The sequence below is a fragment of the Psychrobacillus mangrovi genome (assembly GCF_037104765.1).
GTDB classification, from domain to species: Bacteria; Bacillota; Bacilli; order Bacillales_A; family Planococcaceae; genus Psychrobacillus; species Psychrobacillus mangrovi.
The window spans coordinates 1-115,343 of the sequence record NZ_JBAWSY010000005.1 but is presented as its reverse complement, the minus strand read 5'-3'; the positions used below and the strand labels follow the sequence as shown (position 1 = coordinate 115,343).

Genomic DNA, 115,343 nt, shown 5'->3' with positions numbered 1-115,343 from the left:
ATATATGAAAAAGTATGCAAAGGATGAAATGCTTGGCGTTTATGATGTCCATCTCAATGAGGAGAAGGAAATCACATCCTATAAAAGACGGGATATCCGCTATAGAAGCTCCATCAATATGGAAGTGTAAGTCTTGGAAGTAGGAGGAAACAGAGTGACGGTCTTAAAGGATAAAATCGACAAGAATTCACGGACAATCATTCGCGACGAAAAGACGGAAGAACTGCTTTCCCGTTCGTTTCAGTATATGAAAGCCGGATATCCCATCCATTTTACAGGACCATCCGGAGCCGGAAAGACAACTCTTGCACTGGCACTTGCCAAAAGAAGAAAAAAACCTGTCATGCTCATACACGGCAACCATGAGCTGAACAACAAAGACCTGATAGGAGACTTTACAGGTTATACGAGCAAGAAGGTAGTCGACAATTATATACGGTCGGTCTATAAGCGCGATGAAAATGTGACGGAGACGTGGAGGGATGGACGATTGCTAGAGGCAGTGAAGAATGGATACACGCTGGTTTACGATGAGTTTACCCGTTCATTGCCCACTACCAATAACATCTTTCTATCCATTTTGGAAGAAGGGATCCTTCCGTTGTACGGTACCAAATTGACTGAGCCGTTTGTCCGAGTCCATCCTGACTTTGCGGTGATCTTCACTAGCAATCCGGATGAATATGCTGGGGTCTACCAAACGCAGGATGCACTTCTTGACCGGCTTATCACCATTTATATTGATTATAAAGATCATGACCGTGAGGCGGCTATCGTTGCTGATAAAGCCAAAATCAATGAAAAAGACGCTGCAGCCATTACAGAGCTGGTAGCAAAGCTGCGCAACGAATGCAAAGAAGAAACCGGTCCGAGTCTGCGGGCATCCATCATGATCGGTAGGTTGGCAGCGGAACAAAAAATCAAGATTGATGGATCTAATCCGGACTTTGTACGATTGTGCTTGGACATTCTAAGTCACCAAGTGAGCCGGTGTATCGAATCCGATGAACCGTTTAAAACAGCTGAGAAATTAATCAAAAAGGCCTGCAGTAACATGGAGGTAACTAAGGAATAAAGGAGAGAATTACAAATGAGCCAAGAAGAGCAAAATGGAATCTATATTTTTTGCGGAATCCAAACAGAAAAAGACGAACATTTTGGCACTTTTGAAATTGAAGGCGAAAACAAAGAGCTGTTTACTATCCGCTATAAGGACGCGGCCATTGTAGCAGCCGAGGTTCCGATGAAAATCTATCATCCGAACAAAGACAATTTACTAATGCATCAAAATGTCGTTTCCCAAGTGATGAAAGAGAACGACACCGTGATACCTGTCAGCTTCGGCAATGTGTTCCAGTCTAAGGAGGACGTTGGTGTGTTGCTTGAAAACCTATATCCGCAGTTTGAAAAATTGTTCCCAGCAATAAAAGGGAAGGTGGAGCTCGGTCTAAAAGTAATCGGCAAAAAAGACTGGCTGGAATCACTTGTTGGCGAGAATTCGAAAATCGATAAAATGGCAAAAGCTGTGCAAGGGAAATCAGAAGCGGCCAGCTATTACGAAAGAATTCAGATTGGCGGAGCTGCACAAAAACTGATCACTTCACTACATCAGGATGTAAAGCAGGAAGTCTTCAGCCCGTTGACGGAGCTGGCTGAAGCATCCAAGACCAACGATCCGATTGGGGAGAAAATGCTTCTTAATGCAGCCTTCTTAGTGGACCGAGGAAAAGAAGTAGATTTTGATGAAAAAATTAACGAGGTTTACGAAAAATGGAAGGACAAAGTTGAGTTCAACTACAGCGGACCCTGGCCGGCGTATAACTTTATCAATATCCGTTTAAAAGTTGAGGATGCCTGATGATTCATAAACTGGTTTCCGCTCCAATTAACCTAGTAATAAAAATCGGTGAAAAGGTGAAAGAGGAAGCAGATAAAGAGCTGTACGACCTTCCAACAATCCAGCGAAAGATGGTCCAGCTTCAAATGATGTATGAGCTTGGTGAAATACCTGAAGAGGTATATAAAGCAAAGGAAGAAGACTTGATCCTTCGATATGAAATGGCAAAACGGATGGAAATGCAGCAATGGGAAGAGATGACAAAGAAGAAATGAGGAAAGGAAAAGATGGACAGTCTAATTTACTTATATGGATTGATACCAACAGATGAAGGAGACAAACAGCAGATTCCTTCTATTAATGGCTTTGATGGCAAAAGCGGAATATACACCCTGCCTATAGGCAAGGTAACTGCCATTGTCTGTGGCCTGGATGCCGAACGGTACTCTGAGGAAAGCATTAAGGAACAGATTAATAATGACATGGAATGGCTCCAAGAAAAGGCTTTTCACCATCACGAAACCGTCATGATGCTATCAAAAATGTACACAGTCATACCACTGAAGTTTTGCACGCTGTTCAAAAACCAAGGAAGTTTAGAAAACACTGTACAAACAAATGAAGCGCACTTGGTCGATACATTTGCCTCTATTTACGGCAAAGAGGAGTGGAATTTGAAAATATACTGCGATGATCAGTTGCTAAAAGAACAGGTGAGCCAGAGTAATCCGGCAATTGAAGCAAGAAGAGAGGAAATAAGCCAGCTTTCTAAAGGCAAGCAATTTTTCGAGAAGAAAAAGCTGGACAAGCTCATTGAATCTGAGCTGGAAGAAGAAAAAAACAGAATTAGTGAGAACATACATGTGCATCTAAGCGGTATTGCGCTAAAAGGAAATGTCAAAAGAACGTGGAGCAATGACATGACGGGAAGAAAGGATGACATGACCTGGAATAGCGTCTATCTGATTCCCGCAGCAGATGTAGAAAACTTTTTAGAACAGATCCAACAATATGAGAAGGACATGAAGGGAATGGGATGGCAGTTTGAAGCCACTGGTCCATGGCCAGCCTACCACTTTTCCAACTTTTCATAAGTAAGGATGAGATGTAAATATGGCATTAAGAGAATCGATGGAAAACAAGGATATAGCGCTCATTGATATTTTGGATGTCATCCTAGATAAAGGTGTTGCGATCAAGGCGGATTTAGTAATTTCCATCGCTGGAGTAGATCTTGTGTATTTGGATTTGAGAGTATTGATTGCTTCAGTAGAATCGCTCGTACAGGATCAAGCTGGAAATTACAAAACCTTATCTTCAGAACAATTTGACAGACAGAGGGAGGCATTGACTGATGCTACCGGCCAACCAAGCAAGTGGAAAGATTAATCTTGACCCTGATAATGCGGAGCATGGATTGGCGCAATTGGTGCTGACCGTCATTGAGTTGCTGCGGCAAATCGTGGAAAGGCATGCAATTCGACGGGTCGAAGGCGGAACGCTTACGGATCAGCAAATTGAGGACTTAGGCGAAGCATTGATGAATTTGGAAGAGAAAATGGAAGAGCTGAAAGAAATATTCGGCCTAGATGCCGAAGACTTGAATATTGACCTTGGTCCTTTAGGAAGCTTGCTTTAAATACAAACACCCAGGGAGGACTTTAAATGGAACATTCCATGCAATCTAACACGATTGTAGACGTACTTGAGAAGATACTGGATAAAGGAGTGGTGATTGCAGGAGACATCACAGTCGGGATTGCGGATGTAGAACTGCTCACCATCAAAATTCGGCTGATTGTTGCTTCGGTCGACAAGGCCAAAGAGATTGGAATGGACTGGTGGGAAACCGATCCCTATCTATCTTCCAAAGCGGTAGACAGCAATACGAAAGTTCTAGAGGAAGAGAACCGGAAGCTCCACGAAAGGCTTGAAACTCTCGAAAAGAGAATTTCAGCCAACGGGCTGAAATCCAGTGAGTTCGATTACTAAACTATAACTAATCTAATAATATTTATAAAAAGCAGAAAGTGGTGACTTGCTCCTGAACGCTACTCTTGCCAAACCCTTTAAGCTTAGCAAGCCCAGGAGCGTGAAAAAGAGACAATTATGCGGTTCCGGAATGTTCGGCTAGCGCAATGAACGATAAATATAAGCAAAGATATCGAATAGGAGGAAACAACATGACTGAAACAATCTTGAAGGAAAATCAATCTGAAGGAAATAAAAAAGGCAATCTTAAACGATCACTAGCAGGAGGCCTAATCGGTGCAACCGTCGGATACCTGGCTAGTCCTGAAAATGGTAAAAAGCTAAGCAACAAGGGCGTGGACTTGGGACAAGCAGTGAAAGACAGCTCGAAGAAAGCCGTCTATTCCATTAAGGATACTGCGTCCAAGCTGTTTTCAAAAGAAGGCGAGAATACTTCCGACGATCATGAGCCGTCCAGCAATACTTCTGAATTAAACAATGTACAAGATTCCTCGCAAGAAAATGAAAATATTTCAGATCGTCTGGACCGTTTGGAAGGTATGCTTGCCAAACTAGCTGAGGGAAAGAATGGACAAAATAATGGAACTGCAAAGGCAAATAAAACTTCGAAGGAATCTGAAAGATTATCTAACCAAAGCGATTCACAAGACCTTGCGATGGATAATCAAGAGGAAGAACAAAACCAATATGAAAGTAAAGAGTCAGGATCTGTTTTACAAACTCCCTTAAAGGACGATTCAACAGATACAGAACAGCAGGAAAATGGTGAAGAGGAAGAGAATGAAGCTAAAGATAAAGAACAAGATAGTGTAGGAAAATCCAACGCAGATGATCGATCATCCAACCAGGATTATGATGCTTTAAAAGCAGAAAATGAACAACTACAGGATCGCCTAGGCAATATAGAAGAGCTTCTCGTAAAACTAGCTAAAAACAAAAATGGCCAAAGCAAGGATTCCACAGAGGAAGAAGACCAGAACGAAGAAAAGAGCTCTGATGAGGACAAGAATCTAGATAGCAGCAAAGGAAATAGTGAGAATACGGCTAGCCAAGTTGATAGTGATGAGGAGCAGGATAAGTCCGGTGAAGACTCTGCTACCTCGGATGAAGGAAAAGATAAAACGAAAGCTTCAGGAAACGCTCAGGAAGATGAAGTTGAGTCAAAGGAACTTGAAAAAAATGAAGAGAATGTAGATGACGAAAGCCAAGAGACTCCTGAAATGGAAGAACATGAAGGCACACAAAAAACTCAAGATTCTGGGCTAGAAACAGAAGATGAACAGGAAGACGATGAAGAAAACGTAGAAGACAAGCAGAAACAAGACGAGGATTCGAGCGAAGAAAATGAGGAACAGGACGAATTAGAACAAGGTACGCCGAATAAAGATCAAAAAACAAATAGCAACGCTCGTTCGGATGCCAAATCTGAAAAAGCTTCCAAGCAGAATTCAGAAAAAAAAAACGAGTCCAAGAAGACAAACAAGAAGGATAAGGGAAAAACGCACAATGTAAGCTCCGAAGATGAGGAATCCTATCTGCTTTTGGATGGATTAAGAAGGGAGTAGTAAAAATGAGCAATAGTTCCGGAACTAATAAAGATAATATACTTGAGTTTTTGGCGCAAGCAGCGAATAAACACGACTTCAACTTGGATATCACATTAAATGTTAAAGGAGCTGTCATTACAGGTACGATGGTATCAGCAAAGGAATACTTTAGCACCTTAAGTGATACTCTCAAAGATGGGAATGATATTGCCCAGATGTTGAGTGAACAACTGGATCAGGCTGGGGAGGTTGCCCAAAACAGCGATGACACTGGGGCGAATTTTCTCCATATGAAAGACACCAAGGTTTATTGTGGCGACAGCAAGCCAACTCCGTCAAAGGGACAAATTCTTTGGCGCGGAAAATTAAGCGAGATTGATGGTTTCTTCTTAGGTCGAATATTGGATGGCAGCGGGAAGGATGCGTAATAGTTATTAAATATGTCACATTGCTGCAGCGTTTGCAGGGGAAATCAATTTCGCCGAGTGTAAATGCAAGTTCCATTACAGCAAGTAGCAGATTCTGTTCACCGAATGGGACAGCAAGTTGAAGTGCACATCATTCGTTTAATCGCAAAGGACACTATAGAAAAAAACGCACTTCAACATAAAAAGAAAAGCCTTATTGAAGAAGTCATTAAATCGGGTCAATACCACGCTGTCGACTATGACAGAAGAGGATATAAGGTAGATATTGATAATTGATTGGGATGCTTTGGAACCTAGTACTAGGTTTTCTCACAAATCTAACGCTCTTGTGAAAGTTGGAGATTCATGCTTGTTTCTTACGTAGCAAACAACACTAAAAACCCCAAATAGTGTGCACTTTAAAAAGTGCTGCTACTTGGGGTTTTGTTATGAAGCATATTACTTTTTAGCATTTTTGTTAGAATCCTCAAACTTAGGAACCAAATCGAAAATTTGTTGGTCTTCAAATGCATCTATGACACGCTCAAGCCAATTGTAATAGTCTTTCATATACTTCAGCTTATCGATATCTATTTGAACTACTTCACGTAATTCCTCACTAAGGGCTGGGTCTTGGAACAGTTCCTCGAGTTCAGCAAGTGATTTTTTAATTGCTACTAAATGTAGTGTGACTGATCTCTGCCATTTAATAGAAAACAAATCAATGAAGCTTTGGTACCAATCATCCGTCACTTTATATAAATCTTTTCGTACTCCTTTTTTCCATGCACGCTCAACCAATTTTAGTTCGGACAATGCTCGGACAGAAGTGCTCATGCTTGTTTTACTCATGCCTAATTTTTCTGTCATATCGTCTAATGTTAATGGTTCATTTTGAAAAAACATTGTTCCGAATTGTCTACCTGAAGAAGGTACCAAGCCATATAAGTGTATGTTTTGGGCAATTGTTTCTATAATTCGTTCTCGTGCTTTATCTATTTTTTCATGGTCATCCATTTACGTTCCCTCCACTGAAATTAGCTTTGTTCACATAATCCAGCTAACTAAATTTAAATGTATTATATCCTTACCCAAAAAGCAATTTTTTTAAATAATTTGTGTACAGTTTTTACTGTACAAACAATTAATAAGGTTTAAACTGTTGAAATTTTATGGAGTTGCATCTATAATGAATTGGGTTCGTGTGTTTCGGACGGTAAGGAGTGAGGATATGAGTGAAGAATACATAAATAAAAAAATAGTAGTAAAAGATGCTACAAAGATTTTCGGTAAAAATAGTAATCGTGCTATACAGTTGCTGAAGGATGGTAAAACCAAAAGTGAAATTTTGAAAGCAACTGGTGCAACGGTTGGTGTGAAACAAGTATCCTTTGAAGTCAATGAAGGTGAAATTTTCGTCATAATGGGTCTATCTGGAAGTGGAAAATCTACATTAGTTAGACTGCTTAATAGATTAATAGATCCAACGATGGGACAAATATTACTGGATGGTAAGGATATTGTTCAGATGAATAAAGAACAGCTTCGTGATGTAAGACGAAAGAAAATTGGAATGGTATTTCAAAACTTTGCCCTCTTCCCACATAAAACAATCGTTGAAAATACGGAATATGGCTTAGAAATCCAAGGGGTTTCTAAAAAAGAACGAAACGAAAAAGCAATAGAATCATTAAGACTTGTTGGTCTTGCGGGATATGAGGACCAGTACCCGAAACAACTAAGTGGTGGAATGCAACAGCGTGTTGGACTTGCTAGAGCACTAGCAAATAATCCAGATATATTGCTTATGGATGAAGCGTTTAGTGCATTAGATCCTCTTATTCGAAAAGATATGCAAAATGAGTTACTTCAGCTTCATCACGATATGCAGAAAACGATTATTTTCATCACACATGATTTAGATGAGGCACTTCGTATTGGTGATCGTATAGCACTGATGAAAGATGGAGAAATTGTTCAAATTGGATCACCTGAAGAAATTCTGATGAGCCCATCCAACGATTATGTCGAACGATTCGTGGAAGACGTCGACTTATCCAAAGTACTGACTGCTGGTCATATTATGAAAAAAGCAGACACGGTAAAAGTTGATCGAGGTCCTCGTGTAGCACTTCGACTGATGAAACATTTAGGTATTTCTTCTATATATGTAGTAGATAATGCGAATCGCTTATTAGGAGCTGTAACAGCACAGGATACTGTAGAAGCAATTGAATCAGAGAAGTCACTAAATGATGTAATTATTTCTGATCTTCCGATGATCTCACCAGATACGGTTCTCACAGAGTTATTTGATGTAGTTTCAACAGCAAGCATTCCTGTTGCAGTTATTAATGAAGAACGAAAGCTGCAAGGGATTATTATTCGTGGTGCCCTTATAGGTGCATTATCTGGTGATAATGAGTTTATTAACAAAGATGGAACGATGGATTCCGCAGCGCAACCTATTACGGAGGTGATTTGAGATGGATGAACTATTACCTCGCCTACCTTTTGCCGATTGGATTGATACTGGTGTTGATTGGCTAGTAGACAAGTTTGGGACAGGCCTAGACGGATTTGCTGATGTACTAGAAGGCGCAGTAGAAGGCACAGTAGATATATTGAATTTGGTTCCTTCTATATTACTTGCTTTCATATTCGCTTTAATAGCTGGAATTATTTCTACGAGAAAGATTGCTTTCTTTTCATTGATTGGCCTATTATTCATCGATTATTTAGGGTATTGGTACCCGATGCTTCAAATGTTAACGCTAGTATTGACTTCAGTCATATTCGCGCTAGTGATTGGTATTCCTATAGGGATTCTAAGTTCACAAAAAGCGGGTGTTCGAAAGGTAGTAAATCCAATATTGGATTTAATGCAAACAATGCCTGCGTTCGTATATTTAATACCGGCGATTTTCTTTTTCAACATTGGGGTCGTACCGGGAGTTGTAGCATCAGTAATCTTCGCAATGCCTCCTACAATTCGTTTAACGATGCTAGGTATTCAGCAAGTACCAAAAGATTTAATAGAAGCTACAGAAGCGTTTGGTTCAACGACGTGGCAGCGTTTGTTTAGAATACAAATTCCACTGGCGAAACCTACTATTATGGCAGGGGTAAACCAAAGTATTATGCTATCCCTATCGATGGTAGTAATCGCTTCAATGGTAGGTGCACCAGGACTTGGGGAAGAGGTTTACCGGTCCGTTACGCAATTGAAAACAGGAGTTGGCGTAGAAACTGGACTATCTATAGTAATCGTAGCGATTATTTTGGATAGAATCACGCAATACGCTGGAAATAGAAAGAAAAAACTAGGGGGAAATACATTATGAAATTAGCAAAAAAGATAACAGGTCTAGGAGCAGTTGCATTACTTTCACTCGGGTTAGCAGCATGTGGTGATACAGAAGAGAAAAATGATTCGACATCTTCAGACTCAAATGCGAGTTCAGTAGGGGAGTCACTTAACTACAAAATCACTGGTATCGATCCTGGAGCTGGAATTATGGAAGCAACAGAACGAGCTATTACAGATTATGAATTAGATGAGTGGGACCTTGTAAGTGGTTCAAGTGCGGCAATGACAGCTTCTCTAAAGAAAGCATATGATGCGGAAGAGCCAATCGTCATAACTGGATGGACTCCTCACTGGAAATTTGCTGAATATGATTTGAAATATCTTGAAGATCCAAAAGGCTCATATGGCGGGGAAGAAGAAATTCACACAATTGGTCGTACTGGATTACAAGAAGACATGCCAGAAGCTCACCAAGTCCTTTCTAATTTCAACTGGACAGAGGACGATATGGGTGAAGTAATGATCGCTATCAAAAACGGTGAAAAACCAGAAGTAGCTGCGCAAGCTTGGGTAGATGCAAATCCAGAGAAAATTGCAACATGGACAGAGGGTATTGAAAAAGTCGACGGTGACAAAATCAAACTTGCATACGTTGCATGGGATAGTGAAATTGCCAGCACGAACGTTATGAGCATCGTATTAACAAGCCTTGGCTATGATGTAACTATGGTTCAAGTTGAAGCTGGTCCAATGTGGACAGCCATTGCCGACGGTAGTGCAGACGCATCTCTTGCTGGATGGTTACCATTAACGCATGCAACCTATGCTGAAAAATTCGATGGTAAATTTGAAGACCTTGGCACAAGTATGACAGGCGTGAAAATTGGTTTAGTTGTTCCAGCATATATGGACATCACATCTATTGAAGATTTAAAAGAATAATAAATATAAACGAAACCCCTGGAACGAGTAAAACTTGTTCCAGGGGTTTTTTCGGGTTTATAACACTAGGATTCATGGTATTTACTTCGATCCTAATGGCATAATAAAAAAGGCAAAGCAGCTCTCTTCATTAATTAATTATTTCATTGAAAATTAAACCATCATCGTCTAATTTAATGATTTTAAGTCGATTTTCATTTTTAACAAAGATGCTTTTGTATTCTTTATGACCTTCACTATTTTCAAAGAATATGACACGAGTTCCTTCGTTATCTGTTTCAACGTTAGCAATATACTTAGTCAAATCAATATTTTTAGCTAACATTATAAACTCAGGGAAACTTTTTATATCACTTTGTACTTCAGTAGAATTAGCGCCTTTCTCAGCGTTCTCTTCAATTGTTACATTTTCTTCTACGTCCACATTTTCAGTATCTACGGCATTATCTTCATTAGTATCTACCGTTTCTTCGGAACATCCCGCAAGTAGAGCTAATCCAAGAAAAGCTACTAATAATTTCTTCAAATCATAAACACTCCTTAAATAAATAAAGTCCTAAAACATTATCCTAGAAGAGAGTGTGAATGAAGTCAAATATTTTTTAACGACGGCTAGGAGCCCGCTTACTGAAAGCTTAAGAGAAATTTAAGGAAATCAATTGTTTTCTTCCATTAAAAAGGCACTTTCCAACTAAGTGCGTTTATATTCCAACTAAATCGTTCATTATTCCAACTAAGCACTCTTAATTTCCAACTAAATTAATTAAGTTTGATATTATTTAGTTATTTCGAATAGGAGGAGCAGTTTCTTCAGGGGTTAACTCTCTTACCAATACAGGGACAGGATAGTCCAATCCTTCTCTGTTTTCAAGTTTCACTGCATAAAGTGATTGGAGCGCTTGATGGTCTTCTGGACGGAAGGTCATGGTGCCTTTTGGTGATTCAAAGCTCATTCCTTCCATTGTCTCTATAAGTTTATCCGCATCGGTATTACCTTCTGTTTTCTTCACTGCTTCTACTATCGCTAATGCTGCACTCATTCCACCTGGCGTGAAAAGATCCGGAACATCCCCATTAAATTTCTTTTTATGTTCCTCTACAAGCCATGTATTTACTTTGTTGTCTGGTAACTCATGATAGTAAACTGTAAAACCTTCCATTCCTACAAGAGGTTTCATTGTAGGTAAAGTGGCTATATCTGCAACACCCGTCGAGATTTTGATTCCTTTTTCTTGTACTTTCATATCCATAATTTGATTCCAAGGTGTATTGGAGCCTGCCCAGATAACATATAAATAATCAGGTTTTTGATCGATAATCTTTTGAATATTGGAAGTGAAATCTGTAGCAGCAGGATCCACATATTCTTCATGAATAATGTCTCCACCTAGCTTGATAGCTGCTTCTTTAAATGCAGCAACACCATCTTGACCAAATGAGTAATCGGGAGCAAGTGTAGCAATTTTCACTCCTTTTTTAACGATAGCTGCTGCACCTGCGACCGCATCTTGAGATGAATTTCGTGCTGTGCGGAAAATATACTTATTGAATTCCGCGCCTGTGATACTATCAGCAGCTGCTGGCTCTACAACCATAATTTTTTCATATTCCTCTGCAAGAGGTAAAACAGCTAATGTGTCACCAGAGCTAGATGACCCTACAAGAAAATCCACCTTATCTTCTTCTAATAGTTTGGTAGCTTTTTGTACCGCTACCTCTGCTTTCGTTTCTGTATCTTCTACAATAAATTCAATTTTACGACCTTCTACTTCCAGTGTTCCATCTGTTGCATAGTCAAGACCAAGCTCAAAGCCTCGAACAGATTGTTTTCCATAGGATTCTAAACCACCAGTTAAAGATGCGAGTACACCAATTTTAATAGGTGCAGCATCATTCGCTTCAACCTTTACGGTATCGCCCTCATCAGAGCTACAACCAAATATAAACAACAGAATTGATAAAAATAGACCTAAGCAAACAGTTTTGTTTTTAAAAATTTTCATTTTCTTTCCCCCTTAGTCTCTTATTTTTATTAAAGTTGTCGCTGCCCATGTGTAACCTGTACCTGCACTAACTGCAACAACGATGTTCCCTTTTATAAGTTTTTGATCAGCTTCGGCAAAATCGAGCCCTACGAGTGGATCTAGGGCTGACATATGGCCATGATGGTCAAGATATACTGCTTTTTCTTCGGAAAGTTCTAGTCCGTCTAAGATTTGATTGAACATCGACTTTTTTGTATGCAATGGGAGGAGCATATCGATATCCTGCAACGTATATCCACTTTTTTCTACTGAATCTTTTACTACCTTTATAAAATTAGCTACAGATACTGGGTCAAGCCGTTCTTTCATATCAGCGGGATCCTTTACATCAATAAAATGTAGATTCTCTTCCACTGTTTCATGGGAAGCGGGGAGAACAGACCCTCCAGCTGGAACACGGATATCGTCATGGAAGGAACCATCTGTGTAAATGGATGACTCTAAAACTTCAAATTTACCATTATCCCTTGATAGAAGTGCTGCTGCACCCCCATCAGCAAAATTGAACATAAATCTTGATCGAGGATTTTGATAGTCAATAATTTGCGATTCTTTACACCCTCCAACAAGTAATATATTGTTTAGTGTCTTATCGGAAGTTAACATATCTTTTGCTACTTTAAGGGCGATGGGAAAACAAGAGCTGACATTCATTATTTCAAAAGCATAGGCATTTTTTATTCCGAGCTCATATTGGATTTTTGGGGCGCTTGACCAAACGCCATAATCTTTAAACGGACTTCCAAAGTAAATGACAACGTCTATATTCAGTGGGTCTACCACCTCTAGTAGTGGCAAGGCAGCATTAATGGCCATATCAGAAGCATGCATGGATGAATCAGCAACATGTTTTTCGTATAGACCGAATTTTTCTTTTATCACATTTTCTGGAATGCCTGTTTTCTCTTCTAGTAACTGGGCTGTTTCAACTCCGGGTGGAAAATAAGTGCTTGTTTTTACAATTTGTATCATATCTTTGCTCCTTCCTTTGGCATCATCATTTTGGCCTCTCCTTTTAACACAACCGTATTATCCTGTTTTCGGCAAATCGTCTCTAGCCGCAGAATTCCCCGATCCTGATCAATCTCTAATATTTCAGCACTAGCAGTGATTGTATCTCCAATGAAAACTGGCTTTAAAAATTTAAGGGACTGCTCTAAATAAACCGATCCCTTTCCAGGAAGCTCCATGCCAAGTAGCCTAGAGAGAAAGGAGGTAGTTAATAAACCATGTGCTATTCGCTTTCCAAATCTCGTGTCGTCAGCATATTCCTTATCGACATGTACAGGATTATAATCACCACTTAAACCAGCGAACATGACAATATCAGTTTCGGTAACTGTTCTACTAAAGGATGCTGTCTGTCCAACAAAATAGTTCATCATAAGCTCATCACCTCTTCTAGATAAAATTTTTTTAGAGTTGCTTTATCGATTTTACCCGTCGCATTTTTGGGTAAAGCGCTTACAATTTTAAAAATGCTTGGAACTTTATAGCGGGCTAATTTTTTAGTGCAATATTCTTTCAACTTCTCATCTGTAAAGTTTGTTTCTTTTTTTAGGACAATAAAGGCGATAGGTGTTTCACCCCATTTATCATGGGGAACTCCGATTACAGCTGCTTCATCCACATCTGGAAGCTCGTAAATGACTTTTTCAACCTCTAGAGGATATATATTTTCACCTCCTGAAATAATCATTTCTTTTTTTCTGCCAGCAATGAAAACAAAGCCTTCCTCGTCTTGTCTTACAATATCTCCAGTTGCAAACCATCCATTTTGAATTGCTTTAGCTGTTTCCTCGGGGAGGTTATAGTATTCCTTCATAACAGTCGGTCCCTTTACAAGCAATTCGCCATACTCTCCAGGTGAAACTTCTTTTGCTTCTTCATCAACAACTCGTATCTCGGTAAACATAACGGGTTTACCAATCGAGCCGACCTTACGGTGATAGTCTTCTTCCGATAGTAAAAATACAGTAGGGGAAGTCTCGGTCAATCCATAGCCTTGCCCAAAACTAATCCCTTTTTCTAAGTACCAACGTATTAATTCTTCAGGACATGGTGCGCCTCCGTTATAAAAGAATCGAACGGAGGTTAAATTAGTCGTTTCAAAGCTTGGGCTTTTCCGTAAAGAATCATGAATCGTTGGAACACCCATAACAATGGTGATTTCATGCTTCTCGATATATTCCAACGCTTGCTCAGGGTCAAATCGCTCAGGAACTACAACAGTACCGCCAGATAACAGTACAGGTAATGTGAATAAACCAATTCCTCCAATATGGAAAAGTGGTAATAACGTAATAATTTTATCTTTAGAAGTAATATCAAGTCCTACAGTATTATTAATTGCATTCCAAAACATATTTTCTTGGGTTAAGACGGCTCCTTTAGGCCTTCCCGTTGTTCCAGATGTATAACAAATAATGTAGGGGGCAGCTGAGTCAATTTCGGTAGGTGTTAGTTGTTCTGTTTTTGCAAGATTAATTGTTTCGAATGTTAATAACTGAAACAGTGTTCGATTTAATAACTCTTTACCTTTAGTATGGTTGTCGTTATCAACAATGAGTGTTTGAAGTCCGCTATCCTTTAGCTGATACTCTAACTCATCTACAGTTAAGCGAATATTAAGTGGAACTGCCACAGCATTTAGTTTTGCCATTGAGAATAGAACAATAATAAAATCAATACTATTCATAGACAGAACGCCAACTCGGTCTCCTTTTTTAATAGAATAAGTGGACTGTAATACTCCGGCAAATCGATTGATCATTTTGCTCATTTCTAAATAAGTAAGATTTCTCCGATCATCTATTAAAGCTAGCCTATTTGGTGTAATGATAGAACGCTGATCAATCCAATGTGATATACCTTTCACTCTGACATCACTCCTGCTTTTATTTTCGTAATCCTTGGAAAATAAGGGCTATTGCATCTTCTAAAAGATCCTCTGGTACATCTGTATCCTCCCAGTAAATCCATCTCATCCCTAAAAACTGACTAATTCCCATTAAACAATAAGCAATCGTTTCCGTATCGTACTTTCTTATTTCTTCTTTTCCGATAGCTTCCTCAAGACCTTTAATGTATCCAGAGGCAAGTCGCTCGTAATACCAACGATATAGTTGTTCATCCACAAGAACCGTTTGTTGTACAATGCTATACAAATTGCGATGATTTTTTACCCAAGAAAAGAAAGTTCTAAAGCCAATTCTTTGTGACTCCTCAAAATTAGTAGCTCTCTTAACAGCGTTTCGAATTTCACTTCGAAAGGTGTGGCTCATGTTTCGAACAAGTTCTTCGAAAATGGACTGCTTAGAAGGAAAGTAGTTATAAAATGTGCCCTGTGCTACTTTTGCTTTTTGTGTGATATCAACAATGGAAGCATTAAAATAACCCTTTTCACCAAAAACTACTTCTGCAATATCAAGTAAGTGCTGTCGTGTTTTTTCTCCTTTCTTTGTAAGTGGTAGGGAATGGGAAGATAAATTTATTATTTCTGACATATGAATCACCTCTCAGTTTTTATAATATGTAAAATATTCAGAAATTACAATACCCTTTTAAAAATAATTTATATAAAAATCTAGTTTGTAATTATCCAGACGAAAAATTAATAAAATTTAAATAAGGAATATTCAATAGTTTACTGGAGAACTGGTAGGTGTCTTTTATAAAGCAATTAAAAGTTTAATTTGAACAGAAGAAGGTACATTTTCGAGAAACGGATGAATATACTGTGTTGAGAGACTGGGCTCAAATCTATAAATTTTCTCCTGCTCGCTATAAAACTACTTTTTGGGCATTTTTGAAAAAATATTTTAATATTTTTGTTGTTTTATAGTATAATATTTTATAATATTGAATTATCAGAATTTTAAGGAATTTATTTGGGGGTGAAAAATGCTTCAAGAGTATATTGAGGGGTTTATTAATGATCAAAAAATTCCAGGTGTAGTAATTCATGTGCAGCGTGATTTGGATGTTCTATTGAAGCAAAATTACGGTAATTTTACAGCGAGAGACGGCAGTACTCAGTCAATTATGCAACAAACAATTTTCGATATAGCATCTTTAACGAAAGTAGTAGCGACCTTACCATCCGTATTACTGTTATTAGCAAGAGGAGAAATTGTATTAGAGGATTCAGTACAAAAATTTTTACCTAATTTTCTACATGAAACAGTTACGATTAAGAACCTACTTCAGCACAATAGCGGTCTTCAGGCAGATTTATCACCACCTGTACAAAGAGATGAAATAAGAAATATTTTGGAAGAAATATATCTTTTGAAGTTAAGCTACGCGACAGGGGAAAACATTGTTTATAGTGATTTAGGAATGATTTTACTAGGTAAAATCATTGAAGAAGTTTCAGGTAAATCCTTAAATAGTTTTGCTAATAAAGAAATTTTTAAACCTTGGAACATGCAGCACACTACGTTCAATCCCTCAAAGTACCTCCTACATAATATTGCATCTACTGAATTGGTAAATGGACAATATGTGCAGGGGGAGGTACATGATGAAAAGGCATTTTTGTTAGAAGGTGTTTCAGGGAGTGCAGGTTTATTTTCATGTGTAGAGGACTTAGTAAAGTATGCGCAATACTGGTTAGGCATATCAAAACAATCGATCATACCATCTGAATGGTTGGATTTATGTCATGCTCATTTATTTCAACATCGAGGCCTCGGTTTCGAAGTTTGGACTGGGCAGAATCCGGTACTATCCTGCGGAAGGAGGTGGACGGTCGGCTCTTTTGGTCATACAGGTTTTACAGGGACAAGTATTTGGATGGATCCAAAGAGGAAATTATTTGTAGTGCTACTAACAAATGCAGTGCATTATGGAAGACACTTTCACATGAAAGAGTTTAGACAAGGGGTTCATGATTTGGTTTATGAAATGTACATTTCAAATTAAAAGGGGCGTATCAAAAATGAAAAAATCAAATAAGTTTCTATTTCTGTTTTTGTTTGTCATGTTATTTACTTTAGTTTTAGCAGCATGTTCTGACAATAGTGATGATACTTCAACTAATAGTAATAATAGTAATAGTGAGGATAATGGTAAAAAAAGTGAAGCTACAGAAAAAGTAAAGTTAACAATTGGTAGTTGGCGCACAGAAGATGTAGCGAAATATGAAAAAGTTATCGCGTTGTTCAACGAAACAAATCCTGATATTGAAGTTGAATTTAATCCAACTAAAAATACGGAATACAATACAGTTTTAAATACAGCATTGCAAGCAGGAGAAGGTCCTGATATTTTCCATCTACGTCCGTATGCAGCAGGATTAAAGCTCGCTGGAGCTGGGTTTGTTGAGCCAATTACAGACCTAAAGGGATTAGATCAATTTTCAGATGACTATTTAGCTGCTTCTCGAGGAGAAGATGGAAAGCAGTACGGTGTACCATTAAACATTAGTTCAACACAATTTTTCTATAATAAAAAAATATTTGCAGACCAAGGACTTGAAGTGCCTACAACTTGGGATGAATTTATCGAAGTGAATGAAAAATTATTAGCAGCAGATATTACTCCGATTGCGATGGGAACTAAAGAGAGCTGGTTATTATCTTTAACACATGGCATTGTAGGACCGGGTGTAGTTGATGGAAATGCTTTCGCAGATAAACTAGTTACTGGTGAAAAAGACTTTACAGATCCAGCATTTGTTGAATCAATTGAAGTAATGAATGATTTGAAAAAATATTTCCCTGCTAACTCAGAAGGATTAGGGATGGAAGATATTCGTACATTATTTGCTATGGAGCAGGCAGCAATGTTCCCACTTGGAAGCTGGGAAATCCCAGTCGTTAGTGAACTGAATTCAGATTTAGATTTCGGCTTTTTCCCAATGCCTTCAAAAACTGGCAATCAAACAGTGACAACTTGGGTAGATGGATCATTTGCGATAAATGCAAACTCTAAAAACAAAGAAGCTGCAAAAACGTTTTTAGAATTTTTAACAACAAAAGAGTTTGGAGAATTATTTGTGGAAGAGTTCAAAATGATTAGTGCGCTTCCTGGTATAACTTCAAATGACGAGCTTCTTAGTGAATTAAGTAAAACAGTGGAAACCAATTCAACTCCATATTACTGGGTAATTAACTTTGTAAGTGGAGATCCGACAACGAAATCAGTATTAGAAACAGAATTACAAGGGATGTATTTAGGAGAAGTAACGCCAGCGGAAGTAGCTCAAAAAGTGCAGGAAAATGCAGAAATTTCATTTGAGCCTTTTAAATAACAAACAAGGAGGCTGTTAATGATGACTATGACTGTACAAACAGCTTCAACAAAGAAGGAAAGAAAAAAGGGGAAACGGTGGACTATCCACCTTTTCCCAATACCTGCACTTATTATTTATGCTTTGTTTGTGCTCTATCCTATATTAGCTGCATTATCTTATAGCTTTTATTCATTCAATGGTTTTTCACGAGAGTCATTTGTTGGCTTTAACAATTTCATTACATTGTTTACGACAGAGCCCTATGGTTCTATGTTTTTGAATGCATTTAAGAATAACGTGCTGTATTTTATCTTACAAATGATTGTTATGAATGGCTTAGCGTTTTTACTTGCATTTATTATTTATAAAAAAGTAAAAGGTGCTGAGTTTTTCAAGATTGCCTTTTTTTTACCACGTTTATTATCTGTAATTGTTGTAGGTTTTTTATGGAAGCTTATTTTAAATCCAAACTTCGGTACATTGAATATGTTGCTAGGTAAGCTAGGATTAGAGGAATTACAACGAGCATGGCTTGGAGACCCAAACACAGCACTAGTCTCTATTATTTTAGTGAATTGCTGGTTTGGATTAGGTTTTGGGGTATTAATCTTTTTAGCAGGTTTTCAAAGTATTCCTGTTGAACTAGTGGAGGCAGCTAAATTAGATGGCGCAAAAGGAATGACGATGCTTCGGAAAATTTATTTACCATTAATGGTACCTTCCATTTTAATCATGACGGTATTAACATTTATTCAATCTTTTGAGGCATTTGAGCTCGTATATGCAATGCAAGGGTCAATGGGAGAGCCGTATTTTTCTACGGACACGTTAGCTGTATTCTTTTATCGCTTAGCATTTGGTAGTTCCACATCCGGAAGCTCGGATGCTATAGGGCTAGGCTCTGCTTTAGCAACAGTGTTATTTTTCTTCATATTAGTATGTACAATGGTATTCTTGAAATTTATGAATAAAAAAGAAGTACAAATGTAAGGGTGAGTAGTATGAAGAACAGTTCGATATGGTCGAAGCCATTTTATTATGTTATTGTGTTTGCCGTCGCCACAATTAGTTTGTACCCGATTTTTTTAATGTTTTTATCTTCGTTTAAAACGAGTGCTGAAATATTCAAGAATCCATTAGGATTGCCAACGAGTTTTAGCTTAGATACATATAGAACATTATGGAGTAAAATTCCGTTTGATCAATATTTTATCAATAGTGTAATTGTTAGTGTAACCTCTGTCGTGCTCGTTGTTCTGTTTTGCTCGCTAGCAGCATTTTATATTGCACGCTTCAAGTTTAGCTGGAATAATGCTATTTTCTTTTTATTTTTATTAGGAATGATGATTCCAATAAAACTAGGCATTGTACCACTCTTCATCTTAATGCGTGATTTAGGTCTAATTAATTCGCTTTGGTCTCTTATTTTTATGAATATCGCTACAGGTACACCCCTAACAATGCTTATTCTGACTGGCTTCTTTAAAACAATGCCTATGGAGTTGGAGGAAGCAGCAAGAATGGACGGGGCAGGAAACTTACGTGTGCTTTGGAATGTGCTTCTTCCATTAATGCGTCCAGCATTGGGTACAGTGATTATTGTAAACTTTATTTCCGCATGGAATGATTTTTTCTTCCCATTAATTTTTATTACTGAAAAGGCGAAGATGACAATTCCGGTTGGAATGTTATCCTTGTTTGGTGAGCACTCGGCGGATTGGGGATCCCTATTCGCAGGCTTAACATTAGCTTCTCTACCGATGATGATTCTATTCTTAGTTGCATCGAAACAATTTATGGAAGGGCTGACAGCCGGTGCGCTTAAGTGAGGAATACTTTATCGGTGTAGATGGAGGAGGAACGAAAACAGTCTGTGTTATTGGAGATAGCTCTGGTCGAATAATTAGCAAGGTCGTAGGTAAGGGTTCTAATATTAAATCTACGAAGCCTGAAAAGGTACGTATTCAAATTTTGGAGCTTCTAGATACTTTATTAAAGCAGTCTGGTATACAAAAGGAACAGGTTTCTTCAATATATATTGGAACTGCAGGCGGAGACAGAGAAGAAGATAAACGAACATGGATTAACTGGATGAGTATATATTTTCAATCACATCCTTGTCGTATTCAAATTACGAATGATGCTGTGCCTGCCCTTGTAAGTGGCTCATTTAGTTTGAATGGGCTTGTAGTTATTGCGGGCACAGGATCGATTGCTTATTTAGTACAAGATGAAGGAGCGCGTACTACACGTTCGGGGGGCTGGGGCTATTTATTTGGTGATGAAGGAAGCGGTTATCATATTGGTAATGAAGCACTTCGCTATGTAACAAAGTATATTGATAAACATGGCAATTTTTCGCAAGATGAACCGTTAACGCAGGCTGTTTTGCGACATTTTAAGCTACAAAATTCATCTGAAATTATTACCGCCGTGTATGATCACGATAACCCACGTACAGCTATTGCATCATTAGCAAAGCCAGTAATAGAACTAGCAGAGCAAAAGTATGGACCAGCTAATGATATTGTTCAACATGCAATTATGTCGTTAGTTGAGCTTCTTTCTACCATACTAGAGCGGGAGCAGGAAGCCAAAAAAATGCCGATTGTACTAAGTGGTGGCTTATTTTTAAATGATATGTTTTGTGCTTCATTTGTAGAGGCTATGCGAAAGTTTGATAATGAATTATATGTACCTTCATTACCACCAGTGATTGGCTCGTATATAAATGCATTGTTTAGCGTAGGCATCCCGCTCACACCTAAACTGAAAAGAGAAGTTATTGAGTCATGGAAACATCTATGATGAACATAACGATGAAAGGTATGACGTAAATGAATGGATTGGAAAAACTAGCAACGGAAAGATCCAACCCGAAAACGAGTAAATTAGATAGCATGTCCGTGAAGGAAATTATTAAAACGATGAATGAAGAAGATCAGACAGTTGCAATTGCAGTAGCAAAGGTTTTGCCACAAATTGAGGATGCTATTCACATTGTGTATGATAAGCTCTCAAAAGGTGGGAGATTGTTTTATGTAGGAGCAGGAACGAGCGGTCGAATTGGTCTCTTAGATGCTGTTGAGTGCCCGCCTACATTTAGTACTTCCCCACAAATGGTACAGGCAGTATTGGCCGGTGGTTTAAGTGCTGTAATGGTTGCTGTTGAAGGTGCAGAGGACGATAAGGAGCTTGGAGAAAATGATTTAATGCAAAAAAAAATTACTTCAAGTGATGTTGTTATTGGAATTGCTGCTAGTGGGAGAACACCTTATGTAGCGGGGGCACTATCTTATGCTCAAACAATCGGGGCTAAAACAATCAGTTTAACAAGCAATATGCAGGCAGCTATCAGTCAATTTGCGAATGTAGCGATTGAGGTAGAGACTGGTCCAGAGATACTAACAGGCTCTACGCGCTTAAAAGCTGCAACAGCACATAAAATGGTTTTAAACATGATTTCTACAGCTACAATGATTCAACTGGGCAAGGTGTACCAAAATTTAATGGTCGATGTGCACGCTAGTAATTTCAAGTTGAAAGAACGTGCAAAGAGAATTGTTTGTGAAGCAACAAATGTAACGAATGAAGAGGCAGAGAAAGCGTTAACTGAAACGCAATTTAATGTAAAGCAAGCGATTGTAATGCTTTTAACTGAATTCACAGCCGATGAAGTAGCTGTATTATTGAATAAGACAGATGGAAAAGTTCGGGCTGCAATCGGAGAAATAAAGCATTAATATGGGGTGAATAGTTAATAACTATTCACCTTTTACTATAAATCTAGTAATAATTGAGGGTGTGTGAATATGCCACAAAAGGTAAATGCGGGATTAGCAATATTAGAGGAAATGAAGGATCGACTACCTCGCTCAGAGCGAAAAATTGCCGAATATATTTTAAAAAATCCGAAGGAGTCAATTAATTTTACAGCTGTAGAGTTAGGTAAAAAAAGTGGTACGAGCAGTGCGGCTGTTATACGGCTTTGCAAATCGATTCAAGTTAATAGCTTTCAGGATTTAAAGCTTAGAATTGCTGGCGATTTGCAGCATGAGCGTAAGGATGTACGTGATATTGGGCCGAATGAATCGTTTGAAACGATGGTTGAAAAAATCACACATCAAAGTATTCGTTCGTTGAGAGAAACTACAAATATGCTTGATATGGAGCAGTTATCGAACGCTGTAAAAACTATTTTACAGGCGGATCATATTTATTTTTTTGGGGTAGGAGCTTCAGGTATTGCTGCAATGGATGCACAGCAAAAATTTATGCGTATTCATAAACAATGCTCCTTTTATCCAGATGCACATTTAGCTGCAACTGCAGTGGCAAATGCATCAAAAAATGATTTAATATTTGGCATTTCATTTTCAGGTGAAACACATGAAGTATCGAAGATTTTAGAAATCGGAATGAAGGCTGGCGCTAAAACAATTAGTTTAACACGCTATGGCAATAGTCTGGTCGCGGATTTAGCTGAAATAAATTTATTTACAGCAAGCTCATTAGAACCTGCTTTTCGAAGTGGGGCAACATCTTCAAGACTTGCACAGCTACACGTAATTGATATTCTGTTTATGTGTGTTGCCACAAGTACATTTGAGCAAACGATCGGTTATTTAGATGCAACAAGAATGGCGATTGATGATTTGTATCAAAAGGTACCAAAAAGAAAAAGTGCTAACGAATAGTATAAAATATGTTAAAGCGTAGTAACAAATTCTTTTCTATTACTGGCATGATATCTTATCTTCACCAGTATTCTGTCATTCATGTACCTAAATGCCTTAGCTTTTTGCCATTACTAGGCAAGCAAAAAGTATTTAAGGCATAATTAGGAAAGAGAAAAAAAGACATTGTTTTATAAATAAAGTAACCCCAACCTCTGGTTGGGGTTACTAGCTTATATGAATCTAATAATTAAAATCTATTACGTTTATTTAAAGGATCGTTGTCTAATCGGTTTTCTTCCATTGGATCATTATCCAACGCCTTATTTTCAGTATAGCTTACTAGAGTAGGATCAGATAAATCGACATCATCATCGGTACGCTGAATATCTGCTTCTTCACGGCGAACTGTCTCGTTTACAAGTTCCGTGTCCTTCACTTTTTTCTTGCCTACGACGATTTCTTCACTTACTACTGGTCGTTTTGTTACTTCCACTCGTTCTTCCATGACCGGAATATGAATTTTTTCGCCATCATCCACTATATCTCCAGCGGCAGTCTCGTCAACCACAGCACGTCTTTCGATATACACTTCCTCACGCTCCACTGGAACTTCAACCGTCTCTTGCTCTTCCACAACATGTTTCTCGACGTTCACTTCACCAGCTCGTTGACGTTCTTTATCAATAGACAATCGTTCTTCATGAAGTCGCATACTTTCTTCGTGTGCCAGGTTATCGGTCAATTTACCCGTAGCGGCGAAATTAGTACCTGTGGTTGTTGCACCTAAGTCAATATTCTTGTCGTCATAGATAGTACCGTACTCTTTGTCGACATAGAGAAGAATGGAACCGTTTTTCACTTCATTGTAGTAGCGATCTGCCTCTTCATTTGTAAAGCCCATATTGAGAAATGCCGCTCGAACCGGCTCATCACCGCTTAGGAAAGCCATGAACTTGTCTAGCCAATTCCCATCCACTGAGGACAGGTCGACATCGGTCTGTCCGCGAACGATTGATAGAGAATCTTTATCGTTCGTCACTACATAAATATCATCTTCTACATAACCTTCTAGCTTCAACTCATTTATCTTGTCCATTACTGCCTGCTCAGTTCTAAAAGATCCAACATATTTTTTGTCTGCCATTATTAATCTCCTCCTAAGACGTTAAGTATTAATATCGTGCATGTTTAATAGATACCCATTCGTTTCTCAGATAAACAAAAGGGACTGTTTCCTTTGAAAATTTATTTATGAACAGAAATGACTTCCTTTCGATTAGAACGCGAGTTTGATACTTGTTTAACAAATTAATAAATTCCATAAATTGGTTTAAAATTAATGAGATTAATTTGCTAGAATAATACAGGTGTGCAATTAAAGTTGTGCAACATAAGGAGGGTATTTTATTGAAAAAAGCATTACTTTATATTTCTTTACTACTAGTTTTGCTACTAGTTGCGTGTGGAGAAAAGGAAGCAACAAATGAATCTTCAGCTCCTACAAATAAATCGGAAGAAGTTTCAAATGACATTGAAGTGACAGAAAAAGCTGATAAAACTGATTCTGCAGAAACTAAAGGATTCGGCAAACGTTCAAATCCAGTACCAGTTGGAACAACTCAAACCGTTGATATCGCTATCTACGATAATGAATCTAATTCATTCGCAGGAAAAGCAGATATTACAATTACTGAAGTGAAACGAGGCCAGGAAGTACTTGACCTTGTATTAGCTCAAAACGAATACAATGAAACGCCTCCTGAAGGATACGAATATATCCTACTAAATGTAAAAGCAACTTTGACTGAAGCGGAGACCGAAGATTATGCATGGTTGGCTGATGGATGGGATTTTGACTTTATCGGGGAGGATGGCTCTCCATACGAGATGACCTCCGTAGTTTATGAACCGGAGTATCACGGCGAAGTTTATGTAGGCGGTACAGTAGAAGGATTTGTTGTAAATCAAGTAAAAGTAAACGATCCTATTAAAGTAGTCTACGAGGATGGTAACTGGGATAATGTATTTTTCTCAACAAAATAATATAGGTAGGAGATTAGAGAGTTGAAAAAGCTATTATCATTTTTAATTGTACTAGTATTTATCGTATCAGCTTGTGGTACAACTGAAACAACCAATGAAAAAGAAACAACCAATGAAAAAGAAACCGAGAAAAGTAAAGTGGAGGAAACTGAAAATCAATCTGTTAATGTCGAAAAAGGATTGATCAATGTGGAAGTCACACTACCAGCTTCTTTTTTTGAAGACCAAGACATCAACGAAGTTGTAGCAAGTGCTAAAGAAGCAGGTTTTGACAAAGCTACAGCCAATGAAGATGGTTCTGTTACATATAAAATGTCTAAAGCTAAACATAAAGAAATGATGGAAGAAATCAAAACAGGTATATTGGAAACTGTAGAAGAAACAAAAAACAGTGAAGACTATACTTCTATTAACGACATTACTCACAATGACTCCTTTTCAGAATTCACATTAGTAGTGGACAAAGCTGCTTACGAAAATAGTTTTGATGGCTTTGCTGCTTTTGGTTTAGGAATGTCAGGAGCATTCTATCAACTATTCAATGGCGTGAATGCAGAAGATTACAAAGTCGAAATCTCTATTAAAGATGAAGCTTCAGGTGAAGTATTCGACACACTTGTTTATCCAGATGCGTTAGAAGAATTAGAAGCAGAATAAGAGTTAAAAAATCCCAATCATTATTTAATGAATGGGATTCTTTGTTATATTGGAGGAAGTTGAGGAGCAAAATAGTCATATTTACATTTTCTACTATTAAAATTACACCTAATTATGTAAAATAAAAGAAAAAAGAATTCGAAAATATGGAACATAGCATGTAGACTTTAATTTTTACTGAAGTTACGCATAAACAGTTTATGTGACTATGATTGGAGACTGGGTGTATGGATGGGGAAAAGACGAGATATTCTAGACTTGCGAATATAACAAAAATAATAAATACAAAGCTAGAACTGCGTGAAGTATTACAGCGTGTAACAGAGGCGATATCTGAGGAGATTGTTCAATGTAGTTCTGTTGGAGTTTTTCTACCCCGGGAAGATGGAACATTCAGAGGATACGCTGGAAAACCAGATAACATGAATGGGGAAACGCTGGATACACAAATAATTGATCCTGAAAAAGACATACTTGCAAGAGAAGTTATCGAAACTCAAAAAACTATTTACATCCCTGATACCTCTAAAGATAATAGGCCGTATCCTAGAGCAGTTGAAGTCTTTAAAATTAAATCTATATTAGCTCTTCCTATCTCATTTGAGCAGGAGTTATTTGGTCTAGTTTTTTTATTTAATAATGGGACTCCAATGCACTTAACAGAATCAGAAATTCAAAGTGTTGAAGCATATGTTAATATGGCGGCTGTTGCAATTGGAAACGCGAATAATCTAAAGCAAAAAGAAAACCTTATTAATGAAAAGCAGTTGCTATTGAATGCTACTCGTGATTTATCGATGTGTTCTTCTATACAAGAAAGTCTTGATAAATGTTTTTTTTACATAGGAAAGTTTCTACATAGCAAAAATATTGCTGCTCACCTCCTAGATCCGTTTGAAAAAACAACGATTAGATTAACAAAGTTAAGTATGAGCTGTGATTTGACAGAAGCAGGTTGGATGGAAACACTTAATAATATTAATGGGGACAAAAGCTATAGTGATGTGATCCAAGAGGTTATTGAAACCAAAAGTATTATTCACCTATCTAGTTTAAATCTAAATCTAAAGGGGCTCCTAATGATTCCATTAGTTTCAATGGGGGAGGTATTAGGTGTCATAGTGGTTGTCAATTTAGATGGGGAATCTCCCAATTACGATAATTCCGAAATTCAAATGGTGCAATCAATCGTGGATGCCACAGCCCCTACATTTTCAAACTTAATCTATATGGGTCAACTTGAAAATATGGTAGATGAGCGGACAAGAGAATTAGCCGCTGCAAATGAAAAAGTTACGAGTGTTATTGAAAGTATTACAGATGGCTTCTTTGCTTTAAATAAAGACTGGGAATTTACATACATAAATGAATATCAATATTTACCACAAGGGAAAAAACCTAATGACGTAATAGGGAAGAATATGTGGGGATTATTCCCGGAAAATATAGGGACACACATTTACCAAGAGCTCCATCGTTCGATGTCACAGCGTATTACTGTAAATTTTGAAATGATTTCCCCGTATAACAATAATTGGTATGAAGTAATGGCTTATCCATTTGATGATGGCATTTGTTGTCTATTAAAAGATATTACGGAAAAAAAGAAATATGAGAAGGAATTAAAAAGGTTATCAAACCTAGATTTAATAGGGCAAATGGCTGCAGGTATTAGCCATGAGATTAGAAACCCTATGACGACGGTAAGAGGATTCTTGCAGTTAATAAGAAAAGAAGAAGAATTTGATAATGATAATGATTACATTGATATTATGATTGAAGAATTAGATCGTGCGAATTCGATTATTACTGAATTTCTCTCCATGGGGAATACAAGAACATCCGATTTACAGATGTTAGATTTAAATGCAATCATCCATGATATTACCCCTTTAATAGAAGTTGATGCATCTAATCAAAATAAACTTATTCAATTTGATACGCAAGACATCCCAAAATTACTATTAAATCGTAACGAGATACGGCAATTATTAGTAAACTTGTACCGAAATGGTCTAGAAGCAATGTACGAAGGGAAAGTTCTCTCCATTAACACATACAAGGAAGATGAAAAATGTGTGATCCTTTCAGTTAGAGATCAAGGAGAAGGAATCAGGCCTGAAGTATTAGAGAAACTAGGCACACCCTTCTTCACGACCAAAGAGAATGGTACAGGCTTGGGACTAGGTATTTGTTATGCCATTGCTGCACGCCATAATGCGAAAATTGAGATTCAAACGGGTTCGGAAGGAACTACATTTTTGGTTAAATTTAAAATATGATATAAAAAATATTATTCATTAGAGGTAAAACTAGATAAATCAGACTGTAGACAAACGTGATTATTTTATAGGATAGGTCGGGTTTTCCGAAGCTTACCGCTCGCTTTTTGTCTGGGCCTCGTAGATTTCCGTTCCAGACGGACGCGTTCCGCCGGCATGGCTTCAGCCGCTTCCCTCGCTACGCTCAGTCCAGGGTCTTCAGCTCATGCTATTCCGGCTGGAGTCGCCGCCTTCCACTCCAATCAACTATTATTCGCTTTTCAATAAGAAAACTATTGGAAAAGGCGACACTCCTGCCGGTCAATAAAATGCTACCTTATCATTGTCTATATTGAGGTAATAGAAAATGACGACAAAAAAATCAAAATAATAAACGAGGCCAATTAGCCAACTGCTTGTTGTCTACATTTGGGTTTACATGTTTTACCTCTAAATTGAGTTAGTAGTTAAACTAGTACCCAGTTATTCTTAATTGCCAGAACTACTGCTTGGGTACGATGTTCTACTCCTAATTTTTTTAGAATATTAGATACATAGTTTTTTGTTGAATTAACAGACAAAAACATATTTTTGCTTATAGTTTCGTTATTATGGCCAAATGCTAACTGTTGAAGCATTTCCCATTCTCTGGGAGTTAATAATTCAGGTGGTTGAAAAATTGGTTTAGGTGAAGAGGCTTCCTCTAAGTCACTCAACCTTCTTACATCTAGCATGATTTCGTGTATGATTTTTCCGTCGATATAACTATGACCGTTCTTTACGTTCGCTATTGCATCTTTAATATCATTTCTTCCATTCGTCTTAAACAAGTAACCTTTCACACCTAATCTAATCATTTCTTTTGCAAATTCTTTGTCCTCATCACTTGTCAGGATAATAATAGAAGCTTGTGGTCGCTTGGTTAATAGTTTTTTTACCGAATGGATTGTATCTTTTTTATTGTTATCTACTTCAGATATGATTACATCTGTTATATGTTCCTCGTAGATATTGAGCATCTCATCAGAAGATGTACCCTCAGAGACTACTTTTATATTTTCCGACTGCAATCGTTCTTTAATTTTGGTTCGGACCATCTCTCGATTATCAATAATCGCAACATTTATCATTTGAATTTCTCCTTTCACAAGAGTTTCAAAGGTATGTATCAATTGAATACCCCCTATTTCAACTTCCTAGACATATTTTGTATATTCAAAACAAAACCAAGAGAACATACGTTATCCATTATGATAAAATTGAATGAGATAATATAATGTATACCAATATTGAGTTTTTTAACAAAAAACGTAGATGATCGAGAAAGGATTATAAAATGAATTTTTCGATGAATGAAAAGAAAATCAAAAGATTATGTGGCGAAACAGCTTTTAAAAAGGGTAAAGCTTATTTTCATGCAGGAAAAGTAAAGCTTCAACCCTTTCATTCGGATAGTTCAGAAATCAAAGCCACTGTAAAAGCGGGTGAAGATTTTAAAATCACGGTGAAAGCAGATGCAGATGGGGATATAGTAGCTAATTGTACATGCCCGCCAATAGGCTTTTTAAAAACATACTGTCAACATATCGCAGCGACATTAATAGGAATCGAAGAGAAGCAACAATCGGATGAGTATTTGGGTAAGAAGATCTTGAATTTATTTGGAAATAAATCTTTGCCCCCGACTGGCAAGCAACTTCATTTTGATAATAGAGAGACACTTCATGTTGAGTTTATATGCCAACCGGTCTTTCTGGGAGACGGGGAGTATGTGTTTGGAATAAAAATGAAAATTGGTTCAGAATCGTTATCTAATATCGCGAATATAACGAAATTTCTCGAAGAAGTGGGAAGAAGAGAACCATTTGAATACGCCTCAGGCTTGATTTATGATTACCAGTTCTTCAGTTTTCCAAAAGAAACCGATGAAGTCCTTCAATTTTTAATGAAAAGCCAGCGCTTGAATAGTAATGCTAGCTTACAAGAAGACCTATTAGTTATTTCTCCAACAGACTGGGAGCAGCTCTTACCTTTATTCATAAATGCACCTTATGTAAGGTTTTGGCAAGATGGAGTCGTTTATGACGGGGTTCAGTTTGGCCAAGAGCTACCTCTAAGTTTTAAATTTGATGAAGGAAATATGACTGACTATCAACTGAATGTGATAGGACTTGCCCCAGTAACTGTATTAAAGGCTTATGGTTATGCTTTTTCAGAGGGGATATTATACAAGCTGGCACCAGAAGAGTGTACTCGTCTTGCAGAGTTAAAAGAAATGTTGGATCAATCCGGGAGGAACCAGCTCCTTATCGCAAAGGACCAAATTGATACCTTTATGGAAACAGTCATACCAGGGTTAATGAAGCTTGGACACGTGCATATTAGTGAATCTGTTTCGAAAAGAATCGGGGAAACTCCACTTAAGGTTAAATTGTTTCTGGATCGAGTAAAGCACAGACTACTCGCTGGATTGGAATTCCATTATGGTGATTTCTTCATTAATCCATATGAAGAAACGGAAGAAACATTTACCCATTTTCCTGGAATCAGACGTCAACGTAATAAGGAGCAGCAAATTATCCAACTACTCCTAGAAAATTCATTTACACAAACGCCAGGTGGATTCTACTTGTACGATGAGGAAGCAGAGTATCACTTTTTGTATCATGTACTTGCTCGTATGGAAAAATGGGTTCAAATATATGCTTCTACAGCTGTAAAATTGCGAGTGCAAAAAGCATATACAGGTCCAAAGATAAAGGTAGAAGTGAAGGAACGAACGGATTGGTTGGAGTTCAAGTTTGACCTCAAAGAAATTTCAGAAAAAGAAATCCAGCATTTGATGGCTTCTATAGAAGAAAAAAGTAAATATTACAGAATTCCAAACGGTAACTTGGTATCGTTAGAAACACCTGAATTTCTGGCGCTATCCAGTTTCATCCATGATATGGAGATATCTGTTGATAATATTCAAGATGAAATTCGTATTCCATTAATTCAAGGGATGCAATTGGTCGATACTTTGGAGCAAGGCGATCTAGTAGATCCTGGTGAAAACTTTGTAAAGCTAATGAAAAATTTAAACAATCCCGAAGAAATGGATGCAATAATACCTATAGCATTAACTTCCATGCTTCGAGATTATCAAAAAGTAGGTTTCAAATGGTTCAAGCTGTTAGCTAAATATAAATTCGGTGGAATTTTAGCAGATGATATGGGGCTTGGAAAAACAATACAAAGTATAGCTTACATTGAATCAGTTCTTCCAGAAGTGCGCTCGCGAAAATTACCAGTATTAGTAATTTCTCCTGCTTCGCTCGTTTATAATTGGAAGAATGAATTAGAAAAATTTACACCACATATAAATGCGCAAATTATTGATGGAAACAGAGAAGAAAGATGTAAATTATGGGAAGCATCTCTAGAAGGAGATGTAATAATCACTTCTTATCCTTTATTACGAATGGATACAGAACTCTACAAAAACCGAACTTTTCATACTCTCTTTTTGGACGAAGCCCAAGCTTTTAAAAATCCGGTGACCAAGACAGCTAAATCAGTGAAAATGATTCAGGCGGATTACCGATTTGCACTGACTGGAACTCCAATAGAGAACTCAGTAGACGAGCTTTGGTCTATATTCAACGTTGTGTTTCCAGGACTGTTGCCAAACAGAAGAGCCTATAGTGAATTAAAAAGAGAAGATATAGCGAAACGGGTACGTCCATTTATTTTACGTCGAATGAAAAAGGATGTTTTGAAAGAACTACCGAAAAAAGTGGAAACGATTCTATTTTCCGAGTTACAAATGGAGCAGAAAAAGCTATATGCCACTTATTTGGCAGAACTAAAACAAGATGCTTTGAAACACTTGAAAAAAGGGACTTTCCAAAAGAACCGTGTAAAATTTTTAGCTGGATTAACGAGACTTCGACAGCTATGCTGTCATCCAGGTTTGTTTGTGGAAGGCTATAACGGAAGTTCTGCAAAGTTTGAACAACTGATGGAGATTTTAGAAGAATGCCGAATATCAGGAAGACGAGTTCTCGTCTTTTCACAGTTCACTCAAATGCTAGGCATAGTAAGAAGACAACTGATACGCCAAGGAACTCCTTACTTTTACTTAGACGGCCAAACCCCACCTGCCGATCGTGTAGAGTTAGCCAATCGATTTAATGAGGGGGAAGGCAATCTATTCCTTATTTCATTGAAAGCGGGAGGCACAGGTTTGAATTTAACCGGAGCAGACACAGTCATCCTTTACGATCTCTGGTGGAATCCAGCAGTCGAGCAACAAGCAGCAGACCGCGCCCACCGAATGGGACAGAAAAATGAAGTAAATATCATCCGCCTAGTAGCAAAAGGCACTATCGAAGAAAAAATAAATCAACTTCAACAGAAAAAGATGAGTCTTATCGATGAAGTTATAAATTCAGGGCAGGATGTACTTGGTAGTATGAGTGAAGAGGATATTCGGGAGATTTTGATGATTGAGTGAGTAGTTTTGACGGTGGAAATGTATTTAATGCAACCTACGTTAATATGATGAAAATCGGACCAATTAAAAAAAGGATTCAAAAAAGATAGAGGAAGGATTCTTGAATGAACCTACCTCTATCTTTTTAAATTTAAACCATAATCTCTTCAAACAAACTTAATTGTTGAGACGTGCTGCGTTTCTCTATAATCTTGTTCAAGTTTTTTGCGCTCCATTGAGCAATGGGATTAGCAATAGCTCTTGCAAGTTCAACGGGAACTGCATTACCAATTTGTTTGTATATTTTATCAAGTCTGCCGTTTCGATTGATGTTTGGGTTGTTGCCGTCAGAAAATAGAAACCAATCCGGAAAAGTTTGAATTCGAGCAATTTCTTTCACAGAAAGACGTCTATGCATACTCTCACCGCCAGGTAACATCCATTGATCTGGACCTATCTTTTTCATTGCTAAGCCACTAGGATGTAATGGGGCTTGTCTACCTGAAGCTTGAATGGTAAAACTTTGCTCGTCCCACGTTTTTTTACGATTTCGAGAAAGGTAAATAGGTGAAAAGCTTCCTTCATAAGATTCACCAGGATTATTTTCTAAATCACGGATAGCATCATTTAGTGTAACGAATGGTTTTTGGTTTTTTCCCTCACCATGAGTTGGAGCGGGGAATTGATAGTCAAAATCAATGTCTTCTCGTACACCTACGATGAACACGCGTTCACGTATCTGTGGTACACCGTAATCACGTGCATTGACAAGTTCAAACTTAACCTTGTAACCAGCGGATTCAAAGTCTTGAATAATTTGTTTAATGACTTCTCCCTTACCTAGAGTTAGCATACCTTTGACATTTTCTGCAATAAAGAAACTTGGCTTGGTTTTAATAAGTGAACGAATAAAATGGATATACAAGAAATTTCGTTCATCATCAATTAAGCGTGGTCCTGCTTCACTAAAGCCTGGGCATGGAAAACCACCTAACACAATGTCACAATTTGGGAAGTCCTTTACTTTTCTAATATCTTTTTCGTGTTGTACGACTGTCTTGGGGAAGTTTAATTTATATGATTGGTTCGCTTCTTTAAACATATCGATGGAATATATAGTATGAAACAAGCCCGCGTCTCGATTTTCTATGAAATTATCCCGTGATAATAATATTTCGTTAGTTTTCTCTTTTCCAAGAGTGGCATCAAGACCAGCTAATTCGAAACCTAAATCCAATCCTCCACAACCTGAAAATAAGCTTACTAAATTTAATTTATTTGTTTTGCGATCAAAAAAATCAGAAAAATCTTGATCCGATAAGGATTGGGCATTTTCTTGCTCTATCTGAATTTTGTCTATTAATAACTTCTTAATTTGCTTTTCATCATACTCTTTTAAGGGACGAAACTTCGCTCTGCCTCGTTCTGCAATTTTCATGTTACGAACCTCCGATGTTTAGTGTTTATTTTAACACTTTTATTAAGAAAAGGCCAGATAAACAAATTGTATAATATTTCTAAAAACTAATATAGAATAATAGATATTAGGAGGGAATTATGTGTGTAAACCAAATGAAATAGGCAAAAGACATGTATTAGATGTGTATAATGCATTGAAACATTACTTATATTCTAATTCGATAGTTAGCTATAGTGAACCTGTTCAAGAAACTGTGAAGTACATAGTTGGATTGTATCCGGATATACGATCTGTTAGAAATAAATTTGAAACAGACAAACCTGACTCTAATCCAGATCTCCTTCTAACTTTACATAATAACGACGAGGCAAAATTAAATTTATTTTATATAAAACGTAGAGCTGCAATACAACCTAAAAATTTAGGTGCGAAAAGTTTTCTGGAAAATTACTTTTTGTCACAAGAATTGCAAGACAAATTCAATGCGTATTTTAGCAAAGAGTATGAACTTTATTTGCAAAGTATCATGGATTTTAGAGGTTATCGAAATGTCTATGATAGAATACCAGAATTAAAGAAGAAAGTTCGAGCTTATTATCCCAAATTTGAAGCTGAGATTAATCCATTCCGTAGAAGTTTCCTTTTCATTTTAAGAGAATATTGTTTTCAATTAATGAAAGATGAATTTAATAAGGAAACTACAGGGATTGAACATGCTTTTAAAGAATTAATGATGTTCGATACTACTAATATTATAACAAGATATACTAAAGAGAACAAATGTTTCGGTGTAGAAGAATGGAAATCAATTATAAAAATAGAACAAGAAATACAAATCTATAAAAAAGGAAACGACACAATTGGTATTCGATCTGGCACCGAAGCACTTACAATTCGATTTAAATTTGAGAGCGGTCCAACATCGTCTGTAAAATTAGCAACTAGTTATGAGCATTTTCCAGAAGAAGAGGGAGTAGTGCATAAAAATTTGCGTTCAATTCAAATATTCGAGGGATTGCTTGAACAGCATAAGCAGATTAACAAAAAAGATGACAGCAATGCAGTAGGTAAATGTAATGAAGCAATGGTTTATTACAGAATTTTAGAGACAGACCCAAAGATTCATCAAGTGGATGAAGAAGATTTTCATTTGTTATTAAAGTCATATGCTCCCTATATATCGCATAAAACCTTATTAAACATTCAACAATCTTCAACAAAAGCGGTAGAGAAAATCGATGAGTATTTAAATGAAAAATACCCGGTTTACAAAATCGAATCTATTCAGTTAGTACCAGAAAACTATATAAAGGATCGTTTGGATACAAGCGATTTAAAAATAATAATTAGAGTAGAAGGAGAATATATCGAGGAAAGTCTTTCTCTAAAAGCCATTTCTAAAAGCAGCGCCAAAATTACAGTAAAAAACCCAGGAGCAGGAACAATATTAGGACCGCTTTATTTTGATATAGGATCACTTACACTTGTTACGGATGAAGTGAGAGATAGATTTAATCAAAAACTAATAACCCGATACCAGTGCTTGGAATTAATATCTGCAGCATTGGGAGAAAGTTTGCGGATGGCTGACCAAAAGAAATTACAAAAAGGCGTCGCGGCAATTCGTGGAACTGCAACAACTATTATTACTAATTATACAAAAGACAAGAGTCTTATTTTAAAACATGATGTAATAAGTGGAGAGGTAGAGGTCTTTCCAAGAATACCATCACCTATCCAAACAACCTTACGTTGGAATGACAAACAAGAAGAGCTTTCACTTCGAATAAAGTTCGGTAAAGGAAAACAACATGGTTGGTCTTCCGTGAAATTGGCCTGTGAATACAGTGTTGAAGTTTGAAAGATTACTCATTAAGAATTGATTTAACTGATAAATTACCACAAACTACCATTTAGATTGGGATTGGATGTGAATTATTTGCTAACACAAAATCTTAAATATATACATATTGATGGTAACCTAAGGGCTTTGGAAAACTGGATGAGTTTTAGTATGGAATTAGCAAGTTACGTTAAACAGCTGAATCAACCAATAAAAATCTATCTATCGGTACCTTCAAATTTACTCTTTTCTTATTTCTTTGTATTTGGTGCAGTAGACTATGATTTTAAAAATCCTTCTAAAGAATCACTATTAGATCAATATTTAAATTTGAAAAATGGGCAAAGAATTCTTTATAAGACAGGCGATGAGTGGATAGCACATTCCGTAATAGAGGTAAGTCAACTGCCTAATTCAGATACAAGAGCTATAGTGGTGAAGAATCGACTAAACTCTATTAATTACATACCAGAAACAAGATGGTTCTCTAATGTAAGAATCCATGACGATGAGATTACTACAGTGCGAAATACAAGACGAGTAAATAATGTATATAACATTATTGATAATAAAAAGTTAAAAAAATTTTATCCTGAAGAAAACCTCCATTTATTAATGATGCAGAATACACCGCAAACATATGTGTACACAAATAAAAAAGAGTGGAATAATTTTTTAGATGTTATCCAGTTGAATATTGATGGTGAATCACTTCAATTAAGTGATTTATTATTTGACGGTTCAGAAGGTACATTTAGAAATCTTTCATTTATTGAACAAAATCATTCAGCAACAATTCCAAAAGAAGCGATAGTGATATTTGTTGGAAGTAGTCGAGCACTTAGAAAGATGGACCATTTTGAAAAACAAAAATGTATGTTTATCATAGATCAACATGATTCAAATGAAAAGTTTGAAGATCTTCAATTTAAAATTGAGCAGGATTTTCTTATGAATCAAAGTAAATCGGTTAATAAGGAACTGTTAGACTATATGGATGAAAAACACGTTGAAATCCCGAAAGGAGTAGAGATCTTTGCTTGGTTATAGAAAAGTTAATTTAGGGTTAGCGAATGAATTATATTCTTCAGTGGTAAATGTAGAGTTTATAAAAGTCGAAGAGGATAGTATAGGGCAATTAATACGGGCTTTAAAAAATTTGAAAAACTACATAAAAACATATTATGAGTATGACCAAGTATTAATAGAGGAAACAGAGCTATTTATTAGGGTATGTAGAAAGATAGTCGGTTCAATTCGAAATTATAGTACCTATTTTAAAGAAAATAATGATCAGGTTGTAAAATACTTCACATTAACTAAAAAAGCTATTTATGCAGATTTATTTAAAAAGAATATTATGCCAATTATTGATTTAATAAAGGTATTAAGAAAACAAGATCATAATGCATATATAGATACTTTAAATAGAATGGAAAGTCGAAAGCAAATAACTGGCGAAAATACGTATCTTTTAACAAAGCATGAGATATTAGATAAATACATTGAAGTTAATGAATCGAGAATAAAGGTTATGAATGTTAAAAAGTTTATCGAAGAGGGAATATTTGCTGATCATGTTATTTTTGTGGGGACATCCAGCTATTTTGATAGGAAATTTTCAGAAATATTTTATGGCAAACACATAATTTTTTTAGGGTATTCGTGTTTTGAAAATCATTTAATAAAAAGAGAATCTTTTTCCAACCTAATAAGTCGTAATGATTTGATTAATACAATATATAAGGGAGTTAACATAGATAAAGGCTTTATAGGTATCGATTTTAAAGAGACCTTTTTAACAAAAGATGAGAAAAAAACAGAGGAAGCTGTAATTAATCAGTTTAAAAATGCAATAAATGTTAATCTAGAAGAAAAAGTGGAAGTAAAATTAGCGACTATTTCACATCGGAATTACATATTTTTACCAGTTGGGCAAAAGGTAAATGTAATTAATAGAGAATCTTTAAAGATAACGCAAGAAAAAGTAAGAGAATTAAATATAGGCGATCTATTAGTGTTTCGAACACAAAATGCCTCTAATTTAATTAGAGAAGTAGCAGATACAATTATGGGCATTAATTCAGAGAAATACAGATTAAGCTTAGAAAAATGGAAAAAAAGATTACGATTTAATGTGAAAAAAAAAGGTATTAAAAAAGTATCTATGATTTTAAGAGATCGGTATGAAATTGAAGTAGCTAAAGAAAATAATGTAAAAAACTGGATGAGTAGTTACTCTATTAAACCTAGTTGTTTGAGTGAATTATTAAAAGCTTTTAATTTTGATTTGCAGGATACAGAAGAAATAGTGAATGCGGCCAATAAAATTAAAAGTGCACATATTTCTGCAGGACACCAAATTTCACAAGCGTTGATGAATGAACTAGATGGAAATTTGGAGAGTTTCATAGATGAAAACGGTTTTTATACTTTTGAATCAAATGAATTTGAGGGTGCATCTTTTAACATTGAAGAAATTAAAAAGATCTCAAATGAAACATATTCTATTCCAGAGAATGAGGCATTAAAGATTATTAAGAGGTGATGTGTAGCATGGATAAAAAATTGAAACGAGCTTTAGAAAATCGTGAAATACTAATAAATACAATAGAACAAGAAATAGTAGGTCCAAGTGATATTAATAATGCTGTAAAACTATTAAATACAACGGGTAATACGAAATTTGAAAATTTTGATGATTTGAATACTAATTATTATTGTCTTTCAGCTACTTTGAAAGAAGAAGTGATTCAAAGAGATAGCCCATCTCGTAGGTATGCTGCAGGAATGCTTTATCCAGTACAACTTCAGGGAGAAGAAACAGAAGTTGAAAGTGATGATATGGTATCTGATAAGAAGGTTGATGAAAAACAATCTGGGTTTTATGATGAAATTGATAAGTTAGATAGTCAGTATGATGTATTTGAAGATACTGGGTTAGAGGATGTCGCTCCTAAAATTCAACAAAAGGATTCCTTTCCTTCTAGCATGGGAGTCACGTTTTGCTTGTCGAAAGAGGTGATAAATTTTAAGGTTAAGTTTAACGGGGGCATATATACTAAACATAGAATTTATGCGGATATTCATTCTAAAGATGAAAAGACTGGAAAACAAAAACACTATGACTTTAAGGAAGACTGGTGGCTACGTACATCTATTTTTGGTGAATTAAATATTTATATTTCAGATTTTGATCCAAATAAGAAAATCAGTTTAAAAGAATACGAGTTAGATGTTTATGATGCAGTAAAAGCTAAAATTGAAAAAATTAAGTTGAAGCTTCATGTTCAGTGTCGTATTAAAGACGAGTATATTCTTTTTACAGTAACATTATTGAATATTACAGAACCGCCACTCAGATATAATAAAGATGAATATACAGTTTTTCAATCACAGTTAAATGTATCTGCAGATTTTGGGGACTTTTTAAATTATCCTAAAATTTCAGAACGTAATTTAGGACTTACAAAAGAAGAGTGGAACAACGAACTTTTATTTAAAAATAAGTATAATTACGCATTTGGCCATGGCTGTTCGGTTAGATGGGATAAAAGTGTTGAAAAAATAAATAAGATTTATTCCACGTTTATTCCAGCCTATGAAACAGAAAGTATGACACCGGATGTTACAGTAAGAGTTGATGAAAAAGAAGTAGAATTAAAAATTGAAATGCGTAAATTAATGAACCTACAAAACTATCAAGAATTAATAGAGATTTTACAACCCTTAGTAGTAGGATATAGAGAATGGATTAAAGACCGAGAACTTGAAACAATAGAAATGAAATTGAAAAAAGAATTAAAAGAAGCTTCTGATACGAATTTATCTTTTTGTAAGGATAGTCTTCGACGAATGGAGAAAGGTTTAGATTTACTAAAGGATTCTAATGTATTTCAAGCGTTTAAATTAGCGAATAAAGCTATTTTACTTCAACAGCTTAATGGTAAAAAGCCACGTAAAGCATATTATGAAAAAAATGATACTAACAAAGCTATGGAATTGGTTATAGATCAACCTTATAGCGAAGTGATGAAAGCAATGCAAGATTTATCTGCTTGTGATAATAGTTGGCGTGCTTTTCAAATTGCCTTTTTCTTATTATCTATTCAATCATTAGTTGAAAAAGATTCAATTGATCGTGAAACAGTTGATTTGATTTGGTTTCCAACAGGTGGAGGTAAAACGGAGGCATATTTAGGCGTTGCAGCTTTTCAAATGTTTTATCGCCGTTTGCTAGATCCAAATGATGCAGGTGTAGACATCATGATGCGATATACGTTACGTTTATTAACTGCCGATCAATTTCAGCGGGCCTCAAGATTAATCTGTGCCATGGAGTATATTCGTCGAGATTATAAGGAGAATCTTGGAGAAACACCTTACTCAATTGGTATTTGGGTAGGTTCTAAAACTTCACCTAATACAAACAAGAAGGCTTTATCACAAGTTAAACAAATGAAAAAACTTCAAGGACCAGACAACTTAGTTATTACAAGATGCCCTTGGTGCGGTTGTGAAATTGGTAAAGTAGAAGTTAAAGGAAAAGGTTCAAAATATAATGAGACTGTACCCCTGGGCTTTAAACGAGTAAATGAGCAATTAAAAGTCCAGTGTCCAGATGAAAATTGTGCTTTTCATAATGAAATACCAGTATATTTTGTAGATGAAAGCATTTATGAAAAAAAACCAACTTTTTTAATAGGAACAATTGATAAATTTGTTCAGCTAACATGGAGACCAGAGGCAAGGGGGTTGTTTGGTTTAAATGATTTAGGAGAACGTTGTATTTCTCCCCCACAAATTATTATTCAAGATGAATTGCATCTAATTTCAGGACCTCTTGGAACACTTGCAGGTTTATATGAAGTATTAATAGAAGAATTATGTATCGATGATCGAAGAGAAGTCCCTATTAAACCGAAAATTATTTCAGCAACAGCTACGATTAAAGAATTTGAAGAACAAGCTAAATGCTTATTTGGACGAGAAAATGCACGTCTTTTCCCTAGCCCAGGTATTGATATTGACGACTCATTTTTCTCGAAAATAGCTGTAGATGAAAGAGGTAACCCTAAGCCGGGTAGAAAATATATAGGTGTCTTTACATCGCGCGTTCGTATTTTAATGGCGCAGGTCATGACATATTCAGCAATTTTACAAAAGGTAGAGAGCTTACCTGAAGAAGAGCGTGATCCATTTTGGACGCTGCTTTCTTTCTACAATAGCTTGAGAGATTTAGGAGCTGGTCTAAATTTATTTAATAGTGATATTCCAACTTACATTGACGCTTTAAACAAAAGAGAAGGAATAGATAAAAGAAGATTTTTAAATGCACCATTAGAATTAACTTCTCGTAAACAAAGTAACGAAATTTCTAAAACAATTGATGATTTAAATATTCCTTATTTACAAAGAGATAGCAAAGGGCGAACAAAAGCTCTTACATCATGTTTAGCTTCTAATATTATTGAAGTGGGTGTTGATATTGATCGCTTATCGCTAATGGGGATTATTGGTCAGCCTAAAATGACAGCTCAATATATTCAAGTAAGTGGTCGTGTAGGTAGACGACCTCACGAAAGACCGGGATTAATTGTTACCGTCTATTCTAATCAAAACTCGCGTGATAAATCGCATTTTGAACACTTTAATGAATATCATCAGAGACTTTATGCGCAAGTTGAAACGACAAGTTTAACGCCATTTTCAACATCCTCTTTAGAAAGAGGATTAACTAGTGTATTAATAGGTTTTTTACGCCAACGAATGGATATGCAAATGGCTCTATATCCTACAAATAAAGAATTGAGACGTGTGATGAAAGATGAACGTTTCATAGCTTTTCGTAAAAGATTTAAAAAACGTGTTGAGCTAATTGATCGGGAGCAAATTGATATTTGGAAAGAATTATTTAAGACGTTTATGGATGCCGTATTAAATGGGCGTTATGAAACTTGGAAAGTTTCTGATACTGAAAGAGGGTTAATGTACCAAGCTGGAAATTTAAATGATGGAGAAAAATATCAGGGAAGTATCCCTGTAATAAATTCATTGAGAAGTGTCGATGTCGAGAGTCGTGCATCCATCGTATCACTTGATAGAGAAGAAGATGAATTTGTTTGGGAGGATGATGACTAAATGCGATACTTACCGATGAGACGTTCAAAGTTGGTAGGAACCGAAGGTCCAGGCTCTTTAGTAATTAGCCCAGAAGGTGAAACGGCAGTTGTAGGCGCATTGGATTTATGGTTTAAAGATAGCTATGGAAATAAAGCTAAAAACATTGAAGAATTTGCGGTACATGAACCTCGTTTGAAAGCAATTTTAAAAGTAGATAAATTCTATACACCACCTGAATTTAGAAAGGGCTCGACTAATGCTATGGAGGTCGTTCCAAATAGTAACCTTGTAATCCCGTTAATGCGTTTTCCAAAATGGCACTATTGCAGTTTTTGTAAATCTTTACGTGAATTGGAGTTAGACCAAACCTCTGTATATTTAGATTGCTCAAAATGTGAACAAAAAAGGTACTACAAACAGGTACCTTTTGTAGTTATTTGTGAGCATGGTCATTTGTCAGATTTCCCTTGGCGTAAATGGGTACATAACAATGAAAATACTAAATGTGAGGGAAACTTATTTATTAAAATGAGTGGTGGGACAACGTTAGATTCTTGGAGAGTTGTTTGCGAAAAATGTAAAGATAGTCGAGACCTTCAAAGAGTAACTTCCTTTGATAAAGATAATAATACGAGTTATTTAGGAAATCAGCTTAATAAAGATAAGGCTGTAAAGTATACTTGTGAAGGCGAACGTCCATGGTGTGATGACAAGAAAGAAGAATGCTCAGCAGCACCTGTTGCAATTTTAAGAAACTCAATTAGTGTTTATATGTCTAAGAAAATCAGTGCTTTAGCAATTCCAGGGGATTATAGTGAGAATGTCGATTTGATTGTCTCTAAAATACAGTCACCAGCTAAACATTTGGTACGTACGAATCTAAGTTTATTAGATAACCTTGAAAAGAGAATCAAGTTTATTCGAGAAAATCTAAGGTTTGAACTTAAGGAAGAAGTAACTGATAAAGAAATTGAAGATGCTTTAATGTACATTGAATCGAGTGAAGAATACGAATATACAGAGGAAGAACTCGAAAAACCTGGTCTATTAATTAAAGAAAAGGAATTTGAAAAACTTACTTCTACAGTGAATTCGAGAGAATTAAAAGTTGAAACTGAATGGGAGTTTGACCTTGAAGAAGATGTTAAAGAAAATTATTACAAACCATATTTACAACGACTATCGAGAGTGTTAAAGCTGAAAGAAACAACCGCTTTGTATGGTTTCGATAGGAAAGATTTCAAGAATTCTATCGATTATAGTAGTTATTACCCTTGGTTATATAAAGATTATAGTGGTCTTCAGGAAAAATGGTTGCCAGTAAATGAAGTTTACGGAGAAGGTATTTTCCTACAATTAAACATAGAGAAAATGCAAGAATGGGAATCCTCTAAAGATGTACTTGAATATTTTGAACGATATCTTAAAAGAAATGGGCATATAGAACACCGCGATGATTCTATCTTAAAGCCACGCAATATTATGTTACATACATTATCACATTTTTTAATTGACGAATTAGCAAATGTATGTGGCTATAATCGTGCAGCAATTAGAGAACGATTATATTTAGACAAAGACCAGGTAGGCTTGTTAATTTATATTTCAGCGGGGGACTCGGAAGGAACTCTAGGAGGGCTTGTACGTTTAGGTTTACAGGAAAAATTCTTTCATATTCTAGATAGGGCAAAAAATAATGCAGAATGGTGTAGTTCTGATCCCGTATGTACAGAATTAGGTAAGACACAGGGACAAGGAGTAAATGGATTAAATGGCGCAGCGTGTTATAACTGTTCTCATATCCCTGAAACGTCATGTGAATTTTGGAATCTTTATTTGGATAGAAGTTTGTTAATTGATCCTAAATTTGGTTATTTCAAATAATAAATTGTAAAGCTTTATTTGCTTCTTAATGTAGATATGTAGAGCTTATGCAGGAGAAAAGTGTTTCAAAGTAAGTAAGAGATAAGCCCCCTTCTAAATAGCATTAAAGTAAATACGACCCTACTGAATTTTTCATTTTCTGTTGGTTTCTGACGATGTAACGATTATACAAAGTATCTTATTGTTAGATGTATATAGTAATAACACAGAATATGAGGTGTTTCATCTTGAATAGAGAAAATTTTAAAAAGTGGTTAGAGAAAAATTTAAATAGTAAAGAGATAACTAAGAAAAAATACTTTGACGCTATAAATATAATATCTAATGAGATGCCTAATTGGGGTTTCGGTAAATTAGATATCTATTCACTAAATGAAACTCAACTGATCGATAAAGTTATGTCATCCAAAGGTTTCATTGAGAAAAATAGTCAAGGAAATCAAATGTATAGTGCTGCATTAAATCACTACAAAAAATTTCTTATTTCTGAAGTGAAACAAGATGAAGATGGCGTGATTATGGCTAATGTTGACGACGTAGTCTTAATCAAAATCAATAAATCCTATAAAGAAAACATGACGGCTGACGAGCTGTATCAGGCAACAAGTATTAGCTGGGTAGCTAGCTTTGGAAAGACTGCAACAAGGGATTTAAAGTATTATTGTGCAGTTTATCAGAACAAAATCATTGAAGTGTATGATTTCTTAGGATATGAAGAAGAAATGCCTAAGAGAGAGCCGTCACGGTATATTTTAAATGGTCAGATAACGTCGGAGAGGGTAAGGAGTAAATTGGTCGGGTTAGACGTGAGCGATTTACATAAGGGAAGTGGGAATCCTATAAAATACACAACTATAGAAAGACTGCTAAATTTAGATACAGAAACTATAGAGATTTCGGAAGAAGAAGTTCCTCTACAAGTTTTTGATGATTTAACTAATATTGATCTACTATCCCACATTCACACTTACATTAAATCACGCGGCTTCTATTACTCAGTAGAAGACTTGTATAATTTCTACTTATCAATCCGAAGTAAACCATTTGTTATTATCTCTGGGATTTCAGGAACAGGTAAGACAAAGATTGTAGAATTGTTTGCGAACAGTGTTGGAGCAACGGAGGATAATGGACAATTTAAGATGATACCAGTGCGTCCTGATTGGAGCGATAGCTCGGAGTTACTTGGATATTTAACACTACAAGAGGAATACAAAAAGGGTCCTCTGGCTGATCTAGCTGAGCATGCGATGAATTATCCTGATTTACCGCATTTTGCATTACTAGATGAGATGAACTTAGCTCGAGTGGAGTATTACTTCAGTGATGTGCTGAGTGTAATGGAAAGTCGTAAAAAAGATGTTGATGGGAGAGTTGCTTCTTCTTATCTAGTTGATCCGAATCTTTATCAAAAAGAGGCATTTGGTGACTCAGTAGAGGGACCTTTACGTTTAGCGAACAATTTATATATTATTGGAACGGTAAATATGGATGAAACAACACATCCATTTAGTAAAAAAGTTTTAGACCGTGCGAATACAATTGAATTTAATCGTATAGAACTTAATCATTTTGATTTTCTAACAGGATTAACTGAAGAAGAACCTGCAAAACTAATTTCTAACGCCAATTTAGAAGCAAGGTACATTAATTTAGTTGATGTTTTTAGTAAGCATCGAAATTTAATAGAAAAAATTTCAATAGATATTGAAGAGATAAACGTATATTTATCAAAAGTAAACGCACAAGTGGGTTATCGTGTTCGTGATGAGATTTGTTTTTATATGGTTCATAACACAGAAGCAGGGTTATTGAATGATGATGAGGCGATGGACTTCTGTTATATGCAAAAAATTTTACCGCGTATTAGTGGAGGTCAAGTTGTTCGGGACGTTCTAATGGGATTGAAGGCATTATGGACCGTACAAACAGAGGTTGGTCAGGAGCATAAATATTCAAGGAGTATTGCTAAAGTAGAGGAGATGCTAGGGAGGTTAGACGCGGATGGCTTCACTTCCTTCTGGATCGCTTAAAAACATTGAGCTACTTTGCATAGAGACTGATGCTTTTACGTTAGTGGTTAAAGGGGATTTGAATTTTGACCGTTACTATAATCGCTTCGTACCGTATAGCGTACAAGATAAGATGAGGTTCCATTTTGAGTTATTAGGTACTTTACATAGTACGGAGATTGTAGATGCGCGGACGGGTGAGCTTGTACCGTATACAGGGCAAGACTTGCCGCCTATATTCTTTGAGAATGGTTATTATCAAATTATTATTGAGCCTGCAAAAGGCCATGAGGTATCTTTTTATCATGAATTTGCACCCTTCAATGAAGCGGTAAAGAAAACAAAACGAATGAACTTTTTATCTGGAATATTACATTTCCAGAATGAAGTAGGTTTATCTTCTTTTGAAATACGCGAGGGTGATAAGACGCTGCTAAATGTGTTGATTGAAGTGTTTCCGACAAAGCTCGATTACAAGACGGACTATAAAGATTTATTGTTTGGAGTGCAGGAAGAGCTTTATAATTTAGCTTATCAATTTGTGCAGCGCACTTATGTTTTAGGGGAAGCAAAGTATTATAAAGATCCAACGCTCGGTGAGTTTTTTCGCATATTATCCGCGCATATTGAAAATTATAAAAAGGCTATAGAGCAAATTGAGCGTATGCCGCATCATCAACTAACCAAAACTTATATCGAGGTACGAGGTGAGCGTCTGCGTAAGCAAGATAGTCGTAGTTACGCGTATTTGCGTAGAAATGCTCGACAGTTTGTGGAAATGCCAAGTGGTAAAGGGATTCATATTGCTGGCAAGAGCATGATGCCGACGAAAGGCTTGCTTATAAAAAAAGAGCAAACTTTCGATACATTTGAGAATCGTTATGTAAAGTGGACGATGCAACGTATAATGTCTAGGTTGCATGCCTTAATCGAAATACTTGAAAAAGCGATAAAGTCGAAGGATAAATCTAATGTGATTTCCTTAGACTTAGTGATGAGCTTAAAACAGGTTGAAAATGGAATGCGAAATCGTTTGAATTCTCCTTTTTGGCGAAGTATTGGGCAACTTGATCGATCCGCGCATAGCCTAGTTTTGCAAATGGCATCTGGTTACCGTGAAGTTCATCAAATTTACGCCGTGTTAGCTCAGAGCATTGTACTGCAAGGTGAGTTGTATAAGATGTCTTTAAAAAATATTTGGAAGCTATATGAGTATTGGACATTTTTAAAGCTTGGTCAAATATTATCTGAAACATGTCATGCACTAACACAAAATGTCATTGAATTTAATTCAAATGGATTATATGTTAATTTAACTGATGGTCAGCGTATCGAGCGTATATTTAAGCATAAAATCACTGGGGAAACAATTTCATTAGTTTATCAATATGACACTGGAAATGATATACCCACTGTTCAGCAAAAGCCAGATTCCATGTTAAGCATTAAAAAAAGGGGTAAAGAATACGAGTTCCAATATATTTTTGACGCAAAATATAAAATTGATTTTAATAATAAGAAAGGACCCTCACCGCAACAGGAAGATATTAACACTATGCATCGGTATCGAGATGCGATTGTTGTAGCCAATAAAGGGGCATATGAAAGAACGGCATTTGGAGCATATGTGTTGTTTCCATGGAAGGATATGCAAGGTTTCCAACAGCATCCTTTGTATAAAAGTATTGAAAAGGTTAATATTGGAGGACTTCCTTTTTTACCGAATGCAACAGAGCTTGTTTCTGAAGTTATTTATAATTTATTGAACAAAAACGGAGATGAGTTACTGAAAGAAGGAATTTTACCGAGAGGCATGTTAGAGCAGAAGGATATAATAGTGGAAAATAACACCTTGTTTATTAAAGTAACTTCATATGATTTTAAAGAACGAGAAGTAGAAGTGTTGAAAGTCGCTTTACCTGGTACTTATTCGCAAGCAGCTTGGCTTGTGCTGTTTATTGAAACAGAAGGTCAAATTGAACATGGAAAAATTATTACTAAGAAAGAAACGACAGATTCAATCGTATTCGAAGTAGATACATGGATTACGCATACAAATATTGCAGTAGAAGGTTTCAGTGTAGCTAGTAACTTTATGACAACAAAAGCAAGTTTATTAGCAGCGAATAGTTTACCAGATTTATTTGTTCGAAGTAAGGTAGAGTATACTGTCTTGAGAGCTTTACGTCGTGTCTCTAATGATTTGGTTGTTGAACTAAATTCACCTTTTTTAGTGGATGAATGTATGGTGACTGCATTCCGTTTTGCTGAGCACTGTTTCAAATTTCAAGAAAATACTTTGATTGTAGGGGAAGAACAAATAAGTGAAAAGGAAATACTTGGAAACCCATTCCATATTGTACGAGCAGTACATAAATTGTTGAACTAATCCTTTTGGGGTTAGTTTTTTTTGTAAGTAGTGTTGAAGGTCTTTCGAGGGATATAATTTATACTTTTTTCGACTGTATTTCGCTAATTGTGTGCAGTCCATATTGACCAAAAGGCTTTGGCACATTAATACTCTGTGTTATTCGAATGTCTCATAGAAAACAGCTCTCCAATCAAGCGTCTTTGATTGGAGAGCTACTTATTCGATTCTGATTGTTTAACGAAGGGTCATTTTGTTAATAAAATAACTTTTCCTGAAGTAAATCTATTGCTCGTTCAATTTCCTCTAAATCTTCTTTCGAAGTATCTTGTATTCGATTTTGGAATCGAGATTCTATAGAGTCGAAGGCTTCTTTCATCATTTTTTCCCCATTAAAGGAGAGACGAATATATTGTTTTCTTCGATCTTCGGTATCAATTATCTTTTCAATTAAGTTTTTTTCACTTAACTTTCTAAGTTCACGGCTTGTGTTTGGCATAGACATATACTGACAATCGCTAATCTCACTTGGAGTTACAGGCTGACTAACAGCTATATATTCAAGAATACTGTATTGCACAGGAGTAATCGAATCTGATTTGGCGTCTTTTGTTAATTCATGTGTCACACGATGCACGGAAGTGGTAAATGACACGAGTTTATAAAAAAGAGCATTTTTGTCCATAACTCTCACCTCTTACTGACAAGATATCAAAAATGTTGTCATAAAACAATTATCATTTGACAACTAAAAAGATAATGATATTATTTACTTATCAAATGATAAGTAAAAGGGGTGCGTTATGAGAACGCTAGTTGTTTACACATATCCTAATCATGAAAGTTTGAGTTATGCTTTTTTGCAAAAAGTTGTCAAAGGAATTAATGAAAATCCGCTTATACAGGAGTTGCAAATATTGGATTTATATGAAGAAGGCTTTAATCCACTCCTAGTATTTAATAAGCAAAAACGAAGACGTGATATGCATACTGATTCTCGCCTAGAAACATATAGAAATCAATTAACATGGGCTGACAAAATAGTTTTTATCTATCCAATATGGTGGGGAAGACCTCCAGCAATGCTTTTAGGATACATTGATCAATTATTTGCCTCAAATTTTGCTTATAAAGATAAGAAAGGACTTTTCCCAGATGGACTTTTAAAAGGAAAGTCTGTTGTTTGTGTTTCCACTATGAAGGGACCTACACATTATCCATTTCTCTGGCTGAATAATGCACACAAAATTTTGATGAAGAGAGCCTTATTTAATTTTGTGGGGATCAAGAAGGTGAAGTTTTTTGAGTTTGGAAATATGGAAAGTACAAAGGGAAACCAAACAAAAAAGTTAGAAAAAGTATATAACTATTTTAAAAAAATAGATCAATAACTGGGTACTAGTTTACTTTGTAGGCTCGTAATTATATGGATGAGAAGACGTAAACAGATCAAAAGAAGCTGTTTAAATAGATATAGCCCTGCAATCGAGTTATTTCGACTGTAGGGCTAATTTTTGATTTAATTTTAAGAAATCATTAAACCCCAAATCTCTGTCTATATCCACATTTCCTACACATTTCTTCCACAGCTTCTCTTCTTGTAAATCCATCATATAGAGCATTAGCTCGATCGCTTTCGATAATTTCGGAGAAAGGGGTTTTATTGATATTACCTAAGTTGATGACACCTTCTCCGTCTAGACAACAAGGGACAACAGTTCCGTCGACCAGAATTGCTGCTTGACTGCGAAGAGCATGGCAGAATCCTTTTCCTTCATCCTCTGGTGCTGATAGGCTTGGCCATTGAAATTCATGGTCTTGGTTTAGATAAACATTCTGTGCAATTTTAATGCCTTTTCCCGGCTGTACTTTTTCTTCGATTCGGTAATCCAGGTTGTATTCATTTTCTAAGATTTCTAACGTTTCTCGGTTTCTTCGTTGCGCTAAATCAGATGTTGCTTCTTTTTGTAAATTCCATAATCGATAGGAAATAATCGTATTATGCTCCTTTGCATCACGCACAAATTCAAGAATATCTCCTAAGTATTTTTCGCGATTCTCTGAATCTTCATGGCCATCAAAGCTATGCAGGGAGAAGTTTATTTGGCGTAGAGCAGGCTTGCCTAAAAGTTTTTCACGATTCTTTTTTATTAGCGTCCCGTTTGTCGTGATATTTACTTTAAATCCTTTTGCATGTGCAGCATCGAGCAATTGGTCGATTCTCGCGTGCAGAAGAGGTTCCCCTTTGACGTGGAGATAAATATATTTTGTATGATCTTTAATCTGATCAAGTATGTTATTAAATGCATCTAGTTTAATAATATTTGCTTTTCGGCTCGTTGGAGGACAGAAGCTACAAGCTAGGTTACATACGCTTGTAATTTCAATATACATTTTTTTAAATGTTTTCAATGTTTGTTCACCATTCCAGTTCTAATGTATTCATATAACTACATTCATTCTAACAGAAATTAGTAATTACTTAAGCAGTTTTTTAAGCACTTAGGGAATCTATAATTCACAACATATTAAGAATTATAAATTTAACAAAGAATGGATATTTTTATCTTTATCTAGTATAATTTATTCATTAAACATAGAGTGAATTTAGATACTTTTTAATAGGTAGAAGGATTTATATGGGGGTAAGATTTTGTATTGTTCAAAATGTGGTGTAAAAAATGAAGAGGGTGCAAAATTTTGTGCCGGTTGTGGAACTAGTCTAACTCCACAAAAGAATGGATCAAAGAGTTTTCTAATTTTAGGAATTATACTTTGTTTTATTGTATTAGGTGGGGTTGGGTATGGTTTTAAAGAGCTACTCTTTTCAAAGGATGAAGCCCAAACAGTTTTAGATGAAGTCAAATCGACAGTGGAAGAAACTCGCTCAACCCTTACAGAAAAAGCAAAAGTAGTAGTGGAAGGTAAAGTGCCTAAAGTTCAAGAAAAAGACAAGACGCAAGTCATACAAGAAACGATGCCGAAAGTATTTACAATCCTATCTCAGGAGGGCCAAGGTTCCGGATTCCTGTATGGGCAAGGTGGATACATTGTTACAAATGCACATGTGGTAGCAGGATATACAGACGTTATCGTTCGAAACTCAGTTGGGAAGGAATCTAATGCGAAAGTAATCGGCATATCAGACCGTTCAGACGTTGCTCTTCTTATTTCAGATGATTATGCACAAGTAAAGCCGCTACTTACGGAAAATGAGGATTCGATTATTGGCACGGAAGTAATTGCTCTTGGTAGCCCCCAAGGTTTTGAAAACTCTGCATCTATCGGCTACTTGACTGGCATTAATCGAGATATGGAACTAGGATTTATTTATGAACATTTATATCAGATTGATGCACAAATCGACCAAGGGAGTAGTGGTGGTCCTTTAATTGATGCGAAAACTGGAAAAGTAATCGGTATCAACTCGCTTATTTATAAGCAAAATAATTTATTTGGTTTTTCTATTCCTATGAATAGTGTAGCTGATTTAGTAGATAACTGGATAGCCAATCCTATGAGTTCCAAGCAGGTTACTTCTCTATTTGGTATTTACGAGGAATATACATATAGTGATGAAAGTGCCTCAGAAGATACTACTTATGAAGAAGATTATTCAGAAGATAACTGGAATTATTATTCTTTTGATGAAGAGTCACTATCTAATTTTATTATTACATACAGAGAGTATTATGAGATGGCACTGGATGCTGAAGATTTTTACTGGATACAAGACTTGCTCCAGCCTGGTAGCACTGCTTACATAGATCTAGAGGAATATATTAATGAAATCACTGGGCAAGGCATGACTTTTGACTTCACCTCAAATATCGTCACTGGAGTAGAAATACTCGAAGACTATGCATTAGTTTCGACAAACGAAGAATTTGATTTTATAAATGCTGCTGGCGAATACAAGTATTATAATCGCAATAAAGTATATACAGTGGTTATCGATAATGAAGGTTATTATCAGATTACGGATATTGAAATATTTGACTAAGGATGTTCGCCAATTCTATTGTTTTTACGTGTAAGTAACCTAAAAAAATAGCGAAAGAGCAGCCGAAATTGCATTTTTGGCTGCTTCTTCATTTTAAAGAAAGTATTTATTCTTTCATTCCCCCATCTAAAAGGTTGTAGGGGAGCGACGGACAAACATCAGCCACAATATTACCGAAAAGAAAAGAGCTAATGGAAGTGTCACAGTCACTTCCATCGGCTTTCGTTCATCTGGTAAAGGTGTAGTAGATGTACAGTCCTAAGTGACGGACTCAATGTCACCATCCTCCGAGGACAAACCATCTCAATTAAATCTCTTCTAAAACTCCTTTAATCAAATCAACAAATTTAACTTTTACTTTCCCAGCAACATCAATTACTTCATCATGGTTTAAAGGTTGATCCAAAATACCACTCGCCATATTGGTTAGGCAAGAAATACCGAGTACGTTCATACCTCCATGTATTGCTACAATAGCTTCTGGTACCGTTGACATACCTACAGCGTCAGCTCCTAATGTGCGACTCATACGAATCTCAGCTGGAGTTTCGTAAGTAGGACCGCTCAACCAAGCATAAACTCCTTGTTTTAAGGTTATATCAAGTTTGCTTGCTACTTTGTTTGCAAGAGTACGTAGCTCCATGTTATATACATTTGATAAATCAGGGAAACGAGTTCCCAATTCCTCATTATTTGGTCCGATTAATGGATTGGTTCCAACTAAGTTAAGGTGGTCTGTAATTAACATTAAATCTCCTGGAATAAAATTAGTATTAACGGCACCACAAGCATTTGTGATAATTACCTTCTCTATACCTAGTGCTTTCATCACACGTACTGGGAAGGTGACTTCATCCAAAGTATATCCTTCATAATAATGAAAACGACCTTTCATCGCTGCTACTACTTTTCCGTTTAATTCTCCAATAACAAATTCATTCGCATGTCCAATCGCTTCCGATTTTGCAAAGTGAGGAATTGTACTATAAGGAATTACTACAGCGTTTTTAATCTCATCCGCAAGCGTTCCTAAACCAGAACCTAGAATCAATCCGATTACAGGGCGATCGTCTGTTTTACTCATAATAAAATCTCTAGCTTCTAAAATATCTTGAATATTGTGCATTAATAATTCCTCCTTAAAACATTACATTAAGTATATGCCCACTTTAAAAAGTTAAGCATGTTATCGATAAAAGTCTAATTGAGTGATGGAGCATTGTAAAGAAAACTAAAATAATACTTCTTTTTTGAATTTTTATAATTCAAGGGTTCGTAAACGGAGTTTAGTAGAAAAAATAATCTTGGGGATGAGCGAGTGGTGTGTTGGAGTAAAATGAATAAGTAGAAATCTCTACCTGACACAAGTAGAAATCTCTACTATTCTATGTTCCAAGTTTCAAAATTAATATAAAATCTCTCCTAGGCAATAATGGTTTGTAATAATAGCGTCAATAACTCATCTAATGTTTCTGGTAATTGTTCTGGTAAACCTATTGGACTCTTCATTTCTATTCCTCCTTGAATCTTGTAATCTATTAACAATATAGTCAATCTAATTGGAATTTATACATACATTTATAAGATATTATTAAAAAAGTTTATAATCTCTTAAAAAAGAGATTATCGGCCCAAACTGCAACATTACTTCTACAGATTCTAAATTAGTAATCTATATAAATGACTATTTGACGTTCACGAAAGTATTCTATATTATAGATAAGTACCCGAACTTGATCGGGAGAGGTTCATAGCTGATACCCTCTATAAAAAACTATGGATACATGACTTTTCGCCATGTCCATATTTGGGCATGGCTTTTTTGTTTTTTTATCCTATACGTTTGCAATAGAATGTTAGAGATGCCTCTATAAAAAGTTTTATTAGGAGGTTTTTATTATGTCTGGCAGAAGCCAAGAAGAAGGTTTAAAGGATTTAACACTGTTGGGTAACCAAGGCACACAATATTCATTTGAATATGCACCAGAGGTACTAGAGTCTGTAGATAATCTACATTCAAATCGGGATTATTTTGTAAAATTTAATTGTCCAGAGTTTACTAGTTTATGTCCTATTACACAACAGCCGGATTTTGCGACAATGTATATTTCGTACGTTCCAGATAAAAAAATTGTGGAAAGTAAATCGCTAAAATTATATTTATTTAGTTTTAGAAACCATGGTGATTTCCATGAAGATTGTGTCAACATCATCATGAACGATTTAATTAAATTACTTGATCCTAGATATATTGAGGTTTGGGGGAAGTTTACACCGCGAGGTGGAATTTCGATTGATCCATGGTGCAACTATGGGAGACCAGGTACTAAATACGAAGAGATGGCAAATTATCGTTTGATGAACCATGATCTATACCCAGAAAAAATCGATAATCGATAAATAAGTAATTGAATAGTCTTTTAGAAGAAAGAGGTTATTAGCTACCCTCATTAAAAAAACTAAGAAGAAAACGGCATTCTTTTTAGGGTGCTGTTTTTTCGTTATAAGGGAGTTTTACAGATGAAGAAAGAAAAAGCAATCATTGTGTTTAGTGGAGGTCAGGACAGTACGACTTGTCTGTTCTGGGCAAAAGAACGTTTTAAAGAGATTGAGGCAGTAACTTTCGATTATGGTCAAAGGCATAGTCTTGAAATTGAATGTGCGAAAGAGATAACAGAGGAGCTTGGTATTAAGCATCATATTTTGGATATGTCTCTTCTGAATCAGCTTGCTCCGAATGCATTGACTCGAGATGACATAGCGGTAAAAGACGGAGAAGAAGGCGAACTGCCATCGACTTTTGTACCCGGGCGGAATCTGCTGTTTCTTTCATTTGCCGGAGTTTTAGCGAGCCAAGTAGGGGCCAAGCATATCGTGACTGGAGTTTGTGAAACGGATTTTAGCGGATATCCAGATTGCCGTGACATTTTTGTTAAATCTTTAAACGTAACGTTAAATTTATCAATGGACGATTCCTTTGTGATTGATACACCGCTAATGTGGTTGAACAAGGCCCAGACATGGGAGCTTGCAGATCAGCTTGGGGCACTTGAGTTTGTTCGGGAAAGAACGTTAACCTGTTATAACGGCGTGATTGCAGATGGTTGTGGTGAATGCCCGGCTTGTAAGTTAAGGAAAAAAGGGCTCGATGAGTATTTAAGCTTCCGAAAGGAGTCCTAAGGCATGTCTGATTTTAGAATTGTCGATAAGCTCCAAAAAATAGATGAAGATATTCAAAGGAGTCAATTGAGGTATCATTCAAAGCGCGTTCTTGTTAGCAAGGAATTTACCTTTGATGCTGCCCATCATTTACATAACTACGAAGGGAAATGTAAAAATCTACATGGCCATACGTACCGTGCTGTTTTAGGACTTAGTGGTTATACGGATGATCGCGGGTTGATGATTGATTTTGGCGATATAAAAGAAATATGGAAACAAAAAATAGAGATTTATTTGGATCATCGTTATCTAAATGAAACTCTTCCATCCATGAATACAACGGCAGAAAACATTGTTGTCTGGATCTACGAAAAGTTAGCTGATGCATTGCTTGATGAACAAAGATATAACGGGGCGCGTGTAGAATTTATTCGACTTTATGAAACTCCAACAAGCTATGCTGAAGCGAGACGGGAGTGGATGGAAGTTGAGTAAGGTACCTGTTATGGAGATTTTTGGACCGACGATTCAAGGTGAGGGAATGGTAGTCGGCCAGAAGACTATGTTTGTGCGGACTGCGGGCTGTGACTATTCCTGTTCCTGGTGTGATTCATCGTTTACATGGGATGGCAGCGGGAAGCATCTTATTGTCCAAATGACAGCAGAAGAAATTTGGTCTGAGTTGAAACGCCTTGGTGGCAACGGTTTTTCATTTGTCACGATTTCTGGTGGAAATCCTGTACTTCTTCGCAATCTAAATGCACTCATTGCTATTTTAAAAGAAAACGAGATAAAGATCGGAGTGGAGACGCAGGGAAGCAAGTGGCAAGAGTGGTTGTATGAGATCGATGAACTGACTATTTCTCCAAAGCCTCCTAGTTCTGGAATGATCACGGACTTTTCGGTTCTCTCGGACATAATTGGAAAGCTTAAAAATCAAAACAATGAGCAGCATTTATCTCTCAAAATAGTCGTTTTCAATCAAGAGGATTATGATTATGCCAAGAAAGTTCACCTTCGATACCCAATGATTCCTTTTTATCTCCAGGTTGGTAATGATGAAATCACGACGACTGATAATCCGCGATTGATCAGTCGCTTATTGGAAAAGTATGAGGCATTGATCGACAGGGTGATCGCAGATGAGGAATTAAGGGATGTCAAAGTACTGCCACAGCTACATGCACTTGTTTGGGGAAATAAAAGAGGTGTATAAGTAAGTGAGTGGCAAAAAAACTATATTTAAATTTACTTGAGGAGTAACATCATGAGAATATTATTCTATTTATTATCTATTATCACCGCTAACGTGGTAACGGCAGCATTTGCGCCATTACAATTTGGGATTTTTATCGTTCCCATGGGAACTCTACTAATTGGAGCTACTTTCATTTTCCGAGATCTTGTTCAAAATAAATATGGCAGAGCAAAGACGTATTTATTCATTTTTATAGCTTTAGCCTTATCCGCAATAGTTTCTTTCGTATTAGGGGATACACTATTGATTGTGGTAGCATCTGCACTTTCATTTGTTGTTTCTGAAACAGCAGATACAGAGATCTATTCCCGCTTAAAACTACCAATGGCTTGGCGTGTGTTCTACAGCGGAATTGTTGGAGGATTACTTGATTCTGTTATTTTTGTAATAATTGGATTGAGTCCACTTGGAGCTAATATACTGCCTTGGGAAGCTGTTCCAGCCGCTATTTTGGGACAAATTATCGTGAAGACTATTATTCAAATGTTAGGTGCACTGATATTGAATCAAGTTTATGTTAGTAAGGAAAAAAGTATCCTTTCAAAATGATTAATTTAAAAATAGTCCTCCGTTAGAAGGGCACTAAGGGTTAGATAGAAGAAAGGCTTAATTATAAGCATGCAATAGTTGATTTTCGTTTCAGGCGGCGACTCCAGCCGGAATAGCAAATGTTTTCTGCACCGAAAGCGAAGCGGCAGGTGCATGTGCTGAAGACCCTGGACTGAGCGTAGCGAGGGAAGCGGCTGAAGCCATGCCGGCGGAAAGCGTCCGTCTGGAACGGAAATCAACGGTGCTCAGACAAAAAGCGAGTGTGTGAACGAAATGTCGTTCGCATACTCGCTAAATAGATACCTTAAAGAGTTTTTCAGTGCCCTCCTATTAGAAGGGCTATTTTTTAACTATAAAAAATAACCCATCCTTGAATAAATTCTCGGATGGGTTATTATATGTATTTTTATTTTATTCTCTATTTTCAAAGATAATATTGGAGCGGGTGAAGAGAATCGAACTCTCATCATCAGCTTGGAAGGCTGAGGTTTTACCACTAAACTACACCCGCATTACTATGGTGGCTCAGGACGGAATCGAACCGCCGACACAAGGATTTTCAGTCCTTTGCTCTACCGACTGAGCTACTGAGCCTCTTCGATTTACGCTAAGCTACGCAACTCTTTGTCAGCTGCACTCACTCATTCAGTCACGTACTTGAGTACGCTCCTTCTTTCGTTCGATTGCTTCCTCGATTTGCTTGCTTATCCTAAATCTCAATTAAGTATGTACTATGCTGCGTATCTCTTTATCAGCTTCTATGAATCTTATGATAAATTAAATGGCGGTCCCGACCGGGATCGAACCGGCGATCTCCTGCGTGACAGGCAGGCATGTTAACCGCTACACCACGGGACCATTTGGTTGCGGGGACAGGATTTGAACCTGTGACCTTCGGGTTATGAGCCCGACGAGCTACCGAACTGCTCCACCCCGCGACAATAATATGATTGCTTGTTTTAGTATACCACAAATACTGATAAAAATGGAGGAGGAAGAGGGATTCGAACCCCCGCGCGGTATGACCCGCCTGTCGGTTTTCAAGACCGATCCCTTCAGCCAGACTTGGGTATTCCTCCGTGGTACATGTATGTTGACTAATAATTATTAGCGACATATTACATTATATATTATTTTCACTAATAGATGCAATGTTTTTTTATAATTAATCTAAAACAGCAGTTTAATTGTTTTAATTTGCCAAAATGAATTTCGTTAAAAAAACATCTCTTTCCAGAGATGCCTAGACTTTAGACAAAAGGAAGTTGTCTAATTGGTATCGTTCCTTATTTTGAATCTCAGCATCATTTTCTATTACCTCAAGATTATTTATAAAGGTATAAAGAAAATAATAAGGTAGCATTTTATTGTTTGGAGAAGCGTCCGCTCGACTCCTGCGGGAAAAGCGAGGCAGACGAGACCCTGCAGGAGCGTAGCGACGAAGCGGCTCGGCGCTCGCCCGCGGAAAGCGAGCGGTAAGCTTCGGAAAACCTGATCTATCCTATAAAAAATTTATTCGAGTTTGTCTAGAGTATGAGTACCACTACTTAGAGATGCCATCTTAATTTATTCGTTTATAATTTCTTCATAGCCAACCATTTTATCCAGATGGCTGGCAATCATAGCGATGATTGTACTTCCCTCTTCTTTTTTAAAGCTAAAGTTACTTTCGTCTTCGAAGAGCTCGGAGTCTTCCGTCCAGATACGGTTAACTCTTCGTAAAACACCATCTCCATTAGCGCTGTCAATGCCAAATTGATAGGTTACTTCAATCTTATCTTCAATATGGAAAGCAGTAACTTCTGGAGTTTCCCACTCAACGTCAATTTCTTCAAGTGTAATTTCACCATCTAGCACTTCGTATTCCTCTTCGAAATCATAATCATCGTCGTTATCATCGTCAATAAATTCATGAAAGCTTTCATGAACAGCATCAATTATATCTGTAATATCATCTAAAATAATTCTTGTTGGTTGTTGGAGTACTGTATCAAAACTTTCTTCGTAAAATTCTTCATTATGAGGGTCGAAAAGCAGAGTAAAGAAATATTCTCTTTCATCCTGATTTGTTTCGACAAAAAATTCAATTCGTGGATGTTTGGAAGCCTGATTTATACTCATATGTCCACTTTTGTCATATTGCTCACAAATGGATTCCAATTGTTCCTGAAGCTCACTAGTTACTCTGTTAAACCATTCCATCGACATATCATCTTCGCCTCTTTTTCTAGTTATTTTCCTCTTCTATCTTCTCCCAAATTGTTTATTTAATTCATTCTATTAATAACCAATTTTTTGTATTAATTATTATTCTGAATAGTTTTAGTTTGGATGGGGACGATAATTCTTGTATGACCTTATTTGAAAAGAAGGAGGAACAAGAATGAGTAAAAATACTCCAAAGCCAGATGATCGTTCAGATAATGTAGAAAAGCTTCAAGATATGGTGAAGAATACAAAGGACAATATGGAAGCAGCTGAAGAATTAATGCCTTATACCAGTGGTAGGGAACTAGAGGCAATAAAGCAGAAAAATGCACGTCGTGAAGAGAGTCTTGAAGGTTTTCGAAAAGAGATTCTCGATGAAGGGAAAGCGCGAAAAAACGGTTATTCATAATAATTAGTAAAAAGATGGGGAGAAATTCTCCATCTTTTTTTATTTGAATTTAATCTTACCACCATTGATAAAAGGAAGTTCCGATATACTTTTTGAAAAATTTCATTTTGCATATTACTCCAAAACTGTAGTTGCTCTATTTAGAATATAATAAAAATTCTGAAATACCCAATTGACATGACAGTTATATTTGTCTTACAATAATAATTAAATATTAATAGAATACTATGTATTCTAAATATTAAGTAAAGAAAGGAGTTTTCGTGTTGGTAAGTAAGTATCATGACATTTATTCAGGTTTTTTTCTATTAATTGTAAGCGCTATTATTTTTATAACAACTTTTAGTTTTAAAGCACTTACAACAAGTAAAATAGGCCCGGATTTCATGCCCAAGATTATTGCAGTCCTTATTGGTGCCTTTAGTATTATCATTATTGTAAACGGTTACAAAAGAATGAAAGCTATGAATAATGAAAAACATTCAATCGATTTACAAGAAGTGAATGTGAAGGAAATAGTGCCAGAAGACGAAAAGGAGAGTTACGCACCAGTAATAATTACATTAGGATTAATGATCGGATACATTGTCCTAATGCCGTTCATCGGTTTTTTAATTATGACATCCCTTTATCTTTTCTTTCAAATGATGGTTCTAAGCCATAAATCTAATAGAAAAAACGGGCTATTCATCCTTATCTCTGTTGTTACATCAATTGTAATCTATTATGTTTTCCGGTCTATATTTTACGTCATGCTCCCAACCGGGATTATGGGATAAGGAGGCAAAGCTGTGTTTGATTTACTATTAACGGGATTTGAGTCAGTATTGACATTCAAAATTATTTTATTTATTGCCGGAGGAGTTGCCTTAGGACTTATATTCGGGTCTATTCCAGGTCTCACTGCCACAATGGCCATAGCTATCTGTTTGCCGATTACATATGGAATGGATCCGGTAGCAGGGATGTCGTTATTAATGGGGTTATACATTGGTGGAGTCTCAGGTGGACTTATCCCTGCAATTCTACTGAAACTTCCTGGCACACCTTCATCAATTGCAACTACGTTTGATGGATTTCCAATGGCCCAAAAAGGTGAGGCGGGAAAAGCTTTTAATTTTGCTATCGTCTCATCTTTCATGGGTGGACTTGTTAGTATCATTCTTCTCATAATAATTTCACCGCCTTTAGGGAAACTCGCTTTGCAATTTGGTCCATTTGAATACTTCGCTATAGTTATTTTTTCTTTGACATTGATTGCAAGTCTTTCTGGTAATTCACTACCAAAAGGAATCATGTCAGGTTTGCTTGGGATCACTTTTGCAATGGTAGGATCTGCTCCTATAGATGCATTCCCAAGATTTACTTTTGGATTCCATTCTATGAATGCAGGCTTTAATATACTTCCAGTGCTAATCGGGTTATTCGCCTTATCAGAAATCTTTCTGTTGGCGGAAAAGAAGGTCAAAACGGGATTAAAGGCTCAACTTAAAAAGATGAGTTACAAAGTGAGTATGAAAGAATATCTAGGGCAAGGATAGAATTTCGTAAGATCAAGTTTTATTGGAATTGTAATCGGAATTCTTCCGGGAATCGGAGGAGGAACTTCCAATATCATTTCATATGTTGCAGCAAAAAACTTTTCAAAAAAACCTGAAACATTTGGTAAGGGAAATCCAGCAGGTGTAGTCGCATCGGAGACAGCTAATAACGCCTCTATTGGGGGTGCCCTAGTACCTCTAATATCATTAGGAATTCCAGGTGACACAGTAACTGCTATGCTTTTGGGTGGTCTGGTATTACATGGTCTGCAGCCAGGTCCTTTACTAATACAAAATAGTGGAGATGTAGTTTACGGAATTTTTGCAGCACTCCTGATTGCGAACATTTTCATGATAATATTCTTATTTTTAGGAATGAAAGGCTTTATTCGATTGCTGAGCATTCCACAACACATCTTAATGCCAATTATAATTGGACTTTGTGTAGTAGGAGCCTTCGGTGTTAATAATAGATTGTTTGATGTTGGTGCTTTACTATTCTTTGGTATTTTAGGCTATCTAATGGTCAAATTTGGATTTCCGCTTACACCTTTAGTTCTCGGATTCATACTTGGCCCTCTATTGGAAACTAATTTGCGAAGAGGTTTAATGCTTTCACAAGGTGACTTTATGCCATTTTTAACTTCTCCAATAGCAGCGACGTTCCTTTTAATCACTGCAGCTTCTGTTATTTTTGCGATTTATAGTAATAGAAAGAAAAAGAATGGTAACAGTATTTTGGAGAGTTAAACGAGTGTACTAGAAAATCTGCTTTTAATGGGCCAAACCCCGTTAAAATAAAAAAAACAAAGGGGAAAAGAATATGCAGAAATTGTTAAGAAAGAGTTTATTTGGTTTAGTACTTTTGGTAGCACTTGTATTTCTTGGTGCTTGTAGTGAAGAGACTGGAAAAAGTGTAGAAGCGGAAGATCCGGTTGCGGAAGATCCGGCTGCGGATTATCCTGCTGGTCCCATCACGGTTATCGTGCCTGCTGGAGCAGGTGGAGACACAGATTTAAACACACGAATTATGGCAAAGTATTTGAAAGATGAACTAAATACGAATGTAGTAGTAACCAATGTAACAGGTGCCGGTGGAGCAACAGGAACCCAAACGGTTTTAGATGCTGAAGCAAACGGACAGACTGTTCTCGCTTTTCATAATTCCATGTTATTGAACAATATTTTTGGGCTTACAGATTACACATATGACGAATTTAAAATGGCAGGCATAGGAGTATTAGATCAATCAAATACGTTCTTAACCCATAAAGATTCAAAATTTAATGATATCCCATCTTTAATTGAGTATGCAAAAGCGAATCCTGGAAAAGTAACGATGGCAACCGAAGTTGGTTCGATGACATATATTCAAACACTTCAATTCCAAAAACTTGCTGGTGTGGAATTTAATATCGTGGACGTTGGTGGAGCAGCAGATAAAATTGCGGCCCTACTTGGAGGACGTGTGGACATTGTCCCTACATCGCTAGGTCTGGTCAGCGGCTATATTGAATCAGGTGATATGGTTCCTCTTGGAATCATGGCGGAGCAACGTCTTGAAGGAGCTCCTGAAGTTCCTACGTTTAAAGAACAAGGTATCGATATTGTAATTGATAAAGTATTTTACTGGGGATTCCATAAGGATACACCCGATGAATTTGTGGGGAAATTCTCAAAAGCTATTGAAAATGTAGTTGCAAACGAAGAATATCAGAAAGAAATCAAAGCTTCTTGGCTTTCTCCTACCTACTTAGATACAGAAGAAACTAACGCTAAGCTGGAAGAAATAAATTCTAGTTACGAAGAGGCTTATAAAATTTCACAAGAAAAATAAATTGATTTTTACAAGGTTTGTTAAAACGTACTAGTTTAAATAAGTGAAATGCAATAAATTCATGGCAGCATCTATACTACTTTTATATGGAGCTGTCATGAGTTTTATGAAAAGCATAATAGATCTTTAGTTTCGAAAATAATCTCATTAAAGATAGATAAAAGAAAACTTATTTGAGGTGAATAACAGATGTTGAAAGTTTCTGTAACCGTGAATACATCAGATTTAACCGATTTGGATTTACAACAAATGTCCCAACTCGGCGTTGATTGTATAGATTTTGGGGCGGGGGGTTCTTTTGCAGGTGTGCAGGATCAAGGGTTTCCTGACTTAGATAAATTATTGAAATTGCAAAAAAGAATTCGCTCTTATGGGATGGATATCAATCGAGTAACTTTACCAAACATAACGGATGACTTTATGTTAAATCGTCCAGGGAGTGAATTACAGCTCCAAAATTCAGTTAATGCAGTAAAGGTATTCGGAGAAGCAAAAATCGACATAGTCAGACAACGTTTTGAAGGAGATGTGTTTTACGGTCTTTCGAGAAATTACAAAGCGATTCAACGTGGTGGTGCAATATCACGAGGTGAAAGTCTAGGCATGATGAAAGAAAAAAAGGAAACACCTACATTGGAAGAATTGGAAAATTGGTGGGAGGCGGTTCAACGTGCATATAAGGAATTGGTTCCAACAGCACAAGATAGTGGAGTTAGAATAGCTATGCATCCATCTGACACACCACATCCAGATTCTCCGTTCGGAGGTATTGGACTGCATCGGATTATCGACGATTTTCCAAACAAAAATGTGGGGTTAGTCTATTGTATCGGAACTCGTGCGGAAGCAGGGGGTTCATCTTTAGTTCTTGATGAGATTAATCATTTTGGACGAAAAGGAAGAATATTTTTAGTTCATTTCCGTAACGTCAGAGGAAGTTTGCCTACTGCGGGTGCTTTTGAAGAGGCACTACTGGATGATGGTGACATGAACATGTTCAAATTGCTACTAGAACTAAGAAAAGTTGGCTATGATGGCTGCATAAATCCTGACCATGTACCTACAATGGCTGGTGATAAACCAGATTTAGATACCAGATGGGAGCATTCGAATATCGGATGGAAAACATCCAGTTTGGGGTTTGCTTATTCAGTAGGGTACATAAAAGCGTTGTTTGCAGCACTGACAGAATTCGAAGGGTGAATATATTGTTTAATAACTTTTGGAAAGGAGTTTGAATGTGGTCAATAAGATGGATTCTGAAATTCCTTTATTCATAAAAATGAATGCTAATGACAACACTGCAATTATCGTTAATACAAGAGGATTAATGAAAGGTGCCAAATTTTTATGTGGCTTAACGCTCATTGAACAAATTCCACAAGGACATAAGGTCGCTTTATACGATATACATGTAGGGGAAGAAATCATTCGCTACGGAGAAGTGATTGGTTACGCTAAAGATTTAATAAAAAAGGGAAGTTGGATCAAAGAGTCTCTAATTAATATGCCAACACCTCCTAAACTGGATTCACTTCCATTTTCGACAAACTTAAAAAAGGTGGAACCTTTAGAAGAAGATTTTACGTTTCTTGGATACCGCAATTCAGATGGTAGTGTGGGAACGAAAAATTTGTTAGGAATAACGACGAGCGTTCAATGTGTAGCTGGAGTTTTGGAATATGCGACGAACAGAATCAAAGAGGATTTACTGCCAAAGTTTCCAAATGTGGATGGAGTTATCGCATTAAATCATAACTACGGGTGTGGAGTAGCTATTAATGCTCCTGATGCTGAAATACCCATACGCACGATTCGAAATTTAGCAAACCATCCGAACTTTGGAGGGGAAGTAATGATCGTCGGATTGGGCTGTGAAAAGATAGTGCCAACCCAATTAAATAATGGGAACAACAATGATAATATCCTGACGCTTCAGAATGAAAATGGATTTTCAAATATGATTGACTCAATTCTTGCAATGGCCGAACAAAGATTAAACAGACTAAATAATCGAAAAAGGGAAGTTTGCCCGATTTCCGAGCTAGTAATTGGTGTTCAATGTGGTGGGAGTGATGCTTTTTCAGGAGTGACTGCCAACCCCTCATTAGGACATACGACAGATCTTTTAATTAGAGCGGGGGCTACTGTACTCTTCTCTGAGGTTACAGAAGTTAGGGATGCAATTCACCTGTTAACTCCACGAGCAGAAAATGAAGAAGTCGGTCAAGCTTTAATCCGTGAAATGAAGTGGTATGACGAATATTTAAAGAGAGGGAAAGCAGATCGTAGTGCAAATCCATCGCCAGGTAATAAACTTGGCGGCTTGTCGAATGTAGTTGAAAAGTCATTGGGTTCCATTGTAAAGTCTGGAACTTTGCCAATCGTTGATGTGTTGGCTCCAGGTGAGAAGGTAAAAAAGAAAGGTTTAATTTTTGCTGCAACCCCTGCAAGCGATTTTGTTTGTGGAACTTTACAATTAGCTTCAGGAATTCATTTGCAAGTATTTACCACCGGACGAGGAACGCCATATAACTTAACAGTTGCCCCGGTTCTGAAGGTTTCAACGAGAAATGAGTTACAGGATCAGTGGCATGATCTCATTGATATCAATGCTGGTAAAATTGCCATTGGAGAATCTTCTATACAAGATGTTGGCTGGGAGATTTTCAAGAACATTCTAGATGTTGCGAGTGGTACGAAACAAACTTGGGCTGATAAGTGGGGAATACAAAATGATTTAGCTTTATTCAATCCCTCTCCTGTAACCTAAGCAAAAGATTAGTAATTGATAAAGAGTTTAACCGTCTTAGAATATAGATAATCAGAACATTATGAATTGAGGGTGTATTAAAGATGACGAAGAAAAATAGAAAAGTACCGACAGGAATTTTAGGTTTTCCAGTTGCTCCAATGGATAATGAAGGGAAGATAGACTTAAACGCACTTGGTGCAAATATTGATTTTTTATTGGATGAAGGTTTGACTTCCATATTCGTTGCATGTGGAGCAGGGGAATTACATGCAATATGCAACGAAGAATATCGATTGATGGTAGGTGTTGCTGTTGAAAAAACAAAAGGAAAGGTGCCACTTTACACTGGTGTGGGAGGTAATATCTCTTATGCGTTGGAACAGGCAAAAATATCAGCAGAACTTGGAGCGGAAGGCTACTTGATCCTACCCCCCTTATTTGATCGACCCATCCCAAGAGGGATTATATCATTATTTAAGTAAGATTATTGAAAGTACCGATTTGAATGCAATCGTGTACAATCGTGATAATTGTATCTTGAATGCGGATACTTTAGAGAAATTATGTGAATACCCGCAGCTCGTTGGGTTCAAGGATGGAGTAGGCAACATGGAACTTAACTCAGAACTTACTCACTTAATTGGTGAACGTCTCGAGTGGATTAACGGGATGCCATTAGCAGAAGTAACGATGGGCGCATACTTAAATCTTGGATTCAAAACTTATTCATCCGCGATATCAAACTATATTCCTCATATTTCAGCAATGTATTACGAAGCGTTACTGAAAGGGGATAAAGAAGTTGCTCATGAATTATTTGAAGATGTAATTTTGCCTATTCACAAAATTAGAAAACAGAAGAAGGGGTATGCAGTTTCTCTAATTAAAGCGGGCATGAAAATCATTGGTTTGCCCGTCACCACCAATGTTAGGGCACCGATCGCCCCGGTGGAAACCGCACACTATGAGCAACTGAAAGAGATTATTGAAAAAGCATTGGAAAAATATCCAACAAAGACAAAAACAACTATCTAGGAGGTCCTTATGACTACTCAAACGAAATCTAAAACATTTTTAAACTATATTAATGGTGAATGGATTGCTTCCGATACGGGGAAAACAGCAGACAGCTTTAATCCTTCAAATAAAGATGAAGTATTGGGTTCCTTCCAAATGTCGTCTGCCGATGATTTAGATAGAGCTGTTTCTGCTGCAAGAAAAGCTCAAAAAGGATGGAGAAAACTTTCCGGAAGCGCAAGGGGCGATTATCTGTTTAAAGTTGCGACTATCCTTGAAGAAAGTATAGAAGTCGTCGCCGAATCTATGACAAAAGAAATGGGTAAAACGTTTGCAGAGGCAAAAGGGGAAACTGCCCGTGGAGTAGCTATCCTACGTTACTATGCTGGTGAGGGTATGAGATCTGTTGGCGATGTAATTCCTTCCTCGGATAGTGCTGCTCTTATGTTCACAACGAGAGTGCCTTTAGGAGTAGTAGGTGTGGTAACCCCATGGAATTTCCCGGTTGCAATTCCTATTTGGAAAATTGCACCGGCTCTGATTTATGGAAACACGGTTGTGATCAAGCCGGCAAGTGATGCGGCTGTTACTTGTTCAAAAGTTATCGAATGCTTTCAAAAAGCAGGGTTACCTGAGGGTGTTATTAATATGGTTACCGGATCTGGCTCGATTATAGGCCAAGGATTGGCGGAACATCCAGGAGTGGATGCCATAACTTTTACTGGATCAAATACAGTAGGCAAACAACTCGGGCGAGCTGCATTGAATCGTGGTATTAAGTATCAGTTAGAAATGGGTGGAAAAAACCCTGTTATCGTGACTGATGATGCTGATTTAGACTTAGCGGTGGAAGCGACAATTAGCGGGGGACTTAAATCTACAGGTCAAAAATGTACAGCAACGAGTAGAGTAATTGTGCAAAAAGGTGTTTATGCAGAGTTCAAAGATAAGCTACTTAAAAAGGTCGCTGAAATTACCGTGGGCAACGGTATGGAGGAAAGTAACTGGATGGGTCCGGTAGCGAGTGAAAGCCAACTTAATAATGTCCTATCATTCATTGAAAAAGGTAAAGAAGAAGGGGCTAAGCTAGTTTTTGGTGGGAACATGATTCCTAAATCTAAAACGACCAATGGCTATTTTGTTGAACCGACAGTTTTTGATGAGGTTACACCGAATATGACCATCGCAAGGGAAGAAATATTTGGACCTGTCCTTGCACTTATGAAAGTAGATACAGTTGAGGAAGCACTTGAAATGGCAAACGACTCGGAGTATGGATTGAGTGCTTCGATTTTTACTACAAAGATTAGTAACATGCTGGAGTTCATTAACGAAATGGACGCTGGACTAGTTCGAATCAATGCAGAAAGTGCTGGTGTAGAATTACAGGCACCATTTGGAGGTATGAAACAGTCCAGCTCACACTCACGTGAACAAGGAAGAGCGGCTATGGAGTTTTTCACATCAATTAAAACAGTATTTATTAAATAGTAGAGACTTTGGGAGTTACGCATAAAAGGCTTAACTCCTAGTTTTTCGATAAAAAAGATAAAGAATATCTCAAAGGGGATTTAGTTGCTGTGTCCAAATAGGGAAGTGATTTAATGATTTTATTTACAAATCTAAATAAATATATAAAAAGAAATCTTCGCTATACAATTGTCTTCATGTTGTTTGTCATTACTTCATTAAGTTTTGCGGATAGGTCGGTATTGTCTATTGCTGGCAATGCAATTACCAGTGATTTGAAGATAGATTCAGTCACTATGGGATATATTTTTTCTGCATTCAGCTGGTCCTATGTAATAGGGCAAATCCCCGGAGGAATTTTAATTGACCGATATGGGACAAAACTAGTTTACGGTACGGTCATTTTTCTTTGGTCAATCTTATCCATTCTGCATGGATTTATTGGATTTTTTTATGGTAATCTGGCGGTAATACTACTGTTTACTTTACGATTGCTTATGGGTTTAATAACTGCACCAGTTTTCCCTTCTAATGCGCGAATCGTTGCTGAATGGTTTCCTTCGAAAGAAAGAGGCGTTGGAACTGCTGTATTTAGTTCAGCACAGTATTTTTCAGCGGTCATCTTCGCGCCGTTAATCGGGTGGATCACGTACATTTATGGCTGGAACTATGTTTTCATATTTCTAGGATTAATGGGTATTTGTTTTGCGTTGATTTGGGTAGGGAATTATGATATTCCTGGAAAGCATAAGCGAATTACATCAGAAGAAATGGAATATTTACAAAGAGGTGGTGCTCATACATATACAAATAAGAAAATTGACGATGAGTCATCTGCAGAATCCTTAGGCAAAAGGGTTATTTTTCGGTTATTAAAAAACCGTATGATTGTCGGAGTATATATAGCACAATATAGTGCTACGACGATTACTTACTTTTTTCTTACATGGTTTCCTGTTTATCTTATAACGGAAAAGAGTATGTCTGTTCTTGAAGTCGGGTTTGTTTCAATATTTCCTGCATTTGCCGCTTTTATTGGCGCCATCACTGGTGGAATGTTTTCAGATCGATTAATGGGAAAGGGCTTTTCACTTACTCTAGCTCGCAAAATTCCGATAATAACAGGAATGCTCATATCCATGAGCATTATCAGCGCGAATTACATGGATTCAATTGTACTCGTGATTAGCATCATGTCTCTTGCTTTTTTTGGAAAAGGATTTGGTGGTCTTGGCTGGGCAGTTATATCTGATATTTCTCCTAAAAACATGGCAGGAATTAATGGTGCGTTATTTAACACTTTTGGAAATATCGCGGGAATTACAACGCCAATTATAATCGGTTATATACTTTACTTAACGGGTTCTTTTAACCTAGCATTATTGTTTATTGGGGTTAACGCATTTGTGGCAATCGTAAGTTATGTATTTATAGTAGGAGAAATTAAAGAAGCCCATATTTAATAATTGACATAAATAGACTAAAAGACAAGGAGTGTTTTTATGCAACTAACTGCAAAAAATCAACAGAAGGTTCATTCACCAAGGATTGTTAAAATGTCGGTTATTCCGGTAGCTGGACATGATAGCATGCTATTAAACTTAAGTGGAGCACACAGTCCTTTTTTTACTCGAAATATTGTAATTTTAGAGGATGAACATGGTAACGTTGGTGCAGGAGAAGTTCCAGGAGGAGAAGCTATTCGCCAAACCTTGGAAGAGTCAAGGCAGTTTGTGCTAACAGAACCAATCGGTGCTTACAATAGAATTTTAAATAAGGTACGGACAAAATTTGCTTTTAAAGACTCAGGGGGAAGAGGGGCCCAAACATTTGATTTAAGAACGACAATACATGTAGTAACTGCCCTTGAAGCAGCATTACTTGACCTATTGGGTAAATATCTTGGAGTTCCGGTAGCTGAGCTGTTGGGTGAAGGACAGCAAAGAACACACGTCCAAATGCTTGGTTATTTGTTTTATATTGGTGATCGAAAGAAAACTGACCTTCCCTACTTGAACGAACAAAATTCTCCTGATGATTGGATGCGATTGAGACATGAAGAGGCACTAACGCCTGAAGCAATAGTTTCATTAGCAGAAGCTGCACAAAAACGGTATGGGTTTCATGATTTCAAGCTAAAGGGAGGAGTCTTAAAGGGTAAAGAGGAGATGTTGGCAGTGACGGCGTTAGCTGAACGTTTTCCTGAAGCTAGGATTACTCTGGATCCTAACGGTGCATGGTCATTAAATGAAGCAATCCAACTGTGTAAAGGGCAAAGTCACGTTCTTGCTTATGCTGAGGATCCTTGTGGAGCAGAGAACGGCTATTCCTCACGGGAAGTAATGGCTGAATTTCGACGTGCGACTGGAATTCCTACTGCAACAAATATGATTGCCACAGATTGGAGAGAAATGGGTCATGCCATTCAATTAAATTCCGTAGATATCCCACTTGCGGATCCCCATTTTTGGACAATGCAAGGCTCGGTGAGAATTGCTCAAATGTGCAACGAATGGGGCTTAACATGGGGTTCCCATTCCAACAATCATTTCGATATTTCACTAGCAATGTTTACACATGTTGCAGCAGCTGCCCCAGGGAAAATCACGGCAATAGACACTCATTGGATTTGGCAAGATGGACAACGATTAACTAAAAACCCTTTACAGATTATCGACGGTAAAGTGGAAGTGCCACAAGTACCGGGTCTTGGAATAGAATTAGATATGGAAAAAATCGATCAAGCACACCGATTGTATAATGAACAAATGCTTGGGGTACGTGATGATTCTGTTGGTATGCAATACTTGATTAAGGATTGGAAATTCGACAACAAAAAGCCGTGCCTTGTCAGAGATTGAAGAAAGAGAATGTCTTATGGAATCCAAAATACTAGAAATGCCAATAGAAACTATTAGTTGTATTTGCAAGTAATTATAGGCTTTTTAATTGGAGGTATTTCTCTGAATTTATTGTAGAATAAAAGTATAGAAAAAGAGATTATTTTTGTCTCATTGTAAATAGAAAGTGGTGTTTAAAGTATGGAAGAGTATTTTGTTGATACAGTTAAAAGGAGCACTCTGTCGCAACAAGTTTTAGAAAAAATTGTATATCTATTATTAAGCGGTCAACTAAAGCAAGGGGATAAGTTGCCTCCAGAAATGAAATTGATGGAGCAATTGGATGTAAGCAGACCTGTTCTACGTGAGGCTTTAAGCTCACTTGAAACCTTGGAAATCATTACACGTAAACCTAGAGGAGGAACATATGTTAATGACAAAATAGGCAGTTCTCCTTTTACAGCAATGCTTTCTCTTTCTATAAATAATCTTCCCGCTCTAATCGAGGCGAGAATGGCATTAGAATTAGGGTTGGTTACTATAGCAGCTGAAAAGATTTCAGATGAGCAGTTGGAACAGCTTGAAAATACAATTAACAAAACACGTGAGAATGCACATACTAATTATGGGGTTTTGGATAAGGAATTCCATAAAATCATAGCGCTTAGCGCAAATAATCCGGTTGTAGAGGGTATGATTACATCGCTCCTTATCGCACATGAAAAAACAGATAGTCTAATTAAGAATAGAGACCCAGAAATTACAATTGAGCATCATGTTGCAATTTATGAAGCTTTAAAAAGAAGAGATCCGCATGAAGCGTTTAAACAAATGTATAGACATTTAAACTTTGTTCGGAAGAAAATATTGGATAGCATAGTTGAGTGACAGCTAAAAAAATAGGAAAAAGGCTATAAACGATTATGTTGTTTATAGCCTTTTTTTAATAATGATCTTAAAAATAGAAAATAATCTTTTTAAGGAGGAAACAAAGGGTGGAATTTAAAGTATTAATACCAAGGGAAATTGCAACTGAAGGTATAGCATATTTAGAAGAACACGGATGCGAAGTTTTTGCACCAACAGAAATGAGTGCCAGTGAACTGAAAGAAGCTATTCCACATTACGATGCGGTACTACTTAGAACGGATGTTATGAATAAAGAAGTTATTAATATTGCCGATCGATTAAAAATTATTGCGCGTTATGGGGTAGGATTAGATAATGTGGATATTGAAGCTGCCACAAATCGAGGCATCTATGTAACTTATACCCCAACTGCTAATATAAATTCTGTCTCAGAACATGTAATTGGTCTAATCCTTTCAATATCAAGGCAAATTGTAAAAGTTGATCATGCTTTACGAAATGGAGATTTTAACATACGGAACAATTCTAATGGAACAGAACTGAAAGGTAAAGTCCTTGGGATCGTGGGAATGGGGAATATAGGTAAATTAGTTGCTCACAAATGTTATCATGGTTTCGAGATGAAAGTTATCGCATACGATCCATATGCACAGTCACCTATCGAGGAATACATTACAATGGAAGACAGTCTTGAAGAATTGATTAAGAAAGCGGATTATATCTCTTTGCACTTACCATATAACGAGTATTTACATCATATTATAGATAAAGAAAAAATTGGATTAATGAAGCCGACTGCATTCTTGATTAACGCTGCCAGAGGAGGGTTAATTGATGAGGAAGCACTAGCAGTTGCATTAAGAAAGAAAATTATTTCAGGTGCAGCAATAGATGTCTTTGAACATGAACCAGCTCCCTCCAATCATCCTTTGTGGGAGTTTGATAATGTGATCGTCACACCTCACATTGCAGCCCTTACGAACGAGGCGATGAGCGCTATGTCCTTAGAATGTGCGAAGGAAATCGTACGAATCAAAAATAATAAAGAACCTCTCACTTGGGTCAATAAAAAACAAATGACCAGAGTAGATGATTAATAATGGAACAGCTACCTCTGATTGATGTATCAACATCAATCTTTTTTTATTTTACACAAATTTAAGTCTAAAATACGTTTCAAGGTTTTTTTAATAATTTTATTTCAATTAAAAAAACATAGGTGCTTCTTTTTGGGACAATCTAAGAGAAAGAAGAAAGTTACATGAGGTGATATTCATGATAATAGAAAGGTCATCTGAGTGGAAAGAAGCATTTATAGATAGATTGGAAAATCGTGAACCATGGGATAGTTGGACATTATACAATATGAGCTACGATGTGGTGAAGGCTAATCTGATTACAGATTTTACAGGTCTCCAGTCTCCCAAGTACTTACCAAATTTAACTCCACTTAATCATCAATTGGATGTGGCCGAAACAGTTATCGAAAGGATGAATGGTAAGGCAATTCTTGCGGATGAGGTTGGACTTGGTAAAACGATTGAGGCGGGGTTGATATTAAAAGAATACCTTATTCGAGGGCTTGTAAAAAAAGCGTTGATTTTAGCACCTGCATCATTGATCAATCAATGGATTGAAGAATTGAATTACAAATTTTATATCCCCGCTATCGCTTACAAAAAAAATTACTCATTAGATCACTATGATGTAGTAGTCATGAGTATGGATACCGCAAAGAAAAGCCCACACAAAGAACTCATCTATGCACAAGATTATGACATGATCATCATCGACGAGGCACACAAGCTTAAAAACCATAAAACGAAAATTTATGAATTTGTTCAAGGATTAAAGAAAAAGTTTTGTTTGTTGTTGACTGCCACTCCAATTCAGAACAATGTGTTTGAATTATTTTATCTAATTTCTCTATTAAAACCAGGACACCTAGGGAATTATGAGACGTTTCAATCGGAGTTCTCCGCAAGTAAACACAACTTAGAGCACGATGAGTATTTAAGAGAATTGGTAAATCAAGTCATGGTGCGAAATAGAAGACATGATACAGGAATTGAATGGACAAATCGAAAAGTCGAAATTATACCTATTCAGTTTTCCAAAGAGGAAAAAGAAGTATACGACATGATATTAGAGCTTAAAAATATTTCCCCGGTTTTTTCGGGTGCTTTTTCAATGATTACGCTGCAAAAGGAAATGTGTAGTAGTAAGGAAGCAACCTATCTTACGTTAAATAAAATGCTTCAAAAATGTACAGAACGAGAAGAAATTAGTTATATCGAAGAAATCATTCAGAAACTAAGCTCGTTGGAAATAAACTCAAAAGCTGAAAAGGTATATGAAATCATTTCGAAAGCCGATGATAAGGTCATTATCTTTACAGAATATCGAGCGAGTCAAGTCTATCTCCAGTGGTATTTGCAAACAAAAGGTATCACAAGTGTACCCTTTAACGGAAAATTCAACAAATCCAAGCGAGATTGGATGAAACATTTATTTAAAGAACAGGCACAAGTATTGATTGCAACAGAATCTGGGGGAGAAGGTATTAACCTACAGTTCTGTCACCATGTTATCAACTATGATCTGCCTTGGAATCCGATGAAATTAGAGCAGCGAATTGGGCGTGTCCATCGTTTAGGGCAGGAACATGACGTTCATATTTACAATTTAGCCATCGATAACACTATTGAGAAGAACATATTAGATTTGCTGTATGTGAAAATTGATGTCTTTGAAAAAGCGGTGGGTGAGTTAGATGACATCTTATCAACTTTTAAAAAATCCATATAAGATGATTCTGGTTAAGGAAGGGGAGGAGGACGTGCATGTATCCGCAAGAAGTTCATCGGTATTTACAGAAATTTTTTACGGAAAATAACTGTCAAATCGTACAAAATAATGACTATTACATGACTGTACAATTAACGATTGATATGGACAAAAAAATTATGAATCGCCCTTATTATTGGCAATATCTAGAAAGTACTAATGGGGTGCCGTGTCCTGCACAACTAACCTTAATCACTGATCAAAATAATCTTCTCGAAAAGGTTAAAGGGGAGATTGTCCACTTCGGTTCTCCAAAATTAAATCAGATCTTTCAAACAACCAGACGGATGGGCTCATTTGTGCATATGTATGAGAAAATAGAAGTTGCAAATGAAAGAAAGATTATAACTCCGTGGTTAGGAGTGAATTATAAAATATCGTATTACTGTGATCAAACAAAAGAAATGCTTCATTCTTTAGGCATTAATTTAATGACAGGTAGTATTATCAATCGTTTTCAAGAATCGCTCAGAGGACTGGAATTGGATACAACTATTTCTGAAAAGACATTTAAACTTCCCTATATTATAAAGCCAATCCGTGCCCTTGAACGATTAGATGAGCTTATCGACCGCATTATACAACAGGATGATCATACTTGGGCTGAAGAGGCAAAGCAAAGATGGCTAAAGGATTTGGAAGTACTTGAATACTTCTATGAAGGGGTAAGTATGAAGCCTGAATGCTATGAGATGGAGAAACAGGCATTGCAAGAACAATACGAGCCTAGGATAAAAATCGAAATTATTAATGGTGGTTTATTTTATTTAAAGTGAATATAGCAGAGAAACTTAGCTAAAAAGCCAATGCTTTTTAGCTTTTTTGATTATTCAAAAATAGTTTTTAAAAAACTGAAGACAACATGCTTATCTGTCAATTCATGTGGTAAAATGTAACTACAAATAATGGTATATTATGGTTTATTTTTAAGTTTTCTTCCACCTTAAGGAGTGAAAAATTTATATGGAATTGCTCATTGTTAGACACGGACAATCAGAAGCGGATTTACTAGGAGTACATGAGGGAAGAGCAGATTTTCCTTTAACAGATCTTGGAGAGAAACAAGCGAAGTTGATGTCGGTATATGTAGCCTCACATTTTCCACCAGATATCATCATATCAAGTCCACTAAAAAGAGCGAGAAGCACAGCATTAATTCTTCAAGAAGAAACAGGATGTCAATTAGAAGAAGAGACTGACTTAATGGAATTTAATAATGGAATTCTTGCAGGAATTTCAAAAGTAGAGGCGTCCATAAATTATCCATTACCACCCGGTGGAAGACCTGTTCATATTCCCATTGAGAAGGGTGAATCAGAATTGGAGTTTCGTTTTCGAGCGGAAAGGATTTTCCATCAAATTATTTTAGATTATCAAGAGTACGAGAGAGTAGCAATTGTCTCTCATGGTGGGTTTATTTCGCAATTTTTAAAAGCATTTTTAAACCAGCCGAATACTAGTAATCATGTATTTTCAACAGGTGATACAGGTATTCATTTATTGGAGATAAAAGAGAATGTTAGAATAATAAAATTTATGAATAAGCAAGAGCACTTAAATTAATATAAAGGGGGAAATTTGAAACTACACACGAATCATACAAAACCATGATTATTACATGAACGTGAATCATCCTTACCTTTGGCAATACCTAGAAAGTACAATTAACCTTAATTACTGATCAAAAAGGGGTCAGTATGAAGCCTGAATGCTATGAAATGGAGAAACAAGCTTTGCAAGAACAATACGAGCCTAGGATAAAAATCGAATTATCAATGGTGGATTAATTTACGTTAAAAAAATTTCATATAACATATTAAGGCCGTTAAATAATTTAGATTAAACGGCCTTTTTTTAGTGTGGAACTTATAAAAATTATCAACAAATTTTATAAAAGTTGCTAGTTTATACTCCCTTATATCGGTGCTTTGGTCTAATTAAGGAGTAAAACAATGGAAATTACTAATTGTAATACACATCTATACTTTTCGTTACTTTCGCTATGCAATTATAAGGTTTTACAGGAGTTTTCTACTAAGGTGATTTTTTTAACTATAATGGTTACTATGTTTACATTTAGTACGTGGATTTACTATATTAATATATATATTTTTAATCTTAAAAACATTTTGACAATTTAGTATAAATGTATACAATTATACAAAAGGGGCTAAATGTTTCTTTTAAAAATTTTTAGGGGGAATATGGATGAAAAGTAAATGGTTGTTGTTTTTGGTGTTGTCAGTACTTTCGGTTTTATTAATTGCATGTAGTGATTCGAATGATGGTGCGACAACGACAACTAATGAGTCAGAAGCGGCTGAAGCTTCAGACAAGAATGATGACGTTGGGTATGAACCTGAAAAACCGATTGTTATTTATGCACCAGGTGGTGCAGGTGGAGGTTTAGATACTACAGCTCGTGCAGTAGTAAAAGTAATTGAACAAACAAAAGTAGTGGCTCAACCATTTTCAGTAGAAAATGTACCTGGAGGTGGACAAACTACAGGATTGTCACAATTTATTACAAATGATCCAACTAATGAGGAGAAGCTATTATTACCTTCTGCACCAATTGTAATCAATTATCTTAGAAATGAAGCTGCAAGTCCTTATTCATACGCAGACATGAAACCAATTGCACAATTAACGACAGATTATGGTGCAATTGTTGTAAAAGCAGATTCTCCTTACCAAACACTAGAAGAATTATATACAGCGATTGATAAAGATACATCATCGATTACATTTGCAGGTGGTTCGGGTGCAGGATCGATGGATCACATTATTGCCATGATGCCAGCAATTGCACTCGGTACAGATCCAAAAGAAATTAAGTATATTTCATATGATGCTGGTGGCGATGCAATGGTTGCTCTACTAGGTGGTCACTCAGATGCATTAACTACAGGAATTTCAGAAGTTGGTCAATATTTAGAAGCGGGTGAGATACGGGTATTAGGGGTTTCTTCTTCAAAACGTTTAGATGGTATTTTTAGCGAAGTTCCAACTTTTAAAGAATCAGGTTATGATGCAGAATTTACAAATTGGCGTGGATTATTTGCAGTAAAAGATATTTCTGATGAAGCGGTAAAATATTGGGAAGATCATATAGAGCAAATGGTTGAAACACCTGAATGGCAATCTGAACTCGAGAAAAATAGTTGGGGAAATGGCTTTAAAAAGAGCGATGATTTTATGACTTATTTACAGGAACAAGATAAAGTAGTACTTAAAATTTTAAAAGAGATGGGTATGGCGAAATAATTTACAGAAAAATGAGGGAGGATTAAACCTATCCTCCCTTAATATTCTAACTGTAATGTAAAGGAGGCTACTTATGAAAGCTACAATTGATCGGGGGTTCGCATGCGTATTTTTGGTGATAGGCTTAGCATTTATAGTAGGTAGTAGGAGTTATGTTAGTACATCATATGGTAGTCAAGTAGGCTCTAATGTATTTCCGACAATGTTAGGAGTTTTAACTATTATTTTGAGTATTAAACTATTTATAGAGACATTTAGGTATGAAAAAGAAGATGTGGTAGAAAAAGTTGATTTCGACTATAAAAAGTTTTTTATTATTTTAGCTGCAACATTTGCATATTGCTTACTCTTACGTCCCTTAGGTTATGTTATTACTACTTTCTTATTTCTATTAATTGGCTTTCAAACAATTGAGCGTGGCAAAACTTGGATATCCGTTTTGATAGCGTTAATTGTTTCTATTTCCGTATATTACATTTATGTGGAATTACTTAATGGAACTCTGCCTAAGTTCCCGGTATGGTTAGACTTCCTAAACTAGAGAGGTGATTTAAATGGACGTTTTAGAATGGTTAAAGCTTGGATTCGAAACAGCCTTCCAATGGCATAATCTAGCTTTTGCATTTTTTGGTGTATTAATAGGGACAGCGGTAGGCGTATTACCAGGTATTGGTCCCGTAAGTGGTGTTGCATTATTAATACCTATTACATCTTCGATTACATCTTCCTTAAGTCCAACAGAAGCAGCAACTAGTGCAATTATTATGCTTGCTGGGGTTTATTATGGGGCTATGTATGGTGGTTCAACTACCTCGATCTTGTTAAATACACCGGGCGAAGCCGCTTCAGTTGTAACAACATTAGATGGGTATCAAATGGCTAAAAAGGGTCGTGCAGGTGCTGCTTTATCCATTGCTGCAATTGGTTCCTTTGTGGCAGGAATTGTCTCACTTCTTGGATTAATATTTTTAGCACAGCCTCTATCGAAATTAGCAATCAATTTTGGACCAGCAGATTATACATCACTTATGATTCTAGGATTATGTGCAGTAAGTGGATTAGCGGGTAAATCGATGACAAAAGCCTTGTTAATGACGGCTTTAGGTTTACTAGTTGGTACAATTGGAATTGATTCTGTATCAGGTATTGCACGTTTTACATTTAATCAACCAAGTCTTTATGAAGGTATAGAATTTTTAACTGTTGCTGTTGGTTTATTTGCATTAGGAGAAGTATTTAAGTCTATTATTGAACGTGATTATATTCATGGGAAAGCTGTGAAAGTTAACTCAATACTACCAAATAGGAAAGAACTTAAAGATAGTATCCCAGCAATTTTTCGAGGTTCCTTTCTAGGCTTTTTGATAGGTGTTTTACCAGGTGCAGGTGCATCTATTGCAGCTTTCTTTTCCTATAGTGTAGAGAAAAAAGTAAGTAAAACACCTGAAAAATTTGGAACTGGGATGATCCAAGGTGTTGCTGGACCAGAATCAGCAAATAATGCAGCTTCTGGTGGTGCCATGATTCCGTTACTAACATTGGGGATTCCAGGATCAGGAACAACAGCGATATTAATGGGTGCTCTAATTATGTATAACGTTCAACCTGGTCCATTACTATTTGAAAAAAATCCAGAAGTAGCTTGGGGACTAATTGCTAGTATGTTTGTTGGGAATATTATGTTATTAATCTTAAATATGCCGATGGTTAAAGTGTTTGCAAAAGTTGTAGAAACGCCTCCAAAATATTTATTACCCTTAATTGTGGCGATTTCTGTATTTGGAGTTTATGCTGTGCGCCTAACATTATTTGATCTAATTTTGTTAGTAACATTCGGGATTTTAGGTTATATTTTCACGAGGTTTGATTTTCCAGTGGCACCATTTGTATTGGCTTTAGTACTCGGCACTATGCTGGAGTACAATATGCGCAGAGCACTAACTATTTCTAATGGTGATTACTTTTATTTTTTTAAAGAGCCGATGTCTGCAGTATTCTTAATTATTGCAGCTTTATGGATCATTGTACCATTTGTGTTAAAAATGAAAGGTAAAAAATTAATAATTAACGAAGAGGGATAATATTAAAGAGGTGGAATGTATGAGTCAGTTTTCAGTACCAGCAGTTGTATATAGAGGCGGTACAAGTAGAGGGGTTTTTTTTCATCAACATGATCTGCCAAAAGAACAAAGTGAAATGAAGCATATCTTTTATCATGCAATTGATTCTTACAATAGTTCACAGGTAAATGGTCTAGGAAGTGGAACTTCTCACACAAGTAAAATTGTTGTAATAGGTCCACCTACTCATTCGGATGCCAATGTGGATTATTCTTTTTATCAAATGGGCATTAGTCAGCGCATTGCAGATATAAAGGGGACATGTGGAAATTTAATGGCAGCAGTAGGCGCTTTTGCAGTAGATGAAGGGTTAGTAGACGTACCATCAGGAGCGAGTAGTGTTACAGTTTATGCATTTAATACTAATATCTCTAAGATTATTGAAATCACCGTACCTGTAATTGAAGGAAAGGCAAAAGTAGTTGGTGATTTTCATATGCCTGGAATTGTAACAAAAGGAGCAAAATTTATTGTCGATATTTTGCAACCAGGTGGAGGAAAAACAGGTAAAACTTTACCATTAGGTCCAACTCATATGATGGATATTCCAGTTTCACTAGTCGATATTGTTAATCCTTTTCTCTACTTAGGATTTGAAGGGTTCGGATTTGAAGGGAAGCAATTAAAACAACAGTTGGAGAACCGGGCCGATGTGTTGGCAGAATTAAATGAACGAAGATGCGAAGCGGCTGTAATTGCCGGAATGGAAGATTCAATTAATGAAGCAAAAAAACATCCAGCGGTTCCTAAAGTTGCTTTAGTAGCATCGCCACATGATTATGTTACAACATCTGGCATAGAAATAAAAAAGGAACAGTATGACATTTTTGCAACAATGTTATCTATGGGTAATGTACACAAAACATTTGCAGGTTCAGGTCTATATAACATAGCGGCTTCTGCATTATTAAGTGGTACTATTCCAAATAAATTTTGTAGTTTACCATCGTCTTCAGAAAAAGTACGAGTTGCCCATGCAGACGGTATCGTAGAAGTTAGAGTTAAATTAAATGAGACTTATACAGATGTAACAGCAGTTGGATTAGAACGTACAGCAAGACGCATTATGAAAGGGGATATTTTTATCCCAAAATCTACTTATTTGGAGGTATTTTAATAATGGATTTAATTTCTCAAAGCTTAGCTAATTTTTCTCGAAGAATAAGTTATTCTTCTTTACATCCGAACGTTATTTTAGAAGTAAATCGTCGCATACTAGATACACTTGGTTGTTTAGTTGCTGGTTACGATAGCCATGCATCGAGTGTAGCTCGTAAATTTTCTCTCCAATACCTAGATTCAAATGGCGCAACTGTAATTGGTACAAATCATAAAGTAATTTCGGAATATGCAACATTAGCAAATGGTGGCGCAATTCGTTACTTAGATTTTAATGATACATATTTATCGCTCGAACCATTACATCCATCCGATGTTATTGCTCCATTACTGGCATTGAGTGAACAATATGACATATCTATTGAAAAGCTTACAACATCGATTGCAATTAGTTATGAAATAGGAGTGCTATTTTGTGATGCGGCTAGCTTAAAGAAAAACGGGTGGGACCATGTCAATTATATTACACTTGCAACAGTTGTTGGTGCGAGTCACTTATTAGACTTAACAGAGCAAGAAACGGTTAATGCAATTGCACTAGCGATTGTTCCACATGCAGCAATGCGCCAAACTCGTAACGGAGAAATTAGTGAATGGAAAGGGATAGCGGCAGCTAATGCAGCTAAAAATGCAGTTTTCGCAGTTAAACTTGCTAAATCAGGAATGTCAGGTCCTTTTGAGGCATTACAAGGTTCAATGGGGATGAATGCTTTATTGTTAAATAGTAAACTATCAATTGAAGAAGTAGCTGATATGATTAATCGCACTGATTCACCCAATGCTATTACACGAACATATATTAAAAATTGGGCTGTAGAATATATGACACAAAGTGCTATTGAAGCCACATTAAAAATTCGAGAGCATGTATCTTCCTTAAACGATATTGAAAAAATAGAAATAGAAACATTTCAATTGGCTTACGATGTATTAGCAAAAGATACCCAAAAGTGGAATCCTAAAACCCGTGAAACTGCGGATCATTCATTACCTTATATTGTTGTTGTGGCATTAGAGGATGGAAAAATTGATTTAAATACATTTAGTGATGAGCGCTTAAAAAATGAACAAACTTTAGAACGTATCAAAAACATTGTAACCGTTCGTGTGACAGAAGAAATGGAAAGTGGGTATCCAGCCGGTAATCCTAACAAAATTACGATTCAATTTAAAAATGGTTCAGTTGTGAGTGAAATGGTATCTAAACCTTTAGGCCATTCTAGTAACCCGATGAAAAATGAACAAATCATTGAAAAATTTAACCGTATTACACAAGAAAAATTAACAGAAACTCAGCAAAAACGAGTGGTTGATTTAGTCTTTAATTTACAGGGCCAATCTTCATTACAAGAGGTTTTTAATGCATTATTACTTGAACAGGAGGTAACTCTATGAGTTGGTTAATACAGAATAGAGATCAAAGTCCAAGCAGTCGATTTAGAGAAATTTTAAATAAACCAGGAATTATAAAAGTTCCTGGTGCCCATGATGGTCTAAGTGCTATTTTAGCTAAAAAAACAGGATTTGAAATTTTATACTTATCAGGAGGAGCTGTTTCGGCAAGTAAAGGAATTCCAGACGTAGGCTTATTGACATTAAGTGAATTGGCAGAAAAAACAAAAGAACTATATCGAGCGACGAATATTCCAATTCTAGTTGATATTGATACAGGTTTTGGTAGCACGCTTAATGTCATACGAACAGTTCGAGAGCTAGAAGAGTCTGGTGCAGCAGCCGTTCAAATTGAAGATCAAGATTTACCTAAAAAATGTGGCCATTTGAATGGTAAAAAACTCATAAGTGAAGAAGAAATGATCCAAAAAATTCAAGCTTGTCGACAAGCTAGTAAGGACATGGTAATTGTTGCTCGAACTGACGCCCTATCAGTGGAGGGGATGGAACAAGCAATCAAACGAGCTAAAGCATATGAAAAAGCCGGGGCAGATGTTATTTTTCCAGAAGCTCTAAAGTCGGAAGAAGATTTTATCCAATTTTCAAATGAGATTAATGTACACTTATTAGCAAATATGACTGAATTCGGAAAGACACCCTATTATTCAGACAAACAATTTGAAGAATGGGGATATAAATTAGTCATATATCCTGTATCTTCTTTACGTGTCACAGCTTATGCGGTGGAACAATTATTTAAAGATATCTATAACAAAGGTACACAAGTAGACCAACTTCAAAACATGCAAACGCGTGAGGATTTATATCAAACAATCGAATATTACGCTTATGAAGATTTAGATAATACAATTGCAAAAACGGTATTAGAATCTCAAAAAGGATAAGTAGGTGACTAATTGCTACAGAATCAGAAGTATAAAGAGCTTTCTTCATTAAATGTTAATAACCAACTTTATAGCTATTATGATATTAAAAGATTCAATGATAGTGTGAAGTTGCCATATTCGATTCGCTTATTATTAGAAGGTGCCTTACGTAATTATGACGAAGTTAACGTGACAACAGAGCATATAGAGCAACTTATCAACTGGGTGACTAATAGTGGAGGAGATGTTGAAATTCCATTTGTTCCAGGGCGTGTTATTTTTCAAGATTATACTGGCATCCCGGCAATTGTAGATTTAGCGGCGCTTCGTTCTAAAATGAAAGAATTGGGAGACGATCCCAAAAAGATAAATCCAAAAGTACGTGTGGATTTAGTAATTGATCATTCATTAATTGTGGAGAGTTCAAGTAATTCAGATGCACTCCAAAAAAATCTAGACATTGAATACAAACGAAATCAAGAACGTTACAGCTTTGTTAGATGGGCACAACAAGCATTTGAAAATTTTTATGTTGTGCCACCTGGTTCTGGAATTGTTCATCAAGTCAATTTAGAATACTTAGCATCGAGTGTTCTACAAAAAGAGAATCTTTTATATCCAGATACATTAGTTGGTACGGACTCACATACAACAATGATTAATGGTTTAGGTGTTGTTGGATGGGGAGTTGGAGGTATTGAAGCAGAAGCTGCTATGTTAGGCTCACCTTTATATTTGCTAAATCCTGAAGTAATTGGTATTAAAATTACTGGTGCTTTGGCAGAAGGAGTAACTGCAACAGATTTAGCACTAACTATTACAGAAATGCTCAGGAAAACAGGGGTAGTAGGAAAATTTGTAGAGTTTTTCGGCGATGGGCTATCCCATCTTTCATTAGCAGACCGTGCTACGATTGCAAATATGGCACCAGAGTATGGTGCTACACTATCATTTTTCCCGTTTGACTATATTACTGAACAATATCTATTGCAAACTGGTAGGTCAGAGGCAGCTGTTTTAGCGAGCCATTATCATAAGGTACAGGGGTTGTACAGAGAAGATGGTGAAGATGATCCGATATATACAAGAAAAATAGTTCTTGATTTAACTACAATTGAGCCAAGTTTAGCGGGGCCAAAGCGTCCGCAAGATCGAGTGCCATTGACAGAAATGAAACATTCTTTCCAAAGAAGTTTAACAGCATCTATTGAAGATAGAGGTTACTCATTAACGGAAATAGAAGTAAAAAAACAAGGTGAATATTTAAAACATGGGGATGTTGTACTTGCGGCTATTACAAGTTGTACGAATACATCTAACCCTTCTGTTATGATTGCCGCAGGGCTTGTCGCTAAGAGAGCTAGTAATTTAGGATTAAAGGTTCCTTCTTATGTAAAAACTTCTTTGACACCAGGTTCGAAGATGGTTGAACATTACTTGAAAAAACTAGGTCTTTTAACTTGTTTAGAGAAACTCGGATTTTACATTGATGGTTTTGGTTGTGCCGCTTGTTGTGGAAATAGTGGTGCACTCCATGAAAAATATGAGAAAGACATTCATATGAATAATTTAGTTGTAAGTTCAGTTCTAAGTGGAAATCGAAATTTTGAAGGTCGTATTCATCCATCGATTAAAGCAAATTATTTAGCTTCACCCCCACTAGTTGTTCTTTATGCCCTTGCTGGGACTACAAATATTGATATTTATAAAGAAGCGATTGGAACAGACAGTAAGGGGAATAAGGTGTATTTTAAAGACCTTTGGCCATCGAATGAAGAAATAGAAAAATGCCAAACAGAAGTTGTAAATTTAAGTTATAAAGAACAATATAGTACAGTACACTCACATGAAAAATGGGAAGAGATTGAGTATCCAGAAGGAGATACTTTCACTTGGGATTTACAATCAACATATATACAAAAATCACCATTTCTAGATTTACAAAATCGCAGTCATGAAGAAGGATATTTAAATAATTTATACCCTTTATTAGTTTTAGGCGATTCAATTACAACAGATCATATTTCTCCGGCTGGAAACATTCAACAAAAAAGCCCCGCAGGACATTATCTATTGGAACGCGAAATTCCATCTAATGAATTCAATTCGTATGGTGCTCGTAGAGGTAATCACGAATTAATGGTAAGAGGGACATTTGCCAATATTAGAATTCGTAATAAACTATTGGATAATGTAGAAGGTGGCTATACTAAATATTTCCCCACGCAAGAAGTAATGACAATATATGAAGCAACGGAAAAATACAAGCAGCTTCAAATTGGTCTTTTTATTGTTGCTGGAAAGGAATATGGCACTGGAAGTTCTCGAGATTGGGCAGCAAAGGGTACTAAGTTATTAGGAGTTCGATTAGTTCTGGCAGAAAGTTTTGAACGAATTCATAGAAGTAACTTAGTAGGAATGGGGATTTTACCAATTACTTATGCTGAGAATGAAATTCCTTATGTATTTACGGGTGAGGAAACTGTACAATTGAAATTAAGCCAAGCAACATTACACGCTAAACAACGAACTTTATTAAATATTATAAAAACTGATGGAACAAAAAGTGAAAAACAGGTTATTATTAGATTAGATAATACTGTGGAAGTAGAAACATATTTAAAAGGTGGACTTCTTCCTTCTATTATTAGTGAAATAAAAACAACGGTTTAAGGAATGATTAAATGTTCGAAAAAGCGAAAAGAAAATCTACTAGTGATATTGTTTATCATGAAATTCGTAGAAAAATTGTAGAATGGTACTTTGAGCCATTAGAACATTTATCAGAAGAACAGTTAGTTGAACAATTCGCTGTTAGTCGAACCCCACTTCGTCAGGCTTTGTATCGCTTAGAACTTGAAGGATTGGTGATTAAAGCGTCTAATGGGAGAATACATGTAACGGATATTACACTTAAGCATGCAAAAGAGATTTATTGTGCACGTGAGATATTAGAAGGTACATTAGCTCGTGAAGCGAGTATACGCATTACACAACTGGAGCTACAGCAGTTAAATGATAAAATCCATTTGATGAAACTGGCCGCTTCTGAACAGAGAATAATGGATGTTGTTAAATATGGGACCGAATTTCATGACTTGATTCATCATTTAAGTGAAAATGAAACAATGATGCGCTTCCTTGAACAAATTTATCATCATATTAATAGATATAGAAGAATCGGTGGTAAATTTAATCGTTATTACGATCCAAATAGACCTATTCGTGAACATGAGGAAATATATAAAGCATTTCTTACTGGGAATGATGATTTAGTAGAATCTGTTATGCGAGAACATATTCGAAACAGCTATACTACAGCACTGTTAGCAATAGAGAGTTATGTACCAGAATAAGTACTTTAGATAATAACTAAGCTCTTTTTATTTTCATAATTTCAACACAAAAAAACCACCTGGTGGATACAGACTGTAGACAAACTCTAAGAATTTGGAGTTAATCTATAGTCTTTTTTCTTTTAAAAAATAGGATAAATAGAATTGGTATTATTGCGGTCGGGGTCGAGATGCTTCCTTCGCTACAATCAATATATTAGATAACACATAATAGTATAAGTTAAGAATTTAGTTGGAATCCTATAACATTTAGTTGGAAAATGGACCGTTTTAGTTGGAATATCCTATAAATGTAAAAAAACAAAGGATACTTTTTATATCAGCGTCTTCATGAATAACCCTCCGATTTGAAATAAAAGTTAGACTGTGGACAAAGCGTAAAATAACGTGAATTCTACAGTTTTTTTGTTAAATTTTTTTATCAATAGGGCAAGTTATGATAGAAAACTTCTATTAGATATTGTATTGTCTTTCTCAGGTTTTAATGTTAACCTAAATTTACACTATTCAGACCTGTTAACTAGGTTAATGAAGAGGAGGGGTTAAATGATTACAGAGATTGTTGTGGAAATATTAAATGAAGCTGATAAAGAAAGAGTTCAGAAATTATTAGTAGATAGTTATTTACAATATGAAAATGGCTTTGATGATCCGAAATTTTGGGAGGGCTACTTAGAAGATATAATTACATCTGTTGATAGTCCTGATGTAGACAAAATATTGGTCGCAAGAGATGAGCAAGAAATTTTAGGAACAGTGCAGCTATTCGAAACTGCTGAAAAGGCATATGCAGGACATCCACTAGATATTCATGCCCCTTTCATCCGTTTATTGGGAGTTCATCCGAATGCGAGAGGACGTGGAGTTGCAAGAAAACTATTAGATGCATGTTTAGATTACGCAAGAGAAAAAGAAGCGAAGAGTATCTATTTGTTTACAGGGGATTCAATGGTGAAAGCCATTCGATTATATGAATATTATGGCTTTGTAAGAGACTTTGAAGAAGAAAGTAAACTTGGTGATATGGCAGGAGCCCGTTGTTATCGCTTTGACCTCTAGTTAACAAATCTAAAAACACCAATCCTTGAGTTTCCCCCTCTAAGGATTGGTGTTTTTAGTTTTTTAGATTATCAACTTTTATTACGGATGGATCTTTTAAAGAAAGTCTATAATCTAGATTTTGCTTTGCAAGTTGTTCTTCTAATTACTTTTCTGCAATAATTCCATTGTATGCTGCTTTATAAATAGCATAAATATCTTCTTTTAATAATGGCATTGGGCTACGAGCAAGGATGCGTTTTTGCTCGATGGCATCGCTAGTTAAGCTATCCAGTGCATCCTCAGTAATGTTAAAGCCTTTTAAAGTAGATGGAATGTTTACATCTTCTACAAGACGTTTCAACTCTGCAACACATTTATAGGAGGCTTCTTCCTGAGAAAGATTTGTAGAGCTAAAGCCCATTGCTTCGTATATGTCCTTCATTCGTTTTTCACAGCTTTGGCGAATATAGCCCATTACATAAGGAAGTAAAACGGCATTTGAATCCCCATGTGCAATATGGAATTGACCTCCGATCGGGTAAGCTAATGCATGAACACCAGCTACACCTGCATTAAAGAATGCAAGACCTGCTAAGTAACTTCCATAGCTCATATCTGTACGTCCTTGCTTGTCTTCACCGTTTGAAACAGCTGTACGGATGGAGTTGCTAATTAAACGGATAGCCTGTAATGCCAATGCATCGGAAACTGGGCTCGCATTTTTAGAAATATACGCTTCTACTGCATGTGTTAATGCGTCTACACCTGTTGCAGCAGTTACTTTAGGTGGTAAAGAAATAGTTAAAGCAGGATCGACGATAGCCACATCTGCTAATAAGTAGTCGTGTGTTACGACGTCTTTTGTTGTTTCTAAGGATAGTACAGAAATGTTTGTCACTTCTGAACCAGTTCCCGACGTAGTAGGAATTAATATAGTGGGAAGTCCTTTTTTTGTTACTTGTTTTGTACCTGTCAGATTTAAATAATCTGCTACATTACCTTCATGTGATGCTAATACACCTGCAAGTTTTGCTAAGTCTAGCGCACTACCGCCGCCGACTCCAATAACCATATCAAATCCATTAACACGAGTGTATGTGACTAATTTTTCACCAATTGCTAAAGGTGGCTCGGGTACAACTTCTGTATAAATCTCCGTCAGGTAACCAGCCTCTTCAAGTGGAGCCACTACTTTATTTGTTAACCCTAAATCTAATAAAAACGGGTCAGTAACTACTAGGATTTTTTGTGCGTTAAAGCGTTTTATTTCCTCTAATAAATGTGAAAGAGAACCCCATCCAGTATAACTAACTGGTGGTAATGTAATTTTTTCAGACATATTTGCCACTCCTTATTGTTGATTCCATACAACTAGTTTGGTTTCAGTCATTTCATGAATCGCATATTTTAAGCCTTCTTTACCTGTACCGCTTTCTTTCACACCGCCATACGGCATTTGGTCGATACGATATGTTGGGATATCGTTAATCATGACACCCCCAACTTCTAATTCTTTAGAGACTTTAAAAGCTGTTTGAATATCGTTCGTAAAAACACCAGCTTGTAGGCCATAGTTTGAATCGTTGATAGCGTTAATACCTTCTTCAATAGAAGAGATACGGTTCACAACAACGATTGGTGCAAAGACTTCCTGACAAGAAACTTTGGAAGTAGGGGATACATTTGTTAAAATGGTTGGCATGAAAACACCATTTTCAGTCGTGCCTCCCGCAACGATTTCTGCGCCATGCTCGACTGCTTCTTGTACCCAGCTTAGTGCTCTTTCCTGTTCACCTGGATTGATCATAGCCGCGATGTCTGTTGTTTCTTCTAATGGATTTCCAATCACAAGTTCTTTTGTTAATGCTGAAAATTGATGGATAAATTCTTCAAATAATTCATCCATTACATACGTGCGTTGCAATGAAATACATACTTGCCCTTGATTTGAAAATGCGCCCATTACACATTTTGGTACGATTTGGGACAAATCCACGTTCTTGTCGATAATCAACCCAGCGTTTGAGCCGAGTTCAAGTGCTACTTTCTTCAATCCAGCTTTATCGCGGATGCCTTTTCCGACTGCAGGACTACCTGTAAATGTAATCATTTTAACTTTGTCGCTTTCCACAAGCGCATCTCCAACTGTTTTACCGCTGCCTGTAACGACATTGAAGGCACCTTTAGGTAAAGCGGTTTGATCAATCAATTCAGCTAAAAACAGGGCAGAAAGCGGAGTTTGTGATGCTGGTTTCAAAACAATTGTATTACCAGCGGCAATTGCAGGTCCTACTTTATGTGCTACTAAGTTTTGTGGGAAATTGAAAGGTGTTATGGCACCGATCACTCCAATTGGTTGTTCAATCGTGTATCCAAAACGGTTGGCGCCATTTTTTGCGGCGTCCATCGGAATTAATTCACCTGTTAATCGTTTTGCTTCTTCAGCAGCAAATTTATATGTTTCGATTGTGCGGTCAATTTCCCCTAACGCATATTTCATAGGCTTCGCTGCTTCAGAAGAAATAATCTTAGCAGCTCTGTTGCGGTTTTCAATGAATAATTGTGTAATGTGCTCTAAAATTGCAGCACGTTCATAGGCAGTCAGTTCAGCCATTTGTTTTCTAGCATCGTATGCAACGTCGATTGCTTGATCTACTTCTTCACGAGTTGCTTGTGGAATTTGTGCAATCACTTCTTTTGTATGCGGGGAGTGGAGGTCAACCATTTTTTCTGAAGACTTCCATTCACCATTTACGTAAAATTGCTTTTCCATTGAATAATCATCCTCTCGTTTTTAATCTATGTTTGTGTCAGTTTTACTATCTTTAATAAATGTATCGTCCACTTCACCCTTGAAGAAGTCTTTACCATAAATTAAAAAGCAAAGTAACAAGCCTACTGCGAATCCCCATGCAGCTCCCTTAATACAAAGGACAGCTCCGATAATACCTGCGATCCCTAAGTCACGTTGGCTCCGTGATTCAAGAATTCCAACTTTTACACTTACATAACCCTGTATTAACATCGTTAAAGCTAAAGCAACGCCTAAGATAGGTTCTACTAAACTAACAATTGGTAATAAGAATAAACCTGTATTTGTACCCCAACGGAAGGAACCTACACCACCGAAAATGGAATCCATTGCTTTACGCCCTTTTTTAAAGCGTTCAATCATAACTACTTGCATTGCTGACCATAATGGACCGCTCATTGTAATGTCCGGACCTAAAATACTCATTACACTGTTACGCATACCGAAGATTAAATGTGCACGACTTGGGCTATATTCAATTTTTTCATCTGGACGTGCTGCTGCACCATCTTCCACTAAAGCTTTCGTTTGTAATACATCACCGAATAATACGATGTAAGCTGCAAGTACAGTAGGTAACCCAGTGATAAACATCATAAGTGGTGGGAAGCCTAACCCGAAAACAGTATATTCATTCCATAATGTGATGAAGTCTGGGGATGAAAAGCCCCATTCAATTGTTGGCCAAGCTGCTTCCCCAAATAATGGAGCAATAACAACAGCTATAATAATTACTGGGAAAATACCTAGTTTAGCAATTGTCCCCCAAAATGGATTGCGATTTTGGAACGTTGCAAAGTGCTTTGAAAATAAAAGATAGAATCCGATACCTATTGCAATTGTAATTGTCCAAGGAAAAGCATCGAATTTCCCACCTATTTGGAATACAGAGATGATAGCTGCAAATCCTGCACCTAGAATAACGCCTGATTTCATAGCGGCAGGGATCAATTGTACGACTCTTGAAGCCAAACCTGTTGCACCTAAGAAAAGAGAAAGAATTCCGAGCGTCATCTGAAATGCTATCAGCGAGTGTACTCGTTCAGGTCCTTCAGGGAACTGTTGGCAGTACAACATGATTAATGGAATTGCCGGTGTGATCCACCCCGGTACAGCTGGATCTCCAAGTAAATGATGCAGTAAATAGAAAAGACCATTTAGTACTATAATTGCTAAAGCAACTTCAAATGGCATTCCTAATAATTCAATTAATAGTGGAATGGCAGATAAATCAACTGCACACATAAGTAACCCTTGAACATAGTCAGGCCACTCAAAACGATAATGAATAAAAGGTAAACGAATTTTAAAAGGTCCTGCAGGTATGTATGGAGATTCTTCCCCAAATTTTCTGTCTTTCCATTTCATAAACAAATTCCTCCCCCTAACATAATGAAACCCCTTTCATAACGGTATAAATAAAAATTAATCTTCCGTGAATACGTAACCATTTTCAGGGAAAATAAAACACTTAAAAATGGTTACGTATTCATTTTGTGTGAAAAAATAAAACAAACCATCTAAGGTTGTTTTATTTTTTTCGTGTAGTGTTTCTACCAAACACTTTAACAGATTCGGTAATTTGTATGCAACTATTTTTTTTATTTTCAATCATTTCTATTAATTGTTGAATAGCCATAAACCCTAAATTTTGCTCTGAAATACTACCAACAGTAGTTAGTTGAATCAACCCGTGGTGGCTTAAATCTACATTGTCAATTCCAATAATACTTAGATCATCTGGTACTTTTAAGTTTTCTTTTATTGCGTCGTCTATTAAGTTGAGTGCAATCGAATCCGCTCCAGTACATATAGCGGTAGGACGTTTTTTAAGTTGGATTAATTCATGGAAAGCGCGTGTAATATCTTGTTTAGACGTATCCGTGTTAAAAATATACTTTTCTTTAAGTGGTATTTTATAATCTTCCATCGCTTGAAGAAATCCGAGATAACGGTTGTTGAATGTACTGACGGATAAAGTTCCACCTACCCAAGCAATTACTTCATGGCCTAATTCAATCATATGTTTTGCGGATAAATAACCAGCTTGAAAATTATCAATTTCAACAAAGTATTCATTATTTTTATGTTTTCGATTATAGGTGATAAATGGAATATCCATCTTTTTCAGCTTTTCAAATATTGGATCGTCAATTAATATACAGGATAAAATAACACCGTCTACTTTATGCGCAATAGCAGTTGCATATGCTTCGGGTAGGTTTTTATCATTCACGAATTGAACATTCACCCGATAACCTTTTTCAGTGGCATAATTTACGATTGCTGTAGTAGTATCTACAAAAAATGGATTATGGAGGGGACCAGATAAAAGCGCAATCGTATTGGTTTTGTTTTGAACTAGGGAACGTGCATGTCCATTAGGTATGTAGTTTAACTCGTCAATTGATTTCATTACTTTATCGAGAGTGGGCTTTTTAACAGTTTCAGGCATATTTAATACACGCGAAACAGTAGTTTGTGATACACCTGCGTGCTTTGCAACGTCTTTAGATGAGACCAAAACGATACCTCCTTTTTACGTTGATGATACATCATATTATCCAAAGTTTCTATATGTAAAATAGATAGGTAGAAGTGAAGAAGGAAGTATCTTTTCAACATGTCATACATTGGCTATCATTAGAGTAATAGTAAAAGTTTACACGAAGGAATGGGAGAGTGATAGTTTTGCCTTTAGAAATTGTACGAAACGATATTACCAAAATGCAGGTAGATATTATAGTAAATGCGGCGAATACTGCACTTCAGATGGGCGGAGGGGTATGTGGAGCTATTTTCAATGCAGCAGGTGCAGAGCCGTTGCAAAAAGTATGTAATGAAATTGGTGAGTGTCCTGTAGGAGAGGCAGTCATAACAGATGGCTTTCAGTTACAAGCGAAGCACATTATTCATTCAGTCGGACCAATTTGGACAGGTGGTTTAAATAACGAAAGAGCGCTCCTTACAGCATCCTATGAAAATGCATTATCTTTGGCTAAAGAGTACAATTGTAAATCCATCGCCTTTCCACTCATTTCTTCTGGCGTATATGGCTATCCGAAGGAGCAAGCTTTACAGATTGCAATTTCAACCATCAGTGCCTATTTGATGGAACATGAAATGCATGTGTATATTGTTGTTTTTGATAAGAAAGCATTTAGATTAAGTGAAAAACTATTTACATCTATTCATGAATATATCGATGAATACTATGTAGAGGAGCTAGATATACAATTTTCCCGTAATCGACAAGAAGAGATATTTAAACTGGAATCCCAAGCTATATTTGAGGAAGCTCCAACCAAAAAGAGAAGCTTAGAAGATGTGTTTAAACATATAGAAGAAACATTCTCTGAAAGACTTTTGCGTTTAATCGATGAAAAAAAGATGACAGATGTACAGACATATAAGAAAGCAAATATTGACCGTCGTCTGTTTTCTAAAATCCGCAATTCTGTAGATTATACACCGCTTAAGAAAACAGTGATTGCCTTCGCCATTGCATTGGAATTGGATATAGACGAAACAAAGGATTTGTTATCTAAAGCTGGCTATACATTGTCACATAGTAGTAAGTTTGATCTAATAATCGAATACTTTATAGAAGAAGAGAATTATAACATTCACGAAATTAATGAGGCATTGTTTACATTTGATCAAGTGCTGTTAGGGGCTTAAATGTCGCTTTAAAAGCGACCTTTTTGTATGTCAGAATTGTTACTCTTAGTTTGTAGATACAAATTTAGGAGGATGACGAAGATGAAAAGAAATTTAACAGAGTTGGTTTTTATTTTAGATAAAAGTGGATCAATGGCTGGACTAGAGGCAGATACAATTGGTGGTTATAATGCGATGCTTGCCAAGCAAAAAAAAGAAGAAGGCATAGCAACTGTAACAACTGTAACAACTGTATTGTTTAATCACGAATATGAATTACTCCATGACCGAATTAATGTAAGAGGAATTTCCTCTATTACGGAAAAGGAATATGAGGTTGGTGGAACGACAGCTTTACTTGATGCTATTGGTTCTACCATTCAAAAAATAGGGAATGCACAAAAAAGAACAATGGAAGATGAACGCGCAAGTAAAGTGTTGTTTGTCATCACGACTGATGGGATGGAAAATGCTAGCTGCGAATATACTTATGACAAAATCAAATCCATGATCGCACAACAAAAAGAAAAATGTGGATGGGAATTTATATTTCTTGGTGCAAATATTGATGCCATTTCCACAGCTGCAAAGTTCGGAATCAATGAGGAGTTCGCTGTAGAATATCATGCGGATAATGAGGGAACTCAGTTAAATTACCAGGCACTTAATGAAGCAGTGACCTCATTTCGTAAAGGTAAAAAAATTGATCGAACGTGGAAAAAAGATATTGAAGAAGATTTTCAACGACGTTCATTTAGAAAATAGCGTTTTTTAAAAATATAACTCTCGAGTATATTAGCATGGTCTTTCATTTTTGAGGGAGTATTTATATGGTCCCGACATTTGATTAAGTTTTATTAGTTGTTTTAGGTGAACCTAATATGTTTAATGGTTTCAGTTCTCATATTCTTTGTTTTTATGTATACCAAAGAATAGAAAGCAACTAGCATAAGAGGAATATATAGTAAGTACACAGAAATCAACCAATTAAGTATAGGTTGATTTTTTAAAATTCAAGTGAATCGTTTAAGAATTAAAGAATATAATCTTGAACTTCTACCAATCCAAATTGTTAATGAAATAGTAACAAGTCTGTCCAAAGCTCACTGAAAACGATACATAGGATAATGAACTTAGAGGTTTTTTTCTTTAGACATTTCAAGTATGATAATTTTATATTAGAATATTTCGAAAGTAGGGGAGGAAAACAATGATCTTAGTTTTGGCTGCGTTAATGATAGAAAAAGTAGGGATCATTGTTATTGTTGCATTCCTACTTTCTCAAATAAAATCATTTCGACAGGTTATTCACAATGAAAATAATTGGGGCGAAAAAGTAATTCTTATTTTAATTTTTGGTGCTTTCGGAATGATAAGTAATTATACAGGTATTGAAATTGAGCGGGGAACTATTGTAAATAGTGGATGGCTAGTAGGGATTGACCCGGATAATGCAATAGCAAATACAAGAGTAATGGGAGTTGTAATTGGGGGAATATTAGGGGGGCCAGTTGTTGGGATAGGTGCTGGTCTAATTGCTGGTATCCACAGGTATTCTCTTGGAGGATTTACCGCAATAGCTTGTTCATTGGCTGTTGTGGTAGCTGGAGTATGCTCGGGGTATTTTTCTAGAAAACAATTAAAGCGTGACAAGAAAATTACCCCAATCTATGCTGCCAAGTTAGGTATGACATTAGAAGCTGTTCAAATGATTATTATTTTGGCTTTCGCAAAACCATTTGATGAGGCTTGGGCACTTGTTCAAGTCATTGGGATTCCGATGATTGTAGTTAACGGATTAGGAATGTTCCTATTCATGTATATAATCCAGTCCATCGTGAGAGACGAAGAGCGTGCACGAGCAAACCAAACGAGCCAAGCTTTTTATATTGCGGATCAAACCTTACCCTTCTTTCGACAAGGTTTAAATACACATTCCTGTAAAGAGATTGCAGAAATTATGTTGAAATTGACAGATGCCGATGCGGTTGCGATGACAGATGAACATTGCGTATTAGCGCATGTTGGTGCTGAATCAGATCACCATATTCCACAGGGAGAGCTAACGACAGGACTAACAAAAAAAGTGTTAGAAACTGGTAGAATAGCAGTTGCCAAATCGAAGGAAGAGATTTTTTGTTCACATAGTGATTGCTCGTTAGAAGCAGCCATCGTTTTACCTTTAAAGATACAAAACAAAACTGCGGGAACATTAAAAATGTATTTTATCAAGCCGAGCAAGTTGGATGATGTGCAGCAACAGCTAGCTGAAGGACTTGCAAATCTATTTTCTACTCAATTTGAGTTAGCAGAAGCTGAAAGACAAACTAAATTATTAAAAGATGCAGAAATAAAAGCGTTACAAGCTCAAATTCATCCGCATTTTCTATTCAATAGTCTCAACTCAATCTCTATCTTATGCCGCACTGATGCACAAAAAGCAAGGAAGCTCTTGCTCGAGCTAAGCGCCTATTTAAGAGGAAATATCCAGGGAGCCAAGCAAATGCTAATCCCACTGGATAAGGAAATAGAGAATGTAAAATCATACTTATCTTTAGAACAAACTCGATTCCCAGACAAATACGAGATAGAGTTTGAAATAGAAAATGATTTAGAAAAGATATTAATACCCCCATTTACACTACAACCGCTAGTAGAGAACGCCATCAATTACGCATTTACAAGCATAGTAGGTATAGGGAAAATTAAAATTCAAATTTACTCTTTAAATAACAACCTGCGAATTGTTGTATCAGATAATGGAAAAGGCATACCAATTAACAAAATTGAGTTATTAGGTAAACAAACGATGATTTCTAAAAAAGGGACGGGTACTGCAATTTTTAATATAAGTAAGCGACTATCTGGAATTTATAATGGCAAAGCAAAATTAGAAATAACGAGTGAATTGAATAGAGGCACATCTATATTGATTTCCATTCCACTCGATAGTAAAGGAGTTTTACATCAAAATGTTGAAGGCATATATAGTTGAAGATGAACCATTGGCAAGGGAAGAATTAAAATATCTTCTCACAGAAAGTAACCAAGTGGAAGTTATTGGTGAAGCGGATTGTCTTAGAAATGCTGTGAAGGATATTTCCAAACAACACCCAGATCTTGTTTTCTTAGATATAGATTTAAATGAAGATAACGGGTTAGACGTAGCTAAACAATTGCTTCAACTTAAACCGATTCCTGCCATTGTTTTTGCGACTGCATACGATGAGTATGCCTTACAAGCATTTGAATTAAATGCACTCGACTATATTTTAAAACCATTTGATGAGGAACGTATCCGAAAAACACTGGAAAAGATTATTCACGTAGGTAAAATCGGAAGTGAAGAAGGTCGCTTCAATTCTTCTGTAAAGAAGGTTACTTCCGGAAAAATTGCTGTCTTAGTGGAGGATAGAATTGTTTTACTAGAAAATGATTCTATCATTTACTTGGAATCTTTTGAAGGCAAATGTAAGGTCAAAACGATGTATGATGAATATATAGTAAGTGATTCACTCATTGTTTTAGAGAAAAAATTAACCAATACTCATTTTATGCGTGTCCATCGAAGCTTTATAGTGAACACGGATCATATTATAGAAATTCATCCATGGTTTAACTCTACATATAATGTCATATTAAAAGATCAATCAAAAGTTCCCGTTAGTCGAACATATGTAAAGGATTTTAAAACGTACGTTGGTTTTTAAATAGGTTAGATTGTATTTCATTTCCCCATTTTTGCAGTTCATCCTTGAAATTTTGTAACTCAACTAGAATATGAATTTATTAATCTCAATTTTAGTATGATTACTATACACAACAGGGATGGGGGTAAAATAAAAATGAATGCGGTTACAATTGTAATTGGCTCTATTTGTATACTATTAATTGCTTATCGTTTATATGGTACGTTTATGGCTGCAAAGGTTTTGAAACTTGATGACTCAAAACCCACTCCAGCACATGAACTGGAGGATGGTAAAGATTATGTACCCACGAATAAATGGGTTACGTTTGGTCACCATTTTGCGGCGATTGCTGCGGCGGGGCCGTTAGTTGGACCAATATTAGCAGCACAGTTTGGTTATTTACCCGGCTTACTTTGGCTTCTAATAGGGGCCGTAATCGGGGGAGCGGTACACGACATGGTTGTACTTTTCGCATCCATGCGGCAGGATGGAAAATCTCTATCTGAAATAGCTAAAAAAGAACTCGGTCCTGTAGCAGGCTTCTGTGCAGGATTGGCAATGCTATTCATTATTACTATTACGATGGCAGGTCTTTCTTTAGTAGTATTGAGCGCATTAGAGAGAAACCCATGGGGAACGTTTGCTGTAGGAATTACAATTCCGATTGCAATGGGAGTTGGGTTGTACCATAAGAAAACAGGAAACTTGAAAGCTGCTACAATCGTAGGTTTTGGACTTATAATGGCTGCTATTCTTTGGGGACCTAATATTCAAGGGACAGCATTAGGTGATTTCTTAACATTAGAAAAGAGTACAATCGCTATAGCATTACCTATCTATGCATTTTTTGCTGCGGCGTTACCAGTTTGGTTATTGCTAGCACCTCGTGATTATTTAAGTACTTTTATGAAAATCGGTGTATTCGTAGCTTTAATTATTGGGGTATTCTATGTGAATCCTGCAGTTCAATTCCCTGCTTTAACAGAATTTATTAATGGTGGAGGTCCGATTATCGCAGGACCAGTTTGGCCATTTGTTTCCATCACCATTGCTTGTGGAGCCATATCAGGATTCCACGCATTCGTTGGTTCAGGGACAACTCCAAAGATGATCAATCGTTGGAGCGATATTAAAGGGGTAGCTTTTGGTGCAATGCTTGTAGAGTGTTTAGTTGCAATTATGGCTTTAATTGCTGCTGTATCATTAATGCCTGGAGATTATTTTGCAATAAACTCCACACCAGAGAAATTTGCGACATTAGGGATGGAAACAGTTCATCTAGATAAGCTTAGTGATGAAATTGGAATGGACTTGGAAGGAAGAACGGGCGGTGCTGTTACTCTTGCAGTTGGAATGACGTATATCTTTACGGAGATTCCAATCTTCGAAAAAATGGCATCCTATTTCTATCAGTTTGTCATTCTCTTTGAAGCAGTCTTTATCCTAACAGCAATTGACTCGGGGACACGAGTTGCTCGTTATCTCATTCAAGACTTCGGTGGAACGTTCTTTAAACCACTAAAGCGTACAAATTCAATAGGTGCAACTATTTTCGCAAGTGCGTTAGCCTGCTTTATGTGGGGATATTTACTGTATTCTGGAGATATAAGCTCTGTTTGGGCATTGTTCGGGGTATCGAATCAGCTAATGGCTTCGATAGGATTGATCATTGGTGCAACGATAGTATTGAAGATTGCTGAAAAACGAAGTTATATGCTTACTTGTCTGATTCCTCTTGCTTATCTGTATGTAACAGTTAATGTAGCTGGCTACTGGATGGTGAAAAATGTTTATTGGAATGCAGAAAGTCCAGGCTACAACTTCTTAAACGGGACTCTTTCTGTAATCATGCTAACTCTTGGTGCGATTATTCTTATAACTTCCATACGTAAATGGATAGAACTTTGGAAACTTCCACAAGATGTCCTCGTGGAAAGAGCAGCAAAAGGAACCATTTAAAATAACATTCGAAAGCTTCCAACACACCCCGTGTTGGAAGGTTTTTTTATTTTTAAAAATAATATATTATATTTGAATATTTTAATGATTATTTCTATTTATGTTAAAACATAGGTATATAAAGGGTTTATATTGTATTTCCTAAAAATACATCTGTATTTTTAGCGAATACTTATTATTCTATGATAAGAAAGATTACCTAGCGTTTAAAAACTTTAAGATTTATAGAATCTACTATCTTTTCTTTTAATTGGATATAGCAACCTCTTTAGGAAGATTTATTATTATTTATAACCGTTATAAAAATACTTTTGCCGTTAAGCTGGCCGTTTGATGCTTTAGCATCGAACGGTTTTTTTATATTGTATATTAATTACTTTTAGCGTACAATATATCGAATTGATAGAATTTTTTAATATATTTGGCTAATCTTTTTAGAATGTTGGTGAGAATTTGAAACGTATACACTATAGCTGGTTTGTGCTGACTATCGCTTTTTTCTCGATAATTGTTGCGGGAATTGTTCGATCTTCTTCAGGTGTATTTATTGTACCTTTTGAAAATGAGTTTGGATGGGATAGATCTATTATTTCTTTAGCTTTTGCAGTTGGCCTTTTTCTTTACGGGCTTTCCGGACCTTTTATGGCGGCATTAATAGAAGTGCTCGGATTAAAAAAGATGATGGTTTATGCAATGTCTACTTTACTTGTAGGTCTTATGCTCACCTATTTTATGAACAAACCTTGGCAGCTCATTCTCATTTGGGGAATCATTATTGGGTTAGGGTCAAGTGTGTTTTTAACTGTATTGAGTACATACGTAGCGAATCGTTGGTTTGAGAAGAGACGAGGTCTTGCAGTAGGGATTTTAACAGCGAGTACGGCAACTGGGCAGTTGGTATTACTTCCTGTGCTGGCCATTCTTGTAGAGAAATATTCCTGGCGTTCTGCCATTAGTTTAATACTAGTCCTTAGTTTCATAATGCTCATAATTATTCTTATATTTATGAGAAACTCCCCGAAGGAAATTGGCATTCTGCCATATGGAATGGAAAAGGAACTTCCCAAGTCTAGTGCTTTTCAAAAGAAAAATCCAATCGTCATGGCTTTCGAATTATTACGAGAAGCTATAAGAGTAAAAGAATTCTGGTTGTTAGCAGGCAGCTTTTTTATATGTGGACTTTCTACAAGTGGACTAATTGGAACTCATTTTATTTCATATTGTATTAGTTATGGAATTCCGGTTGTAGCAGCCGCTTCGATGCTTTCTTTTATGGGTGTGTTCGATCTAATTGGTACTACAATATCCGGTTGGTTATCGGATCGTTTTGATAATCGATGGCTGTTGTTTTGGTATTATATTTTACGAGGAGCTTCACTCGTACTGCTTCCATTTGCATTACAAGAAGGCTCACTTGCGCTATTAATCATTTTCTCTGTATTTTATGGATTAGATTGGATAGCGACTGTACCACCAACGATAAGCATTTCAAGACAAATCTTTGGAATAGAGAAAAGTGGTATTATCTATGGTTGGATATTTGCCTCTCATCAAGCGGGAGCGGCTGTAGCTGCATATGGTGGGGGCTTTATGTATAACATATTTGACTCATACACATGGGCATTCATTTCTGCAGGAATCTTTTGTGTAATGGCTAGTTTATTTGTCATTCTAATTAAAAAACAAAAATCAAGCTTAGCAGTTTAATAGGAAAGTAAAATTGTTACCATTAAAAATATGGACCCTTCCTTGAGATTCTTTCAGGAAGGGTCCTCTATTTTCTAATCATATAAAGTATCATCAAGTGAACCGTCTTCCTGGTAAATTTCAAGTATACCGTTGTGATCATTGACGTATGGTTTCGCTTTATCAAGGAGTTTTTCTTTTGTTTCTTCTACAAAAATAGCCCGTTCCCCTCCTGATTTCCTAAGCGTCCACTCCTCTTCTCTTGCTTTTACTTCAAAGGTTGGACGATCGGAATCATCTCCATTTATCGCTTTCCTTGCTTGTGCGGTTGCTATGGCAATTGCCCGACCTTCATCTTTATCGTCCCGTAACAAGGCATTGGCAATTTCAATCGCTTTTTCTCTTACTTCAGGATCTAAATTTTTCATTGAATCCGGATAATCCTTTTTGTTCCATGGCATTGATATCTCCTCCTTAATTTCAATTTTCCCGTTTCCAAACAAATCAAACGCTCTGATTCGAATCAAATTTTTTGGATAAACTAATCTATAATAATATTTGCTCTCGAATAAGGAGTGTATACGGTGGATTTAGGTAAAAGTTCAAAAATACATTTTGCTTTACTATTGGTTGTTATCGCAGTTATCGTTTGGTCAGTTATTAAACCAGCAACATATTTAGATTGGCTAGCAGAGGTTAGTCCATCCGTTATTGTATTAATCATTCTCATAGTCACTTATAAAAAGTTTCAATTTACAACTCTTTCTTACTTTATCATTGCATTGCTATCTATTCTGACATTTATAGGAGGTCACTACACATACTCGGAGGTGCCTATCTTTAATTGGATTAAGGATGAATTTGATTTAAAGCGGAATAATTATGATCGATTTGGGCATTTGCTCAAGGGAATGTTAGTAATTGTCATTAGGGAATTGCTACTACGTAAAACGCAGTTAACTAAAGGGGCTTGGTTGTTCGGAATTTCTATGAGTATAGTACTTGCAATCGCAGCTTTATACGAAATCATTGAATGGTTGAGCACCAAAGTTTCCAAAGGTGGAAAGGTTTCTAAAGACTTTTTAGGAATGCAAGGAGATAAGTGGGACGCCCAATGGGATATGTTTTTTGCATTCGTTGGTTCCATCCTTGCATATATTATTTTCACAAAGTTGCATGATAAGTTACTAAGAAGAAAATAAAATTTCAAAAAAATTAGATGTTGAAAAAAGATTGAACCTAGATAAATCTGTCGAAAACAGAATAAATTGAGTAACTCCTTCTAATGCTATTCGTCAGGAAAGGAGTTTTTTTACGTTGGATAATTTGGAAAATAAGTAAAGGTAAGATAATAAATACATTAAACACAAATGTACATGAAAAAATATACTAATTTTTATGACTTTTTTCACATAAAAATACAAAACAGAATATTACATTAAACGACAAAAAAATAGTTCATATGTATCATTAAATACATTGACAAGATTACAATCTGTAAAGTAATATTCAGAAAAAGCTAACAGGTTAAGCGCTTACAAACAAAAGGGGTGGTTCGAGTGCAGCCTATATTAGAAATAGAGGGTGTGTCATTACAATTTGGTGGGGTTAAAGCATTAGATGATGTCAGCTATCATATAAAAAAGGGAGAGATATTCTCTCTTATTGGTCCAAATGGAGCTGGGAAAACTAGTATGCTAAATTGCATTAGTGGTTTATATCAACCTACCAGTGGCTCCATTCGTTTTAAAGGACAGGAAATTATAAATATGAAGCCTTATAATCGAACGACTCTTGGTATTGCCCGTGCTTTTCAAAATATAGCGTTGTTTGCCCATATGTCTGTACTAGATAATCTGAAGCTAGGCAGGCATACGTTGATGAATTCTAGTGCGATTAGCGGTGGGCTGTATGTAGGGAAGGCTGCCAATGAAGAAAAAGAGCATCGAAAAAAAGTAGAAGAGGTTATTGAGTTTCTAGAGTTACAAGACATACGACATACGCCGGTAGGCACACTACCATATGGACTGCAAAAACGTGTGGAGGTAGGAAGGGCGTTAGCACTGGGACCCGAGTTAATCTTATTGGATGAGCCAATGGCTGGTATGAACAATTCAGAAAAAGATTTGATGGCCCGTTTTATATTGGATATGCATGAAGTAATGGAAATAACTGTCGTATTAATCGAGCATGATTTAGGAATCGTCATGAATTTGTCTGATCATATTGCGGTTTTGGACTTTGGTAGACGCATCGGGTTTGGTACACCAGAAGAAATACAAAAAAATCCCGATGTTATAAAGGCTTATATCGGAGAAGAATCCGTTATTTAGAAAGGGGAGAAACAATGAGTGCAGTGAAAACATTACCTTATCTTTTAATGGAACGAGCAAGCAACCATAGAGACGAGGTTGCACTTAGACATAAACACCTTGGTATTTGGAATGAAATAACTTGGGGTGACTATTTAAAAAATGTGGAGCTGTTGACAATCTCCCTTTCTGAAAAATATGGTTTCAAGCACGATGAAAAACTGGCTATTATTGGAGAAAATAGACCGCAGTGGCTTTACTCATATATGGCTACCCAAAGTTTAGGTGGTATCCCAGTTGGGATTTATCAAGAGTCACTGTCAGAACAAATTGTCTTTTATTTGAACGATTGTCAAGCGCGCATTGTGGTAGTGGAAGATCAAGAGCAAGTAGAAAAATTGCTTGAAATAGAAGATCAGATTCCATTGGTTGAATATATTATTTTCTACAATAAACAAGGAATGCGACATTATAAACATCCTAAGTTAGTGGATTTTGATGATGTATTAATTGAAGGGATATCCTTAATAGATAAAGATCCGAAGTTTTTTCGAGAACGAACTGAGCGATTGCTCGGAGACGACTATGCTGTTATTGCATATAGTGCAGCAGCTTCAGGCGACCCAAAAGGTGTAATTCTTACACACGAAAATTTAATGGAAGCTTCTAAAAGCCTATTATTGGTAGACAACATGGAGCCTAAAGATGATTACTTTTCATTCTTGCCATTATCTTGGATTCATGAGCAAGTAGTGAGTATTGTCATACCGTTAACTGCTGGAATCGTTATTAATTATCCTGAAAAGCCACATACAGTCATAGGTGACATGCGCGAGATAGGTCCACACACATTATTGGCACCGCCAAGAGTCTATCAAACTATTATGTCCAATTTCACTATACGTATGGAAGGAGCTAGTTGGTTTAAGAGAAAAGTCTATCAAACTTTTAAGAAATACGGAGATATAATGGCGCATGCCAAGCTCAATAAACAAGAGGTTTCTTTTAAAGAAAAGGTAATGTATAAACTTGGTGATTTGTTAATTTTCAGTGCTATTCGTGATCATTTTGGGTTCGCAAGAATAAAACGAGCGTACATTGCTGGAGCCACACTACAATCTGAGGCATTCAATTTCTTTCATGGTATCGGAGTAAATTTAAAACAAACTTATGGCGGAACAGAGCTGGCAGGAATCGCATTTGTTCAAAAAGATGACGACATCAATGTTGAGAGTACGGGTGTCCCTCTTCCTGGTACCGAGGTAAGAGTAGGAGATGATGGTTCTATTTTTGTGAAAAATTCAGCCATTTTTGCAAAGTATCTACATGAAGAAGACAACAAATCAATGATTGATGGTTGGATTACGCTAGGTGATTGTGGACGTTTGGGCATAGATGGACATCTCTATATTCTAGATCGACAAGAAGACATTATAACCGAGCAAAATGGAAAACACATTTACCCGAGAATAATCGAAAACAAATTGAAAACCAGTCCTTATATACAGGAGGCTGTATGCTTTGGTAAGGAAAAGCCCTATATGACAGCAATTGTTAATATCGATTTGAGCAGTGTTGGACGTTGGGCAGATAAGCAAAGGATTGTCTATACAGAATACTCAGATCTAGCGAGGAATCCTCAAGTTGTTGAGTTTATAGAACAACAAGTTACAGAGATAATGGGCCAAATACCAGCATACGCACGGGTTAAGAAGTTTTCCATATTACACAAACAATTTACAGCAGATGACGGTGAACTCACTCGAACATTAAAGGTAAGAAGAAAATTTATTGAAGAAAAATATCAAATGCTAATCGCTGGTATGTATTCTGATTCTTCAAAAGTGACAATGGCTGGTTCGGAAATAGAATCTATTGAGGAGATCAGTTTACAGGTTATTCAATTGAACATTAAACAGGAGGTGGCATAATCATGACGTTTTTTCTTCAAATGCTTGTAACAGGAATAGTGGTAGGAAGTATATATGGTCTTGTTGCATTAGGATTTGTCTTAATTTATAGAGCTAGTGGCGCGTTGAATTTAGCGAATGGAGAATTCGTCATTATTGGTCCCTATATCTGTTTAATCTTAATGACAGCATATAAAATACCATTCATTCTTGCATTAATCATAACACTAGTATTTAGCGCGATTCTTGGGCTAATCGTTGAGAGGCTAGTTATTAGACCAATACAGAATGCTCCTGTTGTATCCGTCATAATGGCAACTATTGGACTATCGAGCCTATTAGGCGGTGCAGTGCATATGATTTGGGGTCACCAGACAAGAACATTTCCACCTGTTTTTCCTTCAACCCCTATAAATATTGCAGGAGTAATCGTAACGCCTGTATATCTTTGGTCATTTATCGTAGTAATCGTCCTACTCGTTCTATTTTCACTTTTCTTCAAATTCTCTAAAATGGGGATCGCTATGCGTGCAGTAGCCGACGATCGACAGGCAGCACTATCAATGGGAATGAGTGTGAAATATGTTTATGCCGCAACATGGACAATAGCAGCGGTTGTGGCAGCAGTTGGTGGGGTACTCCTGGGTAATATAAATGGTTTAAGTCCAACAATGTCAGCGATAGGTTTAACCGTCTTACCGGTTGTTATTTTAGGCGGTCTTGATAGTGTATTAGGTGCAATTGTCGGTGGCTTTGTAATTGGTATTGTTCAAAACATGGCTGGAGGTTATTTGGATCCCCTTGTAGGAGGGGGCTTAAAAGATGTAGTTCCATTTATTATTGTTTTGCTCATATTAATGTTAAAGCCACATGGATTATTTGGTAGTAGAAGAATCGAAAGGGTGTGAGGTTGTGCGAAATTTATTCGTGAGGGAAAGCGGTAACTATAAAACTTCTTATAGTGATGATATGAAAATGTTTGGAACTACCGGATCTAAAATAAAAGCACTACTCATCGTTCTGATCGTTCTTTCACTTCCTCTTTTTGTGTCCAATTACTGGATAGGTCTAATAACTTTATGTGCAATATCATCTGTTGGAGCTATCGGACTAAATATTTTAACAGGCTTTACGGGTCAAATATCAATAGGTGTGGGAGCCTTTCTAGGTGTTGGCGGTTATACTTCAGCTATTTTAACATCTACATTAGGTTTAAGCTTTTGGATATCACTGCCACTAGCGGGAATTGTGACAGCGATTATAGGAGGTCTTTTTGGAATTCCATCCTTACGCTTAAATGGTTTGTACTTAGCAATTGCGACCCTAGCAGCACAGGTTATCATTCTCTTTGTCATAAGTAGATGGGATGGTTTAACAGGAGGTACAGCGGGGATGGTACTTAGTCGCCCGACTATTGGGGAGTTTTCTTTATCGAGCAATACAGGCTATTACTACCTATGTGTAATCATTCTTTTGCTGACGGTTATGTATGCAACTAACTTATTAAGAACACGTACAGGACGAGCTTTCCTCGCTGTTCGCGATCGGGATATAGCAGCTCAAATAATGGGTATCAACTTATTCAAATATAAAGTCATGGCTTTTGCGATCAGCTCCTTTTTTGTAGGAATCGCAGGTGCATTGCTGGCACATTATACGATGATTGTTAGCCCAGAACTTTATAATTTTCATGTATCTATTCAATACTTAGCAATGATATTAATCGGAGGGTTAGGCAGTGTATTTGGTTCTATATTAGGGGCGGCCTTTATTACACTCTTGCCTGTTGGTCTAGGTTCACTCATTGATATACTGGCAGGCTTTATGCCTGATTTATACCAACTGTTCTCAGCCTTGAAAGATTTTGTGTTTGGAGCAGCTATTATTCTATTTTTAATATTTGAACCAGGTGGATTAGCTCATATTTGGCTTAATATTAAAAAATATTTTAGATTATGGCCTTTTTCCTATTAAACAAAGGGATGTTAGGAGCCATATATAAAAAATATGTGCTTCTTTTTATATAAAATAAGGGGGATTATGAATGAAAAGCAGAAGTAAGGTTACTAGTGCATTAATCGGAATAATGACTACCGCATTAATGCTCGGTGCATGTTCGGATGAAAAAGTAGCTGTAAATGGTAATGTTTCAGAAAGAACGGTTGTCATTGGTGGACTTTATGATATTACGGGTGGCACTGGAGATGTAGGGACGCCATATGCCGAAGGTGAACAAGCGTATTTCAAGTATTTAGCAAGTAAAGGTGGAGTAGAGGGAATCAGTTTAGAATTAAAAGGAAAAGATTATGCATATGAAATTCCGGAAGCACAGAAAATCTATCAAGAACTTCGTGACAAAGAAAAGGTTTCTGCAGTACTTGGTTGGGGGACTGGGGATACGGAAGCTTTACGTCAGCAAGTTGCTAATGATAAACTTCCATTCTTCTCAGCTTCATACTCAGAGAGTTTGAAGAATTTAGATGAAAGCCCATATAACTTTCTAGTTGCAGCATCTTATTCAGACCAAGGTCGCTCTGCTTTGAAATGGATTAAAGATAACCATAAAGGTTCTAATCCAACGGTAGCTTTATTGTATAACGACACGGCGTTTGGACGCTCACCAATTGAAGATATTAAAGCATATGCGGCTGAAATTGGTATTGAAGTTGTCGATGAACAAATCGTTGATGTTCGAGCGACAGAAGCCCAATCTCAATTATTGAATATGGAAAAGAAAAATCCAGATTATGCAATTATTCAAGAAACATGGGGAGCAACAGCAACAATTCTAAGAGATGCTAATACTCTTGGAATAGATACGCAATTCATTGGATTGAACTGGGCATCCGGTGAAGGTGTGATTTCCATTGTAGGGGAAGATATTGCAGAAGGGTATATTGGTATTCTTTCACACGCTATGCCTTATGAAGATCTTCCGGGAATGGCTGAGGTTAAGGAATATTTAGAAGCTGAAGGAAAGACAATAGATGATATTAATCAAAAATTCATCCAAGGATGGACAGCTGCGAAAATTTTAACAGCAGGCATTGCAGAAGCTGCAAAAAAACATCCAGATGGCGATTTATCTGGTGAAGAAATTCGTTCTGGTCTAGAGTCTTTACAAGATTTAGATCTTGGTGGCTTAGGGGCTCCTGTTAGCTTTAGTGCAGAAAATCATACTGGTACTGAGCAAACACGACTAGGTATTGTAAAAGACGGAAAATGGGAACCATTAACTGAATATTTTAGCCATAAAGACTAATAAAGACTAATCAGCAGATTAATACAACGACTTTTCTTGAAAGGAGGATATTTAATGCTCCATGTCAATAATATAGAAGTGGTCTATTCGAAAATCATTTTGGCTTTGAAAGGTATGTCCCTTCATGTTCCGGAAGGTAAGATTGTTGCATTACTGGGTAGCAATGGAGCTGGAAAATCGACAACACTTAAAGCTATTTCTGGACTGCTAAACGGTGATGGAGGACAAATTACAGATGGAACAATCCAGTTGGAAGGGAAGAATCTAAACGATATTACCCCAGACGCGATTGTAAGGAATGGTATATTTCTTTGCATGGAGGGTAGGCGCATATTTAGAGATTTGACAGTCGAAGAAAATCTATTGGCAGGAGCTTATTCTCGTAAGGATCGTACGAATATTAAAGAGGACATGGAGAAAATTTACGTTTATTTTCCTAAACTAAAAGACTTGCAGTCAAGAAAAGCGGGTTTCCTATCAGGCGGGGAGCAACAAATGCTCGCTATTGGTAGGGGGATTATGGCTAAACCAAAACTACTACTTCTGGATGAGCCTTCTTTAGGAATTGCACCGTTACTCGTGAAAGAGATTTTTCAGAACATCAAACAGATTAATGAAGAAGAAGGTACTTCTATTTTAGTAGTAGAGCAAAATGCTAATGTTGCCCTCTCTATAGCTGACTACGGATATATAATGGAGAATGGTAGAGTGGTCATGCAGGGTAATGCAGAATATTTATTATCTAACGAAGAAGTACGAGAACATTATTTAGGAATTGGAAAAGAAGGAGAGAAAAATTACAAAGAAAACAAAGTATATAGACGTCGCCAAAGAGTAGTTTGGTGATTTATAAGAACGATTGCATGTATAACGTGCGATCGTTCTTTAGTTTGAAGGAATAGTCCCTGTTCCATAAAATTTCAATAGATATTAACTTATGGCGAATTAGCATTATAATTTATAAAATTTGAAAAGACGGATGTGCGCTTGCCGCACGCTACGCATGAGCCTCCGCAGGATGAGTCGCTCCTTCGTCGCTCCCGCATCCTTTACGGGGGCTCATTCTCCGCGCTCTTGCGGCTTGTAAGGCGCACATCCTGAGAATTCTGTTTATACAGTAAGAAGTTAATCAAGATCTGTATTCAGGCTATTTATTGTAAAACGTTTAATAGATTAGACTTCGACCTATCCAATAGGGTCACTTGCATTCGCGCCTTGCCAGCCGCAAGACGTGCCGTATGAGACAGCAAAATGCGCTTGCGCATGCAGCGGCTCATGCGGACGGGCGGCCAGCGCGAATGCTTATAGTTGGTGATGTATCCTGTTCAAATTCTCACAAAAAAGATACTTAGAGATTAGAAACACGGATGTGCGCTTGCAGCACGCTACGCATGAGCTTCCACAGGATGAGTCGCACCTTCGTCGCTCCCGCATCCTTTACGGGTTCTCATTCTTGAGCTCTTGCGGCTTGGGAGGCGCACATCCTGATAACATCCGTTAATTTAATAACACTTTCCAGAAATAGTTACCTAGGGTCCGCTATTCAATGTAGGCGCATCCTGAAAGTATCCGTAATAGAAAAGAAAAGCTACCTTAAAAAGCTAAGTTAGAATGAACCTAAATTAGAAAGTGCTTTTATCTTATATATTACAAATATAACAATGTGTCGAATCTTGTCATTTAATTGATAACTCTCTCTAACCATTTTGAAATGCTACTGACATCTTCGCGTGGTAAGATAGGTCTCGTTAGTGAAAGGGAGGAAATTCATTTTATGAAAAAACACATTGTTGCACTAACCGCAATCGCAGCACTATCAGTAGGAGCGGCGGGACAAGCTTCCGCATCAACCGTTCATACGGTAGAAAAAGGAGATACACTTTGGGCTATTTCTAGAGAAAATAACGTAAGTGTACAAGATTTACAAGAATGGAACGAACTAGATTCAACATTAATATATCCATTACAGCAGTTAAAGGTTGAAGAAACACATGTTGTCCTTCAAGGTGAAACACTTTTCCAAATTGCACTTTTAAATGGTCTGTCGGTGGATGAGTTAATGGAAAGTAATCAGCTTACAAGCGATTTAATTTTTCCCGGAGATGAATTAGTTATCGAGGGAACGAAAAAGGTTGAATCCAAAGTAGATTCGGCTTCCTTACAAACAGCACCTGTAACTAATACAACTGAAAATACATCAGCACCAGCTACAGAAAAAACTGCAGCACCAGCACCGGCACCAGAACCAGCTGAGGCAAAAACTACAACACCAGCACCAGCACCAGCACCAGCGACTGTGCCAACTGTAAAAACTGCAGAACCAGCTACAACAAAAACTACAGCACCTGCGCCGGCAACTGTTAAAAATTCAGCTCCTGCAGAATCTACTGCAAAAGAGCTTACGGTTACTTCCACTGCTTATACAGCATCTTGTGAAGGATGCTCCGGTGTGACAGCTACTGGAATTGACTTAAATGCTAATCCGAACCAAAAAGTTATCTCTGTAGATCCATCTGTTATTCCACTCGGTTCTCGTGTTTGGGTAGAAGGCTATGGTGAAGCGATTGCTGGAGATACTGGCGGAGCAATTAAAGGAAATAAAATAGATATATTTATACCAGATAAACAAGATGCAATCAATTGGGGACGCAAAACAGTTAAAGTTAAAATTTTAGATTAAACTTTTAGATAGATATCCGGCAAATGCTGGATATCTTTTATTTATAGGTTTTGTTATGCGTCATTTTTGAAATAAAAATATAGCTATAGTCTTAATTCTTTAATTGAATTGTATCTATTTTCATAGGATGTTGTGGGAGCGACTCATTCTGCAGAGATCCATGCGTTGCGTGCAGTTCTATTTTCGCAAGTATTTGTTCGTTACTTTGTTCAAGAGCTTTTAATCTTTCCGTGTATTTAGCGGTATTGACCTCATTTTTATCAAGCTTATCTAGAACTGCCTTAAAATACCTCTTTATAATAGATTCTTGTTTATCGCTATTTCGTTGAATTCGATTTAATACTTCATTTTGAATACTAGAACGTCTAATTATCATCTTGTTAAATGCAGTTTGCTTTCCTAAATGTTCATTCATGGAGGATTTGTAGCTCTTTGAAGTCTTAGTGATTTCAAGTAAACTTTTCTTAAGAGATTCAAACTGTTTTCTTTGGTTTTTCCCCTGAATATTTAATACTTCTTCTTGCTTTTGCATGCCCTCTAATATTTTTTGGTATGACAATTCCAGATCAGCAACACTTTTCATTAAATGGAGGTTTAATGTTTTTTGTTCTTCCATTAATTCTAACCTGGGATTCTGGGTAAAAGTACTTTGGTTGTTATCCTTAGAAAGGGTTAGTGGAAATAATTGAACCTTTGATTCTTTCATATATACAAACTCCTTTATAGTGCATGTAGTCATAATTATTTAGTTTATGAACTAAATCGATATTTGTGAGCAAATCACCTAGATGATAAAATGACAATTTTTAAATACAAAGAGCATAGGATAGTTAGTAGGAATTATTCGAAAGGTGGCAGTTGATGTATTATCAAACGATGCGAGGCCAATTATTTCCTCCTTTACGCGTTATTACAGTAAGGGGTGATGGAGAGATTTCTGTACAACCAAACTATGTCCAAATCCAAATAGAAGTAAGTACGGAAGGGAAAGATGTAAGAGGAGCACAACAGGAAAACGCTGACATCATGAATCGGGTGATACAATCGCTTTTACAGCTGAATATACCTAGAGAGGATATTCAGACAGCGGCATTTAATGTTCTTCCGCAATACGACTATGTGGAAGGAAGACAAATTTTCAGAGGATATGAGGTTACCAATGCATTAACCGTTAAGGTGAGAGATACTAGCAAAATAGGAAGTGTCATAGATACTGCTATTCAAAATGGGGCAAACCGTATTTCTGGAATTCAATTTAAAATTGAAAATGCAGATCCTTATTACCAACAAGCACTTCGATTAGCACTTAAAAATGCCCAAACTAAAGCAAAAACGATTGCCGAGACGATGAAGTTGGCTTTGCATCCCCAGCCAATTGAAGTTGTAGAAGAAAGGGAAACTGTGCCCATCCTTTATAAATCGGTTGCTATGGCTAACCAGACCTTCTCTACACCAATTGAACAAGGACAAATTACGATCAATGCAACTGTTAGAGTTAAATATCAATACTAAATTAATCGTATTATTAGGCTGTTTGATACACAATCAAACGGCTTTTTTTAGATAGGGAAGTATCGAAAATGAATAAATTGATCGTGTCGTATATTAAAAGGTTTAGAAACTGAAAAAGATGATAGTATTAAACTAAACTAATAGGTTGGAGGGATTAAATGTCACAAGAAAAAGTGAACCAGGAAGTAGAAAAGCTAAATCCATTTTTCACCATATGGATGTCCACAAGAAAAACAGTGCGCTATGTACTCGATTATAAAGAATTAAAATATACACTTACACTAGCAGCGATCGCAGGAATATCTAATAGCATAAGTGGTGCTAGTGAAATAAGTAAAAGTTTTGAAATTTCCTTGTGGTTTTTAATAATAGCCATTATTGTACTAGGACCTTTATTTGGATTAATCTCTGTAGGTATTGGAACTGTAATTTATACAGTCGTAGGAAAATGGTTTGGTGGATTTGGTACATTTAAAGAGATGGCCAAGATGATGGGAATAGTTATGGTTCCAAGTATTTGGTTGACACCATATTGGATTTTGTCCTTCATTTTTGTTCGCAATAATTTATTTATAATGAAAACAGGCGATTTTAGCGCTGGGTCAATTATTTGGTTCTTAATTTCATCCTTGTTAACTCTTATTTATTCTATTTGGATGGTTGTCATCCAAAGTAAAGCAATTGGAGAAGTTCATCAGTTTTCTAGCTGGAAAGGATTTGCAACTCTAATCATTCCCTCTATAATATTCGGTATAATAGTATTCATCATAATGATAATCGTAATATTCTCAATTTTTGTGCCATCTTATTAAAAGGTATGCCCTATTGAATAATTGTTATTCTGCACAGGATCAATTCGCGCTGACCGCACTTATCTACTAGTAAAAAGCACATAGTTTCATAAACGTGACGCTATTTTAACCACACGGATGTACGCTTGCCGCGCGCTACGCATGAGCCACCGCAATATGAGTCTCATTCTTCGCGCTCATGCGGCGTGTAAGGCGCACATCCTGGTGACACATGCATAAATACAGTTTGGTTCCAGACTGTGATGAAATGAATAGAAAAACAACAATGATGGTTAGCGAAGCTAAAAGTCAAAAGAGTTTACAATTTAACGAATTTAAATGTAAACTCTTTTTTTATTTGGAGATGAAATTAATAATCGTTCTTGTATAATAGTATGCAGTATATGAAATGGAGGAAATGCAATTATGCCTGCTTTACCAAATTGTCCAAAATGTAACTCGGAATATACATATGAGGATGGGAATCTTTTCGTTTGTCCAGAGTGTGCGCATGAGTGGAATTTAGATACAGATAGTGAAAAAATGGAAGATGAAAAGATTGTCAAAGATGCAAATGGAAACGTCTTGATTGATGGTGACTCCGTAACTGTAATTAAAGATCTAAAAGTAAAGGGAAGTTCTTCTACGTTAAAAATCGGTACAAAAGTCAAAAGTATTCGGTTAGTAGATGGAGAACATAATATAGACTGCAAAATTGAAGGTTTTGGAGCTATGAAATTAAAATCTGAATTTGTTAAGAAGATATAAGGTTAGAAAAAAGGCGACATATCGTTTATAAATAAACGGAAAGTCGCCTTTGTCAATCTAAAATGCTTTTCCATTCCTCTTAAAGGAGAGGATTTAGGGTATTCTGGTCTTCTGTAAAGAAAGTAGACAAATTAATTCACGACGTTTTTTCTTTTGCTACCGCGCTACCGCTTGCTGGGATGGTGAAAACAGGATAGGTCAAAACCATACCTATCCTATTTCCACCATCTCTAATTTTCTCACCCGGCAACTGATAGTCGACGTTT

The 115,343-nt window shown here is 36.5% G+C and carries 99 protein-coding genes, 5 tRNA genes, 3 pseudogenes and 1 riboswitch (1 of these 108 running past the window's edge); of the genes and pseudogenes, 81 read left to right on the top strand and 26 right to left on the bottom strand.

The features are described 5' to 3' along the window. The 11 genes from gvpO to WAX74_RS09290 all read left to right on the top strand — a co-directional run. On the top strand, positions 1–130 hold the 3' end of the coding sequence (gene gvpO, locus WAX74_RS09340; protein ID WP_336497390.1) for a gas vesicle protein GvpO. Its footprint begins 137 nt before the window's first position; only the last 130 of its 267 coding nucleotides appear in the window; its start codon lies beyond the left edge, outside the window; the stop codon is at positions 128–130. A 24-nt stretch (positions 131–154) separates the two neighbouring features. Next, a complete protein-coding gene (gene gvpN, locus WAX74_RS09335; RefSeq protein ID WP_336497389.1) occupies positions 155–1,075 on the top strand; it encodes a gas vesicle protein GvpN in 921 nt (306 codons plus the stop codon). 15 nt (positions 1,076–1,090) lie between these two features. After that, positions 1,091–1,858: a GvpL/GvpF family gas vesicle protein gene (locus WAX74_RS09330; protein ID WP_336497388.1), complete on the top strand. Its 768-nt coding sequence runs from the start codon at positions 1,091–1,093 to the stop codon at positions 1,856–1,858. Continuing rightward, positions 1,858–2,112, top strand: coding sequence for a gas vesicle protein GvpG (locus WAX74_RS09325; RefSeq protein ID WP_336497387.1), 255 nt, complete (start codon positions 1,858–1,860; stop codon positions 2,110–2,112). Before WAX74_RS09330 ends, WAX74_RS09325 begins: the two co-directional genes overlap by 1 nt. Positions 2,113–2,124: 12 nt before the next feature. After that, a complete protein-coding gene (locus WAX74_RS09320) occupies positions 2,125–2,931 on the top strand; it encodes a GvpL/GvpF family gas vesicle protein (protein ID WP_336497386.1) in 807 nt (268 codons plus the stop codon). A 19-nt stretch (positions 2,932–2,950) separates the two neighbouring features. After that, entirely contained in the window at positions 2,951–3,226 is a 276-nt protein-coding gene (locus tag WAX74_RS09315; RefSeq protein WP_336497385.1) for a gas vesicle protein, read from the top strand. Further along, a complete protein-coding gene (locus WAX74_RS09310) occupies positions 3,192–3,476 on the top strand; it encodes a gas vesicle protein K (RefSeq protein ID WP_336497384.1) in 285 nt (94 codons plus the stop codon). The genes WAX74_RS09315 and WAX74_RS09310 overlap by 35 nt, the downstream gene beginning before the upstream one ends. Positions 3,477–3,502: 26 nt before the next feature. Next, positions 3,503–3,829 (top strand): gas vesicle protein, encoded by a 327-nt coding sequence (locus WAX74_RS09305; protein ID WP_336497383.1) that lies wholly within the window; start codon positions 3,503–3,505, stop codon positions 3,827–3,829. 191 nt (positions 3,830–4,020) lie between these two features. Further along, complete coding sequence (locus WAX74_RS09300; protein WP_336497382.1) at positions 4,021–5,394, top strand: hypothetical protein; 1,374 nt, start codon at positions 4,021–4,023, stop codon at positions 5,392–5,394. 5 nt (positions 5,395–5,399) lie between these two features. Beyond that, positions 5,400–5,804, top strand: a complete 405-nt coding sequence (gvpU, locus tag WAX74_RS09295) for a gas vesicle accessory protein GvpU (protein ID WP_336497381.1) — start codon at positions 5,400–5,402, stop codon at positions 5,802–5,804. A 63-nt stretch (positions 5,805–5,867) separates the two neighbouring features. Beyond that, a complete protein-coding gene (locus WAX74_RS09290) occupies positions 5,868–6,080 on the top strand; it encodes a hypothetical protein (RefSeq protein WP_336497380.1) in 213 nt (70 codons plus the stop codon). Positions 6,081–6,242: 162 nt separating this feature from the next. On the opposite strand, the gene WAX74_RS09285 is transcribed toward WAX74_RS09290, so the two are convergent. Continuing rightward, positions 6,243–6,800, bottom strand: coding sequence for a GbsR/MarR family transcriptional regulator (locus tag WAX74_RS09285; protein WP_336497379.1), 558 nt, complete (start codon positions 6,798–6,800; stop codon positions 6,243–6,245). Positions 6,801–7,014: 214 nt separating this feature from the next. Here WAX74_RS09285 and WAX74_RS09280 point away from each other — a divergent pair, with 214 nt between their 5' ends. Genes WAX74_RS09280 through WAX74_RS09270 form a run of 3 tightly spaced genes read left to right on the top strand, consistent with a single transcriptional unit; the run spans position 7,015 to position 10,035 of the window. Further along, a complete protein-coding gene (locus tag WAX74_RS09280) occupies positions 7,015–8,268 on the top strand; it encodes a quaternary amine ABC transporter ATP-binding protein (RefSeq protein ID WP_336497378.1) in 1,254 nt (417 codons plus the stop codon). Position 8,269: 1 nt separating this feature from the next. Further along, positions 8,270–9,127, top strand: a complete 858-nt coding sequence (locus WAX74_RS09275) for an ABC transporter permease (RefSeq protein ID WP_336497377.1) — start codon at positions 8,270–8,272, stop codon at positions 9,125–9,127. Further along, positions 9,124–10,035, top strand: a complete 912-nt coding sequence (locus WAX74_RS09270; protein ID WP_336497376.1) for a glycine betaine ABC transporter substrate-binding protein — start codon at positions 9,124–9,126, stop codon at positions 10,033–10,035. Before WAX74_RS09275 ends, WAX74_RS09270 begins: the two co-directional genes overlap by 4 nt. A 130-nt stretch (positions 10,036–10,165) precedes the next feature. On the opposite strand, the gene WAX74_RS09265 is transcribed toward WAX74_RS09270, so the two are convergent. The 6 genes from WAX74_RS09265 to WAX74_RS09240 all read right to left on the bottom strand — a co-directional run bounded on the left by WAX74_RS09265 (position 10,166) and on the right by WAX74_RS09240 (position 15,586). Further along, positions 10,166–10,561: a lipoprotein gene (locus WAX74_RS09265; RefSeq protein ID WP_336497375.1), complete on the bottom strand. Its 396-nt coding sequence runs from the start codon at positions 10,559–10,561 to the stop codon at positions 10,166–10,168. A gap of 253 nt (positions 10,562–10,814) precedes the next feature. Next, the gene (locus tag WAX74_RS09260; protein ID WP_336497374.1) at positions 10,815–12,038 is read right to left on the bottom strand and encodes a substrate-binding domain-containing protein; all 1,224 of its coding nucleotides are present in this window, start codon (positions 12,036–12,038) and stop codon (positions 10,815–10,817) included. 12 nt (positions 12,039–12,050) lie between these two features. Further along, the gene (locus tag WAX74_RS09255) at positions 12,051–13,052 is read right to left on the bottom strand and encodes a 3-oxoacyl-ACP synthase (RefSeq protein WP_336497373.1); all 1,002 of its coding nucleotides are present in this window, start codon (positions 13,050–13,052) and stop codon (positions 12,051–12,053) included. Next, entirely contained in the window at positions 13,049–13,465 is a 417-nt protein-coding gene (locus WAX74_RS09250) for a MaoC family dehydratase (RefSeq protein WP_336497372.1), read from the bottom strand. The genes WAX74_RS09255 and WAX74_RS09250 overlap by 4 nt, the downstream gene beginning before the upstream one ends. Then, on the bottom strand, positions 13,462–14,958 hold the full coding sequence (menE, locus tag WAX74_RS09245; protein WP_336497371.1) for an o-succinylbenzoate--CoA ligase: 1,497 nt from the start codon (positions 14,956–14,958) through the stop codon (positions 13,462–13,464). Before menE ends, WAX74_RS09250 begins: the two co-directional genes overlap by 4 nt. A 19-nt stretch (positions 14,959–14,977) precedes the next feature. Continuing rightward, positions 14,978–15,586 (bottom strand): TetR/AcrR family transcriptional regulator, encoded by a 609-nt coding sequence (locus WAX74_RS09240; RefSeq protein ID WP_336497370.1) that lies wholly within the window; start codon positions 15,584–15,586, stop codon positions 14,978–14,980. Between the two features lie 397 nt (positions 15,587–15,983). On the opposite strand from WAX74_RS09240, the gene WAX74_RS09235 reads away from it, so the two are divergent. The 7 genes from WAX74_RS09235 to WAX74_RS09205 all read left to right on the top strand — a co-directional run bounded on the left by WAX74_RS09235 (position 15,984) and on the right by WAX74_RS09205 (position 23,015). Beyond that, a complete protein-coding gene (locus tag WAX74_RS09235) occupies positions 15,984–17,006 on the top strand; it encodes a serine hydrolase domain-containing protein (RefSeq protein WP_336497369.1) in 1,023 nt (340 codons plus the stop codon). A gap of 16 nt (positions 17,007–17,022) precedes the next feature. Next, positions 17,023–18,336 (top strand): ABC transporter substrate-binding protein, encoded by a 1,314-nt coding sequence (locus WAX74_RS09230; RefSeq protein ID WP_336497368.1) that lies wholly within the window; start codon positions 17,023–17,025, stop codon positions 18,334–18,336. A gap of 27 nt (positions 18,337–18,363) precedes the next feature. After that, entirely contained in the window at positions 18,364–19,308 is a 945-nt protein-coding gene (locus WAX74_RS09225; protein WP_336497510.1) for a carbohydrate ABC transporter permease, read from the top strand. An 11-nt stretch (positions 19,309–19,319) separates the two neighbouring features. Then, complete coding sequence (locus WAX74_RS09220) at positions 19,320–20,147, top strand: carbohydrate ABC transporter permease (RefSeq protein ID WP_336497367.1); 828 nt, start codon at positions 19,320–19,322, stop codon at positions 20,145–20,147. Then, positions 20,134–21,126, top strand: coding sequence for an N-acetylglucosamine kinase (locus tag WAX74_RS09215; RefSeq protein ID WP_336497366.1), 993 nt, complete (start codon positions 20,134–20,136; stop codon positions 21,124–21,126). Before WAX74_RS09220 ends, WAX74_RS09215 begins: the two co-directional genes overlap by 14 nt. 29 nt (positions 21,127–21,155) lie before the next feature. Beyond that, positions 21,156–22,061 carry an N-acetylmuramic acid 6-phosphate etherase gene (murQ, locus tag WAX74_RS09210; protein ID WP_336497365.1) on the top strand — a complete coding sequence of 302 codons (906 nt, stop codon included), beginning with the start codon at positions 21,156–21,158 and terminating at the stop codon, positions 22,059–22,061. Positions 22,062–22,130: 69 nt separating this feature from the next. Further along, positions 22,131–23,015, top strand: a complete 885-nt coding sequence (locus WAX74_RS09205) for a MurR/RpiR family transcriptional regulator (protein ID WP_336497364.1) — start codon at positions 22,131–22,133, stop codon at positions 23,013–23,015. Between the two features lie 229 nt (positions 23,016–23,244). On the opposite strand, the gene WAX74_RS09200 is transcribed toward WAX74_RS09205, so the two are convergent. Then, positions 23,245–24,141, bottom strand: a complete 897-nt coding sequence (locus WAX74_RS09200) for a YsnF/AvaK domain-containing protein (protein ID WP_336497363.1) — start codon at positions 24,139–24,141, stop codon at positions 23,245–23,247. Between the two features lie 263 nt (positions 24,142–24,404). On the opposite strand from WAX74_RS09200, the gene WAX74_RS09195 reads away from it, so the two are divergent. The 3 genes from WAX74_RS09195 to WAX74_RS09185 all read left to right on the top strand — a co-directional run bounded on the left by WAX74_RS09195 (position 24,405) and on the right by WAX74_RS09185 (position 27,979). Further along, complete coding sequence (locus tag WAX74_RS09195; RefSeq protein WP_336497362.1) at positions 24,405–25,040, top strand: hypothetical protein; 636 nt, start codon at positions 24,405–24,407, stop codon at positions 25,038–25,040. A 21-nt stretch (positions 25,041–25,061) separates the two neighbouring features. Beyond that, a complete protein-coding gene (locus WAX74_RS09190) occupies positions 25,062–25,697 on the top strand; it encodes a hypothetical protein (protein WP_336497361.1) in 636 nt (211 codons plus the stop codon). Positions 25,698–25,924: 227 nt separating this feature from the next. Further along, positions 25,925–27,979 (top strand): GAF domain-containing sensor histidine kinase, encoded by a 2,055-nt coding sequence (locus tag WAX74_RS09185; protein WP_336497360.1) that lies wholly within the window; start codon positions 25,925–25,927, stop codon positions 27,977–27,979. Between the two features lie 446 nt (positions 27,980–28,425). Here WAX74_RS09185 and WAX74_RS09180 read toward each other — a convergent pair whose 3' ends face one another. Next, on the bottom strand, positions 28,426–29,130 hold the full coding sequence (locus WAX74_RS09180) for a response regulator transcription factor (protein ID WP_336497359.1): 705 nt from the start codon (positions 29,128–29,130) through the stop codon (positions 28,426–28,428). 176 nt (positions 29,131–29,306) lie between these two features. On the opposite strand from WAX74_RS09180, the gene WAX74_RS09175 reads away from it, so the two are divergent. After that, positions 29,307–32,456, top strand: coding sequence for a DEAD/DEAH box helicase (locus tag WAX74_RS09175; RefSeq protein ID WP_413788942.1), 3,150 nt, complete (start codon positions 29,307–29,309; stop codon positions 32,454–32,456). Positions 32,457–32,586: 130 nt separating this feature from the next. Here WAX74_RS09175 and WAX74_RS09170 read toward each other — a convergent pair whose 3' ends face one another. After that, positions 32,587–33,873 carry a DNA cytosine methyltransferase gene (locus WAX74_RS09170; RefSeq protein ID WP_336497357.1) on the bottom strand — a complete coding sequence of 429 codons (1,287 nt, stop codon included), beginning with the start codon at positions 33,871–33,873 and terminating at the stop codon, positions 32,587–32,589. Between the two features lie 121 nt (positions 33,874–33,994). Here WAX74_RS09170 and WAX74_RS09165 point away from each other — a divergent pair, with 121 nt between their 5' ends. From WAX74_RS09165 to WAX74_RS09135, 7 genes are all read left to right on the top strand, one after another. Then, on the top strand, positions 33,995–35,716 hold the full coding sequence (locus WAX74_RS09165) for a hypothetical protein (protein ID WP_336497356.1): 1,722 nt from the start codon (positions 33,995–33,997) through the stop codon (positions 35,714–35,716). 153 nt (positions 35,717–35,869) lie between these two features. Beyond that, the gene (locus WAX74_RS09160; protein ID WP_336497355.1) at positions 35,870–36,748 is read left to right on the top strand and encodes a hypothetical protein; all 879 of its coding nucleotides are present in this window, start codon (positions 35,870–35,872) and stop codon (positions 36,746–36,748) included. Further along, positions 36,735–38,246, top strand: a complete 1,512-nt coding sequence (locus tag WAX74_RS09155; RefSeq protein WP_336497354.1) for a DISARM anti-phage system protein DrmE domain-containing protein — start codon at positions 36,735–36,737, stop codon at positions 38,244–38,246. Before WAX74_RS09160 ends, WAX74_RS09155 begins: the two co-directional genes overlap by 14 nt. 8 nt (positions 38,247–38,254) lie before the next feature. Then, complete coding sequence (locus WAX74_RS09150; RefSeq protein WP_336497353.1) at positions 38,255–41,839, top strand: helicase-related protein; 3,585 nt, start codon at positions 38,255–38,257, stop codon at positions 41,837–41,839. Positions 41,840–41,854: 15 nt separating this feature from the next. Further along, positions 41,855–43,705 carry a DUF1998 domain-containing protein gene (locus tag WAX74_RS09145; RefSeq protein ID WP_336497352.1) on the top strand — a complete coding sequence of 617 codons (1,851 nt, stop codon included), beginning with the start codon at positions 41,855–41,857 and terminating at the stop codon, positions 43,703–43,705. Positions 43,706–43,932: 227 nt separating this feature from the next. Further along, positions 43,933–45,738 carry a hypothetical protein gene (locus WAX74_RS09140; protein WP_336497351.1) on the top strand — a complete coding sequence of 602 codons (1,806 nt, stop codon included), beginning with the start codon at positions 43,933–43,935 and terminating at the stop codon, positions 45,736–45,738. Then, entirely contained in the window at positions 45,710–48,106 is a 2,397-nt protein-coding gene (locus tag WAX74_RS09135; RefSeq protein WP_336497350.1) for a restriction endonuclease-like protein, read from the top strand. Before WAX74_RS09140 ends, WAX74_RS09135 begins: the two co-directional genes overlap by 29 nt. A 235-nt stretch (positions 48,107–48,341) precedes the next feature. Here WAX74_RS09135 and WAX74_RS09130 read toward each other — a convergent pair whose 3' ends face one another. Continuing rightward, complete coding sequence (locus WAX74_RS09130; RefSeq protein ID WP_336497349.1) at positions 48,342–48,770, bottom strand: MarR family winged helix-turn-helix transcriptional regulator; 429 nt, start codon at positions 48,768–48,770, stop codon at positions 48,342–48,344. Between the two features lie 118 nt (positions 48,771–48,888). Between WAX74_RS09130 and WAX74_RS09125 the strand changes: the two genes are divergently transcribed. After that, positions 48,889–49,476, top strand: a complete 588-nt coding sequence (locus WAX74_RS09125; RefSeq protein WP_336497348.1) for an NAD(P)H-dependent oxidoreductase — start codon at positions 48,889–48,891, stop codon at positions 49,474–49,476. Positions 49,477–49,621: 145 nt separating this feature from the next. Here WAX74_RS09125 and WAX74_RS09120 read toward each other — a convergent pair whose 3' ends face one another. Beyond that, entirely contained in the window at positions 49,622–50,497 is an 876-nt protein-coding gene (locus WAX74_RS09120) for a radical SAM/SPASM domain-containing protein (RefSeq protein ID WP_336497347.1), read from the bottom strand. 241 nt (positions 50,498–50,738) lie between these two features. Between WAX74_RS09120 and WAX74_RS09115 the strand changes: the two genes are divergently transcribed. Beyond that, entirely contained in the window at positions 50,739–52,088 is a 1,350-nt protein-coding gene (locus WAX74_RS09115; protein ID WP_336497346.1) for a trypsin-like peptidase domain-containing protein, read from the top strand. A 307-nt stretch (positions 52,089–52,395) separates the two neighbouring features. Here the strand turns inward: WAX74_RS09115 and WAX74_RS09110 are convergent, their stop codons facing one another. Both WAX74_RS09110 and WAX74_RS09105 read right to left on the bottom strand, forming a co-directional pair. After that, positions 52,396–53,214 (bottom strand): purine-nucleoside phosphorylase, encoded by an 819-nt coding sequence (locus tag WAX74_RS09110; RefSeq protein ID WP_336497345.1) that lies wholly within the window; start codon positions 53,212–53,214, stop codon positions 52,396–52,398. Positions 53,215–53,510: 296 nt separating this feature from the next. After that, positions 53,511–53,642, bottom strand: coding sequence for a hypothetical protein (locus tag WAX74_RS09105; protein WP_336497344.1), 132 nt, complete (start codon positions 53,640–53,642; stop codon positions 53,511–53,513). Positions 53,643–53,825: 183 nt separating this feature from the next. Beyond that, positions 53,826–53,872: riboswitch (PreQ1 riboswitch) on the top strand. A gap of 115 nt (positions 53,873–53,987) precedes the next feature. On the opposite strand from WAX74_RS09105, the gene queF reads away from it, so the two are divergent. The 5 genes from queF to WAX74_RS09080 all read left to right on the top strand — a co-directional run bounded on the left by queF (position 53,988) and on the right by WAX74_RS09080 (position 57,057). After that, positions 53,988–54,488 carry a preQ(1) synthase gene (gene queF / locus WAX74_RS09100; protein ID WP_336497343.1) on the top strand — a complete coding sequence of 167 codons (501 nt, stop codon included), beginning with the start codon at positions 53,988–53,990 and terminating at the stop codon, positions 54,486–54,488. Between the two features lie 120 nt (positions 54,489–54,608). Beyond that, positions 54,609–55,268 carry a 7-cyano-7-deazaguanine synthase QueC gene (gene queC, locus WAX74_RS09095; protein ID WP_336497342.1) on the top strand — a complete coding sequence of 220 codons (660 nt, stop codon included), beginning with the start codon at positions 54,609–54,611 and terminating at the stop codon, positions 55,266–55,268. Between the two features lie 3 nt (positions 55,269–55,271). Next, positions 55,272–55,745, top strand: a complete 474-nt coding sequence (gene queD, locus WAX74_RS09090) for a 6-carboxytetrahydropterin synthase QueD (RefSeq protein WP_336497341.1) — start codon at positions 55,272–55,274, stop codon at positions 55,743–55,745. Continuing rightward, the gene (gene queE / locus WAX74_RS09085) at positions 55,738–56,466 is read left to right on the top strand and encodes a 7-carboxy-7-deazaguanine synthase QueE (RefSeq protein ID WP_336497509.1); all 729 of its coding nucleotides are present in this window, start codon (positions 55,738–55,740) and stop codon (positions 56,464–56,466) included. Before queD ends, queE begins: the two co-directional genes overlap by 8 nt. A 51-nt stretch (positions 56,467–56,517) precedes the next feature. Continuing rightward, a complete protein-coding gene (locus WAX74_RS09080; protein WP_336497340.1) occupies positions 56,518–57,057 on the top strand; it encodes a VUT family protein in 540 nt (179 codons plus the stop codon). 437 nt (positions 57,058–57,494) lie between these two features. On the opposite strand, the gene WAX74_RS09075 is transcribed toward WAX74_RS09080, so the two are convergent. The 6 genes from WAX74_RS09075 to WAX74_RS09050 form a co-directional block, all read right to left on the bottom strand. Continuing rightward, positions 57,495–57,568, bottom strand: a tRNA-Gly gene (locus tag WAX74_RS09075). Between the two features lie 7 nt (positions 57,569–57,575). Further along, a tRNA-Phe gene (locus tag WAX74_RS09070) sits at positions 57,576–57,651 on the bottom strand. Between the two features lie 188 nt (positions 57,652–57,839). After that, positions 57,840–57,915 (bottom strand) — tRNA-Asp (locus WAX74_RS09065). A gap of 3 nt (positions 57,916–57,918) precedes the next feature. Further along, positions 57,919–57,995: transfer RNA gene (locus tag WAX74_RS09060), tRNA-Met, on the bottom strand. Between the two features lie 48 nt (positions 57,996–58,043). Continuing rightward, positions 58,044–58,136: transfer RNA gene (locus WAX74_RS09055), tRNA-Ser, on the bottom strand. 487 nt (positions 58,137–58,623) lie between these two features. Next, entirely contained in the window at positions 58,624–59,265 is a 642-nt protein-coding gene (locus tag WAX74_RS09050) for a hypothetical protein (protein WP_336497339.1), read from the bottom strand. A gap of 175 nt (positions 59,266–59,440) precedes the next feature. Between WAX74_RS09050 and tlp the strand changes: the two genes are divergently transcribed. The 25 genes and pseudogenes from tlp (at position 59,441) to WAX74_RS08925 (ending at position 88,051) form a co-directional block, all read left to right on the top strand. Next, positions 59,441–59,674 carry a small acid-soluble spore protein Tlp gene (gene tlp / locus WAX74_RS09045; protein ID WP_336497338.1) on the top strand — a complete coding sequence of 78 codons (234 nt, stop codon included), beginning with the start codon at positions 59,441–59,443 and terminating at the stop codon, positions 59,672–59,674. Positions 59,675–59,940: 266 nt separating this feature from the next. Then, complete coding sequence (locus WAX74_RS09040) at positions 59,941–60,453, top strand: tripartite tricarboxylate transporter TctB family protein (RefSeq protein WP_336497337.1); 513 nt, start codon at positions 59,941–59,943, stop codon at positions 60,451–60,453. A gap of 12 nt (positions 60,454–60,465) precedes the next feature. Further along, positions 60,466–61,965, top strand: a pseudogene (locus tag WAX74_RS09035) (tripartite tricarboxylate transporter permease). A gap of 73 nt (positions 61,966–62,038) precedes the next feature. Next, positions 62,039–63,052 (top strand): tripartite tricarboxylate transporter substrate binding protein, encoded by a 1,014-nt coding sequence (locus WAX74_RS09030; RefSeq protein WP_336497336.1) that lies wholly within the window; start codon positions 62,039–62,041, stop codon positions 63,050–63,052. A 189-nt stretch (positions 63,053–63,241) separates the two neighbouring features. Then, positions 63,242–64,255 carry a mannonate dehydratase gene (locus WAX74_RS09025; protein ID WP_336497335.1) on the top strand — a complete coding sequence of 338 codons (1,014 nt, stop codon included), beginning with the start codon at positions 63,242–63,244 and terminating at the stop codon, positions 64,253–64,255. Between the two features lie 49 nt (positions 64,256–64,304). Next, positions 64,305–65,825 carry a galactarate dehydratase gene (gene garD / locus WAX74_RS09020; RefSeq protein ID WP_336497334.1) on the top strand — a complete coding sequence of 507 codons (1,521 nt, stop codon included), beginning with the start codon at positions 64,305–64,307 and terminating at the stop codon, positions 65,823–65,825. Between the two features lie 83 nt (positions 65,826–65,908). Next, positions 65,909–66,842 (top strand): annotated as a pseudogene (gene kdgD, locus WAX74_RS09015) (5-dehydro-4-deoxyglucarate dehydratase). 9 nt (positions 66,843–66,851) lie between these two features. Beyond that, positions 66,852–68,315 (top strand): alpha-ketoglutaric semialdehyde dehydrogenase GucD, encoded by a 1,464-nt coding sequence (gene gucD, locus WAX74_RS09010; protein WP_336497333.1) that lies wholly within the window; start codon positions 66,852–66,854, stop codon positions 68,313–68,315. A gap of 113 nt (positions 68,316–68,428) precedes the next feature. Continuing rightward, the gene (locus tag WAX74_RS09005; protein WP_336497332.1) at positions 68,429–69,757 is read left to right on the top strand and encodes an MFS transporter; all 1,329 of its coding nucleotides are present in this window, start codon (positions 68,429–68,431) and stop codon (positions 69,755–69,757) included. 39 nt (positions 69,758–69,796) lie between these two features. Continuing rightward, entirely contained in the window at positions 69,797–71,155 is a 1,359-nt protein-coding gene (gudD, locus tag WAX74_RS09000; RefSeq protein ID WP_336497331.1) for a glucarate dehydratase, read from the top strand. A gap of 180 nt (positions 71,156–71,335) precedes the next feature. Continuing rightward, positions 71,336–72,022 carry a FadR/GntR family transcriptional regulator gene (locus WAX74_RS08995; RefSeq protein WP_336497330.1) on the top strand — a complete coding sequence of 229 codons (687 nt, stop codon included), beginning with the start codon at positions 71,336–71,338 and terminating at the stop codon, positions 72,020–72,022. Between the two features lie 107 nt (positions 72,023–72,129). Next, positions 72,130–73,101, top strand: a complete 972-nt coding sequence (locus tag WAX74_RS08990; RefSeq protein WP_336497329.1) for a hydroxyacid dehydrogenase — start codon at positions 72,130–72,132, stop codon at positions 73,099–73,101. A gap of 178 nt (positions 73,102–73,279) precedes the next feature. Beyond that, on the top strand, positions 73,280–74,812 hold the full coding sequence (locus tag WAX74_RS08985) for a DEAD/DEAH box helicase (protein WP_336497328.1): 1,533 nt from the start codon (positions 73,280–73,282) through the stop codon (positions 74,810–74,812). A 35-nt stretch (positions 74,813–74,847) separates the two neighbouring features. Then, positions 74,848–75,627: a YqhG family protein gene (locus WAX74_RS08980; RefSeq protein WP_336497327.1), complete on the top strand. Its 780-nt coding sequence runs from the start codon at positions 74,848–74,850 to the stop codon at positions 75,625–75,627. A 187-nt stretch (positions 75,628–75,814) separates the two neighbouring features. Then, positions 75,815–76,414 carry a histidine phosphatase family protein gene (locus WAX74_RS08975; protein WP_336497326.1) on the top strand — a complete coding sequence of 200 codons (600 nt, stop codon included), beginning with the start codon at positions 75,815–75,817 and terminating at the stop codon, positions 76,412–76,414. 140 nt (positions 76,415–76,554) lie between these two features. After that, positions 76,555–76,694, top strand: a pseudogene (locus WAX74_RS08970) (YqhG family protein); the annotation flags it as partial. 365 nt (positions 76,695–77,059) lie between these two features. Further along, positions 77,060–78,118 carry a tripartite tricarboxylate transporter substrate binding protein gene (locus WAX74_RS08965; protein ID WP_336497325.1) on the top strand — a complete coding sequence of 353 codons (1,059 nt, stop codon included), beginning with the start codon at positions 77,060–77,062 and terminating at the stop codon, positions 78,116–78,118. Between the two features lie 73 nt (positions 78,119–78,191). After that, positions 78,192–78,659 (top strand): tripartite tricarboxylate transporter TctB family protein, encoded by a 468-nt coding sequence (locus tag WAX74_RS08960; RefSeq protein WP_336497324.1) that lies wholly within the window; start codon positions 78,192–78,194, stop codon positions 78,657–78,659. A 13-nt stretch (positions 78,660–78,672) separates the two neighbouring features. Beyond that, a complete protein-coding gene (locus tag WAX74_RS08955; RefSeq protein ID WP_336497323.1) occupies positions 78,673–80,199 on the top strand; it encodes a tripartite tricarboxylate transporter permease in 1,527 nt (508 codons plus the stop codon). Positions 80,200–80,218: 19 nt separating this feature from the next. Beyond that, positions 80,219–81,355 (top strand): PrpF domain-containing protein, encoded by a 1,137-nt coding sequence (locus WAX74_RS08950; protein ID WP_336497322.1) that lies wholly within the window; start codon positions 80,219–80,221, stop codon positions 81,353–81,355. Positions 81,356–81,357: 2 nt separating this feature from the next. After that, positions 81,358–82,752 carry an MmgE/PrpD family protein gene (locus WAX74_RS08945; RefSeq protein ID WP_336497321.1) on the top strand — a complete coding sequence of 465 codons (1,395 nt, stop codon included), beginning with the start codon at positions 81,358–81,360 and terminating at the stop codon, positions 82,750–82,752. Beyond that, positions 82,749–83,654, top strand: a complete 906-nt coding sequence (gene prpB, locus WAX74_RS08940; RefSeq protein WP_336497320.1) for a methylisocitrate lyase — start codon at positions 82,749–82,751, stop codon at positions 83,652–83,654. Before WAX74_RS08945 ends, prpB begins: the two co-directional genes overlap by 4 nt. Before the next feature lie 12 nt (positions 83,655–83,666). After that, positions 83,667–86,309, top strand: coding sequence for an aconitate hydratase AcnA (gene acnA / locus WAX74_RS08935; RefSeq protein WP_336497319.1), 2,643 nt, complete (start codon positions 83,667–83,669; stop codon positions 86,307–86,309). 11 nt (positions 86,310–86,320) lie between these two features. Beyond that, the gene (locus tag WAX74_RS08930) at positions 86,321–86,992 is read left to right on the top strand and encodes a GntR family transcriptional regulator (protein ID WP_336497318.1); all 672 of its coding nucleotides are present in this window, start codon (positions 86,321–86,323) and stop codon (positions 86,990–86,992) included. A 546-nt stretch (positions 86,993–87,538) separates the two neighbouring features. Next, a complete protein-coding gene (locus tag WAX74_RS08925) occupies positions 87,539–88,051 on the top strand; it encodes a GNAT family N-acetyltransferase (protein ID WP_336497317.1) in 513 nt (170 codons plus the stop codon). Between the two features lie 145 nt (positions 88,052–88,196). Here WAX74_RS08925 and WAX74_RS08920 read toward each other — a convergent pair whose 3' ends face one another. From WAX74_RS08920 to WAX74_RS08905, 4 genes are all read right to left on the bottom strand, one after another. Continuing rightward, positions 88,197–89,372: an iron-containing alcohol dehydrogenase gene (locus WAX74_RS08920; protein ID WP_336497316.1), complete on the bottom strand. Its 1,176-nt coding sequence runs from the start codon at positions 89,370–89,372 to the stop codon at positions 88,197–88,199. Positions 89,373–89,384: 12 nt separating this feature from the next. Continuing rightward, positions 89,385–90,806 carry an aldehyde dehydrogenase family protein gene (locus WAX74_RS08915; protein WP_336497315.1) on the bottom strand — a complete coding sequence of 474 codons (1,422 nt, stop codon included), beginning with the start codon at positions 90,804–90,806 and terminating at the stop codon, positions 89,385–89,387. A gap of 21 nt (positions 90,807–90,827) precedes the next feature. Then, positions 90,828–92,213: a hypothetical protein gene (locus WAX74_RS08910; protein WP_336497314.1), complete on the bottom strand. Its 1,386-nt coding sequence runs from the start codon at positions 92,211–92,213 to the stop codon at positions 90,828–90,830. Positions 92,214–92,376: 163 nt separating this feature from the next. Continuing rightward, positions 92,377–93,369 carry a LacI family DNA-binding transcriptional regulator gene (locus WAX74_RS08905; RefSeq protein WP_336497313.1) on the bottom strand — a complete coding sequence of 331 codons (993 nt, stop codon included), beginning with the start codon at positions 93,367–93,369 and terminating at the stop codon, positions 92,377–92,379. Positions 93,370–93,536: 167 nt separating this feature from the next. Between WAX74_RS08905 and WAX74_RS08900 the strand changes: the two genes are divergently transcribed. The 6 genes from WAX74_RS08900 (at position 93,537) to WAX74_RS08875 (ending at position 101,863) form a co-directional block, all read left to right on the top strand. Beyond that, complete coding sequence (locus WAX74_RS08900; RefSeq protein ID WP_336497312.1) at positions 93,537–94,526, top strand: macro domain-containing protein; 990 nt, start codon at positions 93,537–93,539, stop codon at positions 94,524–94,526. A gap of 81 nt (positions 94,527–94,607) precedes the next feature. Beyond that, complete coding sequence (locus tag WAX74_RS08895) at positions 94,608–95,270, top strand: vWA domain-containing protein (protein WP_336497311.1); 663 nt, start codon at positions 94,608–94,610, stop codon at positions 95,268–95,270. Positions 95,271–95,718: 448 nt separating this feature from the next. After that, entirely contained in the window at positions 95,719–97,500 is a 1,782-nt protein-coding gene (locus WAX74_RS08890; protein WP_336497508.1) for a sensor histidine kinase, read from the top strand. Further along, positions 97,478–98,215 (top strand): LytR/AlgR family response regulator transcription factor, encoded by a 738-nt coding sequence (locus WAX74_RS08885; RefSeq protein WP_336497310.1) that lies wholly within the window; start codon positions 97,478–97,480, stop codon positions 98,213–98,215. Before WAX74_RS08890 ends, WAX74_RS08885 begins: the two co-directional genes overlap by 23 nt. A gap of 135 nt (positions 98,216–98,350) precedes the next feature. Beyond that, positions 98,351–100,156, top strand: coding sequence for a carbon starvation CstA family protein (locus WAX74_RS08880; protein WP_336497309.1), 1,806 nt, complete (start codon positions 98,351–98,353; stop codon positions 100,154–100,156). 453 nt (positions 100,157–100,609) lie between these two features. Beyond that, entirely contained in the window at positions 100,610–101,863 is a 1,254-nt protein-coding gene (locus tag WAX74_RS08875) for an MFS transporter (RefSeq protein ID WP_336497308.1), read from the top strand. A 74-nt stretch (positions 101,864–101,937) separates the two neighbouring features. On the opposite strand, the gene WAX74_RS08870 is transcribed toward WAX74_RS08875, so the two are convergent. Further along, on the bottom strand, positions 101,938–102,303 hold the full coding sequence (locus tag WAX74_RS08870) for a DUF2188 domain-containing protein (protein WP_336497307.1): 366 nt from the start codon (positions 102,301–102,303) through the stop codon (positions 101,938–101,940). A 123-nt stretch (positions 102,304–102,426) separates the two neighbouring features. Between WAX74_RS08870 and WAX74_RS08865 the strand changes: the two genes are divergently transcribed. From WAX74_RS08865 to WAX74_RS08830, 8 genes are all read left to right on the top strand, one after another. Next, entirely contained in the window at positions 102,427–103,044 is a 618-nt protein-coding gene (locus tag WAX74_RS08865) for a DUF2238 domain-containing protein (RefSeq protein WP_336497306.1), read from the top strand. Positions 103,045–103,401: 357 nt separating this feature from the next. Next, positions 103,402–104,175, top strand: a complete 774-nt coding sequence (locus tag WAX74_RS08860; RefSeq protein WP_336497305.1) for an ABC transporter ATP-binding protein — start codon at positions 103,402–103,404, stop codon at positions 104,173–104,175. A 14-nt stretch (positions 104,176–104,189) separates the two neighbouring features. Beyond that, positions 104,190–106,085: an AMP-binding protein gene (locus WAX74_RS08855; protein WP_336497304.1), complete on the top strand. Its 1,896-nt coding sequence runs from the start codon at positions 104,190–104,192 to the stop codon at positions 106,083–106,085. Positions 106,086–106,087: 2 nt separating this feature from the next. Next, the gene (locus WAX74_RS08850) at positions 106,088–106,972 is read left to right on the top strand and encodes a branched-chain amino acid ABC transporter permease (RefSeq protein ID WP_336497303.1); all 885 of its coding nucleotides are present in this window, start codon (positions 106,088–106,090) and stop codon (positions 106,970–106,972) included. Between the two features lie 4 nt (positions 106,973–106,976). Beyond that, complete coding sequence (locus tag WAX74_RS08845; RefSeq protein ID WP_336497302.1) at positions 106,977–108,038, top strand: branched-chain amino acid ABC transporter permease; 1,062 nt, start codon at positions 106,977–106,979, stop codon at positions 108,036–108,038. A gap of 70 nt (positions 108,039–108,108) precedes the next feature. Next, a complete protein-coding gene (locus WAX74_RS08840; protein ID WP_413788941.1) occupies positions 108,109–109,326 on the top strand; it encodes an ABC transporter substrate-binding protein in 1,218 nt (405 codons plus the stop codon). A 54-nt stretch (positions 109,327–109,380) separates the two neighbouring features. Beyond that, positions 109,381–110,172: an ABC transporter ATP-binding protein gene (locus WAX74_RS08835; RefSeq protein WP_336497301.1), complete on the top strand. Its 792-nt coding sequence runs from the start codon at positions 109,381–109,383 to the stop codon at positions 110,170–110,172. Between the two features lie 928 nt (positions 110,173–111,100). Continuing rightward, complete coding sequence (locus WAX74_RS08830) at positions 111,101–112,006, top strand: LysM peptidoglycan-binding and 3D domain-containing protein (RefSeq protein WP_336497300.1); 906 nt, start codon at positions 111,101–111,103, stop codon at positions 112,004–112,006. 91 nt (positions 112,007–112,097) lie between these two features. Here WAX74_RS08830 and WAX74_RS08825 read toward each other — a convergent pair whose 3' ends face one another. Next, positions 112,098–112,712 (bottom strand): hypothetical protein, encoded by a 615-nt coding sequence (locus tag WAX74_RS08825; protein ID WP_336497299.1) that lies wholly within the window; start codon positions 112,710–112,712, stop codon positions 112,098–112,100. 155 nt (positions 112,713–112,867) lie between these two features. Between WAX74_RS08825 and WAX74_RS08820 the strand changes: the two genes are divergently transcribed. The 3 genes from WAX74_RS08820 to WAX74_RS08810 all read left to right on the top strand — a co-directional run bounded on the left by WAX74_RS08820 (position 112,868) and on the right by WAX74_RS08810 (position 115,077). Next, positions 112,868–113,518 carry an SIMPL domain-containing protein gene (locus tag WAX74_RS08820; protein WP_336497298.1) on the top strand — a complete coding sequence of 217 codons (651 nt, stop codon included), beginning with the start codon at positions 112,868–112,870 and terminating at the stop codon, positions 113,516–113,518. 158 nt (positions 113,519–113,676) lie between these two features. Continuing rightward, positions 113,677–114,330: a Yip1 family protein gene (locus WAX74_RS08815; RefSeq protein WP_336497297.1), complete on the top strand. Its 654-nt coding sequence runs from the start codon at positions 113,677–113,679 to the stop codon at positions 114,328–114,330. A 405-nt stretch (positions 114,331–114,735) separates the two neighbouring features. Further along, positions 114,736–115,077 (top strand): zinc ribbon domain-containing protein YjdM, encoded by a 342-nt coding sequence (locus tag WAX74_RS08810; RefSeq protein ID WP_336497296.1) that lies wholly within the window; start codon positions 114,736–114,738, stop codon positions 115,075–115,077. Positions 115,078–115,343 lie beyond the last annotated feature (266 nt).

Bases quoted from the DNA above. Each gene is read 5' to 3' on its own strand.
- WAX74_RS09330 (WP_336497388.1), top strand. From the start codon at position 1,091: ATGAGCCAAGAAGAGCAAAATGGAATCTATATTTTTTGCGGAATCCAA.
- WAX74_RS09325 (WP_336497387.1), top strand. From the start codon at position 1,858: ATGATTCATAAACTGGTTTCCGCTCCAATTAACCTAGTAATAAAAATC.
- WAX74_RS09320 (WP_336497386.1), top strand. From the start codon at position 2,125: ATGGACAGTCTAATTTACTTATATGGATTGATACCAACAGATGAAGGA.
- WAX74_RS09315 (WP_336497385.1), top strand. From the start codon at position 2,951: ATGGCATTAAGAGAATCGATGGAAAACAAGGATATAGCGCTCATTGAT.
- WAX74_RS09310 (WP_336497384.1), top strand. From the start codon at position 3,192: ATGCTACCGGCCAACCAAGCAAGTGGAAAGATTAATCTTGACCCTGAT.
- WAX74_RS09305 (WP_336497383.1), top strand. From the start codon at position 3,503: ATGGAACATTCCATGCAATCTAACACGATTGTAGACGTACTTGAGAAG.
- WAX74_RS09300 (WP_336497382.1), top strand. From the start codon at position 4,021: ATGACTGAAACAATCTTGAAGGAAAATCAATCTGAAGGAAATAAAAAA.
- gvpU (WP_336497381.1), top strand. From the start codon at position 5,400: ATGAGCAATAGTTCCGGAACTAATAAAGATAATATACTTGAGTTTTTG.
- WAX74_RS09290 (WP_336497380.1), top strand. From the start codon at position 5,868: ATGCAAGTTCCATTACAGCAAGTAGCAGATTCTGTTCACCGAATGGGA.
- WAX74_RS09285 (WP_336497379.1), bottom strand. From the start codon at position 6,800: ATGGATGACCATGAAAAAATAGATAAAGCACGAGAACGAATTATAGAA.
- WAX74_RS09280 (WP_336497378.1), top strand. From the start codon at position 7,015: ATGAGTGAAGAATACATAAATAAAAAAATAGTAGTAAAAGATGCTACA.
- WAX74_RS09275 (WP_336497377.1), top strand. From the start codon at position 8,270: ATGGATGAACTATTACCTCGCCTACCTTTTGCCGATTGGATTGATACT.
- WAX74_RS09270 (WP_336497376.1), top strand. From the start codon at position 9,124: ATGAAATTAGCAAAAAAGATAACAGGTCTAGGAGCAGTTGCATTACTT.
- WAX74_RS09260 (WP_336497374.1), bottom strand. From the start codon at position 12,038: ATGAAAATTTTTAAAAACAAAACTGTTTGCTTAGGTCTATTTTTATCA.
- WAX74_RS09255 (WP_336497373.1), bottom strand. From the start codon at position 13,052: ATGATACAAATTGTAAAAACAAGCACTTATTTTCCACCCGGAGTTGAA.
- WAX74_RS09250 (WP_336497372.1), bottom strand. From the start codon at position 13,465: ATGATGAACTATTTTGTTGGACAGACAGCATCCTTTAGTAGAACAGTT.
- WAX74_RS09240 (WP_336497370.1), bottom strand. From the start codon at position 15,586: ATGTCAGAAATAATAAATTTATCTTCCCATTCCCTACCACTTACAAAG.
- WAX74_RS09235 (WP_336497369.1), top strand. From the start codon at position 15,984: ATGCTTCAAGAGTATATTGAGGGGTTTATTAATGATCAAAAAATTCCA.
- WAX74_RS09230 (WP_336497368.1), top strand. From the start codon at position 17,023: ATGAAAAAATCAAATAAGTTTCTATTTCTGTTTTTGTTTGTCATGTTA.
- WAX74_RS09225 (WP_336497510.1), top strand. From the start codon at position 18,364: ATGACTGTACAAACAGCTTCAACAAAGAAGGAAAGAAAAAAGGGGAAA.
- WAX74_RS09220 (WP_336497367.1), top strand. From the start codon at position 19,320: ATGAAGAACAGTTCGATATGGTCGAAGCCATTTTATTATGTTATTGTG.
- murQ (WP_336497365.1), top strand. From the start codon at position 21,156: ATGAATGGATTGGAAAAACTAGCAACGGAAAGATCCAACCCGAAAACG.
- WAX74_RS09205 (WP_336497364.1), top strand. From the start codon at position 22,131: ATGCCACAAAAGGTAAATGCGGGATTAGCAATATTAGAGGAAATGAAG.
- WAX74_RS09200 (WP_336497363.1), bottom strand. From the start codon at position 24,141: ATGGCAGACAAAAAATATGTTGGATCTTTTAGAACTGAGCAGGCAGTA.
- WAX74_RS09185 (WP_336497360.1), top strand. From the start codon at position 25,925: ATGGATGGGGAAAAGACGAGATATTCTAGACTTGCGAATATAACAAAA.
- WAX74_RS09175 (WP_413788942.1), top strand. From the start codon at position 29,307: ATGAATGAAAAGAAAATCAAAAGATTATGTGGCGAAACAGCTTTTAAA.
- WAX74_RS09170 (WP_336497357.1), bottom strand. From the start codon at position 33,873: ATGAAAATTGCAGAACGAGGCAGAGCGAAGTTTCGTCCCTTAAAAGAG.
- WAX74_RS09160 (WP_336497355.1), top strand. From the start codon at position 35,870: ATGGAATTAGCAAGTTACGTTAAACAGCTGAATCAACCAATAAAAATC.
- WAX74_RS09150 (WP_336497353.1), top strand. From the start codon at position 38,255: ATGGATAAAAAATTGAAACGAGCTTTAGAAAATCGTGAAATACTAATA.
- WAX74_RS09145 (WP_336497352.1), top strand. From the start codon at position 41,855: ATGAGACGTTCAAAGTTGGTAGGAACCGAAGGTCCAGGCTCTTTAGTA.
- WAX74_RS09135 (WP_336497350.1), top strand. From the start codon at position 45,710: ATGGCTTCACTTCCTTCTGGATCGCTTAAAAACATTGAGCTACTTTGC.
- WAX74_RS09130 (WP_336497349.1), bottom strand. From the start codon at position 48,770: ATGGACAAAAATGCTCTTTTTTATAAACTCGTGTCATTTACCACTTCC.
- WAX74_RS09125 (WP_336497348.1), top strand. From the start codon at position 48,889: ATGAGAACGCTAGTTGTTTACACATATCCTAATCATGAAAGTTTGAGT.
- WAX74_RS09110 (WP_336497345.1), bottom strand. From the start codon at position 53,214: ATGCACAATATTCAAGATATTTTAGAAGCTAGAGATTTTATTATGAGT.
- queF (WP_336497343.1), top strand. From the start codon at position 53,988: ATGTCTGGCAGAAGCCAAGAAGAAGGTTTAAAGGATTTAACACTGTTG.
- queC (WP_336497342.1), top strand. From the start codon at position 54,609: ATGAAGAAAGAAAAAGCAATCATTGTGTTTAGTGGAGGTCAGGACAGT.
- queD (WP_336497341.1), top strand. From the start codon at position 55,272: ATGTCTGATTTTAGAATTGTCGATAAGCTCCAAAAAATAGATGAAGAT.
- WAX74_RS09080 (WP_336497340.1), top strand. From the start codon at position 56,518: ATGAGAATATTATTCTATTTATTATCTATTATCACCGCTAACGTGGTA.
- WAX74_RS09050 (WP_336497339.1), bottom strand. From the start codon at position 59,265: ATGTCGATGGAATGGTTTAACAGAGTAACTAGTGAGCTTCAGGAACAA.
- tlp (WP_336497338.1), top strand. From the start codon at position 59,441: ATGAGTAAAAATACTCCAAAGCCAGATGATCGTTCAGATAATGTAGAA.
- WAX74_RS09030 (WP_336497336.1), top strand. From the start codon at position 62,039: ATGCAGAAATTGTTAAGAAAGAGTTTATTTGGTTTAGTACTTTTGGTA.
- WAX74_RS09025 (WP_336497335.1), top strand. From the start codon at position 63,242: ATGTTGAAAGTTTCTGTAACCGTGAATACATCAGATTTAACCGATTTG.
- garD (WP_336497334.1), top strand. From the start codon at position 64,305: ATGGATTCTGAAATTCCTTTATTCATAAAAATGAATGCTAATGACAAC.
- gucD (WP_336497333.1), top strand. From the start codon at position 66,852: ATGACTACTCAAACGAAATCTAAAACATTTTTAAACTATATTAATGGT.
- WAX74_RS09005 (WP_336497332.1), top strand. From the start codon at position 68,429: ATGATTTTATTTACAAATCTAAATAAATATATAAAAAGAAATCTTCGC.
- gudD (WP_336497331.1), top strand. From the start codon at position 69,797: ATGCAACTAACTGCAAAAAATCAACAGAAGGTTCATTCACCAAGGATT.
- WAX74_RS08995 (WP_336497330.1), top strand. From the start codon at position 71,336: ATGGAAGAGTATTTTGTTGATACAGTTAAAAGGAGCACTCTGTCGCAA.
- WAX74_RS08985 (WP_336497328.1), top strand. From the start codon at position 73,280: ATGATAATAGAAAGGTCATCTGAGTGGAAAGAAGCATTTATAGATAGA.
- WAX74_RS08980 (WP_336497327.1), top strand. From the start codon at position 74,848: ATGTATCCGCAAGAAGTTCATCGGTATTTACAGAAATTTTTTACGGAA.
- WAX74_RS08975 (WP_336497326.1), top strand. From the start codon at position 75,815: ATGGAATTGCTCATTGTTAGACACGGACAATCAGAAGCGGATTTACTA.
- WAX74_RS08965 (WP_336497325.1), top strand. From the start codon at position 77,060: ATGAAAAGTAAATGGTTGTTGTTTTTGGTGTTGTCAGTACTTTCGGTT.
- WAX74_RS08960 (WP_336497324.1), top strand. From the start codon at position 78,192: ATGAAAGCTACAATTGATCGGGGGTTCGCATGCGTATTTTTGGTGATA.
- WAX74_RS08955 (WP_336497323.1), top strand. From the start codon at position 78,673: ATGGACGTTTTAGAATGGTTAAAGCTTGGATTCGAAACAGCCTTCCAA.
- WAX74_RS08950 (WP_336497322.1), top strand. From the start codon at position 80,219: ATGAGTCAGTTTTCAGTACCAGCAGTTGTATATAGAGGCGGTACAAGT.
- WAX74_RS08945 (WP_336497321.1), top strand. From the start codon at position 81,358: ATGGATTTAATTTCTCAAAGCTTAGCTAATTTTTCTCGAAGAATAAGT.
- prpB (WP_336497320.1), top strand. From the start codon at position 82,749: ATGAGTTGGTTAATACAGAATAGAGATCAAAGTCCAAGCAGTCGATTT.
- WAX74_RS08930 (WP_336497318.1), top strand. From the start codon at position 86,321: ATGTTCGAAAAAGCGAAAAGAAAATCTACTAGTGATATTGTTTATCAT.
- WAX74_RS08925 (WP_336497317.1), top strand. From the start codon at position 87,539: ATGATTACAGAGATTGTTGTGGAAATATTAAATGAAGCTGATAAAGAA.
- WAX74_RS08920 (WP_336497316.1), bottom strand. From the start codon at position 89,372: ATGTCTGAAAAAATTACATTACCACCAGTTAGTTATACTGGATGGGGT.
- WAX74_RS08915 (WP_336497315.1), bottom strand. From the start codon at position 90,806: ATGGAAAAGCAATTTTACGTAAATGGTGAATGGAAGTCTTCAGAAAAA.
- WAX74_RS08910 (WP_336497314.1), bottom strand. From the start codon at position 92,213: ATGAAATGGAAAGACAGAAAATTTGGGGAAGAATCTCCATACATACCT.
- WAX74_RS08895 (WP_336497311.1), top strand. From the start codon at position 94,608: ATGAAAAGAAATTTAACAGAGTTGGTTTTTATTTTAGATAAAAGTGGA.
- WAX74_RS08885 (WP_336497310.1), top strand. From the start codon at position 97,478: ATGTTGAAGGCATATATAGTTGAAGATGAACCATTGGCAAGGGAAGAA.
- WAX74_RS08880 (WP_336497309.1), top strand. From the start codon at position 98,351: ATGAATGCGGTTACAATTGTAATTGGCTCTATTTGTATACTATTAATT.
- WAX74_RS08870 (WP_336497307.1), bottom strand. From the start codon at position 102,303: ATGCCATGGAACAAAAAGGATTATCCGGATTCAATGAAAAATTTAGAT.
- WAX74_RS08855 (WP_336497304.1), top strand. From the start codon at position 104,190: ATGAGTGCAGTGAAAACATTACCTTATCTTTTAATGGAACGAGCAAGC.
- WAX74_RS08850 (WP_336497303.1), top strand. From the start codon at position 106,088: ATGACGTTTTTTCTTCAAATGCTTGTAACAGGAATAGTGGTAGGAAGT.
- WAX74_RS08840 (WP_413788941.1), top strand. From the start codon at position 108,109: ATGAAAAGCAGAAGTAAGGTTACTAGTGCATTAATCGGAATAATGACT.
- WAX74_RS08835 (WP_336497301.1), top strand. From the start codon at position 109,381: ATGCTCCATGTCAATAATATAGAAGTGGTCTATTCGAAAATCATTTTG.
- WAX74_RS08830 (WP_336497300.1), top strand. From the start codon at position 111,101: ATGAAAAAACACATTGTTGCACTAACCGCAATCGCAGCACTATCAGTA.
- WAX74_RS08825 (WP_336497299.1), bottom strand. From the start codon at position 112,712: ATGAAAGAATCAAAGGTTCAATTATTTCCACTAACCCTTTCTAAGGAT.
- WAX74_RS08820 (WP_336497298.1), top strand. From the start codon at position 112,868: ATGTATTATCAAACGATGCGAGGCCAATTATTTCCTCCTTTACGCGTT.
- WAX74_RS08815 (WP_336497297.1), top strand. From the start codon at position 113,677: ATGTCACAAGAAAAAGTGAACCAGGAAGTAGAAAAGCTAAATCCATTT.
- WAX74_RS08810 (WP_336497296.1), top strand. From the start codon at position 114,736: ATGCCTGCTTTACCAAATTGTCCAAAATGTAACTCGGAATATACATAT.